Annotated in this window: 99 protein-coding genes, 1 tRNA gene, 1 pseudogene, 1 CRISPR repeat array and 1 riboswitch (2 of these 103 only partly in view); of the genes and pseudogenes, 60 read left to right on the plus strand and 41 right to left on the minus strand. The window is 69.2% G+C overall.

Annotation, left to right across the window (positions count from 1 at the left end; translation table 11 throughout):
- From ABD332_RS07660 to ABD332_RS07685, 6 genes are all read left to right on the plus strand, one after another.
- Window positions 1-987, plus strand: partial view of an immune inhibitor A domain-containing protein gene (locus tag ABD332_RS07660; RefSeq protein ID WP_425552148.1) — the end only. 1,407 nt of this gene lie to the left of the window's left edge; 987 of the gene's 2,394 nt are visible here — the last part of the coding sequence; its start codon lies beyond the left edge, outside the window; its stop codon occupies window positions 985-987.
- A gap of 62 nt (window positions 988-1,049) precedes the next feature.
- Window positions 1,050-1,514 carry a hypothetical protein gene (locus ABD332_RS07665; protein WP_344501064.1) on the plus strand — a complete coding sequence of 155 codons (465 nt, stop codon included), beginning with the start codon at window positions 1,050-1,052 and terminating at the stop codon, window positions 1,512-1,514.
- 34 nt (window positions 1,515-1,548) lie between these two features.
- Window positions 1,549-2,046, plus strand: a complete 498-nt coding sequence (locus tag ABD332_RS07670) for a redoxin domain-containing protein (RefSeq protein WP_344501066.1) — start codon at window positions 1,549-1,551, stop codon at window positions 2,044-2,046.
- Window positions 2,043-2,597 carry a DsbA family protein gene (locus ABD332_RS07675; RefSeq protein ID WP_344501068.1) on the plus strand — a complete coding sequence of 185 codons (555 nt, stop codon included), beginning with the start codon at window positions 2,043-2,045 and terminating at the stop codon, window positions 2,595-2,597. The genes ABD332_RS07670 and ABD332_RS07675 overlap by 4 nt, the downstream gene beginning before the upstream one ends.
- A gap of 449 nt (window positions 2,598-3,046) precedes the next feature.
- Window positions 3,047-3,673: a GOLPH3/VPS74 family protein gene (locus ABD332_RS07680; RefSeq protein ID WP_344501070.1), complete on the plus strand. Its 627-nt coding sequence runs from the start codon at window positions 3,047-3,049 to the stop codon at window positions 3,671-3,673.
- Between the two features lie 110 nt (window positions 3,674-3,783).
- A complete protein-coding gene (locus tag ABD332_RS07685) occupies window positions 3,784-5,223 on the plus strand; it encodes an APC family permease (protein ID WP_425552149.1) in 1,440 nt (479 codons plus the stop codon).
- An 87-nt stretch (window positions 5,224-5,310) separates the two neighbouring features.
- On the opposite strand, the gene ABD332_RS07690 is transcribed toward ABD332_RS07685, so the two are convergent.
- From ABD332_RS07690 to ABD332_RS07700, 3 genes are all read right to left on the minus strand, one after another.
- Window positions 5,311-5,505 (minus strand): hypothetical protein, encoded by a 195-nt coding sequence (locus tag ABD332_RS07690; protein ID WP_344501074.1) that lies wholly within the window; start codon window positions 5,503-5,505, stop codon window positions 5,311-5,313.
- Window positions 5,502-6,572: a LacI family DNA-binding transcriptional regulator gene (locus ABD332_RS07695; protein ID WP_344501076.1), complete on the minus strand. Its 1,071-nt coding sequence runs from the start codon at window positions 6,570-6,572 to the stop codon at window positions 5,502-5,504. The genes ABD332_RS07690 and ABD332_RS07695 overlap by 4 nt, the downstream gene beginning before the upstream one ends.
- Window positions 6,573-6,712: 140 nt before the next feature.
- Window positions 6,713-7,822: an MBL fold metallo-hydrolase gene (locus ABD332_RS07700; protein WP_344501078.1), complete on the minus strand. Its 1,110-nt coding sequence runs from the start codon at window positions 7,820-7,822 to the stop codon at window positions 6,713-6,715.
- 302 nt (window positions 7,823-8,124) lie between these two features.
- On the opposite strand from ABD332_RS07700, the gene ABD332_RS07705 reads away from it, so the two are divergent.
- Window positions 8,125-9,501 carry a helix-hairpin-helix domain-containing protein gene (locus ABD332_RS07705; protein ID WP_344501080.1) on the plus strand — a complete coding sequence of 459 codons (1,377 nt, stop codon included), beginning with the start codon at window positions 8,125-8,127 and terminating at the stop codon, window positions 9,499-9,501.
- Window positions 9,501-10,553 (plus strand): OmpA family protein, encoded by a 1,053-nt coding sequence (locus ABD332_RS07710; RefSeq protein WP_344501082.1) that lies wholly within the window; start codon window positions 9,501-9,503, stop codon window positions 10,551-10,553. The genes ABD332_RS07705 and ABD332_RS07710 overlap by 1 nt, the downstream gene beginning before the upstream one ends.
- Window positions 10,554-10,611: 58 nt before the next feature.
- On the opposite strand, the gene ABD332_RS07715 is transcribed toward ABD332_RS07710, so the two are convergent.
- Window positions 10,612-12,210 (minus strand): alpha/beta hydrolase, encoded by a 1,599-nt coding sequence (locus ABD332_RS07715; protein WP_344501084.1) that lies wholly within the window; start codon window positions 12,208-12,210, stop codon window positions 10,612-10,614.
- A 371-nt stretch (window positions 12,211-12,581) separates the two neighbouring features.
- On the opposite strand from ABD332_RS07715, the gene ABD332_RS07720 reads away from it, so the two are divergent.
- The 5 genes from ABD332_RS07720 to ABD332_RS07740 all read left to right on the plus strand — a co-directional run bounded on the left by ABD332_RS07720 (window position 12,582) and on the right by ABD332_RS07740 (window position 17,345).
- Window positions 12,582-13,229: a hypothetical protein gene (locus tag ABD332_RS07720; protein WP_344501086.1), complete on the plus strand. Its 648-nt coding sequence runs from the start codon at window positions 12,582-12,584 to the stop codon at window positions 13,227-13,229.
- Between the two features lie 129 nt (window positions 13,230-13,358).
- Complete coding sequence (locus ABD332_RS07725; RefSeq protein WP_344501088.1) at window positions 13,359-13,877, plus strand: SigE family RNA polymerase sigma factor; 519 nt, start codon at window positions 13,359-13,361, stop codon at window positions 13,875-13,877.
- Window positions 13,874-15,046 carry a TolB-like translocation protein gene (locus ABD332_RS07730; RefSeq protein WP_344501090.1) on the plus strand — a complete coding sequence of 391 codons (1,173 nt, stop codon included), beginning with the start codon at window positions 13,874-13,876 and terminating at the stop codon, window positions 15,044-15,046. The genes ABD332_RS07725 and ABD332_RS07730 overlap by 4 nt, the downstream gene beginning before the upstream one ends.
- A gap of 410 nt (window positions 15,047-15,456) precedes the next feature.
- Complete coding sequence (locus ABD332_RS07735) at window positions 15,457-16,218, plus strand: RNA ligase family protein (protein WP_344501092.1); 762 nt, start codon at window positions 15,457-15,459, stop codon at window positions 16,216-16,218.
- Window positions 16,215-17,345, plus strand: a complete 1,131-nt coding sequence (locus ABD332_RS07740) for an AAA family ATPase (protein ID WP_344501094.1) — start codon at window positions 16,215-16,217, stop codon at window positions 17,343-17,345. The genes ABD332_RS07735 and ABD332_RS07740 overlap by 4 nt, the downstream gene beginning before the upstream one ends.
- Here ABD332_RS07740 and ABD332_RS07745 read toward each other — a convergent pair.
- The 3 genes from ABD332_RS07745 to ABD332_RS07755 all read right to left on the minus strand — a co-directional run bounded on the left by ABD332_RS07745 (window position 17,335) and on the right by ABD332_RS07755 (window position 18,740).
- Window positions 17,335-18,069: a hypothetical protein gene (locus ABD332_RS07745; RefSeq protein ID WP_344501095.1), complete on the minus strand. Its 735-nt coding sequence runs from the start codon at window positions 18,067-18,069 to the stop codon at window positions 17,335-17,337. The two genes, ABD332_RS07740 and ABD332_RS07745, sit on opposite strands and share 11 nt — an antisense overlap.
- 81 nt (window positions 18,070-18,150) lie before the next feature.
- Window positions 18,151-18,429: a hypothetical protein gene (locus ABD332_RS07750; RefSeq protein ID WP_344501096.1), complete on the minus strand. Its 279-nt coding sequence runs from the start codon at window positions 18,427-18,429 to the stop codon at window positions 18,151-18,153.
- Between the two features lie 29 nt (window positions 18,430-18,458).
- Complete coding sequence (locus ABD332_RS07755; protein WP_344501097.1) at window positions 18,459-18,740, minus strand: hypothetical protein; 282 nt, start codon at window positions 18,738-18,740, stop codon at window positions 18,459-18,461.
- 145 nt (window positions 18,741-18,885) lie between these two features.
- Between ABD332_RS07755 and ABD332_RS07760 the strand changes: the two genes are divergently transcribed.
- Genes ABD332_RS07760 through ABD332_RS07770 form a run of 3 tightly spaced genes read left to right on the plus strand, consistent with a single transcriptional unit; the run spans window position 18,886 to window position 20,808 of the window.
- Window positions 18,886-19,929 (plus strand): App1 family protein phosphatidate phosphatase, encoded by a 1,044-nt coding sequence (locus ABD332_RS07760; protein ID WP_344501098.1) that lies wholly within the window; start codon window positions 18,886-18,888, stop codon window positions 19,927-19,929.
- A 40-nt stretch (window positions 19,930-19,969) separates the two neighbouring features.
- Entirely contained in the window at window positions 19,970-20,410 is a 441-nt protein-coding gene (locus ABD332_RS07765; RefSeq protein ID WP_344501099.1) for a MarR family winged helix-turn-helix transcriptional regulator, read from the plus strand.
- A complete protein-coding gene (locus ABD332_RS07770) occupies window positions 20,407-20,808 on the plus strand; it encodes a hypothetical protein (RefSeq protein ID WP_344501100.1) in 402 nt (133 codons plus the stop codon). The genes ABD332_RS07765 and ABD332_RS07770 overlap by 4 nt, the downstream gene beginning before the upstream one ends.
- On the opposite strand, the gene ABD332_RS07775 is transcribed toward ABD332_RS07770, so the two are convergent.
- From ABD332_RS07775 to ABD332_RS07785, 3 genes are all read right to left on the minus strand, one after another.
- Window positions 20,805-21,269, minus strand: coding sequence for a VOC family protein (locus ABD332_RS07775; protein ID WP_344501101.1), 465 nt, complete (start codon window positions 21,267-21,269; stop codon window positions 20,805-20,807). The genes ABD332_RS07770 and ABD332_RS07775 overlap by 4 nt on opposite strands.
- A 12-nt stretch (window positions 21,270-21,281) precedes the next feature.
- Entirely contained in the window at window positions 21,282-22,247 is a 966-nt protein-coding gene (locus ABD332_RS07780; protein WP_344501102.1) for an exopolyphosphatase, read from the minus strand.
- 82 nt (window positions 22,248-22,329) lie between these two features.
- On the minus strand, window positions 22,330-23,280 hold the full coding sequence (locus tag ABD332_RS07785; protein WP_344501103.1) for a coiled-coil domain-containing protein: 951 nt from the start codon (window positions 23,278-23,280) through the stop codon (window positions 22,330-22,332).
- A 75-nt stretch (window positions 23,281-23,355) separates the two neighbouring features.
- Window positions 23,356-23,492: riboswitch (cyclic di-AMP (ydaO/yuaA leader) on the minus strand.
- Window positions 23,493-23,880: 388 nt separating this feature from the next.
- Here ABD332_RS07785 and ABD332_RS07790 point away from each other — a divergent pair.
- Window positions 23,881-24,999, plus strand: coding sequence for a glycoside hydrolase family 19 protein (locus tag ABD332_RS07790; RefSeq protein ID WP_344501104.1), 1,119 nt, complete (start codon window positions 23,881-23,883; stop codon window positions 24,997-24,999).
- A gap of 61 nt (window positions 25,000-25,060) precedes the next feature.
- Here ABD332_RS07790 and ABD332_RS07795 read toward each other — a convergent pair whose 3' ends face one another.
- Together ABD332_RS07795 and ABD332_RS07800 are read right to left on the minus strand one after the other, a co-directional pair.
- Complete coding sequence (locus ABD332_RS07795; RefSeq protein WP_344501105.1) at window positions 25,061-26,386, minus strand: NAD(P)/FAD-dependent oxidoreductase; 1,326 nt, start codon at window positions 26,384-26,386, stop codon at window positions 25,061-25,063.
- A gap of 97 nt (window positions 26,387-26,483) precedes the next feature.
- On the minus strand, window positions 26,484-26,990 hold the full coding sequence (locus tag ABD332_RS07800; protein ID WP_344501106.1) for a mycothiol transferase: 507 nt from the start codon (window positions 26,988-26,990) through the stop codon (window positions 26,484-26,486).
- Window positions 26,991-27,107: 117 nt separating this feature from the next.
- On the opposite strand from ABD332_RS07800, the gene ABD332_RS07805 reads away from it, so the two are divergent.
- Window positions 27,108-27,464: a hypothetical protein gene (locus ABD332_RS07805; RefSeq protein ID WP_344501107.1), complete on the plus strand. Its 357-nt coding sequence runs from the start codon at window positions 27,108-27,110 to the stop codon at window positions 27,462-27,464.
- Between the two features lie 86 nt (window positions 27,465-27,550).
- Here ABD332_RS07805 and ABD332_RS07810 read toward each other — a convergent pair whose 3' ends face one another.
- Window positions 27,551-28,405 carry a hypothetical protein gene (locus tag ABD332_RS07810; protein WP_344501108.1) on the minus strand — a complete coding sequence of 285 codons (855 nt, stop codon included), beginning with the start codon at window positions 28,403-28,405 and terminating at the stop codon, window positions 27,551-27,553.
- 30 nt (window positions 28,406-28,435) lie between these two features.
- Here ABD332_RS07810 and ABD332_RS07815 point away from each other — a divergent pair, with 30 nt between their 5' ends.
- Both ABD332_RS07815 and ABD332_RS07820 read left to right on the plus strand, forming a co-directional pair.
- A complete protein-coding gene (locus ABD332_RS07815) occupies window positions 28,436-28,870 on the plus strand; it encodes a GNAT family N-acetyltransferase (protein WP_344501109.1) in 435 nt (144 codons plus the stop codon).
- Window positions 28,871-28,937: 67 nt separating this feature from the next.
- A tRNA-Lys gene (locus ABD332_RS07820) sits at window positions 28,938-29,009 on the plus strand.
- Window positions 29,010-29,114: 105 nt separating this feature from the next.
- Here the strand turns inward: ABD332_RS07820 and ABD332_RS07825 are convergent.
- Both ABD332_RS07825 and ABD332_RS07830 read right to left on the minus strand, forming a co-directional pair.
- Window positions 29,115-30,683 (minus strand): site-specific integrase, encoded by a 1,569-nt coding sequence (locus ABD332_RS07825; protein WP_344501110.1) that lies wholly within the window; start codon window positions 30,681-30,683, stop codon window positions 29,115-29,117.
- Between the two features lie 91 nt (window positions 30,684-30,774).
- Window positions 30,775-31,056, minus strand: a complete 282-nt coding sequence (locus ABD332_RS07830; RefSeq protein WP_344501111.1) for a helix-turn-helix domain-containing protein — start codon at window positions 31,054-31,056, stop codon at window positions 30,775-30,777.
- A gap of 985 nt (window positions 31,057-32,041) precedes the next feature.
- Here ABD332_RS07830 and ABD332_RS07835 point away from each other — a divergent pair.
- The 7 genes from ABD332_RS07835 to ABD332_RS07860 all read left to right on the plus strand — a co-directional run bounded on the left by ABD332_RS07835 (window position 32,042) and on the right by ABD332_RS07860 (window position 36,877).
- Window positions 32,042-32,257: a hypothetical protein gene (locus ABD332_RS07835; protein ID WP_344501112.1), complete on the plus strand. Its 216-nt coding sequence runs from the start codon at window positions 32,042-32,044 to the stop codon at window positions 32,255-32,257.
- Complete coding sequence (locus tag ABD332_RS07840) at window positions 32,254-32,382, plus strand: hypothetical protein (RefSeq protein WP_344501113.1); 129 nt, start codon at window positions 32,254-32,256, stop codon at window positions 32,380-32,382. Before ABD332_RS07835 ends, ABD332_RS07840 begins: the two co-directional genes overlap by 4 nt.
- A 470-nt stretch (window positions 32,383-32,852) precedes the next feature.
- Window positions 32,853-33,068, plus strand: a complete 216-nt coding sequence (locus ABD332_RS07845) for a hypothetical protein (protein ID WP_344501114.1) — start codon at window positions 32,853-32,855, stop codon at window positions 33,066-33,068.
- 112 nt (window positions 33,069-33,180) lie between these two features.
- Window positions 33,181-34,134 (plus strand): replication-relaxation family protein, encoded by a 954-nt coding sequence (locus ABD332_RS07850; protein WP_344501115.1) that lies wholly within the window; start codon window positions 33,181-33,183, stop codon window positions 34,132-34,134.
- 270 nt (window positions 34,135-34,404) lie between these two features.
- Entirely contained in the window at window positions 34,405-34,875 is a 471-nt protein-coding gene (locus ABD332_RS07855; RefSeq protein WP_344501116.1) for a hypothetical protein, read from the plus strand.
- A 1,389-nt stretch (window positions 34,876-36,264) separates the two neighbouring features.
- Window positions 36,265-36,393, plus strand: coding sequence for a type II CBASS E2 protein (locus tag ABD332_RS60445; RefSeq protein ID WP_486303839.1), 129 nt, complete (start codon window positions 36,265-36,267; stop codon window positions 36,391-36,393).
- Window positions 36,394-36,412: 19 nt separating this feature from the next.
- Window positions 36,413-36,877 (plus strand): DUF488 domain-containing protein, encoded by a 465-nt coding sequence (locus ABD332_RS07860; RefSeq protein ID WP_344501117.1) that lies wholly within the window; start codon window positions 36,413-36,415, stop codon window positions 36,875-36,877.
- Between the two features lie 60 nt (window positions 36,878-36,937).
- Here ABD332_RS07860 and ABD332_RS07865 read toward each other — a convergent pair whose 3' ends face one another.
- On the minus strand, window positions 36,938-37,699 hold the full coding sequence (locus ABD332_RS07865) for a hypothetical protein (protein WP_344501118.1): 762 nt from the start codon (window positions 37,697-37,699) through the stop codon (window positions 36,938-36,940).
- A 238-nt stretch (window positions 37,700-37,937) separates the two neighbouring features.
- Here ABD332_RS07865 and ABD332_RS07870 point away from each other — a divergent pair, with 238 nt between their 5' ends.
- The gene (locus ABD332_RS07870; protein ID WP_344501119.1) at window positions 37,938-38,963 is read left to right on the plus strand and encodes a competence protein CoiA family protein; all 1,026 of its coding nucleotides are present in this window, start codon (window positions 37,938-37,940) and stop codon (window positions 38,961-38,963) included.
- A 322-nt stretch (window positions 38,964-39,285) separates the two neighbouring features.
- Window positions 39,286-40,641 carry a tyrosine-type recombinase/integrase gene (locus ABD332_RS07875; protein ID WP_344501120.1) on the plus strand — a complete coding sequence of 452 codons (1,356 nt, stop codon included), beginning with the start codon at window positions 39,286-39,288 and terminating at the stop codon, window positions 40,639-40,641.
- 2,118 nt (window positions 40,642-42,759) lie between these two features.
- Here ABD332_RS07875 and ABD332_RS07880 read toward each other — a convergent pair.
- Window positions 42,760-43,755, minus strand: coding sequence for a PIN domain-containing protein (locus tag ABD332_RS07880; RefSeq protein WP_344501121.1), 996 nt, complete (start codon window positions 43,753-43,755; stop codon window positions 42,760-42,762).
- Between the two features lie 394 nt (window positions 43,756-44,149).
- On the opposite strand from ABD332_RS07880, the gene cas7g reads away from it, so the two are divergent.
- From cas7g to cas2, 6 genes are all read left to right on the plus strand, one after another.
- Window positions 44,150-45,361: a type I-G CRISPR-associated RAMP protein Csb1/Cas7g gene (gene cas7g, locus ABD332_RS07885; protein ID WP_344501122.1), complete on the plus strand. Its 1,212-nt coding sequence runs from the start codon at window positions 44,150-44,152 to the stop codon at window positions 45,359-45,361.
- The gene (csb2, locus tag ABD332_RS07890) at window positions 45,358-46,944 is read left to right on the plus strand and encodes a type I-G CRISPR-associated protein Csb2 (protein ID WP_344501123.1); all 1,587 of its coding nucleotides are present in this window, start codon (window positions 45,358-45,360) and stop codon (window positions 46,942-46,944) included. The genes cas7g and csb2 overlap by 4 nt, the downstream gene beginning before the upstream one ends.
- The gene (gene cas3g / locus ABD332_RS07895) at window positions 46,941-49,937 is read left to right on the plus strand and encodes a type I-G CRISPR-associated helicase/endonuclease Cas3g (RefSeq protein ID WP_344501124.1); all 2,997 of its coding nucleotides are present in this window, start codon (window positions 46,941-46,943) and stop codon (window positions 49,935-49,937) included. Before csb2 ends, cas3g begins: the two co-directional genes overlap by 4 nt.
- Window positions 49,934-50,974: a hypothetical protein gene (locus tag ABD332_RS07900; RefSeq protein WP_344501125.1), complete on the plus strand. Its 1,041-nt coding sequence runs from the start codon at window positions 49,934-49,936 to the stop codon at window positions 50,972-50,974. The genes cas3g and ABD332_RS07900 overlap by 4 nt, the downstream gene beginning before the upstream one ends.
- A gap of 2,090 nt (window positions 50,975-53,064) precedes the next feature.
- Window positions 53,065-53,709 (plus strand): CRISPR-associated endonuclease Cas1, encoded by a 645-nt coding sequence (gene cas1 / locus ABD332_RS07905; RefSeq protein ID WP_344501126.1) that lies wholly within the window; start codon window positions 53,065-53,067, stop codon window positions 53,707-53,709.
- A gap of 151 nt (window positions 53,710-53,860) precedes the next feature.
- Window positions 53,861-54,163: a CRISPR-associated endonuclease Cas2 gene (gene cas2 / locus ABD332_RS07910; RefSeq protein WP_344501127.1), complete on the plus strand. Its 303-nt coding sequence runs from the start codon at window positions 53,861-53,863 to the stop codon at window positions 54,161-54,163.
- 179 nt (window positions 54,164-54,342) lie between these two features.
- Window positions 54,343-54,955: a CRISPR direct-repeat array (repeat unit 36 nt; unit sequence GTCGCAGCTCCCGACGGAGCTGCCCTTCATTGAGGC).
- Window positions 54,956-55,262: 307 nt separating this feature from the next.
- On the opposite strand, the gene ABD332_RS07915 is transcribed toward cas2, so the two are convergent.
- Window positions 55,263-56,189, minus strand: a complete 927-nt coding sequence (locus tag ABD332_RS07915) for a hypothetical protein (protein ID WP_344501128.1) — start codon at window positions 56,187-56,189, stop codon at window positions 55,263-55,265.
- A 143-nt stretch (window positions 56,190-56,332) separates the two neighbouring features.
- Here ABD332_RS07915 and ABD332_RS07920 point away from each other — a divergent pair, with 143 nt between their 5' ends.
- Entirely contained in the window at window positions 56,333-57,793 is a 1,461-nt protein-coding gene (locus ABD332_RS07920) for a hypothetical protein (RefSeq protein ID WP_344501129.1), read from the plus strand.
- A 428-nt stretch (window positions 57,794-58,221) separates the two neighbouring features.
- A complete protein-coding gene (locus ABD332_RS07925; RefSeq protein WP_344501130.1) occupies window positions 58,222-59,619 on the plus strand; it encodes a Shedu anti-phage system protein SduA domain-containing protein in 1,398 nt (465 codons plus the stop codon).
- 551 nt (window positions 59,620-60,170) lie between these two features.
- On the opposite strand, the gene ABD332_RS07930 is transcribed toward ABD332_RS07925, so the two are convergent.
- Both ABD332_RS07930 and ABD332_RS07935 read right to left on the minus strand, forming a co-directional pair.
- Window positions 60,171-61,337, minus strand: a complete 1,167-nt coding sequence (locus tag ABD332_RS07930; RefSeq protein WP_344501131.1) for a HigA family addiction module antitoxin — start codon at window positions 61,335-61,337, stop codon at window positions 60,171-60,173.
- The gene (locus tag ABD332_RS07935; RefSeq protein ID WP_344501132.1) at window positions 61,337-61,696 is read right to left on the minus strand and encodes a hypothetical protein; all 360 of its coding nucleotides are present in this window, start codon (window positions 61,694-61,696) and stop codon (window positions 61,337-61,339) included. The genes ABD332_RS07930 and ABD332_RS07935 overlap by 1 nt, the downstream gene beginning before the upstream one ends.
- Window positions 61,697-61,956: 260 nt before the next feature.
- Between ABD332_RS07935 and ABD332_RS07940 the strand changes: the two genes are divergently transcribed.
- The 5 genes from ABD332_RS07940 (at window position 61,957) to ABD332_RS07960 (ending at window position 67,436) form a co-directional block, all read left to right on the plus strand.
- Window positions 61,957-62,244, plus strand: a complete 288-nt coding sequence (locus tag ABD332_RS07940; RefSeq protein WP_344501133.1) for a multiubiquitin domain-containing protein — start codon at window positions 61,957-61,959, stop codon at window positions 62,242-62,244.
- Complete coding sequence (locus ABD332_RS07945; RefSeq protein WP_344501134.1) at window positions 62,219-63,391, plus strand: ThiF family adenylyltransferase; 1,173 nt, start codon at window positions 62,219-62,221, stop codon at window positions 63,389-63,391. The genes ABD332_RS07940 and ABD332_RS07945 overlap by 26 nt, the downstream gene beginning before the upstream one ends.
- Window positions 63,388-63,888 carry a ubiquitination-like system serine protease family protein gene (locus ABD332_RS07950; protein WP_344501135.1) on the plus strand — a complete coding sequence of 167 codons (501 nt, stop codon included), beginning with the start codon at window positions 63,388-63,390 and terminating at the stop codon, window positions 63,886-63,888. Before ABD332_RS07945 ends, ABD332_RS07950 begins: the two co-directional genes overlap by 4 nt.
- A gap of 1,360 nt (window positions 63,889-65,248) precedes the next feature.
- Window positions 65,249-65,440 carry a hypothetical protein gene (locus tag ABD332_RS07955; RefSeq protein WP_344501136.1) on the plus strand — a complete coding sequence of 64 codons (192 nt, stop codon included), beginning with the start codon at window positions 65,249-65,251 and terminating at the stop codon, window positions 65,438-65,440.
- Window positions 65,441-65,984: 544 nt separating this feature from the next.
- On the plus strand, window positions 65,985-67,436 hold the full coding sequence (locus ABD332_RS07960; protein ID WP_344501137.1) for a hypothetical protein: 1,452 nt from the start codon (window positions 65,985-65,987) through the stop codon (window positions 67,434-67,436).
- Between the two features lie 1,203 nt (window positions 67,437-68,639).
- Here ABD332_RS07960 and ABD332_RS07965 read toward each other — a convergent pair.
- On the minus strand, window positions 68,640-68,963 hold the full coding sequence (locus ABD332_RS07965; RefSeq protein WP_344501138.1) for a hypothetical protein: 324 nt from the start codon (window positions 68,961-68,963) through the stop codon (window positions 68,640-68,642).
- Window positions 68,964-68,983: 20 nt separating this feature from the next.
- Here ABD332_RS07965 and ABD332_RS07970 point away from each other — a divergent pair, with 20 nt between their 5' ends.
- Window positions 68,984-69,106, plus strand: coding sequence for a hypothetical protein (locus tag ABD332_RS07970; RefSeq protein WP_344501139.1), 123 nt, complete (start codon window positions 68,984-68,986; stop codon window positions 69,104-69,106).
- A 12-nt stretch (window positions 69,107-69,118) separates the two neighbouring features.
- Here the strand turns inward: ABD332_RS07970 and ABD332_RS07975 are convergent, their stop codons facing one another.
- Together ABD332_RS07975 and ABD332_RS07980 are read right to left on the minus strand one after the other, a co-directional pair.
- On the minus strand, window positions 69,119-70,009 hold the full coding sequence (locus ABD332_RS07975; protein WP_344501140.1) for an RNA polymerase sigma factor: 891 nt from the start codon (window positions 70,007-70,009) through the stop codon (window positions 69,119-69,121).
- Between the two features lie 185 nt (window positions 70,010-70,194).
- A complete protein-coding gene (locus ABD332_RS07980) occupies window positions 70,195-70,335 on the minus strand; it encodes a hypothetical protein (RefSeq protein ID WP_344501141.1) in 141 nt (46 codons plus the stop codon).
- A gap of 455 nt (window positions 70,336-70,790) precedes the next feature.
- On the opposite strand from ABD332_RS07980, the gene ABD332_RS07985 reads away from it, so the two are divergent.
- On the plus strand, window positions 70,791-71,516 hold the full coding sequence (locus tag ABD332_RS07985; RefSeq protein ID WP_344501142.1) for a hypothetical protein: 726 nt from the start codon (window positions 70,791-70,793) through the stop codon (window positions 71,514-71,516).
- A 688-nt stretch (window positions 71,517-72,204) separates the two neighbouring features.
- Here the strand turns inward: ABD332_RS07985 and ABD332_RS07990 are convergent.
- Window positions 72,205-72,681, minus strand: a complete 477-nt coding sequence (locus ABD332_RS07990; RefSeq protein ID WP_344501143.1) for a hypothetical protein — start codon at window positions 72,679-72,681, stop codon at window positions 72,205-72,207.
- Window positions 72,615-76,004, minus strand: coding sequence for a hypothetical protein (locus ABD332_RS07995; RefSeq protein WP_344501144.1), 3,390 nt, complete (start codon window positions 76,002-76,004; stop codon window positions 72,615-72,617). The genes ABD332_RS07990 and ABD332_RS07995 overlap by 67 nt, the downstream gene beginning before the upstream one ends.
- A gap of 198 nt (window positions 76,005-76,202) precedes the next feature.
- Here ABD332_RS07995 and ABD332_RS08000 point away from each other — a divergent pair, with 198 nt between their 5' ends.
- On the plus strand, window positions 76,203-79,805 hold the full coding sequence (locus tag ABD332_RS08000) for an NACHT domain-containing protein (protein WP_344501145.1): 3,603 nt from the start codon (window positions 76,203-76,205) through the stop codon (window positions 79,803-79,805).
- Between the two features lie 576 nt (window positions 79,806-80,381).
- On the opposite strand, the gene ABD332_RS60020 is transcribed toward ABD332_RS08000, so the two are convergent.
- The 3 genes from ABD332_RS60020 to ABD332_RS08020 all read right to left on the minus strand — a co-directional run bounded on the left by ABD332_RS60020 (window position 80,382) and on the right by ABD332_RS08020 (window position 82,736).
- Window positions 80,382-80,819: a Txe/YoeB family addiction module toxin gene (locus ABD332_RS60020; protein WP_425552150.1), complete on the minus strand. Its 438-nt coding sequence runs from the start codon at window positions 80,817-80,819 to the stop codon at window positions 80,382-80,384.
- Window positions 80,820-80,974: 155 nt separating this feature from the next.
- Window positions 80,975-81,829, minus strand: coding sequence for a hypothetical protein (locus ABD332_RS08015; RefSeq protein ID WP_344501146.1), 855 nt, complete (start codon window positions 81,827-81,829; stop codon window positions 80,975-80,977).
- Between the two features lie 253 nt (window positions 81,830-82,082).
- Window positions 82,083-82,736 carry a ceramidase domain-containing protein gene (locus ABD332_RS08020; protein WP_344501147.1) on the minus strand — a complete coding sequence of 218 codons (654 nt, stop codon included), beginning with the start codon at window positions 82,734-82,736 and terminating at the stop codon, window positions 82,083-82,085.
- 185 nt (window positions 82,737-82,921) lie between these two features.
- On the opposite strand from ABD332_RS08020, the gene ABD332_RS08025 reads away from it, so the two are divergent.
- The 4 genes from ABD332_RS08025 (at window position 82,922) to ABD332_RS08040 (ending at window position 87,618) form a co-directional block, all read left to right on the plus strand.
- Window positions 82,922-83,215 (plus strand): hypothetical protein, encoded by a 294-nt coding sequence (locus ABD332_RS08025; RefSeq protein WP_344501148.1) that lies wholly within the window; start codon window positions 82,922-82,924, stop codon window positions 83,213-83,215.
- 41 nt (window positions 83,216-83,256) lie between these two features.
- On the plus strand, window positions 83,257-83,667 hold the full coding sequence (locus ABD332_RS08030; RefSeq protein ID WP_344501149.1) for a VOC family protein: 411 nt from the start codon (window positions 83,257-83,259) through the stop codon (window positions 83,665-83,667).
- 265 nt (window positions 83,668-83,932) lie between these two features.
- Complete coding sequence (locus tag ABD332_RS08035) at window positions 83,933-85,960, plus strand: glycosyl hydrolase family 28-related protein (RefSeq protein ID WP_344501150.1); 2,028 nt, start codon at window positions 83,933-83,935, stop codon at window positions 85,958-85,960.
- 167 nt (window positions 85,961-86,127) lie between these two features.
- The gene (locus ABD332_RS08040; protein ID WP_344501151.1) at window positions 86,128-87,618 is read left to right on the plus strand and encodes an amidohydrolase family protein; all 1,491 of its coding nucleotides are present in this window, start codon (window positions 86,128-86,130) and stop codon (window positions 87,616-87,618) included.
- Between the two features lie 89 nt (window positions 87,619-87,707).
- On the opposite strand, the gene ABD332_RS08045 is transcribed toward ABD332_RS08040, so the two are convergent.
- From ABD332_RS08045 to ABD332_RS08055, 3 genes are all read right to left on the minus strand, one after another.
- Window positions 87,708-89,426 carry an AfsR/SARP family transcriptional regulator gene (locus ABD332_RS08045; protein WP_344501152.1) on the minus strand — a complete coding sequence of 573 codons (1,719 nt, stop codon included), beginning with the start codon at window positions 89,424-89,426 and terminating at the stop codon, window positions 87,708-87,710.
- Window positions 89,427-89,585: 159 nt separating this feature from the next.
- Entirely contained in the window at window positions 89,586-90,572 is a 987-nt protein-coding gene (locus tag ABD332_RS08050; protein WP_344501153.1) for an L-threonylcarbamoyladenylate synthase, read from the minus strand.
- The gene (locus ABD332_RS08055; protein WP_344501154.1) at window positions 90,569-91,777 is read right to left on the minus strand and encodes an FAD-dependent monooxygenase; all 1,209 of its coding nucleotides are present in this window, start codon (window positions 91,775-91,777) and stop codon (window positions 90,569-90,571) included. Before ABD332_RS08055 ends, ABD332_RS08050 begins: the two co-directional genes overlap by 4 nt.
- Before the next feature lie 79 nt (window positions 91,778-91,856).
- Between ABD332_RS08055 and ABD332_RS08060 the strand changes: the two genes are divergently transcribed.
- Window positions 91,857-92,405 carry a TetR/AcrR family transcriptional regulator gene (locus ABD332_RS08060; RefSeq protein ID WP_344501155.1) on the plus strand — a complete coding sequence of 183 codons (549 nt, stop codon included), beginning with the start codon at window positions 91,857-91,859 and terminating at the stop codon, window positions 92,403-92,405.
- 190 nt (window positions 92,406-92,595) lie between these two features.
- Here ABD332_RS08060 and ABD332_RS08065 read toward each other — a convergent pair whose 3' ends face one another.
- Window positions 92,596-93,354: a TetR/AcrR family transcriptional regulator gene (locus ABD332_RS08065; protein ID WP_344501156.1), complete on the minus strand. Its 759-nt coding sequence runs from the start codon at window positions 93,352-93,354 to the stop codon at window positions 92,596-92,598.
- A 78-nt stretch (window positions 93,355-93,432) separates the two neighbouring features.
- Here ABD332_RS08065 and ABD332_RS08070 point away from each other — a divergent pair, with 78 nt between their 5' ends.
- Together ABD332_RS08070 and ABD332_RS08075 are read left to right on the plus strand one after the other, a co-directional pair.
- The gene (locus tag ABD332_RS08070; RefSeq protein WP_344501157.1) at window positions 93,433-94,158 is read left to right on the plus strand and encodes an SDR family oxidoreductase; all 726 of its coding nucleotides are present in this window, start codon (window positions 93,433-93,435) and stop codon (window positions 94,156-94,158) included.
- Between the two features lie 174 nt (window positions 94,159-94,332).
- Window positions 94,333-94,518 (plus strand): DUF3073 domain-containing protein, encoded by a 186-nt coding sequence (locus ABD332_RS08075; protein ID WP_344501158.1) that lies wholly within the window; start codon window positions 94,333-94,335, stop codon window positions 94,516-94,518.
- On the opposite strand, the gene ABD332_RS08080 is transcribed toward ABD332_RS08075, so the two are convergent.
- Both ABD332_RS08080 and ABD332_RS08085 read right to left on the minus strand, forming a co-directional pair.
- Complete coding sequence (locus ABD332_RS08080; protein WP_344501159.1) at window positions 94,515-95,303, minus strand: alpha/beta fold hydrolase; 789 nt, start codon at window positions 95,301-95,303, stop codon at window positions 94,515-94,517. The genes ABD332_RS08075 and ABD332_RS08080 overlap by 4 nt on opposite strands.
- Before the next feature lie 36 nt (window positions 95,304-95,339).
- Window positions 95,340-97,130, minus strand: a pseudogene (locus ABD332_RS08085) (family 43 glycosylhydrolase); the annotation flags it as partial.
- A gap of 304 nt (window positions 97,131-97,434) precedes the next feature.
- Between ABD332_RS08085 and ABD332_RS08090 the strand changes: the two are divergent.
- From ABD332_RS08090 to ABD332_RS08100, 3 genes are all read left to right on the plus strand, one after another.
- A complete protein-coding gene (locus ABD332_RS08090; RefSeq protein ID WP_344501160.1) occupies window positions 97,435-98,019 on the plus strand; it encodes a GNAT family N-acetyltransferase in 585 nt (194 codons plus the stop codon).
- A 147-nt stretch (window positions 98,020-98,166) separates the two neighbouring features.
- Complete coding sequence (locus ABD332_RS08095) at window positions 98,167-98,586, plus strand: GNAT family N-acetyltransferase (RefSeq protein WP_486303838.1); 420 nt, start codon at window positions 98,167-98,169, stop codon at window positions 98,584-98,586.
- A gap of 51 nt (window positions 98,587-98,637) precedes the next feature.
- A complete protein-coding gene (locus tag ABD332_RS08100) occupies window positions 98,638-99,282 on the plus strand; it encodes a LysE family translocator (RefSeq protein WP_344501161.1) in 645 nt (214 codons plus the stop codon).
- Here ABD332_RS08100 and ABD332_RS08105 read toward each other — a convergent pair.
- The 3 genes from ABD332_RS08105 to ABD332_RS08115 are packed head-to-tail and all read right to left on the minus strand — an operon-like array spanning window position 99,271 to window position 103,338.
- Window positions 99,271-100,491 (minus strand): RNA polymerase sigma factor, encoded by a 1,221-nt coding sequence (locus tag ABD332_RS08105; RefSeq protein WP_344501162.1) that lies wholly within the window; start codon window positions 100,489-100,491, stop codon window positions 99,271-99,273. The genes ABD332_RS08100 and ABD332_RS08105 overlap by 12 nt on opposite strands.
- A gap of 60 nt (window positions 100,492-100,551) precedes the next feature.
- Window positions 100,552-102,315 (minus strand): gamma-glutamyltransferase, encoded by a 1,764-nt coding sequence (gene ggt, locus ABD332_RS08110; RefSeq protein WP_344501163.1) that lies wholly within the window; start codon window positions 102,313-102,315, stop codon window positions 100,552-100,554.
- Between the two features lie 39 nt (window positions 102,316-102,354).
- Window positions 102,355-103,338 (minus strand): GlxA family transcriptional regulator, encoded by a 984-nt coding sequence (locus ABD332_RS08115; RefSeq protein ID WP_344501164.1) that lies wholly within the window; start codon window positions 103,336-103,338, stop codon window positions 102,355-102,357.
- A 65-nt stretch (window positions 103,339-103,403) separates the two neighbouring features.
- On the opposite strand from ABD332_RS08115, the gene ABD332_RS08120 reads away from it, so the two are divergent.
- A complete protein-coding gene (locus ABD332_RS08120; RefSeq protein ID WP_344501165.1) occupies window positions 103,404-104,687 on the plus strand; it encodes an MFS transporter in 1,284 nt (427 codons plus the stop codon).
- 43 nt (window positions 104,688-104,730) lie between these two features.
- Here ABD332_RS08120 and ABD332_RS08125 read toward each other — a convergent pair whose 3' ends face one another.
- The 4 genes from ABD332_RS08125 to ABD332_RS08140 all read right to left on the minus strand — a co-directional run bounded on the left by ABD332_RS08125 (window position 104,731) and on the right by ABD332_RS08140 (window position 108,296).
- Window positions 104,731-106,281 (minus strand): aldehyde dehydrogenase family protein, encoded by a 1,551-nt coding sequence (locus ABD332_RS08125; protein WP_344501166.1) that lies wholly within the window; start codon window positions 106,279-106,281, stop codon window positions 104,731-104,733.
- Between the two features lie 20 nt (window positions 106,282-106,301).
- A complete protein-coding gene (locus ABD332_RS08130) occupies window positions 106,302-106,769 on the minus strand; it encodes a T3SS (YopN, CesT) and YbjN peptide-binding chaperone 1 (RefSeq protein WP_344501167.1) in 468 nt (155 codons plus the stop codon).
- A 37-nt stretch (window positions 106,770-106,806) separates the two neighbouring features.
- Window positions 106,807-107,352 (minus strand): hypothetical protein, encoded by a 546-nt coding sequence (locus ABD332_RS08135; RefSeq protein ID WP_344501168.1) that lies wholly within the window; start codon window positions 107,350-107,352, stop codon window positions 106,807-106,809.
- 542 nt (window positions 107,353-107,894) lie between these two features.
- A complete protein-coding gene (locus ABD332_RS08140) occupies window positions 107,895-108,296 on the minus strand; it encodes an HAAS signaling domain-containing protein (RefSeq protein WP_344501169.1) in 402 nt (133 codons plus the stop codon).
- A gap of 84 nt (window positions 108,297-108,380) precedes the next feature.
- Here ABD332_RS08140 and ABD332_RS08145 point away from each other — a divergent pair, with 84 nt between their 5' ends.
- From ABD332_RS08145 to ABD332_RS08160, 4 genes are all read left to right on the plus strand, one after another.
- Entirely contained in the window at window positions 108,381-108,836 is a 456-nt protein-coding gene (locus ABD332_RS08145) for a MarR family winged helix-turn-helix transcriptional regulator (protein WP_344501170.1), read from the plus strand.
- A gap of 104 nt (window positions 108,837-108,940) precedes the next feature.
- Window positions 108,941-114,688, plus strand: a complete 5,748-nt coding sequence (gene pulA, locus ABD332_RS08150) for a pullulanase-type alpha-1,6-glucosidase (RefSeq protein ID WP_344501171.1) — start codon at window positions 108,941-108,943, stop codon at window positions 114,686-114,688.
- 88 nt (window positions 114,689-114,776) lie between these two features.
- Window positions 114,777-115,166, plus strand: coding sequence for a hypothetical protein (locus ABD332_RS08155; protein WP_344501172.1), 390 nt, complete (start codon window positions 114,777-114,779; stop codon window positions 115,164-115,166).
- Between the two features lie 152 nt (window positions 115,167-115,318).
- On the plus strand, window positions 115,319-115,343 hold the start of the coding sequence (locus ABD332_RS08160; protein ID WP_344501173.1) for a sensor histidine kinase. The gene runs 2,720 nt beyond the window's last position; only the first 25 of its 2,745 coding nucleotides appear in the window; it begins with the start codon at window positions 115,319-115,321; the stop codon falls past the right edge of the window.

The raw sequence follows: 115,343 nt of genomic DNA on the forward strand, positions 1-115,343 counted from the left end.
CCGCCGGAAGGCACCAAGTCCTGGTGGAGCGGCTCCGGCGACAACCTCAACAACTCGCTGACCCGCAGCGTGGCGATCCCCGCCGGGACCACGACGCTGAGCTTCAAGGCGGCGTGGGACATCGAGGACTGCGGCCCCGACGCGTGTGACTACGCCTACGTCGAGGTGGACGACGGCACCGGCTTCAAGTCGATCCCGGGCACGATCACCACCGCCGCCGAGGGCAACGGCATCGACGGTGCCAGCAACGGCTTCGTGCCGGCGTCGTTCGACCTGTCCGCCTACGCGGGCAAGACGGTCGGCCTGCGGTTCCACTACTTCACCGACGGTGCCGCCGGCGGCATGGGCTTCTTCGCCGACGACATCAAGGTGACCAACGGCGCGACCACGGTCTTCGCCGACGGTGCCGAGGCCGGTGCCAACGGCTGGACCGCGGTCGGGTTCACCGCCGTGGGCAGCACGCTGACCACCGCCTACGACAACTTCTACATCGCCTCGAACCGCCAGTACACGTCCTGGGACCAGTACCTCAAGACCGGGCCGTACAACTTCGGGTTCGCGAGCAAGCCCGACCTCGTCGAGCACTTCGCGTACGAGCAGGGTCTGCTGGTCACGTACTGGGACACCTCGTTCTCGGACAACAACACCAGCCAGCACCACGGCGGCGGCCTGATCCTGCCGATCGACGCGCACCCGGACCTGGTCTACAAGCTGGACGGCACCCCGTGGCGTCCGCGCATCCAGGGCTACGACGCGACGTTCGGCCTGACCAAGGCCGGCTCGTTCTCGCTGCACTACGGCCCGAACAGCACCTCGAGCTACATCCGTGGCCAGAACGGTGTCGCCACGTTCGACGACAGCAAGAACTACTACCGTGAGGACCCCGCCACCAACACGTACTACGGTGTCAAGGTCCCCAACAACGGTGTGAAGATCAAGGTGCTGTCGACCAACGGCACCAGCGTGAAGGTCCGCATCACCGGCTGAGATCCTAGCCGCTGATTCGACATCGCGCGGAACCGCGCGCGGCCGGAGGAGGTCCAAGTGCCATGAACAAAGCACTGGGCCTCCTCCTCGCCGTTTCCGCGCTGTCCCTGCCGGTCGCGTTGACCGGGTGCGCCGCGAAGTCCGCCGACAAGGCCGCCGACAAGGCCGCCGCGCCCGCGCCCTCCGTCTCGTCCGCGCCCTCGACGCCCGCGCCCTCCCCGTCGAAGTCCGCGCCCGGCCCGGACACCTCGGTGCTCACCACGCTGCCGTCCGGGGTGCCGAAGACCACCGCGCCGCACGAGCCGACCGACGACTTCTCCGTCCTCACCACCACCGGCCAGGTCCGCGTCGCCGGCGCCTGCGTCGAGCTGGTCACGGACAAGATGGTGTGGGTCCTGATCGGCCCGCCCGCCGCCGGGCTGCGCGCCGGCCAGCGGGTCAAGGTCACCGGCCTGCCCGACCCGAGCTTCGAGTCGCAGTGCACCGGCAGCCCGCTGAAGGTCACCACGGTCACCCCGTCGGAGTGACCCGCCCCGCCGCAGCCCGGCGAACCGTTGAGGAATGAGCGGTTCTGTATCCCCGGCGCTGCACGCAGGACAGCGTGCACCCGACTTCGAGTTGCCCGTCGCACCGGATCATCGGGTCGGCACGGCCCAGTACCGTGGCCGCCCGGCGGTGCTCGCCTTCTACCCGGCCGACTGGAGCCCCGTCTGCGGCGACCAGATGGCGCTGTACCAGGCGGTCATGCCCGAGTTCGAGCGCTACAACGCCGGCGTGCTGGGCATCTCCGTGGACAACGTCTGGTCGCATCGGGCGTTCGCGCAAGACCGGGGGATCACCTTTCCGCTGCTGGCCGACTTCGAGCCCAAGGGGCAGGTGGCCCGGCGGTACGGCGTCTACGACGATCGCGCGGGGGTCTGCGAGCGGGCCCTGTTCGTGCTCGACGGCGACGGCATGGTGGCCTGGAGCCAGGTCACGGCCGCCGGCGTCAACCCCGGCGCCGACGGCATCCTCAACGCGCTCGAAGGCCTCGACAGCGGACGGCGGCCGGTGCTGTGACCACGACCCCCTTCCAGGTGACGGTGGCCCGGCTGGTGGTGCCGGTCGGGCCCGACGAGCACGCGCAGGGCGAGGGCACGGTGTCGCTGGTCGAGTACGGCGACTACCAGTGCCCCTACTGCGGCATGGCGCACGCGATCGTGCGGGACCTGCTACGGCTGCGACACGAGACGGTCCGCTACACGTACCGGCACTTCCCCCTCACCAACGTGCACCCCTACGCCGAGCTGGCCGCCGAGGTGGCGGAGGCGGCCGCGGCCAGAGGGCGGTTCTGGCCCGCGCACGACTGGCTCTTCGAGCACCAGCGCAGCATCAACCCGCGCCAGCTCATGGTCGGCGTCGAGCGGCTGGGCCTGCCGTCGGAGGAGATCGCCGACGAGGTCGGCGCGCACGTCCACCTCGACCGGGTCCGCCGCGACTTCGTCGGTGGGGTCCGCAGCGGGGTCAACGGCACGCCGACGTTCTTCATCAACGGGGTCCGCCACGACGGCGGGTATGCCCTGGAGGAGCTGCTCGAGGCGGTCGACGAGGCCGCCGAGGCGGCCACCTGACGTTTCCGCAACCGTGAGGCCGGCTCTCATTACGCGCTGTGTGGGAGCCGGCCGTCAGGCGTGTCCGGCGCCGACTACCCAGTGCGATATCGATCATTGACTTCTGTACCGCAATCAGCAGCGGATAAAGCTCAACAATGCCTCGGCCGTACGGATCCGAATGTTACCCAGGGTGTGAATGGGTGCCGTTTGGACCCGAATTACTGCACCTCACGCTCGGTAGCCTCCGCTGGCTGTGCCCGGCGTCAATATCACTTGTCTGAAGACAATCATTCAAAATCCTCATTACATAAGTTGCGGTGGCACTGTCCCGCAGTGCATGCTTTCGCGTTGGGTCCGTGAGATCTTTCGGATCCAAACTGAGCTGAAGACGGATGTGCGGTGACGGTTCGCGCCAGGCTGGGGTTCGTGGCGCGCTTCACCCTGCCCTCTTCGAGGAGTGCGGGCGGATGCTGCTTGCAGATGACTTCTTCCTGATCGCGCACGACGACAGGGACGGCCGGTCCCGTCTGTCGCAGCGGGCGGTCGAGCTCGGCCTCGCGGGAGCGATGCTCGGCGAGCTCGTCCTGGAGCAGCGGATCGTCTGCGAGGGCGCCCGGCTGCGAGTGATCAACCGGGAACCCCCGTCGGATCCGCTCGCCCACACCAACCTCGCCACCATGGTCGCGGAGACCCAGCACCGCGAGATCCGCACCTGGCTGCTCTTCCTCGGCCAGACCGCGGTCGACGCGGTCGGCCAGCGGCTCGCCCGCGTCGGCCTGGTCGAGCAGACCCAGGTGCGGCGGCTGCTGCGCACCACGACCCGGTGGGTGGCCACCGACATCAACCTGCCGGCCGGGCGGGTGGTGCGGCTGCGCCGCCTGCTCACCGGGCAGGAGCCGATGCGGGTTGCCGACACCACCCTCGCCGGCCTGGCCGACGCGACCGGGCTCACCGGTCACGTCCTGTGGGACACCGACCAGACCAGCATCAGAAGACTTCAACAAGCGGTGGGCGCACTGCCGCCACCGCTGCGCGACCTGATCCTCCAGGTCGAGGCGGCGGTCGGCGACTCGGTGCTGTCGCAGCGCGGCTAGCGGACTTTCCTCTCCCCTTCCCCCTCAAAACCCCTGGAGGACCGATGTCCGCAACGTCGCCTGCGCGACCGAGCGTGGTATCCCAGGCACTGGCCCGAGACCGTCTCGGCGTGCCGTCCGTCATCATGTTCGCCCTCACGGCGGCCGCCCCCCTCATGGTGGTCGGCGCCCTGGTCTCGTCGGCCTGGGGCTGGGTCGGCGTGACCGGCTTCCCGCTCGCGTTCGTCATCATCGCCGTGGTGCTGGCCGTGTTCAGCTTCGGCTACGTCGCCATGTCCCGGCACATCACCAACGCCGGCGCGTTCTACAGCTACATCTCCCAGGGCCTCGGCCGGCCGCTCGGCGTCGGCGGGTCCCTGGTCGCGCTGCTCGCCTACAACCTGCTGCAGATCGGCCTCTACGGCGCGTTCGGCTTCTACGCCTCGCTGATCCTGGCGGACAAGGCCGACCTGAATGTCGACTGGTGGATCCTGGCGCTCGCGCTGTGGCTGGTCATCGCCGTGCTCGGCCTGCTGCGGGTCGACGTCAACAGCAAGGTCCTCATGGTCCTGCTGGGCGCCGAGCTGATCGCCGTGACGATCTTCGACTTCATCTTCCTCAGCAACCCGGCCGAGGGCGGCGTCAGCCTCGAGCCGTGGAACTGGAGCTCGCTGAAGGACGCGGCCGGCCCGGCCTTCGCCGTCTGCGTCACCGCGTTCGTCGGCTTCGAGGCCGCCCCGGTCTTCGCCGAGGAGGCCAAGGGCAAGAACCGGACCGTCGCCGTCGCCACGTTCCTCGGCCTGGCCGTCATGGTCGTCTCGTACGCCGTCACCAGCTGGGCCGCCGCGGTCAGCATCGGCGTCGACGCCACCGTGCCGGCCGCGCAGGAGATGGCCGAGTCCGGCGGCCCGTTCTTCCCGACCCTCGCGGAGAAGGGCGGCGCCTGGGCCGCCGACCTCGGCCTCGTCCTGCTGACCACCAGCATCGCGGCCGCCGCCCTGAGCTACCACAACACGACCGCGCGCTACGCGTTCGCGCTCGGCCGCGAGCGGGTGCTCCCGGCGTTCTTCGGCCGCACCCGGGCCCGCTCCGGCGCCCCGTCGTCCGGCTCGATCTTCCAGACCGTGATCGCGCTCGTCGTGCTCGTGCTCTTCGCGGTCCAGGGCTGGGACCCGATGCTCAACCTGTTCTTCTGGCTGGGCACCTCCGGCGGCGTCGGCGTGCTGTTCCTGGTCTTCACGACCTCGCTGTCGGTCATCGGGTTCTTCCTGAAGGACGCCCGCGGCGAAGGCGCCTGGTCCCGGCTGATCGCGCCGATCCTGTCGTCGGTGGCACTCGGGTACATCATCTGGCTCGTCGTCGACAACTTCGGCGGCCTGCTCGGCTTCGCCCCCGGCACCGAGAACGCGGCCGTCTGGGCGTTCCCGGCGGCGTACGGTGCGGTCGCGGTCATCGGCGTCATCTGGGCGCTGATCCTGCGGGCCACCAGCCGGCAGGACTACGACGCGATCGGCCTCGGCGCCCGCGCCAGCGCCGCCCGGGCGGACACCCCGGACTACGCGGCGCTCTAGCCGCACGCAGAAGGGCCCGGGGCGGTTGCCCCGGGCCCTTCTGTCGTTCAGGCGTGCTTCAGGTTTCGCGGCCGGTCCGGCCCCGCGTTACCCGTAGGTGAGGGCCGGCGTGGGCTCGACTCGGTCGGCCGCGCGGCGCAGCGTGCGCGCGGTGAAGTTGCGCATCTTGCCCATGGTGGCCGACTCGCGGCGACGGTCGTCGATGACGGGGGCGTTGGGCATGGCCGAGTTCGCCTCCAGGCGGACGGCCTCCAGCGACATGATCAGGGCGATCGGGGTCATGACTTCTCCTTGGCAGTGTTGGGTCCGGTGGTCGACCTGACCACCAGGGATACGGGCAGCGTCAGGCGACGCAGCGCCGGGTCTTCGGGCGGGTCGAGCAGCAGCTCTCCCGCGAGCCGCCCGCGCTCGACGCTGGGCTGGCGGATGGTGGTGAGCCCGGCGGCGTCCGCCTCCGGGATGTCGTCGAAGCCGGTGACCGAGACGTCCCGGCCGGCCTGCAGGCCCCGCACCCGCAGCGCGTCGAGCACGCCGAGGGCCAGGACGTCGGAGGTGCACAGGATCGCGGTCGCCCGGTCGAGCCGGTCGAGCGCGTGGGCCGCCGCCTCGGCGCCCTCCTCGCGCTGGTTCGCGGCCGCGTTGATCAGCACGACCCGCTCCCACGGCACGCCCGCGGCCAGGAACGCGTCGCGGAAGCCGCGGACCCGCTCGCCGGTCACGTAGTAGCGCAGGTCGTCGGGGTCGGCGTGCACCTGGCTGGTGACGCCGTCGTCGACGATCCAGTGCGCCACCACCGCGATGTCGCGGTGGCCGAGGTTGACGATGTGCTCGCCCAGCCGGCGGGCCGCCGCGCGCTCGTCGATGCCGACGTAGCTCGCCTCCGGCCCGAACGCCTGCGGGTCCTCACCGATCACGATCGGCACGCCGCGGGAGCGCACGAGCTCCAGCGCCGAGTGCCAGTCGGGCACGCAGTAGAGGCAGAAGGCGTCGACGGCGGCGTTGCTGATGACGCGCCGGCCGGCCGCCTCGTCCTTGGGCAGGTTGAGCAGCAGCAGCGAGGTCTCCCGCGCCGAGGCCGCCTCCGCGAGCCCGCGCAGGTAGGCCACCGCGTAGGGGTCGGTGAACGCCATCGACAGGTTGTCGGTCAGCAGCACACCGATCGCGTTGACCTTGCCGCTGCGCAGCGAGCGCGCCGTCGGGTTGGGCCCCGAGTAGCCGAGCCGCTGGGCCGCGGAGAGGATCCTGGCGCGCAGCTCGGGGGAGAGCTGATCCGGCCGGCTATAGGCATTGGACACCGTGCTGCGCGACACGCCGAGCTCGTCGGCGATGGTCTGCAACGTCGCCTTCATGGTCGGGCTCCTCCCTTCTCTGCATCGATCCAGTTCCTTCTGTATCGATACAGTACGTCGGGAGGCCGCCTATCCGCCAGCCTTTTGTCGGGTCCTTGCATGTGTGCCCCGACACGTGCCCTGAGCTGCTCGTTTAATCCTTATGCAATGGGGCGCCACCACGGTTCAACTGACGGCAACGCGTCGATGTTGAGCCGGTCACCTGGTCGCGGGATCGCGAGCGTGATGTCCCGCGCGGCGGCCTCGTCCAGCAGCCGCTCGACCGGCTCCGACCACGCGTGCACCGCCAGGTTGAACGTGCACCAGTGCAGCGGGATGAGCACCCCGGCCCGCACGTCGAGGTGCGCGCTCGCCCCGTCCTCGGGCTTCATGTGGATGTCCGGCCACGCGTCGCCATACGCACCGACCTGGATCAGCGACACGTCGAACGGCCCGTGCTGCTCGCCGATCTCCTTGTAGCCGCCCCAGTAGCCGGAGTCGCCCGTGTAGAACACGCTGCGCCGCTCGCCCTTGACCGCCCACGACGCCCACAGCGTGCCGTCGCGGGTGAACCGGCGGCCGGAGAAGTGCCGCGCCGCCGTGGCGGTCAGCCGGACGTGCCGGACCTCCACCGACTCCTCCCAGTCCAGCTCGATGATCCGGTCCAGCGGCACACCCCAGCGCTCCAGATGCGCGCCGACACCCAGCGGCACCAGGAACGGCGCCTGCTGCGTCCTGGCGAGCGCCTTGATCGACGCCAGGTCCAGGTGGTCGTAGTGGTCGTGCGAGATGACGATCGCGTCGATCCTCGGCAGCTCCTCCAGCCCCAGCGGCATCGGGTGCAGCCGCTTCGGCCCCACGAACGACGTCGGCGAGCACCGCTCGCTCCACACCGGGTCGAACAGCACCCGCACGCCCTCGACCTCCGCCAGCGCCGTCGAGTGCCCCAGCCACGTGACATGCAGGTCGCCGTCCTGCTTCGCGGGGAACACCGGCCGCACCACCGGGATCACTCCCCTCGGCCGCCGCGGCTGCTGGCCGAAGATCAGCTGGCGGAACGCGTCGGCCATCGCGCCGTCCGGCAGGGCCTCGGCCGGCACCGGGTTGACGAACTTGCCGTCCCCGAACTGCGGGGAACGCCGCATCCGCTCCGCCCTCGCCCCCGACGCGACCGCGCCGAGCTGCGCCGGAAGGTCACGCAGCGCCCACGCCACCCCACCCGCCGCAGCCGCGACCGCCGCCAAGGTCAGGACCCGTGTCGTCTTGCCCATCCTTCGTCGACCTCCAGTTCACCCGCCATGTCGTGAGCTTCAGCACCAAGCTTTCCATCGGCACCACATCAACGGTTGCACGGATTTTCCGCCGTCTTGGCGGTCACGCCCCGTCACATGCCCTCTCATCAGCGCAAATGCTCCGCAACCTTTTCCCGCGCCCCGCCCGCGCCCGCCGTGATCGAACAGAACCGGCAGGTCGCGCCGTCTTTCCGGCTCTGTTGCGAAGCCATTGAGGTATGGAAAGCTGCCCGCAAACTTCCCCCATCACGCGTCGGTCACTTTCCCCCCGGAGGCCCGTCGTGACCTGGTTCATCAACCAGTCACTGTTGTTCATCATCGTTGCGTTCCTCCTCGGCCTGCTCGTCGGTTACCTCTGGTGGGGCCGTCAGGTGCGCCGGATCCGTTCCGAGGAAACCACCACCACCCCCGCGCCCCCCCAACCCCTCGTCGCCGCAGCGCCGGCCGAGCCCGTCGCGGAGCCGGCGCCTGTCGCCGACCCCGAGCCTGTCGCGGAGCCGGTCACCGAGCCCGTTGCCGAGCCGGTCGCGCTCGCGAAGTCGGAGCCCGTCGCGGAAGCCGACCCCGAGCCCGAGCCCGAACCGGTCGCGGCTTCCGCGGCCGAGCCGCTGCCGGCCGAGCCCGCGGCAGGAGACCCGGTCGTCGAGGACCCGGCGCCCGTCGCGGTCGAGGAGACCGAGCCGGCCGCCGAGGTCGAGCCCGTCGTCGAACCCGAACCCGCTGCCGAATCCGAACCTACTCCCGACCCCGAGCCGGTCACCGCGGCCGAGACGCCCGCTGTGGACAACCCGGTCGTTGTGGATGACGAGTTGGTCGCCGAGGTCGAGTCCGCGTTCGCGGCGGTGCCGGTCCTCGAGGACGAACCCGAGGCGGCGGAAACGCCCAAGGCCGAGGACGACCTCGCCAGGATCGAAGGCATCGGCCCCAAGATCGCCGCTGCGCTGAAGGCGGCGGGCATCACCACCTATGCCGAATTGGCCGATGCCGAGCGGTCCGCCTTGGAGGACGCGCTCGCCAACGCCAATCTGCGATTCGCACCGAGCATCGGCTCGTGGAGCCGCCAGGCGCGTCTCCTCGCGGACGGCGACGAGGCAGGATTCAAGGAGCTCACGGACTACCTGATCGCCGGTCGTGAGCCGACCCCCAAGAAGCCCGTCGTGGCACCGGATCCCGTTGCCGCGGTCGAGCCCGTACAGGAGCCGCAACCCGAGCCGGAGCCGGAGCCGGTTGCCGGGATCGCCCCCGAGCCGGAGCCCGAACCGGTCGTCGCACCCGAGCCGGAGCCGGTCGTCGAGGCAGAGCCGGAGCCGGTCGTCGCGGCGGTGGTCGTGGACGACGGGCCGCCGGACGACCTGCAGCGGATCGAGGGGATCGGCCCGAAGATGTCGGCCGCGCTCCTCGCCGCCGGCATCCGGACCTACGTGAAGCTCGCCGAGTCCGACGTGGACACGCTGCGCACCGCGATCGAGGCGGCCGACCTGCGGTTCGCCCCGAGCATCGTCACCTGGGCCCGGCAGGCGCGACTGCTCGCCGACGGCAAGGAAGAGGAGTTCAAGGAGCTGACCGACTGGCTGATCGCCGGCCGGGAGCCGACCGCGAAGCCTCCGCTCGGCGGCACCGCCGAGACCGCCGCCGGCAGCGACGCCGGGTCCGCCTGATGGCGGGCACGACGACGACCCGGACCGTGCGGCACGAGCTGCGCAGGGTCAACCCGGTGGTGCCGATCGTCGTCGGCGTGGTCGGGCTGGCCGCGCTCGCGGCGGGCATGGAGGTGCCCTTCCGGCACCACGTCGAGACCGTGCTGACCGACCACACGAAGGTCGCGCTGAGCAACGCCGGGATCGACGCGCAGGTGTCGTTCACGGGGCGGGACGGCACGGTGCGCGTCGGCTCCGCCGACGAGAAGCAGCAGGCCGAGGACGTCTCGCGCGCCGTGGAGGGCGTACGGGTCGTGACGGTGATCGCGCCGCCGAAGGTCGAGGTGCCGCCGTCGCCGGTCGCGGTGAAGTTGCTCGTCGACGCGGGGAAGGCGACGCTCACCGGTACGGTGGCCGACGACGCCGCCAAGTCGGCGCTCGCCGACGCGGTGAAGACGGCCTTCGGCAGCGAGAACGTGCTCGACGAGGTGACCGTCGACGCCAAGCGCAGCACCGACGGCGTCAAGATCGCGGCGCTGGCGCCGGTGCTCGTCGCGCTCGGCAAGGAGACCAAGGCCGGGGTCGTCGACCTGCAGGGCGGCACGGTGACGCTGACCGGCACCGTGGTGTCGCAGGCGGTCAAGGACCAGGCCGAGCAGGCGGCCCGCGAGGTCACCGGCATCGTGCGCAACGAGCTGGCGATCGGCGAGGCCAAGGCCGAGCAGGTGCAGACGCAGCTGGTGGCGCTGCCGACGGTCGAGTTCGAGAACGACAAGGCGACGCTGACCCAGCAGGGCCAGGCGGTCGTCGCCAACGTGGCCTCGATCCTGAAGGCCAACCCCAGCATCCGGATCAGCATCGAGGGCCACACCGACAGCACCGGCACCGAGGCGAGGAACCAGACGCTGAGCGAGGCCCGTGCCAAGACGGTCCTCGACACGCTGGTCGCGCTGGGCATCGCGCCGGAGCGGCTGACCTCGAAGGGCTTCGGCGAGTCCCGCCCGAAGGTCCCCGACACCAGCGACGCCGCCAAGGCGATCAACCGCCGGGTCGAGTTCATCGTCCAGCAGTAGCTCCTGTACGAAAGCGGGGCCCCCGGTTCTCCGGGGGCCCCGCTGTTTGTAGCGCGATCTAGTGGTGCACGGGGTACAGCGGCGCGCGCACCGCGCTGCTGTCGGCCCGCAGCGACTTCGCCTGCAGCGAGACCTCGGTCGGGTCGGGCTGCGGCAGCGGGTCGCAGGTGGCGTCGGCCTTGTCGCCCTGCTTGCGGGCCGGCAGCTTGCCGGTCGCGAGATAGTCGGCGATCACGTTGTCGACGCACTCGTTGCCGTTGAGCGAGTTGGCGTGCGTGGTCTGGCCGACCTCCGCCAGCAGCGCGCTGTTGGGGAAGCGGCGGCGCGCCTCGAGGCTGCCCTCGAACGGCGTGGCGGCGTCCAGCGTCGTGCCGACGAACAGCACGCTCTGGACCTTCGAGCCGTCGACCTTGACCGGCTTGGACACCTTGCCGGGCCAGAAGAGGCACGGCGCGTTGTACCAGGCGTTGTCCCAGGTCATGAACGGCGCCTTGAGGAACGTGCGCCAGTTGTCGCGCTCCCAGGTGTTCCAGCTCTGCGGCCACTGGGTGTCGGTGCACTGCACCGCGTTGTAGACCGCGAAGCCGTTGTCGTCGCCGGGGGCGACGTAGTTCTCGTACGCCGCGACGATGAGGTCGGTGTTCTTGTCGTTGGCCCAGCCGGCGAACGCCTCGGCCAGCTCCAGCCACGTCGACTGGTAGTAGCCGGCGTACAGGAAGATGTCGGCGAACTCGTCCGCGCCGACCACGCCGCCGGCCGGCTTGCTGCGGAGCTTGTTCTGCTCCGCGTACCAGCGCAGCTGCACCTCGGTGCCGGTCTTGCCCAGGTGGTAGACCGAGTCGTACTTGGCGACCCAGTCGAACCAGATGCGCTCGTTGCGCTCGAAGTTCACGTCCTGGTCCAGGTTCGCCTGGTACCAGACCTTGCGCACGTCGACGTTGCCGTCCAGCACCATGCGGCGCACCTGCTTCGGGTGCAGCGTGCCGTAGACCTGGCCGAGGTAGGTGCCGTACGAGAAGCCGTAGAAGTTGATCTGGCTGGCGCCGAGCGACTTGCGGATCGACTCCATGTCGTTGACGGAGTCCACCGTCGTCATGTGGTCCAGCAGCGCGCCGCCGGCCTTACCGCAGGCCTTGGCGTAGTTCTTGGACCGGTCGAGCCAGGTCTTCTCGATGCTCTGGTTCCACGGGATGTACTCCGGACGCGGACCGTTGAAGTAGTCGTTGTCGCAGGAGAGCGCGGGAACACTGGAGCCGACGCCGCGCGGGTCGAAGCCGATCCAGTCGTACGCCTGGCCGGCGCCGTTGGGGACGTACTCGCCCAGCACCGACAGCGTCAGCCCGGAGCCGCCGGGGCCGCCCGGGTTGACGAGCATGACGCCCTGGTAGTCCTTCGCGGCGACCTTCGCCTTGATCCGCGAGACGGCGATCTGGATCTTCTTGCCGTTGGGCTTGCTGTAGTCCAGCGGCACGTCGAGCAGGCCGCACTCGGCGCCCCGCCGCTGCAGGCCCGGGCTCTCGCACTGACCCCACGTGATCTTGGCGGCTCCCGCGGTGTCCGCACCGGGCGCGGCCGAGGCGCCGGTCGCCGGGACGACGACCAACGCCGTGGCCGCCGCGGTGAAGAGGGCGAGCCCCTTCACGGTCTTTCTCTCCACAAATCCTCCCAAATTTGCCCAAATGGGTGTATTCGGGCAGTTGATTCGGGCCAAACAATGTCACGCCGATCGTTTCGGGCGCGCCCGACGCGCGGAAGACCGGCGACCCTTTCCTCCACCCGAGCAACTCCACCCCGCCCGGGGCCCCGTCCCAGGGCCGGCGGCCCCGGCTGCCCCCGCCCGGGAGCCGCCATCGTTAGGCCATGAATGATTCCGGTACAGTGGAAAATTGAATTCGAATTGGAGTCTTTGAATTGTCAAGCAACCACTATTCCGCCGGGAACGCAGACGGATAGCCGCTCGACCTCGGGTTTCCCCACCCGGAAGCTGGACGTGGTCGCGATGACCACGACACGAGGGGAGCATCAGTCATGGCCAACCAGAAGCCATCGAACCGGCTCAGCCGACGCGGCATCCTCACCGGAGCGGGAGCCGGCGGCGTGGCCGCGGTCGCCGCCGCGATGACCACCGCCACCCCGGCCGCCGCCGCGCCCGGCGACCCGGTCCTCCAGGGCGCCGACAACAACGCCGGCACCGAGTCCACCGTCCTGCGCTCGACCTCCGACGCCGCCACGCTCGACGTCCGCAACACCGCCACCGTCGCCGTCGACGCCACCGGCTTCGACGCGGGCGTCCTCGGGTACTCCTCGAACGGCAACGGCGTCATCGGCCGCAGCGACATCGGCTACGGCGTCATCGGCGTCGCCGGCGACCTCGGCGGCATCGGTGTCGTCGCCTCCGCCCCGGACGAGTACAGCAAGACCGCCCTCTCCGTCCGCGGCCAGACGCGCTTCAGCCGCAGCGGCCTGGCGACCGTGCCGGCCGGCGCCAGCAGCGTGACCGTCACCGGCCTGCACCTGTACGCCTCGACCCGCGCCCTCGCGCTCGCCCAGCGCAGCACCGCCGTCTGGGTGAAGGCGGCGGTGCCGAACCCGGCCACCGGCGAGCTCCGCCTGCACCTCAACGCCGCCGCCCCCGCCGGCGGCGTCCCGATCGCGTGGTGGCTGCTCGAGGCGTAGGCCATCCGTCCGTCCGGGCCTGTTCGGCTTTGGCCGTCCGGGCCCGGTTCGGCTTTGGTCGGACGGGCTGCCAACCTCAGAGACCGTTTCCCTCGTGTACCGGGGCGACACAGTCATGAGGGGGTGCCGGTGGACGATGAGGCAAGTTTCCGGGAGTTCGTTTCGGCACGGATCGGGCGCCTGTCACGGGTCGCGTACCTGCTGACGGGCGAGCACCACGCGGCCGAGGACCTGGTGCAGGTGACGCTCATCAAGGTGGCCCGGCACTGGCGCCGGGTGGTTCAAGGCGGCACGCCGGACGCCTACGTGCGGCGTGCGCTCTACCACGAGCACGTCTCGTCGTGGCGGAGCCGGCGCGGCCGGGAGGTGCTGGCCGCCGACCCGCCGGAGCGGGACATCGGGCGGGACGAGTCCGCCGACACGGTGCGCCGGATCGTGCTGCGCAACGCGCTGGCGAGGCTGGCGCCGGGACACCGTGCGGTGATCGTCCTGCGCTACTTCGAGGACCTGTCCGAGGCCGAGACCGCCGACACGCTCGGCTGCTCGGTGGGCTCGGTCAAGAGCCAGACCCATCACGCCCTCGCCCGGCTACGGGTCGTGGCTCCTGAACTGGTGGAACTCATCGAGGACTCGGAGGTGCCGGCATGATGTCCCTGAAGGATGCGCTGGTCGATGCGGCCGACGACGCACGCGTCTACGACGTGACCGACCGTGCCGTAAGGGTGGTCCAGCGCCGCCGGACGCTGACCCGGCTGGTGCCGGTCGCGGCGGCCCTGCTCGTGGTCGCCGGCCTGGTCGGCGTCGCCTGGCCGCTCAGCAACGGAGGCGGCCAGGAGCCGTCGACGGCCGCCGACGGCCTGCCACGGCAGCTGACCCTGGACAGGTCCGCGCCGGTGCTCCCCGAGGACCGCGGCGTCGGCCCGGCCGCGCTGGCATTCCTGTACGACGACGGCGACCAGGGACGTTGGGCCCTGCTCGCCGCGGACGGCCGCCAGTACAAGGTGGACGGCCTGCGCGTGGACGGGATGTCGCCGGACGGCCGCTGGCTGCTGGTGCTGCGCTCCGAAGGATCCTGGGTGCTGCGGGACCTCACCGGCACCGCACGGCAGGAGTTCGCCGGCGTGGACACGAGCGCCGGCGCGAGCTGGTCCCCGGACAGCCGCCGGCTGGTGGTGCAGACCTCCAGCCGGTCCGGCGTCACGTACACCGTCGACCTCACCACCGGGGCCCGCAGCACGGCGCCGCCGGACCTGCCGCGCACCGCCCGGGTGTGCGCGGTGCGCAACTCGGGCGAGCTCCTGCTGTGCCCGCTGCCCGAGTCGTCCTTCTCCGGGCTGCGCCTGGCCGACGGCACGACCGGGCGGATCATCCGCGACATCCCCACGACCGACCTGGGCCTGCGCCCCACGGAGACGCTGCCCGAGTCCTTCGGGGCACCGATCCTGGACACGGACGACCGCACGCTGTTCATGCGCACCCACGACGCGGCCGACCCGGGCTCGGCCGTCGGGCAGAACACCTTCCTCGTCGGGTTCGACCTCGAGACCGGCCGGCTCACCCACCGGTACCCACTGCCCGACGACATCCCAGGTGCCCAACGCCCCTCCAACGGCGGGTTCGAGCACGGCCAGCCGGACGCCCGCTACGTCCTCGGCGTCCACCCCGAAGGCCCGCTCCTGCTACACCTCACCCCGAGCGAAACCGACCCGTTCCACGTCGGCTCCGTGACCATCGAACTGATCACCCGCGACACCGGCACCCTGCACACCGTCACCCACGCGTCCAGCCCGATCGGCCTGATCCGCTACCCAGGCTGACCGCCGCAACACGACCCGCCACGCGCCTGGCCGGACCCCCACCCGGCCAGGCGCGTGGCGTGTGCAGCTTCCGACCCGATGAGCGAAAACTAGGCCGTCTGGCCGAGCTCCGACGAGCCGCGAGCCGACTGCTGTCTTTCAAGAGCGCGTCGTCCGGCCCGGACGTGGCGTCCCGGCCGGACGGGCTTATGGCGCCGACACTTGCGCCGGGCGCCGCTTGCACGCCGAGCCGGGCGACGCGCAGCAAGCGTGTCGAATGCGGCCGTGACGAACAGGTAGGCCCGGTTACGGGTCTTGAGGGGGTGCGGGTGGAGCGCAGCTCCCCCGCTGGGGAGCGCGGCGGAGCCGTGCGCGGGGCACAGCGCAAAAACTGGTGTCGGGGGTTTGGGGCGGTCGGCTACAACGGTCAGGTGCTGCGCAAGTATCCGAGAACGCCTCACCTGCAGGGGTCCCGCCTGCAGCCGGGCGACCATGACCTGGCCCAGGTGCCGTTCGCGGAGCTGGTGGGGCGGCAGCTCGTCGTGGAGGAGAAGCTCGACGGGGCGAACTGTGCGGTCAGCTTCGACGCCGGTGGGGAGATGCTGCTGCAGTCCCGCGGCCACTACCTCACCGGCGGGCCGCGGGAGAAGCAGTTCGGGCCGTTGAAGGCGTGGGCCGCCACCGTCCGGTTCCTGCTGCAGCCGGTCCTGACCGACCGGTACGTCATGTACGGCGAGTGGCTCTACGCCAAGCACACCGTCTTCTACGACGCGCTGCCGCACCACTTCTGCGAGTTCGACGTGTTCGACCGGGAGACGGAGACGTTCCTGTCGACCGTGCGGCGCCGTGAGCTGCTCGAAGGGCTGCCCGTCAGCTCCGTGCCCGTGCTGCGCACCGGCCGCTTCGGCAAGCTCGCCGAGCTGACCGCGCTCGTCGGGCCCTCGACCTGCCGCACGCCGGGGTGGCGTGACGCGCTGCGCGAGGCCGCGGTCGCCGGCGGTGCCGACCCCGACCAGGTCGTCAAGGAGACCGACATGTCCGAGGACATGGAGGGGTTGTACCTGAAGCTGGAGTCCGCCGACGCGGTGCTCGGCCGGTACAAGTGGGTGCGGCCCAGCTTCCACACCGCGATCCTCGACTCCGGCAGCCACTGGCAGGACCGGCCGATCGTCGCCAACCGGGTCGGCGCGTGAACGGCTTCGAACGGCTGTGCCCGGACGGTCCCGAGTGGACGGTGCCGTGGGACGCGATCCGTGCCGAGTTCGACTGGGTCCGCCGGATGGACGGTGTGCCGCAGGACGCCGTGCACCACGCGGAGGGTGACGTCGCCACCCACACGCGGCTGGCGTGCGAGGCCCTCGCCGCGCTGCCGGCGTGGCGGGAGCGCCCGCGGGACGAGCGGGTCCGGCTCTTCGCCGCGGTCCTGCTGCACGACGCGGCGAAGCCGTTCTGCACCCAGGTCGAGGAGGACGGGCGGATCACCGCCCACGGCCACTCGCGGCGCGGCGACCTCATCGCGCGGCGGGTGCTGTGGGAGGCGGGCGTGCCGATCGCCTGGCGGGAGCACGTCGCCGCGCTGATCCGCCACCACCAGGTGCCGTTCTGGGCCCTGGAGCGGCCGCGCGGCGAGCTCGACCGGATCGTCCACCGGGTCAGCCTGCTGGCCCGCAACGACCACCTGGGGCTGCTGGCCACCGCCGACATCCTCGGCCGCGTCTGCGCCGACCAGGCCGGGATGCTCGACAACGTCGGGCTCTTCCTCCAGTACACCGGCGACGATGACTGCCTGGACAAGCCCCGGCGCTTCCCGTCGGACCACGCCCGCTTCACCTACTTCCGCAATCCGCTGCGGGAGGCGGACTACGCGGCCTACGACGACACCAGGGTCACCGTCACCGTCATGTCGGGGCTGCCCGGCTCCGGCAAGGACCACTGGATCGCGGCGAACCGCCCGGGCGTGGCCGTCGTCAGCCTCGACGAGTGGCGCGAGCGGCTCGGCGTCCAGCCCACCGGCGACCAGGGCCCGGTGATCGCCGCCGCGACCGACCAGGCCAAGGTGCTGCTGCGGGCGGGCACGCCGTTCGTCTGGAACGCCACCAACCTCACCCGCCAGCTGCGCGCCCGCTGCATCGGGCTGGTCGCCGACTACGGCGGCCGGGTCGAGATCGTCAGCGTCGAGGCGCCGCCCGACGTGATGCGCCGCCGCAACCGGGCCCGCCCGCGTCCGGTGCCGGACGGCGTGATCGACCGGATGGTGGGGCGCTGGGAGCTGCCCGACCCCACCGAGGCGCACCGGGTCGACTGGGTGCTCAACGCCTGATGTTGGACGCCGAGGTGATGCGCTGGCGCTGCATCGCGAGGGCCTGCAGGGCGGAGGAGCGCACCAGCAGCAGCGGGTTGAGCGGCTCGTTGGCCGCGATGGGCTGGGCGTAGGGGCGGTTCCCCACCGACCAGCCGTCGTGCAGGTCGTACTCGACGGAGAAGCTGCGGTCGCGGGCCTTCGAGTAGTCCAGCAGGATGCCGGGGCCGAGCGCCCGGGTCGCGACCTCGCCGGCCATGTGCGGGATCGGCGAGAAGAAGAACGCGACCTTCGGGATCGGCTGGAACAGGTCCACGTCGATCAGGTCGAAGATGCCGACGGGCTGGTACATGCCGTGCGTGTCATGGATGCACAGGCCGGCGCCGAGCTCCATCCGCCCGGTGTTGTCGATCTCCATGTGGCCGGCCGGCCCGCCCGGCGTCACGATGCCGGCGCCGTCGTTGCCGGAGACCGTCAGGACGCTGCCCAGCGGCGCCGGGTAGTTGTGCGTCGGCACGATCTTCGTGCTCGGCGCCATGCCCTGGTGGCGCGCCGTGAACATGGAGTAGGTCTCCTGCCACGTCAGTTCGAGGTGGCGTTCGAGGTAGTGGACCGAGAGCCAGATCGTGGGGACGCCGCTCGCCGAGGTGGCGACCGCGTGGAGGCCGAAGAGCGCGAAGTGGTGGTCGCGCAGCTGATCGATCGTGGCCTCGTTCATGTCGATCGTGAGTTTGTGCTGCTCCACGGCAGTCCTCCAAGGTCCGGCGGCGGTTGGTCCTCAGTGTGGAGCTGCTGCGTTGCACAATCGGGGCAATTCGCGAAATAGCTACGCGTTTCGCGCGGCGGTGATGACGACTCGGGCGGCCTGCTCCAGCTCGGCCCGATCGGGCGCGAAGGCGTCGGCGATGTCCGGGTGAAGGCTCGATCTCGCGACCTCCAGCAACCGGGCGGCGACCTCGTCGGCGGACTCGCCGTGGTAGTCCTGCTCGACGATCTCGGCGGCGCGCTGCAACGCCGAGCTCAGCTGGGCTTCGAGAGGCTCCTGCAGCTTCTGCGCCGCCGGGCTGAGCTGAGCGTCGTCCAGAGAGACGTGAAGTTCGTGCATGCCCGCGCGTTACCCATGTCGCTCGATTTTCACGCGCTGCGCGTCAGCAGCGGCATCGACCTGGGTGCGTTGCGCCGGACGGGGTAGGTCGAGCGGACCATCGCCAGCGCCCACGCCATCCGCGCGACGGCGGTGTCCGGGTGGTCGCCGAACTCGCCCGCGACCTGCGCCGCGCAGCCCTGGATGCCGACCCGCCGCAGCGTGGTCGCCACCGCGGTGCGGATCTCGTCCCGCCTGGGTGCCTGGGAGCACTGCAGGTTGGAAACGAACAGTGCCTCGGCTCGTACCGCCTCGAATGTCGTGGTTGCCATCTCGACCCCTTGAAGGTGTGTCCCTGATAACACCAACGCTAGAAGCGAAGAGGGGGTTCAGGCTCCCGGATTTATGCCACGGTCGCGGAATTGTCACCCTACGTGTGCTGGTGCGGCGGGGTGGGCGCTGTGACAGGGTGATCCAGTGTCGTTGACCCCATCAGGTCCGGTCCGCCTGCACCGCGCCGCGCGCATCGAGGACGCCTTCCACGACGTGCTGGAGCGGCGGCTCCGGCTGCGCGGGTGGAAGGTCGCCGTCACCCCGTACACCGGCTACGGCGGCCCAGGCTGGGTCCGCGTCCTCGGCCGGGTCCTGCTGGCCCGCCTGGACCCGAAGCCCGGCAGGCGCCTCAAGAAGCTGCGCGGCTGGCGCTCGTTCACCGCCGTCTCCGTGGCCAACGCGCCCGTGCGGATCACGGCCGGGGGGCGCACCTGCGAGGTCCGCTGCGACCGTGGCGGCTTCATCGACACCGTCATCGAGGCCGACCTGGCCCCGGGCTGGGCGACAGTCACGCTGGAGAGCGAGGACAGCGCCCCGGTCGAGGCGCCGGTGAGGATCATCGACCCCTCCGTCCGCTTCGGCATCGTGTCCGACGTCGACGACACCGTCATGGTCACGACGCTGCCCCGCCCGCTGCTCGCCGCGTGGAACACGTTCGTCCTCGACGAGCACGCCCGGGCCTCCGTGCCGGGGATGGCCGTCCTGTACGAGCGGCTGGTCAACGCCAACCCCGGCGCTCCGGTCTTCTACCTCTCCACCGGCGCCTGGAACGTGGCGGCGACGCTCACCCGGTTCCTGTCCCGGCACCTGTACCCGGCGGGCCCGCTCCTGCTGACCGACTGGGGCCCGCAGCCCGACCGGTTCTTCCGCAGCGGCCAGGCGCACAAGCGGGCGTCGCTGGCCCGGCTCGCCTCGGAGTTCCCCGACATCCGGTGGCTGCTCGTCGGCGACGACGGCCAGCACGACCCCGAGATCTACGCGGAGTTCGTCGCCGAGCACCCCGACAGCGTCGCGGCCGTCGCGATCCGGCACCTCTCGCCGACCCAGGCCGTCCTCGCCGGCGGCTTCCCGACCCCGGTCGGCAGCACCCGCCGCCTGCCCTCTTCCGCGGACGCCGCCCAGCGCTGGCTGCGCGCCCCCGACGGCGCCGGCCTGTGGCGCCTGCTGCGCGACACGGAGCTGCTGTAGTTAGTAGCCATGGCTACTATTGCCATGTACAGTTTCTGGCATGAGTCCTACACCCGGGTTCCTGGTCTGGCGGCTGTCCATGAAGTGGAAGGTCGCCGTGGACCGGGCGCTGGCGCCGCTGGGGCTCACGCACGCGCAGTATTCGCTGCTGGCCACCCTGTATGGCCTGCAGCACGACCCGCGCAGCGCCGAGCTGCCCAGCCAGCGGCGGCTCGCCGACCACACCGGCCTCGAGGCGCTGTACGTCTCGAAGCTCGCCCGGACCCTGGAGTCGGCCGGCCTGCTCGACCGGCTCCCCGACCCCGCGGACACGCGCGCCGTGCAGCTGCGGCTCACCGACCGCGGCCGCTCGGTCAGCGCCGAGGCCGTCGGCATCGTCCGTGAGCTCATGGCGGAGCTGCTCGCGCCGCTGCCCGCCGATCGCCAGGCCGCGTTCGTCGCGGACCTGCAAGCCCTCCTTCTGGAAAGAGGTCCGTCATGACCACCCTCAACGGGCGCATCCTCGGCCAGGCCGAGCGCGCCACCCGCGCCGTCCTCGACCGCCTGCTCGCCCGCTCCGGCACCACCTTTGAGCAGTGGGTCGCCGTCAACCTCACCGCCGCCGGCCCGCTGACCCGCGACGAGCTGCTCGCGCAGATGTCGGCCGGCCTCCGGACCGACCCCGCCGGCCACGTCGACGCGGCGTTCGCGGCCGGCCTGCTGACCGGCGACGTCGCCCTCACCGACCTGGGCCGTTCGCGATACGAGGAGATCAGCGCCGGGATCAACGCCATCACCGGGCAGATTTATGGTGATTTATCGCCAGAAGACCTCGACACGGCCGGTCGGGTCCTGCTGCAGGTCACCGCCCGCGCGAACGCCGCACTCGCGGCGGCCTAGAACTCCGGCATGACCATCCACAGGTGGCCGTCGGGGTCGGCGAAGGTCCCGGCGTAGCCCCACGGCTGGTCGGCGGGCTCGGTGACGACCCGCCCGCCGGCGGCCCGGGCACGCTCGATCACGGCTCGCACGTCATCGCGCCCGGGCACCGGCCGGTGCAGCACGCACTCGCTGGTGCCGGCCGGCGCGACGGCGTGCTCGCCGATCGCCCAGGCGAAGCCGTCGGCGGGCACCAGCATCAGGGCGACGCCGTCCGCGAGTTCGAACCGCAGCGGCTCCGGCAGCCCGTCCCCGCTCGGCAGCCCGTCCCCGCTCGGCTGGCCGTCCCCGCTCGGCTGGCCGTCCCCGCCTGGCTGGCCGTCCCCGCCCGCCGGCTGGATCGGCCCGGTTTCGAGGACGGCGCGGTAGAAGTCGTGGGAGGCCACGCGGTCGGCGACCGGCAGCGCGATGGTGAAGGTCATGCAAGGTTTACGTCAGGACGCGCCGGAACTCATCGCCGCGGCGCGCGGGGCGCCGACCTTCGCGATGATGTCGGCCAGGACCTGCTCGGACTCGTCGTGCGGGACCTGACAGGTGCCGGCCGCGAGGTGGCCGCCGCCGCCGTACTGCAGCATCACCGAGCCGATGTCGGTCGGTGACGTGCGGTCGAGGATCGACTTGCCCACCGCGAAGACGGTGTTGAGCTTCTGCTTGCCCCAGATCACGTGGATGGAGACCCGGGCCTCGGGGAACAGCGCGTACACCATGAACCGGTTGCCGGCGTAGATCACCTCCTCGTCCCGGAGGTCCACGACGACCACGTCGCCCTCCAGGTGGCTCACCCGCCGCAGCTGGTCGACGAAGAGCTCCTGCTGCTCGCAGAACAGCTCCGCGCGCTCCGCCACGTCCGGCAGCGCCAGGATCTCCTCGACGTCCTGGTGGTCGATGCACGCGTCGATGAGCTGCATCATCAGCTGGTAGTTGGAGATCCGGAACTGCCGGAACCGGCCCAGTCCCGTGCGGCTGTCCATGAGGAAGTTCATCAGCGTCCAGCCGACCGGCTGCAGGATGTCGGTGATGTCGTACTGGGCGGAGTCCGCCTTGTCGACCGCTTCCATCAGCTCGTCGGACACGTTCGGGAACCGCGCGGCGCCGCCGAAGTGGTCGTAGATGACGCGGGCCGCCGACGGGGCCTCCGCGTCGATGATGTGGTTGGTCCGGTCGTCCATGTTGTCGCCCGCGTTGCGCAGGGTCTCCGAGTGGTGGTGGTCGAAGACGAGGTGGGCGCCGGGCGCGTAGGGCAGGTTCGTCAGGATGTCGTCGGGTCCGATATCGACCGTGCCGTCCTGGACGTCTTTGGGGTGCACGAACGTGATGTCGCCGATGAGGTCCAGGTGACGCAGCAGGACGGCGCACACCAGGCCGTCGAAGTCGCTGCGCGTCACGAGTCGGTGCTTCACTTCGGATCCCCTCACCCTGCGTCGGCCGGTCGACAGTTGCCCTATCGGCCGGCCGTACGCAGACGTGAGGTCTTGGCGGTGCTTACAGGAGCGAGAGGTGCACGTGGTTGGTGTGGTCGCTGGAGGGGTCCCCGCCCACGCCGCTGTAATGGTGCCAGCCGACCGCGGGTGTCCACACCTGTTTGAACCAGATGACGTACATGACGCCGAGCCGGTCCGCGTTCTTCACGAAGTACGTCGCCAGGTTGGCCCCGTAGACCTTGTCCTCACCGGCGGCGACGCCACCGAAGCCCGACTTGGCCTGCACCGAGAAGTCGCACGCGCGGCCCTTCGGGTGCTCGTACGGCCCGCTCGGCCGGTAGCAGGACACGAACCGCTTGAAGCCCGCCGCCTGCGCCTGCTGCATCGCGTGCAGCGTGCGCATCGTGATGCAGCCGCTGGTGGTCGGGTCGTTCTGCTTGCACGACTCCGAGGACCAGCCGCCGCTGGCGTTGCGCGGCGACGGCTGCGCGAGCGGCAGGTTGGCCGACACGAAGCCGTTGCTCGGCCCGCCCGCCTGGGCCAGGCCCTTCTCGGCTTCCTTCTTCTTCGCGGCCATGACGGCGACCTGCTCCTGCTGGAGCTTGACCTCGCCCTCGAGCGCCGTCTTCTGCGCCGCCTGGTCCCGCTTCAGCTGGTTGAGCTCGCGCAGCAGGTTGTCGTTGTGGTGGGCGATCTCGTCGATCGAGCCGGCCCGCTCCGCGAAGCCGGTGGGGCTCCCCGAGTCCATCAGCGCCACGAACGTGGTGAGCGGCCCCGTCCGGTACGCGGCGACGGCGATCGCCGACACCTGCTCGGTGACCCTGGCGAGGTTGGCCTCGGTCTGGGCGAGCTTGGCGGTCAGGTCCGCCTGGTTCTTCACCGAGGCGTCGTACTTGTCCTTGGCCTCGATCCACGCGCGGGTGCTCTCGTCGAGGACCTGGGCGAGGGACGCGTTGGATCCCTCGTCGCCCGTGTCGTCTCCCGGCTCGGCGGCGGCCGGAGTGGCGGCCATCCCAAAAAGGACGGCGGCCGTCATCAGGACGGCGATGATCCGCCGACCGGGATGTCGTGATGACATCTGGCTCGTTGTTCCTTCCGTCGGCCGCCGACCGGGTTAGCTGACGGGTTCGGGACGGAACGACCCCTACCGCGGTTGCCCGCGGATTCACCCCACTGTGCGGTTGGGTCCCCGATTCGCCGGTGTCGAGCCGGCGATTGGGCGGCAGTCGCGCCCGGCGCCGCGGGGGGCGGCGCCATGTCGGACGGGACCGACGGCCAGCCTACCCAGGGCGATCAGACCGCGCAGCGTACTGCCTGTCCGCCGCTGTGACGCACCTCTCGAAACCGCGCCGTCCAAGCAGGTCGCCTAAGCTTGCCGAAAGAATCTCGCGTGACGGAAATCACTCAACTGGCCTCACCCTGCCGGCAACGTTCTCGCCCGGGCGATTGTTTTACGCCACCCCGCGGTCACCCCGTGTCACCCCGAGTCACCTCGGAAAGGTGAGGTTAGCGGAACCGTAAAGATTCTTCATAAATCGATGTGATTGCTCCTGTACCGCGGTGGTGGCTGGTCGGATGGGGGCTCAGCGTCGATCTGAACGGAAGTGATCTGGTGTCCAGAGTGCGCCTGTGGGCGGGGCTCGCCGCGACCGCCGTCGTCGGTGGCGTCGTCGCCGTCTTCAACATGCTGCCGGCGTCGGCGGCCACCTGTGCGCCGGCGTGGCAGGCGTCGGCCGTGTACACCGGGGGTGCCACGGTGTCGCGGAACGGGCACAACTTCCTCGCCAAGTGGTGGACGCAGAACGAGGCGCCGCCCGGGAACACCGGCGTGTGGCAGGACCAGGGGTCGTGCGGCGGGAGCACGCCGCAGCCGCCGACGCAGACCGGGTCCGCGGGCGGGTGCAGCTTCCCGGCGTGGGTGCAGGGTCGCAACTACGTGACCGGTGACATCGTGAAGTTCACCGACGGTAAGTACTACATCGCCGAGCACGACAACCCGGGGTACAGCCCGACGATCAGCACCTGGTACTGGGACCCGTACACCTGCAACGGCGGAGGGGGCGGCACGACGCCGCCGCCGAACCCGACCACGAACCCGCCGTCGAACGGGGCGTTCGTCGTCAGCGAGGCCCAGTTCAACCAGATGTTCCCGAACCGGAACCCCTTCTACACGTACAACGGCCTGGTCGCGGCGCTGAACGCCTACCCGGCGTTCGCGAAGACGGGATCGGACGCCCAGCGCAAGCAGGAGGCGGCGGCGTTCCTCGCGAACGTGAACCACGAGACCGGCGGCCTGGTGTACATCGTGGAGCAGAACACCGCGAACTACCCGCACTACTGCGACACGAGCCAGCCGTACGGCTGCCCCGCCGGGCAGGCCGCGTACTACGGCCGCGGGCCGATCCAGCTCAGCTGGAACTTCAACTACAAGGCCGCCGGTGACGCGCTCGGCATCGACCTGCTGCGCAACCCGAACCTGGTGCAGACCGACCCGGCCGTCGCGATGAAGACCGCGCTCTGGTACTGGAACACGCAGACCGGCCCGGGCACGATGACGCCGCACAACGCGATGGTCAACGGCGCCGGGTTCGGCGAGACGATCCGCAGCATCAACGGCAGTCTCGAGTGCGGCGGGCGCAACCCGGCGCAGGTGCAGAGCCGGGTCGCGGCGTACCAGCGCTTCGTCGGCATCCTCGGCGTGGGCGTCGGAGCGGGCTCGCTCAGCTGCTAGTCGCCGAATACCAGGAGGGCGCCCCGGGGAGTGGGGCGCCCTTCTCTTTGTCTTCCGACGGTTACGGCAGGTGCTGGCGGTACTCCTGCAGCGCGCGGCGGGCGAAGACCTGCTGGAACGTGGCGACCCGCTCCGAGCGGCCGCGGCCGATGAAGCTGACGAACCAGTGCAGCACCGCGGTGACCCGGTTCTTGAAGCCGACCAGGTAGAGCAGGTGCACGGCGAGCCACATGAGCCAGCCGACGATCCCGGAGAAGTGCAGCTTGCCGACGCTCGCCACCGCCGAGAAGCGCGAGATCGTGGCCATGCTGCCCTTGTCGAAGTATTTGAACGGCTGACCGGTCGCCTCGCCGGCGAGCCGCTTCTTGATCTGGCCGGCGGCGTGGCGGCCGCTCTGGATCGCGACCTGCGCGACGCCCGGCAGCCGGTTGAGCGACATCATGTCGCCGATCGCGAAGATCTCCGGGTGGCCCGGCACGGTGCAGTCCGGCTCGACCTCCAGCCGTCCGGCCCGGTCGGTCGAGGCTCCCGTCGCCTTCGCCAGCTGCGTCGACAGCGACGGCGCGGCCACGCCCGCCGCCCAGATCTTCGTCATCGACTCGATCCGCTGCCGGCCGTTGCGCGTCTCGACCTCGATGCCGGTCTCGTCGACGTCGACGACCTTCGTGCCGAGCTCGACCTCGACGCCCATGGTGTGCAGCTGCCGCAGCGCCTTCGTCGACAGGTGGTCGCCGAAGCTCGACAGGACCGTGTCGAGCGCGTCGATCAGGATGATCCGCGCGTGCTTCGGGTCGATGTTGCGGTACTGCCCCGGCAGGTGCCGGTGGGCGAGCTCGGCGATCTGGCCGGCCATCTCGACGCCGGTCGGACCGGCGCCGACCACGACGAACGTCAGCCACCGCTCGATCGCGGCCGGGTCGGTCTCCAGCTCGGCGAGCTCGAACGCACCGAAGATCCGCCCGCGCAGCTCCAGCGCGTCGTCGATGCTCTTCATGCCGGGCGCGTGCTCGGCGAACGCGTCGTTGCCGAAGTAGGACTGCGACGCGCCGGCGGCGACGATCAGCGAGTCGTACGGCACGGTGTAGCTCGTCCCGGGCGCGACCGCCGTGACGGTCCTCGCCTCCGGGTCGATCTCGGTGACGGTGCCGAGCAGCACCTTCGCGTTGTCCTGCCGCTTGAGGATCTCCCGGATCGGCGGCGCGATCTCGCCCTCCGACAGGATGCCGGTCGCCACCTGGTACAGCAGCGGCTGGAACAGGTGGTAGGCGGTGCCGTTGATCAGGGTGACGTCGACCGGCGCGTTCTTGAGCGCCTTGGTGGCGAACAGTCCGCCGAAGCCGGCGCCGACGATCACGACGCGGTGACGTCCTTGTGCACGCTCGTCCATCTGCATCTCCCGACAGGGGTGTGGATCGTGCAGATCAAGTACACCACTCCCGGCGGGTGATGGCCGTGTGTCCTCCATGACGTTTCACGGCCGTCTGTCAGGGAATCAGTCCCCTCACGTAGGCCGCCTGGCCCACGTGCTGCGCGTCGTCGTCGAGGACGCTGACCAGCCGCACCCCGAGCGTCACCGGCGGGTCCCATCGCTCGTCGACGATCTGGTCGAGATCCTCTTCCGTGAGCTTCTCCAGCCACGCGATGGTCCGCGCCGACACCGCCTCGAAGTATTCGATCAACACGTCGGCGCTTTCCGGCTGTACCGCCTGGACCTGCGCGGCCGTGTGGCCGTAGCCGGTGTCGTGCTGGTCCTGCCGCAGCCCGAAGCGCGGGGCCCAGTCGCCGGTCACCCACAGCTGCTCGGCGCCGTTGATGCGCTCCGCGATGTGGTCGTCCTGGACCCGCGTCAGGTGCCAGACCAGCCACCCGACCGTGTTGGCGCCGGGCGCCGGCGCCCACCGCAGCTGCTCCGGGCTGAGCCCTTCGACCGCGGCCCTGACCAGATCAGGCAGTCGCCCGTACCCCTCGACGAGCAGTTCGTTCACCCGCACAGCAAGCTTCCCCTCGTGGCACGTTTCCGGGAGTTGACCTTCGACGAACGTCCGTAGTGTTCAGCACATCGCAAGAACGCAGCGAACACCACATAAACTTCCACAAAGGAGAACGACATGAGCGAGTACGGCGAGTTCGAGACCGGCGACCAGCACGAGTCCCTCGACCAGATGCACGAGGTCGACGCCAGCGAGAACAACTACGACTCGCAGTTCGGCGTCTACGAGCAGGACCACGCCTCGGCCGAGAACACCAGCTTCGACCAGGGCCACCACATGTCCTACACCACCCCGGCCGGCGTGCAGTACGAGGAGTCGGACTACACCTCCTACGACCACTCCGCCGCCGAGACGGACCACACGTTCGCCGCCGAGGGCTCCGAGTCGGCCTCCTCGAGCGAGTTCCACGAGCTCGAGGCCCTGCAGGCCCGCCTCGACGCCACGTTCGCCGAGGGCACGTTCGCCTCGAACTGAAGTCCTTCGTAGAAAAGGGGCCCCTTCCCCCGGGGCCCCTTTTCCGTCTTCAGAACTTCTTCCGTCTTCAGAAACTTCTTCCGTCTTCAGAACTTCGTGGGAACGAGTGCGGCCAGCGCGCTCACGACGAACGGGCTGATGATGACCAGTCCGCTGCGCAGCTCCCCGAACGTCGTCTGGTCGATGCCGAGCAGCTTCTCCAGCTTCGACCGCTCCTCGGCCTTGTCCACCAGATCACCCAGCGCGACATCCGTGAGCGGGAAGTTCCGGTCGACGAACAGCGCGCACCGGCGGCGCAACGTCGTGCTCGCCGGCACGTACATGACGCCGACGACGAACGAGGCGACCGCCCCGGAGAACAGCACCGCCGCCTTCGGCAGCTCCGCACCCCATCCCGTGGCCGCGCCGTTGACGAGCGTGACGAGCAGCACCAGGAACCCGAGCTGGTTGAGCAGCCGGCTCACCAGCCGCCGCAGGCTGAGCAGGGTGTTGAGCTGCTGCCCCGGCGAGCCCTCGATCCTGCGCCGGGCCACCCGATGGACCGCGCCGAGCGTCGCCGCCGACGGCAGCGCCCCGCAGATCGCGATCGCCGACAGGGCCAGCCCGCGACCCGTCAGCCCCTGCTCGCCGAGCACGAACGGCGTGGCCGCCACCAGGCCGACCGCCACCGCCACCGACGCGAGCACCAGGTGCAGCACGTGAAACAGCCGGACCCGGTGCACCGTGCCGAGGTCCCGCCACCGCGCCGCGCCGAACCCGAACGCCTCGCCACTGGCCGCCCCGAGCACCGCCGCCAGCACCGCGAACAGCACCCACCGCGGCTCGTGCCCGTGCTCCGGGCTCGTCCACGCGATCCACGTCCCGAGCACCGCCCCGAGCAGCATCGCAAGCAGCCGCAGCTCCCCGGTGATCGTCTCCTCGGCATCCTCCACCACCGTCACGCTGGGACAGCCTTTCTGTAGGGTCTGTCCATGGTCACCGTCGCCCCGCTCACCACGGAAGACCGCGCCGCGTGGGAGGTCCTCTTCACCGGGTACAACACCTTCTACGAACGCGTCCTGCCGCCTGACCGCTTCGACGCCGCGTGGGCCGGCTTCCAGGCCGACACCCGCATCCACGCCCTCGGCGCCAAGCTCGACGGCCAGCTCGTCGGCATCGCGCACTTCCTCGTCCACGCGAGCATCACCACCGACGACGTCTGCTACCTGCAGGACCTCTTCACCGCCCCGTCAGCCCGCGGCCAGGGCGTCGCCCGCGCCCTGATCGCCGCCGTCGCCGACTGGGCCCGCGCCCGCCACTGCAACCGCGTCTACTGGTCCACCCACCACACCAACGCCACCGCCCGCCGCCTGTACGACCAGGTCGCCGTCAACCGCGGCTTCATCCTCTACCAGATCCCCCTCTGACCTGCCCCGCCATCCAGAGGGAAACACATGCGTGCCACCCCGCCCCGACAAGGTAACCTGTCTGCGCGGGCTGCTAGCTCAATGGCAGAGCTGCGGACTTTTAATCCGTAGGTTCAGGGTTCGAGTCCCTGGCGGCCCACCCTCTGACCTGCGAAAACGCGGCGAAGACATTCATGGTCTTCAAATGGGTTGCTCGGAATAGCTCCGTGGTTGCTCCGTTCATGTACCGGGCGTAGTCGTAGTATCACCCTGCCGCAGCCTCGGTGCTCGTGGAACGTACCTGCCGGTTTGGCGACTTGCTGCGCGTGCCGGTCTTGTCGCGCTGCCGTAGCGGGGTGACGTTGCCTGCCGCTGGTATGGCGCGCGCCGCTCGCGGGACAAGCGCGGCAGCGGCGTCGGCTTTGGCCCGCTCGGTCTCGAGTTCCTGGATGACCGAGGTGTAGGTGTCGGAGGTGATGGTGATCGAGGAGTGCCCGAGGGTCTCCTTGATGTCGTTGAGGTCGGCGCCGGTGGCCTTGAGGTAAGTCGCGGCGCAGTGCCGCAGGTCGTGCAGGCGGATCGGCGGTAGACCGGCGCCTTCGACGAGTTCCTCGAAGCGTTCGCTGACGTGGTCGGGGTGCCACGGGGTGCCGTCCGGTTTGACGAAGAAGTCGCCGGTGGCGGGCCATTCGTCGCCGGACACAAGCTGCCACCGGTCGCGCATCGCCTGGTACTCGGTGAGGGCGGTGGTGGACGCTGTGTCGAGTGCGAGGGTGCGGTCACCGGCGTCGGTTTTGACCTTCTTGCGCACGGCCCGGTAGCCGACGGTGGTGACCTGTTCGGAGAAGGTGATGGTGCCGGTGTCGAGGTCGACGTCGCGGTCGCGGAGGCCGACCGCCTCCCCACGGCGCAGCCCGCGGTGCATGATGAGCACGAACAGGGCGTAGAGCATGATGTCGTGCGCCTCGGCGTGGTCCAGGAACTGGCCCGCCTGTTCGGGCATCCACACCATGACCTTGCTCGGCCGTTCCCCGGTGGCCCGCCAGTGCGCGATGGCGGCTTTGGTCCACACCTTCGCCTTGGGGCGTTTACCGGAGGGTAGTTCGACGTGGGCGGCGGGGTTGAACTCGATGAGCCGGTGGGTGCTGATGGCGTCGTTGAGCGCTTTGCGCAGGGTGGCGCGGATGCGGTGCATCGTGGCCGGTCCGGTGATCCGGATGCCTTTGACGCCGGCGCGGGCGGCGGGGTCGTCGCTCTGCCGGGCGAGGTCCACTGCGGTGTTGCGGTCGGTGATGGCGTCGAACATGGCCTGGACGTGCACGACGCGGAGTTCGTCGATCGGGATGTGGCCGAGGTGCGGGGTGAGGTGGTTGCGGATGTGGCCTTCGTAGGCGACGCGCGTGGTCGGTTCGATCTTGCGGTGACGCAGCCACTGCCGCAGATATTCGGTCATCGGGGTGGACTGGGTGGCGGGGATGCCGGCGCGGACGCGGCGGGCGATCTGGTCCCGGTCGGGTAGCGGGCGTCCGGCCTTGAGGCCGCTGAGCAGGTCGGCGATCTCGGTGGCGAGGGTGGCGTTGGTGCCGGCGAGGGCGAGCAGTTCCTGGGCTTGGCCGCGTTCGCCGAGGGCGTCGTCGCGGGTGTCGAAGCCGCGGCGGCGCAGCTGGCGGCGGACGCCGGCCGCGGTGGGTGGGAGTTCCAGTTGGTAGGCCCACCGGCCGTGGGTGGGGCTCCATGCCCCGCCGGGCCGGCGTAGCTTCGGGCAGTTGCCGTTGAGCCGTCGGCCGTCGCTGTCGCGGCATGAGCAATGTTTGGCGATGGATCCTTCCGCCATGACGGTTGACTCCTTGGTGGTTCGTTGCGGGTACTGGCGTGGCGGTGTTGTGGGTTCGTGGTGTTGATCGACGCGTGGTTCGGGCCGGGAATCAAGTCGTCGGCGGGTCGGGCTCGGTGGGCATGTGCAGGGCGGTGAGGATCGCCGCGACGGGGATGCGGTAGCGGCGGCCGAAGCGCAGGACCGGCAGGGGGAAGGTGCCGGCTTTGATCAGGTCGTAGGCGACGGAGCGGGACAGGCCGAAGATAGCGGCGGCAGTCGGCACGGTGGTGACGGTGCCGAGCGCGCGGATCCGTTCGGCGGTCCAGGCCGTTGTCGGCGCGGGGGTGGACGGCTGCTGGGCGCTGTGGGCATGGGCGGGCTGCGAGTGCATGGGGTGTCCCTTGTGGTGGTGTCGGATGCGGGAGCCGCCCCGGGCCGCGCGGTGGAGGACGGCGGCCGTCGGGTGCTTGCTCGGGTGGCGGCGCGCAGCGCGGGAAGCGCTGACATCCCCCTATCCGGTTTTGTGAGCCGTGGCGAACGCCCCTGCCGCTCACAGCCGCTCACAGCAGCCCAACACCCACTCACGGCCACATTGCGCACGCTCACAGCTACCGAACGTGGTCGAATGCGGAGGGATGTCCGCTCACAGCGGCCCTTTCTGTCAACCCTCAGCCACTCACAGCCACTCACAACCGCTCACAGCGTGAGGCGGACCCCGCTCACACCGCTCACAGCGCGAGAAGGACTCCGCTCACAGCCGCTCACGGCGCAAGCGGATCTCGACGGTGCTCGGATGCGGTTGCTGGAGGGCATGGGAGCGGTCGCGCTTCCGTATCCAACGGACGTCGATGCACACCGGTGATGCGCCATTTGCATCAATCGATGGTCTTCGTTGACATCCCCTTGCCAATTGATCATCTTCTGTGACACGGATGCCGTGCCAATCGATGATCTTCTGCGACATGCGGGCGTGTCACGGCCGGCGGTAGGCACATGGTGGGGCGTCGGGAGTTGCTGTGAGTGTCGGCGGTATCTGCTGTCGCAGGGGGTGGCGAGCGCTGCGAGTGGACCGCCGCGCGCAGGCGGGGCAATGGCATGGCACGCCGACCGGGTCGGGACGCGCTGCCATCATCCGTGTCAACGTGCAGCTCAACTGCTGTGACAGACACTCGTGTCAACGATGACAATCGATGTCAAAGATCGTGTGACACGCCGCCGGCATCGTGACATGACGCGGCGCTGTCCGCCTCGATGTGCCGCTGGCCAGCGCTGCCAGTGACCTGTGAGCGTGCCGTGGCGCAATGACATCCCGGACGTCGCGGCGAAAGGCCCGGCGATGTCAATTCACAATCTTCACTGTCATGGGAGCTTGTGACATGCCCGTGTCCACCATCCTGGACCGCGCCACGACCCACCTGGACACCGATGACACGACCGGCGGCGTCGCCGCCACGAGCCGTGACACCGCCATCGGCACGGCCTGCGTCGTGTTTGGTGTCGGTCCCGCCGACCTGGACCGCGCCACCGCCACCGATGACGCCGGTGATGAGCGTGGCCGTCCGCACCGTTCGCGTGCGTCGACGCCGCGTTGACCACCGGCCCGACCCCGTTGGGCATCGATCTCACCGGCCGCGACCCCGGCCGCGGCCTGCCCGGCGGCGTGGAGGGCCTGGCCGTGGTGCGGACCTGGCTGCCCGAGAACACCACTGGCCTGTGAGCGGCTGTGAGCGGCTGTGAGCGGCTGTGAGCGGCAGGGGCGTTCGCCACGGCTCACAAACCCGGATAGGGGTATGCGGGTCCTCCCGGCTCGGCGGGCCCGCCCGCCAAGCGGCCACCCTGACACTCCGGGTCGTGCTCGCCGCCGGGCGACCCCCGCGCCGCACTTGCCGAGGCCCGCAAGCACCGGCTATGCCTGGTGCTGCCCCACCAGGGACCGGACCCGGCTGCGCCCGGACATCTCCTCGCCGCCGCGGGCCGCACCGCACCCGCGCGCAACAAGGGGTACCTCACCGCCGCCGCGGAGGACGCGCGGGTACCGGGCCGGCATGCCTGCCCGAACTCGACGAGGGCGACCTGCCCCATTTCGGCGCCTCCACCGCCGCCCTCGCCCTGCCGCCGCCGGCAGGGCTCAGCACTCGCCCGTGCAGGCCCGCGACCCGCCCCGGGCAACGTCCGAACAACGTCCTGGTGATCCGGCAGACCCGCCGCGGGCGTACCGCAGCAGGACGCCAGCGCCGTCAAGACCTCGTCGAGCAGTTCGCCGCAACCCCGACGACGGCAGCCGCCGACCAGGCAGGGACACGCGGCGACCCGCTGTCAGCGGGCGTCGTACACCGGGTCGTCGACCGGCTCGTCGTACGGCTCATCACCCCTCACCGGGCGGACCCGTACAACCATGCCTGACCTGCGCTGTCAGTGCAGCACACCGCCCTGACAGCGACCGATCCGACGACCTCCACCAGCCAGACACCCCTCCAAGGGAGGGGTCCCCTTCCCCCAAGGAGCACCAGGACTCATGTCATCCAACCGGCCCGACCCCAGCAGATTCAGCCCTGCCGGTCCCCCGTCGAAGTCGAAGGCCAAGCCCCGGGTGCCGCCGCCCTCGGCCCGACCCGACCCGCTCGCCGTGTACCGGCGTATCACCGCGCGTGACCGCGCCCTGCTGTCCCTGCTCGCCGAGCACTACCTGCTGTCGGCGCCCCAGATCGCGTCCGCGTTCTTCGACGGGCTGCGCACCGCGCAGCGGCGGCTGACCATCCTGCACCGCCTCGACGTGCTGCACCGCTTCGCCCTGGCCAACCCCGCCAACACCGCTGTGCCCTACCTCTACGCCCTCGGACCGGTCGGGCTGCAGATGTTCCCAACCGTCTACAACAACCCCGACCCCACCCACCACCACGCCCACCCCAGGGCGCCGCGCACCTCCCTGGAACGGGCCCGGCGCATCGCCGCCAGCCGCAAGGCCGCACACCTCATCGGCGCCAACCAGTTCTTCATCGACCTGCTCACCGCCGCCCGCCACCACCCCGGCACCGAACTGCTGCGCTGGTGGTCCGAACAGCACGCCACCGACGTCTACGCCCTGGCCGACATCCGCCCCGACGGCCACGGCATCTGGCACGCCGAACACCGCACCGTCGGCTTCTTCCTCGAACACGACAACAGCACCGAGAACCTCGCCCGCGTCATCGCGAAACTCCGCGGCTACGAACGCCTCGCCGCGTTCGGCCCCCGCTACCCGGTCCTGCTGTGGGTACCCAGCCGCGACCGCGAGACGAACCTCCTGCGTCTCCTCGCCGGGCTCGACACCGCCATGCCCATCGCCACCGCCGTGCACAGCCCCGACCCCGCCGGCCGGGTCTGGACCCTCGCCGCCGACCCCGACCACCGCCGACGGCTGCACGAACTGCCCTCCGACCACGGCCCGCACGCGGCGACCAACCCCAGCAGGTACCTCGACGACGACTGACGCTCCACGCACGAGCAGCAAGAAACGTCTCCTCGTTCACGCACAGCGCAGCCCCCGGTGCAACTCCTCCGTGCTTCCGCCGCCTCCGCCACCGGCCCCGGTGGAAGGGCTGGTCGGCGTCCCGGGCATCCGTACCCGGCGGTCGCGGCCACGACGACTTGACCTGCGAGACAAAGTCGAGCGTCGATCTGTGTGCCGCCACCGGCCGGCCCGCCGCAGCCGGCGACAACGGCTGCCCGGACACGCACGCAACCGCAGGGAGACCACGCCATGACCATGCTCACCCTGGCCACCGCACACCGGACACACCCGTCCGCCGACGTAACGGTCCCGGACGACGTCGTCGACGTCCTGCTCTGGCGCACCGCGTTCGACGTCGCCGCCGAACACCAGCGCGGCCCCACCGGCGACTGCACCAACCTGCGCTGCGCCAGCGAACATGGCACCTGCACCCCCGCCCGGCAAGCCCTGCACGCGCTGCGCATCGCCCGACGCGCACCAGCCCCCACACCACAACCCACCAGGAACACACCGCACACCACACCACCCTCACCCGGTCCGTCCCGGCCACAGCCGCCGATTGCCGGTCGTGCCACCGTCGCCAGACCGAACACCACCCGGTTCACCGGCTGGTTCACCAGCACCGCCCGCGCAGTCAGCACCCTGCGGCTGTACCACCTGCCACGCCGCCAACCCGGCGCCGCACTCGCCTACGCCACAGGCGGCATGGCAACCACATGAAGTCGACAGCCGTGCCGCCAACCCCACAAAGCACGTTCGAGGTGCGGCAGCTGAGCACCGTCCGCCGCCATGAATGCCCCCATAGGCGGCCATTACCGCCCCGCTGCGCGTCCGCGTGTTTCCCCGCCGGTAGTTTGCCACGGTAACGTGAAGTTCGTTCGTGCCGACCGGACTGCCGGAGACCCACGTGGCGCGAGGCATCGCTTCCGGCGTCTCGCCGTGAGCTGATCCACGTCCTACCTTGCGCAACGCGACGTGGCCATCGCTCAGATCGTGTCAACGGAAACCAGATGTCCGTTGACAGGCAGCTCCGTCGGGAGCTGCGACTGATCGTGGCGGTCGCCCCGGCCAAGACCGCAGGCTCGCCTCAATGAAGGGCAGCTCCGTCAGGAGCTGCGACCATTTCGTTCTGGGCCACCGTCGGCAACTACGAGCCTCAATGAAGGGCAGCTCCGTCGGGAGCTGCGACCCAGGGGGCGATCGTCCGGCACGGGACCTCCCCTCGTGCCTCAATGAAGGGCAGCTCCGTCGGGAGCTGCGACGGGACATGGCCATGCGGCCCAACAACATGAACCCGTCGATGCCTCAATGAAGGGCAGCTCCGTCGGGAGCTGCGACCTGCTTCTCAGCCTCGGGTGAGGACCGCGACACGAAGTCGAAGGCGTTGTTCACCGGCAGGTCGGGCAGGCCTCGATGAAGGGCGGTCCCCGTGAAGACCGCGACTTGCCACCTCCGAGGAGCAGGTCGACAACACGTGGTTGTGCATGCCTCGATGAAGGCGGTCCCCGTGAGGACCGCGACTACGTGGGTGGTACAGGAGACCGACCTCGGGAAGCTGCCTCGATGAAGGGCGGTTCCCGTGAGGACCGCGACCGGCCATTCCATCACCGCCGGGTTCACCACCAAGTACAAGCCTAAATGAAGGGCGGCCCTCCGTGAGGACCGCGACGCGGAGAGCCTGGCGCCGTAGTCGGTGGCGAAGGCGCCTCGATGAAGGGCGGCCCCCGCGAGGACCGCGACCAGCATCACCGGCCACGGCCTGTACCTGATCTACAAACCTCGATGAAGGGCGGTCCCGTGAGGAGCGCAACCGGGCTGGTAGGCCTCGGTCCACTCAGCCGAGTCGTCGCCTCGATGAAGGGCGGTCCCCGTGAGGACCGCGACCGCCGACGCTCGCCACCCTGCCGAATCCGCAGATCATGCCTTGATGAAGGGCGGTCCCCCGTGAGGACCGCGACCTTGGCGAACACACAGACGCGCGCAGCCAGTACCGCATCACGCCTTGATGAAGGGCGGTCCCCGTGAGGACCGCGACAGGGTGTCACTCTATACAGGTGTGACCTGCGGCAATGCGATTGCACGCGAGGGGTCGCTCGGTGGAATACCGCGCTGCCCTGGACGGCTGAATGGCTGCTGCACTACGAACTGTGGCTCATCGCCGGCACATGGACCGGCGGCGGACACACCGAGCGCCGAAGCGAAGTAGTCCCCAACGGAAGGTCCGATAAGTCTCGGTAGTTGTGGAAGGGTAAGCGGCATGACTGCGACGCTGGAAGCTCCGGGCTCAGGTTTGATCGGTTTGGGCTATGAGGGTCGGACGGTCGACGACCTGGTAGCTGAGCTTCTCGCGCTCAAGATTTCGCGTCTGGTTGACATCCGGATGACGCCATTGTCCCGAAAGCCCGGACTAAGTAAATCTGCACTACGTGCGGCGCTGGCCGATGCCGGCATCGAGTATGAGCACCGTCGGGAGCTGGGGAATCCGAAGGATAATCGCCCCGGCTTCGCGGGCTCACCAGCGACATTGCAGGCCGCCCGGGCGCGGTACGCGGAGCTGCTGCGTCGTCCGGAAGCGGTTGCAGCGTTGACCGCTGTGGCAGACGCTGGCCGACGGGAGCGGGTGGCGGTGCTGTGCTTCGAGGCCGATCAGAGCCGCTGCCATCGCGACCTAGTCCTCAATGAGGCACTACAGCGGATGAGTCATCCGCGTGGCGGCCAGTAGACGCCAAGGATACTGAAGGTCTGCACCCGCTTAGCCTGGTTGCCGACGTAAAATGCGACGTCACGAGTGGGAGCGCACAGTTCGTCGAGAAACTTTGTTCGCACGGCATCGCGCAGTTCGGCGACCGACTGGCGGGCGAGGCGCCGCTGGAAGGCTACGAACTCCCAGTCGAGTAGTCCCTGCCGGGTGACCGGAGCAGCGAGGTTCATGGCAGTGGTACCGGTAGTAGGCACGCAGGCGCGGCGCCTCCAGTGACGTCCGTGGTTCGCTGCTAAGGAGATCGAGCTGGTTCACGTAGGCGTCGATCTTGCGCTGTTCGTCGGCGGTCCAGCCCGGATGTGTCTCAATGTCGAGGCCGTCGACTCGGAGCGGGCGGACCAGCGCCAATGATTGCGCACTGTGATCCGCTCGCGCGTCGCGATTGAGTCGGCACATCGACTCCTCCACCCAAGGGTCGAGCAACTTACTACGCGGCTTCCAGGGATCGAGATGGCGAACGTTGACCATCGAGCCCACCAGGGGTTTGAAGCTCTCCCGACACTGATCTTGACGAGCTGGTTTGGCATCAACAGTGACGATGTCGTACTTGCGGAACTTGTCGTCGCTTGCCAGTTCACGGAAGTTGATCGGGTAGAGCCGAATCCAGCCGCGCCGCTCGAGGTCGGTGCTCAGCCCGGCCACGCAGACCGTCTCGCCATGCCGTTCCGACGGGTTCGGAGCGGCCTTGACCGTGATGAGAACCGAGAGCCGAACTGCTTGGTCAGACTGAGGCTTCGGATCAGGCCCGTCCGCATTCGGGCCGAAAAGTGACAACTGTCCCATGTTCACCTCCCACTTCCAGCGACCCTCAGTGATTAAATGATCGCAATATGTCAGCGTGACGCAGGTGTGCGTCAGGGGGAAGGAGCTAGGCGGAGCTCAGTTCGGTCTCGCGGCCATGCCGCTCGGCGACAGTTGGAGGCGGCACAGAACTCCAGCGGCTCCGGGTGGGAGCGAAATTGTCGTACCCCGCCCCAACTATGTAGGCATGCCTCTACTCGCAGTGATCGATGATCGACGCGTGATCAGCTCCCTGCTCTCCGATAGGGAGTGGCAGACATTGCGTGCCGACGTTCGATCAGGGCGGCAAACGGTCAGGCTGGAATGCGGCACTCCGGCGTACCTGCGGACAAGCAGGCTCGGGGTTCGGCATTTTGTCCACCAATATGCCAGTGGCTGCCTTGATCATCAGAAGGAGACCGGCCAGCATCTCTTCGCCAAGCACGTCGTCGTACAGGCGGCCAAGTCGGCCGGATGGAGCGCCGAGCCCGAGGCGCGTGGCAACGGTTGGGTCGCTGACGTCCTCGCCAGCAACGGCGAGCGGAAGACCGCCTTTGAGATCCAATGGAGCACGCAGACCCGTGCCGAGTATGAACGACGACAAGCCCGCTACGCGGGCAGTGGCATCAACGGCGTGTGGTTCGCCCGCCGCGAACGTGATGTTCCGTACCCCCGGCACGATCTGCCCATCTTTCACATGGCCTTCGCCGAGAACGGGCTTACGGTCACTGTGAACCAGTCCACCATGACCATGGCGGATGCCGTCGTTGCGCTGCTCAACGACCGGATCGGTTTCCGTGAGTACGTGGCCAATGGGCGGCCTGCCAGCCTGCACGTGTCGTGTGTCGACTACCCCTGCTACAGGTGCAACAAAGTCTCGATGATCTGGGACGTTGACCGCGAGACCATCCAAGGGCCGTGCGGCACCACCGCCGAGCAGCACACCGGAACAATCTGGGCCAAGATTCGCCCCGAAGCCGAGCCGCAGATCCTTCGTCGAGCGAACATCGAAGCGGAGCGCATTGGTCTGTCGTCGGCCACTCTGGGCCAGCGATATAGCCGCACTGCAGGAGGCTCCTACACCGCCTTCAGCTGTCCCAACTGCGACGCGCTATTCGGTGACTGGTTCCTCCGCAGCCACATGCTTGAAGCACGCACGGCAGGCGCTCAGCTCGACCTCATGGTGCCAGCAGGCCGCGACCGCATCTCATCGCCACATTGGTGCGTCGATACCGGATCTGGCCTCTGCGCAAATTCGGCCGGCTGAAGGACAGCCCGCCTGGGTTCCTCGCGCTGTCGGTATCGGCCTCCATCGGTAGCAACCTCAGCCGATGCATCTGGGCGTGCCTGGAAGCCGCGAGTTGGTCGTGGAATACGCGGAGATGCAACCTGGACGCATCGGCTCAACCTGCTCAGCGTGGAGATGCATCATGGGCAGCCGTGGCGTGATCTTCAAATCCTGCACCTGCGACATCGACGGTCGGCCCGGTCGTCGGCGCAACCGCACCTGCTCACGTCTGACTGAGCGTGGGCACGGTAGCTGGCAGTTCGACTGCCAGGTCCGTGACATCCGTGGCCGATCCACCCAGGTGCGTCGCGGCGGGTTCCCGTCCCAGGCCGCCGCCACCCGAGCCCGCGACGGCGTCCTCGAGCAGTCCCTCGAGCGGTTCACCGGCCAGCACTGGACCCTGGAACGGTGGCTGCGTTACTGGCTGACCACCAGGACGTCGATCCGGCCGACGACGCTGCGGGTCTACACCCAGCATGTCGAGCAGTACCTCATCCCGCACCTCGGCAAACTCCGCCTCGCCGAGATCACCGTCCGGCACCTCACCGCCATGTTCGCCGACCTCGCCAAACAGACCACCCGCACCGGCAAACCCCTGGCTCCGGCCACCCTGCACCGCATCCAGGCGACGCTGCGTGGCGCGCTGAACGCCGCCATCCGCAATGACCTGATCACGGACAACCCCGCCCGCCGGGTCGAACTGCCCGGCCGGTCCAGCCCGCACCCCATCGTCTGGACCAGCGAACGCGTCGAGCAGTGGCAGCAACACGGCACCCGGGAGAAGGTCGCCGTCTGGACCGCGCACCACCTCGCGACGTTTCCGAATCGGGTCGCCGCCGACCGGCTGTACGCGCTGTGGTGGCTCGTCGCCCTGCGCGGCCTGCGGCGCGGTGAGGCTGTCGGACTGCGCTGGTGCGACGTTGATCTCCAGCACGGCACCGCCACGATCGTCCAGCAGATCACCTGTGCCGGCCGGCGGATGTACGTCGGGCCGCCGAAGAGTGCGGCCAGCCGCCGGGTCATCGCCCTGGACCGGCACACCGCCCAGGTCCTGCGTGAGCACGCCCGCCGGCAACGTCTCGAGCGGCTCGCCGCTGGCCGAGGGTGGCAGGGCACCGGCTACGTCTTCACCCGTCCCGACGGCCGCCCACTACACCCGAACTACGTCACGCACCGGTTCTGCCGCCTCCGCAGCACGACCGACCTGCCACCGGTCCGGCTGCACGACCTGCGTCACGGCGCCGCGTCCCTCGCACACCAGGCCGGCGCGGACCTCAAGACGGTCCAGGACCAGCTCGGCCACGCCAGCATCGTGCTGACCGCGGACACCTACACCAGCGTTCTGCCCGAGTCGCAACGGCGAGCCACCGCAGCGACCGCTGAGCTCGTCGTCACCGCAGCACGTGACGTCCGGAAGCAGATCAAGAAGCGGCGCAACGAGTACGGCGACCATGGGGCCCGATCCGCAACACTCCGCGCTCCGGAACGGCCCGCGAACCGTGAAACCGCAGGTCAAGCCAACGCATCCCGTCCGAATCGCCCCCGGAAGGGCAAGAGCGCCAAGAAGCACGCAACGAGCAACCACCGTCCACACAGGACTGACCGAACGCGCAAAAGAGCAGGTCAACGAGTGGGCCGCCAGGGACTCGAACCCTGAACCTACGGATAAAGGCGACGCGTCACGATCGAAACCGGCCAGCCGAGCTTCTGGCCTCAATGAAGGGCAGCTCCGTCGGGAGCTGCGACCGTCGGCATGCTGAGCGGCTTCGCGGCGCACACGGCGGGCCTCAATGAAGAACAGCTCCATCGGAAGCTGCGACGTGCGGGTGTCCGACGATCGTGTCGCCCCACGGCTGGTTGCCTCAATGAAGGGCAGCTCCGTCGGGAGCTGCGACCCGACCATGACCGCACCGACCGGTGAAGCCGTCAAGCCTCAATGAAGGGCAGCTCCGTCGGGAGCTGCGACTTACGGTCCTTACCAGCCCAGCACCACTAGCGCCACGCCTCAATGAAGGGCAACTCCGCCGGGAGCTGCGACCCGGATGATGTTGCGGATCATGTCGCGGTCATCCCTGCCTCAATGAAGGGCAGCTCCATCGGAAGCTGCGACTTGATCGCGTCGAGGGCCTTGGTGCGGTCCTTGCCCAGGCCTCGATGAAGGGCACCTCCGTCGAGAGCTGCGACCACTGAAGGCGAGGGCCAGCAGGTTATCACCGGCTACGCGCCTCAATGAAGGGCAACTCCGTCGGGAGCTGCGACGACCGCCCAACCTGCGCCACCGAAGGCGTCGACATACCTCAATTAAAAGCAGCTCCGTCGGAAGCTGCGACGTGGCATTCGCGGGCACCGCCACCTGCGTGATCGTGATGCCCTAATGAAGGGCAGATCCGTCGAGAGCTGCGACACTTGTCCTCGCGGCTGACGACCATGCGCCAGTGCGAGCCTCAATGAAGGGCAGCTCCGTCGGGAGCTGCGATGGGAGATCGCGCCCAGGTTGATCACGTAGTCGTTCCGCACCCAGCCTCAATGAAGGGCAGCTCCGTCGGGAGCTGCGATAGCCGTGGATAACGTCCTCCCAGACGTTGTCGCCGGTGCCTCAATGAAGGGCAGTTCCGTCGGGAGCTGCGACCACCCAGCTCGGCGCCACCGCCGCCGACTTCACGCCTCAATGAAGGGTAGCTCCGTCGGGAGCGGCGACTGGCGGACGGCGGCGGCGAGCTGGTCGGCGACGCCGGTCATGCCTCAATGAAGGGCAGCTCCGTCGGGCGCTGCGACACGGCAGCCCGAGAACGATGAGTGCTCAACGCCGGAGCCTCAATGAAGGGCAGCTCCGTCGGGAGCTGCGACGTCTCAGCAGTCTTTCCACAGCGGCGCCGGGCTGGTGCCTCAATGAAGGGCGGCTCCGTCGGGAGCTGCGACACACCGTGGCACAGGACCTGGAGACCGCAGCCGCCGAGCCTCAATGAAGGGTAGCTCCGTCGGGAGCTGCGACGGGCACGCACCTGAGGATCGCCCGCTGGCAGCTCGACTCGCCTCAATGAAGGGCAGCTCCGTCGGGAGCTGCGACTGGGCCCAGATTCTAATGCCAGCGAGCAGCACTGACGTAAGCCCATTGCGAAGGGTGGTTCCAACGCTGCGGATCAAGGCCGCTCAAATTGACGCAGCAGGTGACACGTCCGGGGATGTCGCTGGCAGGGTGGCATGCGACGGCTCCGCGCTCACGGCCGGGACGATGGAGGCCTCGCGCTAGAGAATGGCTGGGCCGTGATCCGTAATCGTGCGGCTTCGGCCGACCACATCGAGCGTGCTGCGTTGATTCATGGCTCGGCGTTCGGGCGCGCTGTCGCTGCCGAAGCGTTTCACCTGGAAGCGCACAACAAGCGGCATGGCTCCGCCCGGCCGGACGAAGACGACGCCATGCCGGGCCTGGGTGATCGTTACCCGCCAGGAGGCGGCGTGCGGCCTGTGTTCGTGACGGTTCCCAGCCGGGGTCGAGGAGTGGAGCGCTGTACTGGCCTTCGGCGATGATGACGGCGTCGAACTCTTTGCCTTTGGACTTGTGCATGTTCATCAGCGTTACCGCGGCTGGTTCAGCCTGGGCTGCTTCGAGGGTCTCGTTCGCTAGAACCCGCCGGACGTCGGAACTTTCTGGCTCCGAGACGACCCCCGACGTCACGGCAGCGATGATCTCCGGACACGCCGGCTGCGGTCTGGCCCGGCTGCCCGCGGTCCAGTCAGCGACCGCGGTTTACCTGCTCCAAGCTCCTGTCGGAATCTAGGTATCGAGGAAGTCCCATTCGCTGCCGAGAACCCAGCGCAGTGCAGATAGCTTGCCGTTGAGCATGCCGAGTTCGAAGTCGGTGTAGGGGCCGAGTTCTCCCGGGTGCGCGTAGGCCTGCTCGACACGTTTACGTCCCGGGCCAGCGATGGCGCGCAGACGCTCGATCTCAGCCTGGTCGCCAGCGTCCTCCAATTGGTATTCGTGTTGGAGTGAGCGGTGGTACCAGACGCGATCGAACAGTTGCTTCTCCGCCTCCATAATCTCGTCCAAGCGCCGCGGCTCTTCAGTGAAGTCGGTCTCCGCGAACAGCTCTTCGAGTTCCGGACCAAATTTTTCGAGGAGGACCTGATTGAGTCCGTCAACCCCGAGGGCGTACTCCGACCCGCCCTCGGCGAAAATTGCGGCAATGTCGCTATGCGGTTGCCGCTTGTCTCCGCCGGGAAGTGAGAAGTCCTCGCTGTTGGACGTGACGAACGCGTGCGGCTCGCTGGCAAGATCCACACCACTGGCCGCAGCCGCATACAACTCAATCAGCAAAGCATCCGCAACGCTGTTACGCGACCGGTGAAACGGCGCCTGCTTTGCCAGGCCGCGTTCGATCACAGCAGAACGGGTCCCAGCAGTCGGCTCGATACGGCGTCCGGCCCGTAGCAACTCCAGAACATCATCGAAGTTGCGGGTTGCCATCGCGCCGATCAGGGGCACGTGCCGAGCAAGGTCTTCGATAACCCTGAGCGCGTCCTCGTTACCGGTACCACCGTAGTTGTCAAGGTCTTGTCGAATGAGCTTGAACCGTTGGGCAACGCTCGTCGTCATCGAGGTCTCGATCCGCTCCCGATTGCGCTCGAACTCATCGATCACAAGTGAGGGCACCATCAGGTCGACTTCGCCCTGATGGATAAGCACGCGGAGGGCCATGATCCACCGCTGGCCGTCCCGGCGCTTGGACACGTCGAGCCATGTCGACGTGTCGATCAGCAGGTGCAGCATGCCTCCAACGTATCGGCGACGGCGCGCTCCTGTGTCGATGCCGAGCAGACAAGGCTGGTAACTGTTCGGATGGTTGTTGGCATCCAGGTGTGTCCGTTGTGGAGTCGGGTGAGGGCTTCGAGGGCGTTGATGTGGTGTTTGCGGGTGGTGGCGAGGTGGCTGCGGATGGCACAGAAGGTGTGGGCGCCGGTCCAGGTGTAGTCCCTTCGGGTTCAGTCGAACGGCCCTTAGTTGCTGCCCATATGGGGGACCCTCTGCCCTCGAAGCGCCATCGGGGGGCAGAAATGTCAGAGGGGCCTCGTAGTGTGCCTTCGAATGCGACCGATGCTACGCATCGAGCGGCTGTCTCGCTCGATGCGTAGGTGACGATCTGCGTCTATCGAGGAGTCCATGCATGACTGAAATCGATCTTGCGTTGCTGCTGGAGGCGTCATCGCCGGGTGGTGGGAGCTGTCTGACCTCAGTGACGGAGTTGGAGCCGGCGGGTGGTGCCCATGCTTCGGTGGCGCCCGCGAAGTTCGCGGTTGATGGTGACCGGAAGGGTGCGTACGCCTATGAGAAGCGATATCTGGACGGGACTGTCCAGCAGGCGGTGATCGTCGATTCGAAGCAGAGCCAGCTAAACCGTTGCGAGGCGGCGTTGCAGCAGGCGGTGGTCGATGGGCATCCCGTGTTGGCTCGTCTTCCACGTGTCGTGGTGCGCTATTCCCGTAATGGTGTGGTTGAGGAGTATTCGGATCTGTCGTTGCCGCATCGGGTGTTCGATGGGCATATCCGGGCGGGGACGATCGCCGGGGTGCCAGTGACGCAGATGCCGGAGTACCGGACGGTGCGGGATGCGACGCCCGCGAATGCCCGGGCGTTGTTGGACGCGAGTCCAGTGAGTCTGATTTTCGGTTCGTGGGATTCGAGCCGGGCGAACCGACAGGGCCGGTGGCGCAGCGCGTTGGTGGGCGAGATTGTCGGGTTCTGTGCGGATACTGTCCCGGCGGTACGGGGTGGGGCGCGGGTGGATCCGGTCGGGATGCAGGTACTGCTCGGTGAGAAGGCGTTGAAGGAGTTGGCGGCTGACCAGCGGGCGGAGTTGAGTTCTGGCTTGCAGGACAAGGTGGCGAAGGCGGCGAAGACGGCGGCCGGCGGCGGCAAGACTGTGTCGGGGTCGATGCTGGGTCTGGGTGGCATCCCGCCGACGCTGGAGGCGTTGGGTGGGGTGGCATGTCATCGGATCATCCGCTCGCACGTGTTGAGCTTCGCCACGTTGCGGCAGATCCGGTTCGGTGCGGGTATTGAGGGTGACGCCGCCTGCCGGGCGCTGCTCGCGGCGTTGGCGTTGAACGCGCTGGCGCGTTCGGACGCGGAGCTGTACTTGCGGGCGAACTGCGACCTGCGCGAGGCGTCGGCGGCCGTGGTCGACCTTGACCGTCGCAGCGGTGAACGTCTGGCATTGACCGCGTTGTCGCTGACGGACGCTGACTCCCTGCTGGCGGGCGCGTTGGCCCATGCCGAGCGGGTGGCCGGGGTTCGGTGGGACGGGGTGGTGCTGCAGGTGGCCGGGAACCCCGCGATCGTGGCGGGCGCGGTCGAAGACGCAGACGAGCCGTCATGACGTTCACGATCGTGGGCGAGTTGCCGATTGGTACCTACCGGGGCGCAGGCCCGGATGGGCGTCCGGAGCCGTTGCCGTCAGTGGCCCGGTTGCATGCGGCGTTGTTGTGCGCAGCGGGGTTCGGCCCACGGGCGGTGGCCGACGGTGACGGGCTCGCGCCGTGCGAGGCGGACGAGGTGGCGTTGCGCTGGCTGGAGGAGCATCCGCCGGACGGTGTGGTGGTACCAGCGTTGACAGTCAACCGCAGCGCCGCGGTGGCGTACCGGGACGATGGGACCGTCAAGAAGACGTCCGGTGTGCTGGCAACAAGGAAGCTACCGAAGCGCCCGGACGGCGCAGTCGCCGCTGACGGGCCGTTCATGTGGACGTGGGACGAGAGCCCGCCACCGGTGGTGCGGGCGGCGTTGGAAGCCCTGTGCCCGGATGTGGGCTACCTGGGCACCAGCGAATCCCCGGTACGCCTGCGCGTCGGCGGCGGCGTCGCCCCAACGCATGAGCTGGATGTCGAGGCTGGGCCGTTCACCGTTGGGCGAGTCGCTCTGCTGAGCCCAGCGCCCGGTCGCACCGACGAGCTGGTGGCGGCGCACCGCAGCATGGCGGTCCGGCCGTCGGTAAGCCGGGACCGGTTCGGCACCGATGAGAAGTCGCTGTCGCCGGTACCGCCCCGGGAACGGGTCGACGTGTTGCGGTACGCGCCTCGTGACGTGCCACGGCCAGCGGTGCCGTGGGATCGGGTGATCCTGCTGCCGTTGGACCGGGCGATCGGTGAGCAGTTCCGGGTCCGGTGGGCGGTCGCGGCGCATCAGGCGCTGATCCGCCTGATCGGGGAGGGCGCGCCGTCGCTGGTGACGGGCGTGTACCCGGACGGGACGCGCCGGCCGTCGAACCGGCTGGCGATCCATCTGCTGGACGCGTCGATGCCTGTCGCCGGTGGCCTTGCCGCGCCGTCGACGTTGGCGTTGCTGGTACCGGCGGGTGCCGATGCCGCGGACCTGGCGGTGTTGTCGGAGGCGGTGGCCAACCTGCGCTCATTGCGCGGCCCGAGGGGAAATCTGGCACGGATCAAGGCCGAACCGTCAGTGGTGTCCGGGGCGGCGTTGTGGGCGGAGCCGGAGGCCGGGTACGTCCGGCTGTGGCGCACCACGCCGGCCGCCGTGCCCGACACGCGAGGCGCACGTGACGGCGCTGAGTGGACGTTCGCCCACGCGGCGTTGTTGTCGCTGGGGTTCGTGTGGAAGGACCTGCTGCCACGCGTCGACGGGCGCGGCGACGTGTACTACCGCCGCCTCGCCGCCGCAGTGACCGATGCGGGCGCGGCTGCCGTGCACGTCCGGGCAGTGCGAGCCACCGACGTGGGCAGCTACGTGCACCGGGTGAACACCCACGCGGTGGTGCGGCCCTACACCGCCCATCTGTGGCTGGGCGATCTTTCCGGCGCGGGGACGGTGGCGGCGATCGGGCAGAGCCGTCATCTCGGCGGTGGGCTGCTGGTGCCGTTCGACGTCCCGGATCAGACCCCGCTCGACGCGATCGTTGCCGCAGACGTGCCGCTTGCAGCAGCCCGGCCGGGTGTGCCGCGATGAGCCTTGACCGCAAGGACTTCGCCGCGTTCTTCGCCTCCGTCCACCAGCCAGAGCCGGCACACGCCTCTGACGGCAGCCTGCCGGCACCGGGAGGACCGCCGCAGCCGTTCCACTGGCAGGAGCGGCTCCTGGATGCCGTCCTGGACACCGGTGTGTGGCCGGACCGGATCGTCGCGCCGACCGGCGCCGGAAAGACCGCCGCGATCGACGTGCACGTGTTCGCCACCGCCCTGACCGCAGTGTCGGGCGGTCCCCGCCCGCCACGGCGGCTCGCGATGGTGGTACCGCGGCGAGTGCTGGTCGATGATCAGCACCGGCACGCGTCCCGGCTTGCCGACCTGCTGGACCCGGGACGCGACGACGTCCTCGGCGAAGTCGCCGCGATCCTGGCCAGGCTCCGCTGGCCCGCCGAGCCGCCCGAATCCGGCCCGGGCAGATTGTCCAGCCCGCTGATCGTCGGGCGGCTGCGTGGCGGTGCCGTGCCGTCCCGGAGTTGGCGCGACTATCCGACCGCCTGCACGGTGCTATGCGCGACACCGGACATGTTCGGCAGCCGCCTGTTGTTCCGCGGCTACGGCACGAGCAGCCGAGCCTGGCCGCGGGAAGCGGGCCTGCTGGCCTTCGACACCGCCGTCGTGGTCGACGAGGCGCACCTGGCACGTCAGCTCCTGACCACCACCCGCCGAGTAGCGCAACTGGCGGCGGTCGCTGAGGAACCGGTCCCGGTGCCCGTCCTGCAGGTCGTCGAGACCACCGCCACGCCACCACGAGGCATCAGCACAGATGGCGCCGAGAGCGGGCAGACCAGCGTGTCTGTGACGGATGCAGACCTCGACGAGCCGGTCCTCGCCCGCCGACTTACCCAGCCCAAACCCGTGCGAATCGTCCCGATCCAGGAGTGGCCGGCCGACACGCCCGCGAAGCGTCGGAAGGTTGCAACAGCCGTCGCCGACGCGGTCGTCGACGTCCTCACATCCCTCGACCGCAGTGCCGAGCTCCCGCACACGGTCGGCTGTTTCGTCAACACCGTAGCGATGGCGGTTGCCGTAGCCGACCAGCTCCGCGACCGCCGCACCGATGGTGCCGGGCTCCGGGCGGTCATGGTCTGCGGCCAGACCAGACCCGCAGACCTCGACCGGCTCGACCAGCAGCACCCTGGCCTGCTCACCTCGGCAGGCAACCCGGACATCGACGTGATCGTCACGACACAGAGCCTCGAGGTCGGTGTCGATCTCGACCTGGCGGCGGTCGTGACCGAACTCGCCGCCGGTTCCGCGCTAGCCCAGCGGGTCGGACGGGCCAACCGGCGGGGACTGCGCGGCCATGCACCGGTGCGAGTGCTCGGCAATGCCCGTACGCTCACCGACCGCGCACAGTCGGGTCCTTACCAAGGCGACGACCTGCATGACGCCTTGGAGTGGATGACACGCCGGGCGGCTGACCCGCGCGGTCTGGCGCCGTGGGCGCTCCGGGAGGACCCGCCCCCACCCGCGGCGCCCCGTCGCAGCCTGTGGCAGCGCCCGGAACTCGCCGATGCCTGGCACTGGGCGCGGACCAGCGACGACCTCGCCGCAGCCCCGGAACTCGACCTCTGGCTCGCCGACAGCTTCGACGACGAGACCGCCGTCGGTGTCGTCGTCCGCGACGCGATACCGGCCGACGTCACCGACGCCGTCCGCCTGCTGCGGGCGATGCCCCCAGCAGACCGAGAGGTGTTCGCGACCCCGTACCGCACCGTGTCGGCCGTCCTCACCGAGCTGCTGCGGCAGACCCAGCCCGGCGGCACGTCCGGCGGCGATGCCGCACCAACGCCGCCGATGATCCGGATACGAGGCGAGGAAATCACCGTGCTCACTGCACAGGTCGACGACGGCCGGATCCGGGTCGACCTGCGACCAGGTGACCTGGTGGTCATCGACAGTGCAGCGAGGGTGTTCACCCGCTCGACCGCCGGCCCGGAGGCCGGGTTCAGCCCACCTGTCCTCGTCGAATACGACGAGACGGCCGGCGCGCCCCGCGTGAACGCCGACGACGTGTCACAGGTCATCACCACGTCGAACCCGACCGGGCAGGAACAGGTGACGCTCCGCCTGGAGCCGGCGATCTGGGGTGCGCACCGTGACACGATCGAGCACCTGATCAGCGCGTTCACCGACGACTACCACGCCAGTCCGAAACGCCGGCGTCACCGAGGTCTCGCCGACCTGCTCGCCGGTCTCGGCCGGGACCTGCCCCACGCGCATCCCTGGGTGCGGATGCTCGCCGAGGCGACCACACTTCTTCGACGCGCTGTCACGGAAACCGAAATTGAACTGCACCAAGACGAGGCCGGCGAGATCGTCCGGCTGCTGGTTCTCGACCGCCGGCGCGCCGGAGCCGATGAACAGCTGCGCCAGATCCGTACCACCAGCAGCGACCCGGTCACGCTGGACTGCCACCAGCGCGACGTCGGCGTCCGAGCGACGGTGCTCGGCGAGCACCTCGGCCTTCCCCGAGCGCTGGTCGCCGCCCTGCGAGTGGCCGGTGACCACCACGACGACGGCAAGGCCGACCTCCGGTTCCAGGCCCGCCTCGGCGCCGACCCGGCAGGTCCTGCACTGGCCAAGCAACACCCGGACGTGACCGCCGCCGAGCAGCGGCGCAACGCCGACGCGAGCGGTGTACCCAGCCGATGGCGCCACGAGCAACGTTCGGTCGTGGAATCCTGGCGAGCCGTCAACGCCGGGGATTCGGCACCGCACGCCCAGCTCGCGGCCCGGCTCGTGGGCACCAGCCACGGCCACGGCCGCACCGGCTTCCCCCACACCGCCACCGAACTCATGCACTCCGCCGACCCGGCAGACCTCCGCAACGTGGCGATCGACCTGTTCGATCTCGGCGGTTGGGACGACCTCGTTGAACACACCCACCGTCAGTGGGGCGTGTGGGGGTGCGCCTACCTCGAGGCGCTCCTACGCGCCGCCGACGGGCAGACCTCAGCGGAGGGACGATGACGACGCTCACCCTGCACACCGCCAACCCCGACACCATGCTGTCCCACATGGCGTTCTACGGCCTCAGTGCCATCCTCGACGACGTGGGTGTTGAGGTCAGACTTGACTGGACCAGCGGCGCACGTCCACGGCCACAACTGCACACCGACTGTCCCGACGAGAACACAGCCGCCGAGATCGTCCACGCGCACGCCCAGCATTACGCCGCCGACGGTTCATGGGTCCAACAGGACATCGAACTCGGCGGGACTGCACGCGGACTCATGAGCCCCCGGCTCAGTCAGCTCCGCACCACTGAGAACTGGACCCGGCTTCAACAGGCCCGTCACACCGTGCTCGACACGCTCACCACCGACCGCCGATGGCTCGACCTCCAGCAGATCGCCGCGCTCGGCCAGCCCGCCTACTGGCGCCACAACATCAAAGGCGAACCACTGCAGGACGACGGGGCCAGCCGACTGGACATGCAACCCCGCAACCAGGGATCGGAGATCGTCGGCACCCGGCTGCGCCGCCTCGCCGACACCGTCGCCGCCCGTAAACCCCACCAAATCCTCGACGGCCTCCGCGGCGACACCATCACCGACGAAGCCGGTAACAACAAGCCCGACAGCCGCACCGCCACCGGCTTCGCCCCACCCGGCCCCACCGACAACGCCATCGCCTGGTGCGCACTATGGGGCATCTCCCAACTCCCCACCACCCTGCGAACCAGAACCACCGCCATCACCACCGGCCACCTCGGCCGCAACCGCCGCGAATGGTTCTACGCACCCGTCTGGCACCAACCGTGGCGCATCGCACGCCTCCGGACCATCCTGGCCTCGGCCCAACTACGCACCGCCGCCGCAGCGGGACTCCCGCTACCCACCCGCACGATCGACACCCTCGCCACCACGGCCGCTCAGGCATGGCTATCGGCGCGTCATGTCGTCGGTGTCATGCGCTTCCCCATCGACCGGTTCGGCAGCGACAACGCGCCCGAACGACGCGCCCAGCGCGGCGACCCGTCACCAACATCGGTACCCCGTGGATGACGTGACCACGAGCAGTTCAACGCCCACGCGCGCGATCACGACACCCAAGCCAGCCAGCCCAGGACATCCCACCGAGCGACCCCTCGCGTGCAATCGCATTGCCGCAGGTCACACCTGTATAGAGTGACACCCTGTCGCGGTCCTCACGGGGACCGCCCTTCATCGAGGCGCATCGTCTGGGCCAAGCGCACCGGCCGCACCTCGGCCGTCGCGGTCCTCACGGGACCGCCCTTCATCGAGGCCGCCGGGTCGCCGGGTCGCTCGGACCCATGCGCTGCTTGTCGCGTTCCTCACGGGGACCGCCCTTCATCGAGGCTCGACCAGGCCGGCATTGCGCGGCCGGGCGAGGACCGTCGCGGTCCTCGCGGGGACCGCCCTTCATCGAGGCAAGTCCAACGGCCCGATCTTCGCGATCATCCTTGCCCGTCGCGGTTCTCGCGGGGACCGCCCTTCATCGAGGCGTCGATGAGGCCACGCTGGTGCCGGAGGAGTTCTGGACGCGTCGCGGTCCTTACGGGGACCGCCCTTCATCGTGGCATGATCTGCGGATTCGGCAGGGTGGCGAGCCTCGGCGGTCGCGGTTCTCACGGGGACCGCTCTTCATCGAGGCCAGGTACCGTCAAACGTCCCTAGATTCACGCGCCAAGTCGCGATCCTCGCGGGGACCGCCCTTCATCGAGGCCGCATGACGCAGACCGAGCTCCTCATCGCTAGGTCGCGGTTCTCACGGGACCGCCCTTCATCGAGGCCTCGTGCCGAACGTGCCGCAGTGGCCGTGGGCGAGTCGCGGTCCTCGCGGGGACCGCCCTTCATCGAGGCTTGGCGAGGGTGGCAGCGTTGAGGCCCTCCTTCAGGTCGCGGTCCTCACGGGACCGCCCTTCATCGAGGCCGATCTCTAGCGTGCGCGCATGGTCGATCGCGAGGCTGGCCGGTCGCGGTTCTCACGGGGACAGCCCTTCATCGAGGCCGCAGGTCTGGGACGGCGAGGCTGCGGGCGAGCGTGTCGCGGTCCTCACGGGGACCGCCTTTCATCGAGGCAACGCGCACCCGGTGTGGTTGCCGCCGCCGCCGTACTCGCCCGTCGCGGTTCTCACGGGGACCGCTCTTCATCGAGGCACGATCCCGCAGGTCGGCGGGCAGTTCGTCGTCCTGGGTCGCGGTCCTCACGGGGACTGCCCTTCATCGAGGCTAGTCCACGGCTGCGGCACGGTGCACCCATTCGCCGTCGCGGTTCTCACGGGGACCGCCCTTCATCGAGGCAAGTCCTCTATGTGGTTGAACACTTCGTCGGGGAAGAAGCCGCGGTCCTCACAGGGGCGCCCTTCATCGAGGCATCGAGCCAGCCGTTCTCACCGGCTTTGTCCGTGAGGTCGCGGTCCTACCGGGTACCGCCCTTCATCGAGGCTCGATCGGGATCTAGGTGTCGACGTTCATGTTCGCGGTCGCGGTCCTCGCGGGGACGGCCCTTCATCGAGGCGTGGACGTCAACGGTGAGCGCTCGGGCTACATGCTGTCGCAGGTCCTGATGGAGACCGCCCTTCATCGAGGCTGGAGCCGGCTCAACCCCGCCAGCCCGCTGTATGGCAGTCGCGGTCCTCGCGGGGACCGCCCTTCATCGAGGCGTCTGCGCAACCAGCAGGTCGAACATCGTCGGGTTGATCGTCGCGGTCCTCGCGGGGACCGCCCTTCATCGAGGCGTCGAGCCGTACTGCAACGACTTCTCCCACAAGCCGGTCGCGGTTCTCACGGGACCGCCCTTCATCGAGGCTCGGGGATGGTGATCCGGCCGCGGGCTAGGCGAACGGTCGCGGTCCTCGCGGGGACCGCCCTTCATCGAGGCGGCGAGCAGCAGACGTTCCGCGCGGACCAGTCCAGTGCACGTCGCGGTCCTCACGGGGCCGCCCTTCATCGAGGTCTGCCCGACCTGCTGGTGAACAACGCCTTCGACCTCGTGTCGCGGTCCTCACCCCGAGGCTGAGAAGCAGGTCGCAGCTCCCGACGGAGCTGCCCTTCACTGAGGCTATTCCCGCCATGACGATCAAGACGTAGCAGGCCTCATTCGTGAACTGCTGTGGCGCAGCCTGCCTGTCGTGTGGTGCAGCAGCACCGGCAGGGTCGTCGGATGGGCGAAAGGTGCGGCAGGTCCGAACGGCGGGCCGCGCCTGCGCCAACATGTCGCCTCCCACAACGGCCGGATCGACCTCGCCCGGCAATTCGTGTCAGCGAAAATCGCCAATCAGGCGACGCTGTTACGCCGTCACGGTGACGCCTCAGATGCCGTCTCCCGGCTGCGGGAACTGCAGCGCGCCGCGCTCGAGGCAAAATCCCTGACCGACATCTTCGGCATCGAAGGTGATGCCGCGGCGAGATACTTCGAGCATTTCCTCACCATGCTCCGGCCGAAGGTCGTCGCCGCCGAAGGGCTCCACTTCGCCGTACGGTCGAGGCGCCCGGCTCGCGACCCGATCAACGCGGCCCTCAACCTGAGCTACGGACTGCTGACCGCCGACGCCCTCCGCGCGGTCGTCGCCTGCGGCCTCGACCCGCACGCCGGGTTCCTGCACAGCAGCGGCCGCAACACGCCGGCGCTTGCCCTCGACCTCGTAGAGGAGTTCCGCGCCCCAGTCGCCGACTCCATCGTAGTCAACGCCTTCAACAACGGCGAACTCCGCACACGGGACTTCTCAACCGTCCTCGGCACCTCACGAATCGGCGACCGCGGCCGCAAGCCCTGATCGCAGGCTACGAACGCCGTGTCAACGGCACCTTCCGCCACCCGCTGTTCGACTACGAGGTGACATGGCGGCGAGCGATGGAGATCCAGGCCCGTCTTGTGCTCGGCGTCATCGACGGTACACAACCCGGCTACCAAGGCATCAGAATCCGATGAGCCTGAACGACGCGCGACGCTACCTCATCGCCTACGACATCTCCGATGACGCATGCCGGACCAGAGTCGCGAGCAAACTCGAATCGTACGGCGACCGCGTACAGTACAGCGTCTTCATCGTCGATGCCCGGCCCGCGAAGTTGCTTCGCCTTCGGACGCAACTCAGCAACCTCATCAACGAGTCCACCGACTCGGTGCTCTTCTGCGACCTGGGGTCGTTGAGGGAGAATCAACGCAGCACACTCGATGTGGTCGGCCGAAGCCGCACGATTACGGATCACGGCCCAGCCATTCTCTAGCGCGAAGCCTCCATCGTCCCGGCCGTGAGCGCGGAGCCGTCGCATGCCACCCTGCCAGCAACGTTCCTGGACGCGTCACCTGTTGCATCAACTTGAGCGGCCTTGATTCGCAGCGTTGGAACCACCCTTCGCAATGGGCTTACGTCAGTGCTGCTCGCTGGCAGTAGAATCCGAGCCCAGTCGCAGCTCCCGACGGAGCTGCCCTTCATTGAGGCTAGTCCCAGAAGGCTTTCTTACTGTTGTCGTCCAGTCGCAGCTCCCGACGGAGCTGCCCTTCATTGAGGCGTCTGCGCCATCGTGAGCGCCATCGCCTACGCCTTGGTCGCAGCTCCCGACGGAGCTGCCCTTCATTGAGGCAAGGGCGGTCGGACGTGCCGCCGTGCCAGGCTCTAGTCGCAGCTCCCGACGGAGCCGCCCTTCATTGAGGCATCTCGAACGGCGCCCGGCGACGGAAGCCATCGGGCGTCGCAGCTCCCGACGGAGCTGCCCTTCATTGAGGCTCGTCTATCATCACCGGACCGTAGGAGGTTCTGTGCCGTCGCAGCTCCCGACGGAGCTGCCCTTCATTGAGGCGAGGCCTACCGAGACTGGGACGCCTGGTACTCCGGCGAGTCGCAGCTCCCGACGGAGCTGCCCTTCATTGAGGCACGCGGGCGCAGGTCATCGGCAACCGCTACCGGATGAAGTCGCAGCTCCCGACGGAGCTGCCCTTCATTGAGGCCGCTGCCACGGCATGAACGGCTGGCCGAGCTTCGCGTCGCAGCTCCCGACGGAGCTGCCCTTCATTGAGGCCGCAGCTCCCGACGGCTTTAATCCGTAGGCTCTCGATTTGATTCCGAGGCAGCCCACCGTTTGACCTGCGGTTTTGTGCTACCGCTCCGTCCGATGTGGACGGTGGTTGCTCGCCTCGCACTTCTTCCCGCTCCTGCTCTTCCGCGGCCCGTTCGGGCGCGGCCCGGAGGCTTGACCTGCAGTGCCGCAACGATGCCGGACGTCGGCTGGAACGCTCGTGCCCCCACTTGGGATTCGTCCCCCGCCGCGAGCCTGTCGAGGTGTCCCGCGGGGGGCACCGAGGAGGAGTGGCTGTGGCAGACGGCTGCTACCAGTGGCGCCGTCGGTAGACCTTGACTTCGCGCACGGGCATCTCGGACCAGTGCAGTGGGCGGTCGACGACAGGGCGGGCGAGGTAGGGGGTGATCCGGTCGCGTTCGTGCTCCTCGGCGAACTGTTCGGCTTGTGCGGTTTCGCCGGCGAGGTCGAGTGCTTTGATGAGTTGCACGACGAGTAGGTCGAGGCGGTGGTTCTCCGCTTCAGCAGCCGTGAGTCGTTCGTGGGCGGCGACGGCTCGGTGGCCGCACCATTGCCGCAGCAGCTCGTGTTGAGGCCGGACGTACTTGCGGTACCACTGGTACTCCCATTCCGGACTGGACTCCTCACCCTTGCGGAAGGGGTGCGGGCCGCCGTGTTTGCACTTGTGTCGGGCCTCGGCCTCCTCCTCGATCACGTGCTCGAGGATGGTGTGCGAGTGGTCGCGGCAGGCGGCCTCCGCGATCACGATCGTGCCGGCGGGCGAGACGATCGTGCCTTCGTCGGTGGTGAACCACTCGACCTTCGCCAGGATCTCCTCGACGGATACCTGAAGGATTTCGGCCAGCGCCGTACGGTTCTTGATGATCGTGGCGTTCTCGACCGGACGCCAGTCCAACTCGGTTACCTCCTCCGGGATGAGAGCGGAGTAGACGGTGCCCACTGCGCTCTGTTCGACGGAGTCGAGTTCGAAGTCGGCGATGCGCTGCCAGGCTGCTTGCTGGGTGTCGTAGGCTTCGACATCCGCCCACCGGGTTTTCAGCCGAGATGACGGCACGGTCTGCACACGATGATCGTCGTCGGGGAACTCCACCTCGATACTCGCTGTGCTCTTCTTCGGTGTGACAGCCTTGATGCGTACGCGTTCCGAGGGTGCTGTGTCGCGAAGCCGGTACGCCCATTCGTCACCGACGACGAACCGCGATGCATCGAACGCCACCTGAACCGCCCTTTCAGATGCCAACCTGCTGCGAGGCAGCGAGACCCGGGTGTACCGGACCACTCTGACATCGACCGATGACCTACGCCTACCGAATGATGAGGGTCTATGCCGGGGAGGGGACTGGTCGGTATAACTGCCCGATGGTCGACATCACCGCGCCGCTGAAGCCGCACCAAGTCGAGGTGCTGCGCTGGGTAGAGGCCGGATGCCCCGACGCGGACATGCCCGGCGAAGGCGCAAAACACACCGCGCGGGCCCTGCAAGGCCGGCGCATGGTCACGGTGTCACGTCGGGACGGTCGGTGGTTCGCAGCCTTGACCGAGCTCGGCCGCTATTACCTCGACAACGGCCAGTACCCAACGGCGACCGGCACGGCGACCGGTGACCTTTCGGAGAGCTCGTCCACGCAGACGGCCTCAGGCGGACTGGGTGAGCAGCCGACGGCGCAACCGGCTGCGATCCGAGAGGCGACCGTGCTGATCGAGCGGCTCCAGACCGGCGGCGGCACCGTCGTCGTTTCGGACCCGGACATCGACACCCGCGCGAGCTATCGACGCGCCATCCACGCCGCCAAACAGCACAAACTCGTACCGGACGGCTACGAGCTCCGGCACACCGGCCGTAACACTGGTGACCTCATCATCCGTCTGTACTCAGCGGCGCAGCCCTATGACACCGACTGGAATCGGCTACGACTCGGCCAGGGCGACGAACGTGCCACTGCGGCGGCCGACTACGGCGCTCTCGAACAGGACCCTACCAACCTGAGAGTAGCACCGGAATCGATCCCCCGCGTGCTCGCTCTGCTCCGGGCGATCAACGATGCCGGGACGACCCGAAAATGCCGCGTCGGCGTCAACCTCACCACGAAGAACCCGAAACCGTACGTCAAGTTCGGCAGCGCGCGGCGTTCGCTTGAGTTCTTCGAGGAGTACGACCAGGTACCCCATGTGCTCACCGCCGACGAACGGCGAACCAAACGACTCCGCCCCTGGGCAGACATCCCGGAGTTCGACAGCGTAGCCACCGGCCGCCTCCGACTCGAAGTCAGCAAGTCCCAGTCCGGCCAGCGCCTCACCTGGCGCGACACCCCGACCAGAAGCCTGGAACAGCAGACCGGTCGCATCGTCGCCGACATCATCAAGGCCATCGAGGAGCAGGAACAGATCTCCGCCGCCTTCCGACAGCGCGAGAAGGAACGGCAGGCCGCGGCGAGACTCGCCGAAAAACAGGCAGCCGAGGAGCGCCGACGCCGAGACTGCGAACGCGAGGCGAAGTGGGAGCACGCCATCACGAAGGCCCGCGATCTCGCCATCGAGGAGTACCGCAGGACGACATTCGACACCGCGATGAAGCAGTGGCAGAACGCCGTGAACATGCGGGCGTTCTGCGACGCCCTCGAACACGCCGCGGCAGCTCAGGAGGCCAGCGACGGCGAGCTCACCGCCTGGTTGTCCTGGGCACGCGCTCGTGCTGACAAGATCGACCCCACTGTCGGCACACCCACGCTCACAACTGTCAACTTCACCATCGAACCGAACCCGGAAGATCTACGCCCACACCTAAACGGATGGAACCCGCACCACCCAATGAAGGAATAGAGACCGGGCTGCGGCCTACCGACTCTCACCGACTCACTACCAGCAGTGCGCGGAACCGTCACCGACGGTATAGATGTGAGGGCATCCGATTCACGGCACAACGCGATCGCACGCCCGCCCATCGGGCGAAACCGCATGCCCCGAGGCAAGCCACTGCAAGTCGCCAGCGGAGGGGTCAGCAGTTCGAGATGGTGCTCCGATCGATGTTTGCCGAGGCGCGGATGGAGCCGTGCAGCCGACGCGCTGCTGGCGGATATTACGACGTCCTCGATTTGGCCCGGTTTGTCTGCGGGCGAAGGTCCCCGTGCGGAATGTCCGAGGTGATCCGACAGGCGCGGGCGGGCAGACAGACGGCTCGACCAGAAAGTGTCGGACCCTCGTGATAGACCTCAGCGGACGTCGTTCACCCGCCGTTCGGAGGTTCCGGCTTGAGCACGCCCACACTGGCCCCAGCACTGCATCGCTTCCACACGGCGACCTTGCAGCGGCGATCCGCCAGATCGTCCCTCAACGTCGGCGTGCGGTCGACGGTGACCGGCGCCGGTCACGTCGACGGTCTCATCGAGGCCATCATGGACGCGTTGGTAGCAGCCGGGGTGCGTCGTGAAGACATGCTGGTCCGGCACCGCGTCACCCTGCCGGGCGCCTACGGGTCGACCGCTCCACAGGTGGATCTGGCAATCGTCGACGGCGACCTGCTCATAGGCGCGATCGAGGTCATCGTCGACTCGGGCCTACCGAACAACTTCAACAATCGCGTCGATGGGATGCTCGGCTTCGCCAACAACATCAACCGGGCCTATTCGGTCAACGCCGATCTGCCCTTCGAGCCCTGTGTCGGACTGTTCGTCGTGCTGGAGATGAACTCGAACAGCCTCAGGCCGCTCCGCGGGGCGACCGCGGTGATGCCGAGCGCGCGCCACACCGGGTTCGAGCCGGTCACGCTCGTCGACCGGTATGCCGAGACGCTGCGCAAGTTCCTCGGTGACGGTCTGGTCGACGCGGCCTGCTTCGTGACGGTTCAGCACGACCCCAGCTTCGCGTTCGCAGAGCCTGATCCCGCGATGGCGTTCGCGTCGTTCGTGTCGGGCGTCGCGTCGCGGATCGAGGCGATCCGCGAGATCCGCGGACAGGCGCAGGAGGGTCCGGTCGAGTTCGGCCGGCGGCTGTCCGGCCGCGCCGACGCCGCCGACGTCATGGCCGGGTTCGCCTCGACCCCGTCGGGTCTGTCCGCCGCGGAGGGCGCCGTGGTGCGGGAGCGCCGCCGCGTGGTTGCCGAGCTGCGCGAGCTTGCCGCAGACCCGGCGACGACCGAGACCACGATGCAGAAGGCGATCGGCAACCGATTCTGGCTCTTCGGTGGCCAGTATGTGGGCGTTCTTGACCGCCGATCACTGGCCCCGCTGGACGAATACGACATCCCGCTGCTGTGCGCCGATGGCAGCCTGCACGTCATCGAGCTGAAGGCACCCAACGAGCGGCTCGTCAAGCGGCACCGCAGTCACTTCATCGCCTCACAGCCCGTGCACGAGGCGGTCAGTCAGTGCCGCAACTACCTGCGCACGCTCGACGAACTGGGTCCGGCCCTCAGCACCACGTACCGCAACGAACTCGGTCTCGACATCGACCTGCGCCGGACCCGGGGCACGGTCGTCATCGGCCACCGTGACCACGGAGCTCCGGCCGACGTCTCGCAGCAGCAGGTCGAGCAGACGCTGCGGTCGTACAACGCGGACATGAGCCGCGTGCAGGTCCTGACGTATTCGGCGCTGCTGGACGCCGCGGATAGAGCCCTGCAGTTCCAGGTCGCCCAACCGGCAGGATGAGGAGGGCGATGACCCGCGCTCATCCCGGTGTCGGACAACGATGCGCTGAACGGCCATTACCGAGACCAGCCGAAGCGGATCGCGTCGACCTCGATGTCGGAGCCGCCCGAGCGGGAAGGGGGACGAGGGTGCGGACCAGGAGGTTGTCGGGCCGAAGAATTCGGCGTAGATGGCATTCATCGCCGAGAAGTCGGTGAAGTCCCGCAGGTACGCGCCGACCTTGACGGCCTGGACGAGACCGAACAGACATGGACGGCCGCTCATCTACGCGCTGAGCTTGAGCAATACCACCGCGAGGCGCCGGCACTTACCCATACCGGCCCTTCACGCTTTCCCCGATGGCCAGTGCCGGTCGGTTCGCCCGCAACCACGCCGCATTTGGCGATAACATAAGTGCCGATTTTGGTCCGCTACCGCTGCAAAGTCGTCGTCGACAACTACCGTGAGCGGATTGCGCCACGCACCAGGCGGGAATGGGTGGCCGCGAGTTCCTGATCGCGATAAGGACGTGGCTATTTCCGATTAAGTAGGTTGCTGACCTGCGTTACACGTTAGGTAAGTGGTTGCAGTTTTCGGCGGAGGCGGGAGTATCGGGTCCAGTTGTTCTGGAGGTGGCTGAGCCGGCCGGCGACGATTCCTGGCGCTACGCCGATCGTGCGAGCGATCATTGCGGCTTGGCTGGCGGTGGTCTTGATGGTGAGTTGTTGAGCGTATTCCTCGGGGATCAGGGTGGCGGCGGCGTAGGTGTTGGCGGCGGTCTCCTGACCGTCGTCATCGTCGGACAAGTTCAGGTCGACGACCACGCGGCGCTTCGGGTGCAGGATGAGGTGTGCGGCTTCGTGGTAAAACGCGAACCAGAAGATGTCGTGGAACTGGTACCGGCCGGACAACAGGATGAGCGCTTTTGTTGAGCTGATCCAGCGGGCTGCACCGCATGTTTTGATTCCGGGCAGGTCTGGCTCGAACTCCACGGCGACTCCGACGCTGGCGCACTCGCGGCGCAGCTCGTTGAACGCCTGCCTGTCGGGCAGGAGCGTCAGCCGGCGCAGTGTCGGCAACAGCTCGGCGAACGCGGTCGAATCGTAGGGCTGGCGTGGGGTCTGGTCGGCGGCGCGTTCCCCGAGCCGGAGCCAGGCGGCGGTGGCGTAGGGATCGACGTTGGTGTGCTGCGTGCGTCGGAACCCGGCGGCGACTGGTTCGGCCCAGGTTCGCTCGTACGCGTCGGGGTCGGCGACCTGGAAGAACGCGAGTAAGCGTTCCAGCATGCTGACCTCGTCGTCTTCATGGAGGACGCCGCGTTCGATGAGGGCCGGAAGGGGGAAGCGTCGTAGCCAGCCGAGGTGTTCGCGGGCCCATTCTTCGCGGTTTCGTTGCCGCGCGCGTTGATCCTGGTGGTTGGCCTCGAGGCGGTTCCAGAACGCGGCTGAGATGCCCAGCGTGCGTTCCAGCCGCAGCGCCATGTCGAAGGTAAGGCTGGCGGTGCCCTTGATCAGCTGGTTGACGTGCTTCGCGGAGACGTTCATCCGGGTGGCGAGTTCGGCTTGGGTGAGACCGAGGGCGTCAAGTTCGGCCTGCAGGATTTCGCCGGGCGGTCGGAGCCAATCCGGTGCGAACTCGCTTTGTACGACGGCGCTGCCCGCGTCACTGCGTACCGAGTAGTCCTCAGGCGTCTGGGCGTCGCGCGGCGACGGTGCGGGTCGGCGGTGGTCGTCGACCATCAGGCCGGAATCGGGGCGGTCACGGTGATGCTCTCGATGACGACTGCCTGCATGCGCTGCAGCAGGTTCGGCTCGTCGTGCCGTGCGTCCTCCCGGTCAGCCGACACAGTGGTCGCGACGCCCTCGATCATGACCTCGACCGAGCCGCACCGGATCACGTACAACGCCGCGCGAGACGCGTCGGCCACCCGGCGCAGGGTGACGGACGCGAACTGCATCACCTCGGCCAAGTTCGTAACCTGCGTCAGGATGGTCAGGACGCGCGAGACGAGCTCCCACGCCGCGCCGAACGCGCTCCGGAGCGCGGCCCTGCTGACACACACGAGGCGCGTCCCCTCCGTGCGATGGCGGATCAGCACCGCAGCCTCCAGCGAGATCTTGCCCTACACCAATCTCGTAATGGTACTCCCAGTTCCGCACGTCGGCGCCCGCACCACGTCGACGACCCGCGGGCGCCCGGGTGGTGGCGGGGCCTGGGCGCCGGTCAAAACGTCTTGTGGATCCCCGCGAGAGGGCGTATAGCTTGAGTCGTACAGATCTGGTGATGAACCAGATGTGTTAAGCGCAAGATCATTATGGGTTGTTGCGGCGGCCCGGGGGTTCAACGAGGGGGTAGGAGATGGCGGAGAGCGAGACGGAGACCGGGGGTGGAAACGTCCTGGAGGCGGACCGCGAGATCGCGGTCATCGTCAACGGGCGTCCGAAGGTCGCGCACCAGAGGGTGCTGACCTTCGAGGACGTGGTGCGACTGGCGTTCGATCCGGTGCCGAGCGGCCCGGACGTCATGTTCAGCATCACGTACAGCCGGGCGGTGAAGCCGCACCACGAGGGCATCCTCAGTAAGGGCGGCACGGTCACGATCAAGCCGGGAACGATCTTTGATGTCACGCAGACTAATAAGTCGTAACCCCGACCTGCGCAGGCTGGCCGACGAGGGCTATGAGGTGTCGATCGTCGACGCCCGGCTCGTCGTCGGGCACGTCCCGTACGTCACTGAGGACGGTGAGGTCAGCTTCGGCACCCTGGTGACGGCGCTGGCCCTCGCCGGCGACGAGACGATCCCACCGGGCGACCACGTCGCCCGGTTTGCCGGACGGCGGCCCTGCGACGCCGAGGGCCGGCCGCTCACCTCACTCATCAACAGCGAGATCGACGAGCACGTCGAGGGCATCCACCTGCGGTTCCTGTTCTCGCAGAAGCCGGAGGGCGGCTACCGCGACCACCACCATCAGATGACGTCCTACATCGCCATGCTGACGGGTCCCGCGCTCGCGCGGGACCCGTCGGCGACGGCCCGGACCTACCCGGTGGTGGAGGACGACGAGCCCGATGCGGTCTTCCGCTATCTGGACACGGCCACGAGCCGCGCCGGGATCAGCGCGAGCGCGGCGAAGCTGGCGCTGGACAATGTCGCCATCATCGGGCTGGGCGGCAGCGGCGGCTACATCCTCGACCACGTCGCCAAGACGCCGGTGCGGCAGATCCACCTCTTCGACGGCGACGTCTTCCAGCAGCACACCGCGTTCCGCGCCCCCGGCGCGGCATCGCTCGAGCAGCTGCGTGGTCGGCCGGTCAAGGTGGACTACTACACCGCCATGTACTCGGTGATGCGCACCGGGATCGTCCCGCACCCCTACTACCTCACGAAGGACAACGTCGACGAGCTCAAGGACATGAGCTTCGTCTTCATCGCCATCGACGAAGGCCCCCCGAAGCGCGACATCATCGCCGCGCTCGAGGAGTTCGGCATCGCGTTCATCGACGTGGGCATGGGCCTGTACAACGTCGACGGCGCGGTCGGCGGCATCCTGCGGGTCACCACCAGCACGCCGCAGCAGCGCGACCACGCCCACGACCGCATCCCGTTCGGCGACGCGGACCCCGACGACGAGTACGAGCACAACATCCAGACCGGCGACCTCAACGGCCTCAACGCCGCCCTCGCCGTCGTGCAGTGGCGCAAGCTCTACGGCTCATACCTCAACCTGAGCCACGAGCACCACAGCACCTTCACCATCGGCACCGGCGCGCTGAACACGGAGGACCACGCGTGACGCGCGCCGCCACGGTCGCACACCAGTTCGTCGACGTCGTACCCGACACCCTGCAGCAGGGCATCGTGTACGTCTGCATCCCCTACACCACGGCCGTGCACCTGTGCCTGTGCGGCTGCGGTGGGGAGGTCGCCACCCCGATCAAGCCAACCGGGTGGCGACTCGGCTTCAACGGCGTCGCGATCTCGCTGGACCCCTCGATCGGCAACTGGTCCTTCACCTGCCGCTCCCACTACTGGATCACCGACGGCCGCGTCCGCTGGGATCGGCAGTGGGGACCCGCCGAAGTCGCATTCGCCCGCGCCCGTGAAGACGCACACCGGGAACGGCACTTCGACGACAGCGCACCGAAGCCGGTTGGCGCAGATACGACGGCCAGTCTCGTCGGACAGCCGGCCAGTCCGGCGCGACGAGTGTCGGCATGGCTCCGTCCTGACAGCTGGCTGCGCCGTTGGCGTAAACGCCGCGGAGCCCGACCAGATCGAAAGTCTCGGTAGACATCGGCGGACGTGGCGCTTGGCGCGCACCTACACCGTCGGCGATGAGCCCGACGCGTCGCTGAGGTGGAGCCACAGGAACTTTTGTACGACACGCCCGGGTGAACGTGCCCTTTTCGATCTCCATGGCGATACCTGTCGGATTGACAGGATCATGGGGGAGTTTCCATTGCCCAAGGTCAGAGTGCGTGAGCTGGCGCGCCGGCTCACCATCGTCAGTAACATCACGATCACTGCCGACGACATCGTTCAACTCGGCGCGGCCGCCGAGTTGCCGATCAACCCAACGACCAGTGCGCTCGACGAGCGCCAGGTCGCCGTCCTGCTGCAGCATCTCCAGTACGACGGCGACCGTGCCGCGCTGACGGCTGAGGTCATGAACGACCGCTGGCGTCCCAGCCCGCCAATCGCCCCGGCACCTTCACCGCCGGCGGAACCGGCGGAACGCCCGTCCTGGAACCGGCGGTCGGCTTTCCCTGCGTTCAGGACTCGGCCGCTCACCGCGAGGCCGCCGGCACCGAGGCCCGCGAAGACCCAACCCCCGGTGGAAACCGGCCCAGTCATCAGCGAATCTGCCCGAGCCGCGGCCAGGGCGGCCCGCCCAGGACCACCTCCGCCGCGGCCGTTCCTGCTATTGCCGACAACGTCCCGCCAGCCGCTGTCCGCCGATCGGCGTCGGTCAAGCGACTCGTCGTCATCGGTCCGGGTCGACGACCTCTCGCCGATGTCTCGCGTCATGATGCCCGCCTCCATGCGCGGACGGCCCCGAGTCAGCCGAGACGAGGCAGAGCACCTCAAGGCGGAGGCTCGGGCGTGGGCAGAGGAAGGGTTCCACGAGGGCACTGCGCACCGCTGGCACCAGTTGGACCTCTCGCCACGAGTCGCGGGGTTTCTCGCTCGTCGTCACGTCGATCCAGACGTCCTTGATGTGGCGATCCCCGTGCCCTGTGGCGTCGTCGTAGACGGTCAGGCCACGGCCGCCTTCCTGCTCGCCGCCGGCCGACTACCGGTAGAAGTGGTGTACACGATGCTTGTCGACGCCCATCTGCACACCCCCGACACCGAAACGACCCCGCTCCTTGCGCTCCCGGCGCCCTCACAGGCGGCTCAGTCTGTCTCACTGGCCCCGCCAGCGTTGTTCTCAGCACCCGGCGAACCGGACACTCCGGCGCCGTACGTTGCCCCGCCAGCTCGGCGACGTCGTTCTCGCCCAGCCCGTTGGGTCTGACCAGGCACGCCCGGAGGAGGTCGGGACTATGGAGCGACACGCCGTGGGTGCCACGGCTGATCGCCGCGCTCCGCGCAGGACGCTAGGAGTTATGGAAGGCATTAGCCCGAACGCAGGGACAAGACGGTCGGCGTGACCGATGTGGAGACCTTGATCAGGCAGGTGTGGAGCCCGGACGTCCGGCCGCTGGCCGATGAGGCGTGGCGCTACTACAACGCCGGCGCCACTCGTGCGTGTATCACCGCTATCTGGACGGCGATCACCGTCGACATCATCACCAAGCTCGTGCGGATGGCCGATGATGTGGTGCCGAGATCGGGCTAGACGTCGATAGGACAGGTGCAGGATTTGAGGCTGACGGCGCGACAAGGACCGAACTCAGGGCTTGAGCTAACCACCCGACGCTCAGGCCGTCCTATACTCCGTAAACGGTCATACAGTCATGAACGGCACGGGATCGGAGAAACATGGCACCCCAGCGGGTTCTTAGCGCCAAGGCAACGGAACCTGTATGGGGAAGCGTTGCGCTGTCGCCTCGATCGAGCCCGCCGCCCAGCTCTAACAGGCTGAGCGTACCTCAGCTAGGTCCCACCGGCGGCTTGCAAGGCTCTGGGGGACGGCCCCGTAGGACGATCCCCCAGCCTTGGCTTGTCCGCTCGTCAGCGGAACCTACGGCAAGCATAGCGGGTTGCCGGACGCTGAACCAGAAGTCTGTTGGTACCACATGACTTCGCCAAACGCTAGCAGACAAGACGTACTTGCAGCACGTTTGGAAGAGAATGTCACCCCGTGGACTGGGTGGACTCGTCGACCCTGGGACCTCGGCACGTCGTTGGCGCTGCGAGAGCTTGCCGAGGCAGCGGATTGGGTGGCCAACAAGACGCTCAGCGAGTCGTCGCTCATGTGGCTTCAACGAAGTTGCTTGCCGAGCCGCTTGGGGAGCGATGCGGCAATCGGTGATCAACAAGTTCGTAGTCAGTTGAACTTACTGCTGAAGCAGGGCATCACGGCGGGAGGCTACCGGCAACGCGGGCTACTCCAGCTGGTCGACTGCATCGATCACGGCTACCTGCTACGGTGGCGCGCGGCCGTAGCTAGCGGAAAATTCGATGTCGAGCGAGCTAGCCGCCACATCGCATGCCATGTTCTCGATCTTGGAATTCATCCGGAACATCTTCGCGCATCGGCAAAAGCCGTCCGTCGCGCTGGCGGCACAGCTGTAGAAATTATTGATTCCTGGCATAACCTTGCCACAGCTAGCGAATCGAACTATCACTGTTTAGCGGTTTTCGAGCGGATCCCCAAAGAGCACCTCGCATCCAAGGAATACGGCTGGTTGCCGGCAGACGGTGTGGCCTCCTACTTGGAGACGCACCATCCAGATCAAGCGAGCTTGCGACACGTAGGAGGCCTTCTCCTCACGATGAGGGCACGCGACGCTGCCAGCGCTGCTGAAGGCTGTGTTGAAATTGTCCGACGGCTAACCAATCGTGTCAGCTTCCTTCGCGAGAACACCAGCCTCGATCCCCATCCTTTTATCCTGGTGCAAGGAGAAGCTAAGCCGTTTGCTTTGCAGAACGCTGCACCACCCACTCATGTCCTGTCGCTAGTAAAGACGGCGAGCCTTTACCGCGTGGACCCGGCACACTCAGTTCTCGATGAAGCGCTGGAGCTGGCGTCAGCACTGAATAACGGATCCCCACCCGTCGCAGTGGCCGGAGCATGGGCTGCGCTGGAGTCCCTTCTGGTTACAGGGGAAGATGCGTCCGATCGCGAAGTTGGACGAGCTATCGCCGCCGATCGTGCCGCCGACATTTGTGCCACCAGCTGGCCACGGGCGGAGCTAACTACCATTAGCCATCGCATCGATACATCTACAACGCCGCGCCTTGAGGCGCTCCTGGAAAGGGCAGGCGAACTGAACAAAGATAGAGCGAAGGTCGTTTATGAATGGATCGCTAGCGGATCCCCTATCACGCTTCGAGACCCCGCCAGTCGGGCAGCTTTCGAGCGAATGTCGGCTCTTGTAAACAATCCTGCGCCCGTTCTTCGGCGCGTGACGGGCTATTTTAAAAGCAGCCTGCGTCGAGTGTACCGACAGCGAAACATCGTTCTGCATGGTGGTAGCACTCAATCCGTGGCGCTGCGATCGACATTGCAGACGGGAGGGCCCCTCGTAGGGGCGGCGCTCGATCGGATTGCACATGCAGTGCACTCGATGGGTCGATCCCCCTTGGATGCTGCCGCCCGTTCGCACCAAGCGCTAAAGACCGTTGGAGACCCTATCTCCTGGCCGCTGTACGATCTTTGTGGTGATTGAGGACAGAGTGCCAGCATAGAGGCAGCCAAGGATTGAATTTTCCGGCGCATCACATTCCCCGCTAGCACAATTGCGATTTCTTGACCGCACATCGGCACCAGCGGTATGGGCCTCGCGACGTCACGGCTACCGCTGTTCTAGATGATGACGTCGTCGCGGCCGCCATACTCGTGAAGGACTGCGTAACTGAGGCTGCGGTCGCACTGGTTGCTCCGTGGTTGCTTGGACGTTCGCCAAGCTGGACGTAATGGCCTTCAGTCACATCGAGAGTCAGTAGTCGCTGTCCGAGAGAGCCTGTGGCGAGGCGCACCGCCAGCCGGCCATCTGTGACGCGCACTATCGCCTCGGCGCGCACCTCACCCGGATCCTGCTGAGCATGGCCACCGACCGGCTGCCGCATCACGGCTGCCCAACCTCCGGCCGACGGTTTGCGATTTCACGGGCTCGCTCCGTCCGATGTGGACGATGGCTGCTCGCCGTGCACTTGGTCGCGCTTCTGCTCTTCCTCGATCCTTCCGGGCGCCGTGCGGCGGCTTGACCTGAGGTTTCACGATTCGCGGGTCGCTCCGGAGCTGAGTGTCGCGGATCGGGCGCCGTGGTCGCCGTACTCTTTGCGCCGCATCTTGATTTTTCCGGACAGCGCGGGCGGAAGTATGGACGAGCTCGGCGGTCGCTGCTACGACTCGCCGTTGCGATTCCGGTAGAGCGACACTGGTGTAGGTGTCCGCGGTCAGTCAGGACGGTTGTCCGACACGGCGGACAGTTGACGTGCCAACATTTCTCGGGTCCGCCGTGCGTTCACTGAGTGCGCCAGTCGCCACGAGGCCGGGGGAACCGTCCAGCCGACGACACGTCGCCCACCTGGCGCTAGCGTCATGAGTGTGGACCCCAAAGATCGGCACACCAGTACATCGAGCCGACAAGGGCCAGCGACAGTGCAGACCTCTGAACCGACGCCCACGCCGAATCGCGAGCCCTCTCGCGAGCCCTCTGCAGGCGATGAAGTCCGCGCAGCCGCGGGAACCGTCGGCGTGCTTGGCGCCGTTGTCGTGGCCGCCGTCGTGCTCGGCGCCTCGGCCGCCAGGATCACGCCGAGCGCATCGGCGACCGCGATGGTGTTCGTCGTCGTGGTGAGCGCACTGCTCGCCGGTCTTGCAGCTGGAGCCGTACGTGACCGGTTCGGCAGTCGGGCCGCGGCCGCCGTCAGGCAGTCGGTGGCCCCGATCGTCCGGACCGGTCGCTCCGACCGGTGAACCGCGAGACCGCCATCGCGCCGGAGCCGGCTGCCAGCGCGACGCCAGCGACCCCCATCGCCACCTGCGGCGTAGCTCCCGGAATCAACAGCAGCCCGACAACCACAGCCACGAGGTAGATCGTGGCTCCGCCCGCGATATGGACCAGCTGGATGCTCACTTTGTGCCACTGCCAGCTCTTGTAGCGGCGCAGGGTTTCATCGTCGGACGTCGCCCGGGTGTCCTGCCGGTCCTGCGCGTCCAGCTGACTGACCGGCGGCAGCTTCTCCCGCACCAACGGCGGCTTCTGCCGGCGTGAGGGCGGAACCCGCGAGGGTGTTCGCGGAGCCGACGTTCGAGGCGCCGCAGATCTTCTCGGCGCATCCGCCGACCCGGCACCAGCTGCGGCGCCGCCGGCCCGGTCGCTGGCTCCGCTGATGTTCACCGTGCTCACGCTGCGGCCTTCCAAGGCAGCAGCAGACGCATGCCTGCCGCCCGTTGCCGCTTCAGGACCCGCTGCCGGAAGCGGTACAGACGACCCTCCACAGCCCGCAGCGTGAGTCCGAGCTCGCCGGCGATCTGCGCCTGGGACTTGCCCTGCATGATGAGCCCCAGGATCACCTTGGTCGTCGGCTGTGCCATGTCGATCATCGCTCGCAGGTCGCTGCGGTCGATCACCACGCGCTCGGGATCCGGCACCACACCCGCCAGGTGAGCGCCGACCTCGTCCAGGTCGAGGCCGTACCGCACGGCCAGCTCACCGATCCGATCGCTGCGGGCCCGGGACCACCTCTGATAGGCCCGGGGGAAGTTCAACGCGCAAGCGCCGATGAACCAGGTGCGCAACGACGCGCCGCCGTCCTGCTTCCAGCCGCGGTCCAGCACAGCCCGGTGGTAGAAGTCCTCGACGGCTCGAGAGATGACGTCAATGGCCAAGGCGTCGCGCTCCTCCTCGGACTGGTGCAGTACCACCATGTCCTCCGGCGTCATGGCCACATACAACCGGGGCGAGTAACGCTGAACGAGGTGGCCCATCCGGTTGAGCCGCAGGAACGCTTTGATCACCGGCCACCCGTACAACCACAGGTCGTCGAAGAGCTGGTGATACGCCTGGCCTTCGCTGCGGCTGCTCAGCAACGCCTCGAACGCGATCCGCTCGATGAGGTCCTGCTCATCGAGCCGGCGCATCGCGGTGTCGCGCTGCTCCGCGACCTCGACAAACTCCGGCTCGTCGCGGATCTCGTCGAGAAGATCATCGACATGGCCGGACACCCGAGCAGAATAGTCGAACATCACTCCCCAACTACCCTCCGGGTTGTGGCGGTCATAAGCGGCGTTCACGCCTACTTCTATGCGTGCTCCCACGGACACCCCACGGGTTCCTTGAAGTGTTCTGCGTCACACTCCCCTCTCCTCGGTGGCGCTACCCCTATGACGTGCGCCAGACCCGGGTCCGCGTCGTCGGAGTCGGCGCTGCTCGGTCGATCGAGGCACGCTGCGGGCCACTATCGAGCAGCAGACAAGGGTCACAGCACGCCGAACCACGCCATGACCGCGCCGCCGGCGGTCAGCGTGGCGATGCCCGCACAGAGCCTGAGCGTTGTTCCGGCGTTCCGGCGTTCCGGCGTTCCGGCGTTCCGCAGGGCGTAGCGGATGGTCTTGTTCATCTCGACGATGGCGATCTCAATCCAACTCATTGCTGTCCATTCGAAGCTCCGTGGTCCGGTACTCGGACAGCATCACAGTGCTAGGCCGACGTCGTCATGTTGAACGTCGATACCCTTTAACCCGCGCAAAGACTAACTGGAGAGCCCTCCGAGAAGCGGATGTTCTCCCAGCTCAGGTGCCCAATGGAAGGAAGGCTGGATTGCGGTCAAAGGGTCAGAACTGGTCCGTGGAACTTCGGCGGAAGCGTCTAGGGGACCTGCAGCGAGGAGACCTGCACCTGCGCAGCCGCCGCGCCCTGGAAGAGGTGGCGGTCCTAGGCATCAACGAAGTCCGACTCCGACCCAGTGCACTTGCCCTTACTCCGGAGGCCGCGCGTCAGACTGATCACGATGCCGACTCGGCCATCCCGAGCCGACCGTTGATCGGACGCCTCATCGCGCCACGGGGCTTAGCTATGCGGCTCTACCTCACGGCCCTCTATGAAACGCAGGTTCGGCAACGACCTGGCAGCGCGCATACCAACGACCGGCCACTGTGGCCGCCGTCGTCTGAGGATGTGGGCTGGATTGGCCTGCTCGCTGTAACCGCGACCGTCTCCGTCCGAGGGCGCTCCGAGATGGACAACCGGTTGCGGCAGGTCAAAAGCGCCATCGAACGATTAGTCAGAGAAGGCGCTGCAATGCTTCCCGCCGGAACGCGCCCCCGAGACAAGTTCGAGCACTTCTTGCTGCGCAACGATGGCGGAGTGCAGCCAGGACTACCGGCCGAGAACCGCTACATCACGCCGCGGCGGAACGAAGGTGTCGACATTCCGATAGAGTTCTACACCAACAACTGGGTTCATTGTCTCACCGACAGCGAGATCGCATTGTGGCTGAGCCTGCGCCTACTCGCCAAGGAGCATCCAACCGCCTACCGCGAATCCGGGATATTCATGGCCGAAAGCACCAGGAAGCGCCGATTCGGGCTCACTCGGGATGCATACGAAGCACATGTCGCGCTACGTCGCTTTGGCTTGATAAAAGGCGTCAACAATGAGTCCCGCAAGCTCGCCGGACGCGACGAGGACCTACGCAAGCGGGGCCTTGTCGAGCCCTTCCGTTTCGTCCTGGAGGACAGAACACTCGACGACAAAGCGACAGAGGTAGTCGATTTCGCGCTCAGATGGGCATTCACCTAGAGACACGTAACACTTCGCGCCCTTCGACCGGGGCGCGGGAAGCTCGTGCCCATGGAGCCACTGTTGCGACCTTTGATTCGCAGCAATTTCGCGGCTACCAGCACTAAGCCGTCAACCAGCCATGGAGTCAGCCGGTGCTCACGAAAATTGTTCCTGGTGGATGCATAGACAGATCGTCGGTCCGTTTTGCTTCCCGTTGGGTCCAAACATGTGAGCCTGGCTGCTGGTTTTCCGTCTGCCACTAGCTCAGGGCAACAAGCGCCCCATGAAGTGCTCTTCGCCGGCGAACATCTTGCTTTCGAGCCGCCAGGTCCGATTGGTGGTTACGTGGTGAACCGCACGTCGCGGCCGTCTCGGTAGTGGCGATCACTTCCACGCAGAGCGGTCCACGGCTTGGCGGGGTGGTCACGTCGGCGCTTTCGAGGCAGCTGTCGGTCGTGCGCTGCAGTATCTCCACGTACTAACGTCGCCTCGGATACGCGATGTCAGAGATCCATTGATTCACTGAACATGTGCATGACGCGCTTTATGCATGTGCTCAGCTGATGTTGCCTCACGACGCGTCGTAGAGTATTTCGCCGGCGAACCCAGGAAGCCGCACGACAAGGTCGACGGTCTGGGAACCGTCAGGTGTCCATCACCTACCGGATGCAGCGGTGCACCGAGGACGGTATCTGGCCGTGTCTCGTTAGGGCTGACGCTTTGGCCAGCTGACGTCGAGTACGTAGCTGCTCACGTCGTACTGCGGCGCCACCTCTGCTGCCCAGCGCCGCATGTCGTCAAGGAGCTGCTGCTTATCGGCGTACTTCCGCGAGCGGGGGGTCCGTTGTTCGGGTGGAATCCAGTACACGAGATAGATGCCGTGCCGCTGGCCGGTGACCGCGAGGTACCGACCGACGAGCTGATCGCGCAGCTCAGTGGACAGCTTGGGATTGTTGAACAACTTGGCCTCGATGATTGCACCAGCGATGCCGACGGGCGCTGTGTTGGTTGGAACGTCGGCGGTCAGGTCGATGCGCGTACCGGAACCCCTGACGGCGAGACGCTCAACCTGGGGTTCCCTGGTGAGGATGGTGCGGTCCCGGCCGAGCCGGTCGGCTAAACGGTGCCGCACCCAGTCGGTGATGTCGTCCTCGCTGGCGAGGTCCGTGCCGTCCGGGACCACAGGTCACGGAAACGGTTGTTCCGCGAGATCTCATGCTGCAACTCGTCGAGGTGATCTTTCAGGACGTTGATGAGGTCGTCGGGGTTGCGGATGAGGCGGACATCCGAGCGACCGAGCAGGTCGAGTAGGCCGGCCGGACTGAGGCGGATCTGGGCGTTGTCAGCTGCGACTTGCCGTGCCCGGCGCAGGTGCCAATGGATGAGCGCCCGATCGTCGTCGGGGCGCCCGTGTGCCAGCATTCTGAGTTCCGCGGCGAGGCCGCGCACGGCCAGCAACTCGACCGCGGAATTGCGCTGCCGGACACCTTGATGTGCGGGGCTGTCAAGCCAATCCTCGGCATCCGGGTAGTCGTCGGCGACAGGGAGCCGGTCGAGCAGAAGGCGGGCCAGGGCCGCCAGTCTGACGTCATCTACCGTGTCAAGCCGCAGACCTTCGAGTATTTCCAGGAATGCGTCGTGCGCAATCGGCTCGTCCAGCAGGCGGTCGATCGTGCCGCCGCTGTCGAGGCGGGCAAGGTGTCGGTTCGCGGCGCGAGACAGTTGCGAGCCGTCGTTGGTCGCCACCGATCGGGCCGCGACAACCGCGATGTCCCGATCGTGCTCGACAAGGAAGTTGAGCAGGTCGGTGTTCTGGTCGTCGGAGTAGCGGCGTTGCGTGAGGAGGACCGCCAGATCGGGCGCCAGGTCGCGGGCGAAGTACTGGTGCAGCGGGGTGCGCCGCCATTCGCCGCGGCCGTGGAGCGCGGCCAGAACGGCGATGCGGATGTCTGCCTTCGTTTCAGCCGGTGCGAGGTCGACGAGATCCCCGAGCAGGGTCCCATCACCGTGAGCCCAGGCGTTCGCGATGGCGGGAGCCCACCGCGCCCACGCCGCGAGCGGAAGGATGATCAGACGCTCCGGCGAGTGGCGGGCCAGCGTTGTGAGTAGGTAGACGCCAGACCAGTCACGGACGACGTCGGGCCCGATCGAGGTCTTGCCAAGCCACAGGTCCGGATTGGGCGAATGCTCAGTCACATATGCGAGGCCCAGGTCGAGGACTTCCCGCTGCTCCGCAGCGGTCAAGAGCGACCAGCCCTGCCTGGCAGCGAGGTCGCAGAAGAAAAGTAGCGCCGCTCGCGGGCCGTGCACGAGAGCGATCGGAATCCTGGTCCATGCAGTGAGGTCTTGCCTGGCCGCAGCGATCGCCGCTCGCAGCGCGGCAGGATCCGGCCGGTCCTCGACTTGCTGCTCGTCGGTTTCCTGCTCATCCTCCGGTGCGGGCCGGGTCATCAGCCGCTGAAGACATAAGGCCAGCAAGTCGCGGCCGGCGGTCCGGTCGTCGCTGACGGCATCGGTCAGCCAGCCAACGTCGTCAGAGGTGACAAGACCAAGCTGCAATAAGACAGTCCATCGGTTTTGGGCGACTCGTGCCGCTGCGGCGATGGCCAGACGCCGTCGTTGCGACGTGTCCTGCGCCCAGGGCGGGCTGCCACGGGTGTAGCCAACCAGGTCAACGACAAGGTCGACCAGCGGTTCCAGCACGGTGGGATCATCGGATGCGGCCACAGCTCGTGTGACGAGCCGAACGGACACCTCGGCCATCCACCGGCGGGACTCGACAGAGATTTGGGCCCGCAGGTTCGCAAGCGCCCAGACCAGCACCTCGGGCAGATCGGCGTCCGGAACGCGGGCGGCGAACTCCCACAGGAACTTTTGGTAGGCGCCTGCGAAGTTGAAGGCCCGTGGTCGTGTGATGTGGGGCAGTAGTTGAGCCGTGGTCATGTGCCGGGGGTACAGCCCGTCGAGCAGTCCGGCGCGTAGCTCGTCGTCCGGGTCGCCGCCCGAGTCGAGGTTGAGGTGGTGGAGCAGAGCCGACCGCTCGAGCTCGGTGCCGAGGTCGGCCACCACGGCGATCGCAGGCCGTCGGGCCCAGGATGGAAGCTGACCATCGAGTGCGATCGTCACCATCGCGGGGACGGCCGCGAGAATTTGCCCGGCCAGCGCCAGCCGGCATATCCACCACGCCTCGATGGGCCGGTCGAACCCGACCGTGAGCCGATCGGCGAGCTGCCGTTCGAGTTCGGGATGGACGACGACCGAGAGGTCCAGTGACCACTGCGGCGGTGCGTCGTACTCCCGCGCCTCCGCGAGCAGCGCGTCGACCACCGCGGTCCGCACAGCGGGCGGCAGGTCGACCTCAGACTCGACCAGGGCCGCCGCGTTGGCAGGTACCACCAAGTCGGCGAGCTCTGGTCGCAGTGCCACCATCCAGGCCGCGACCGTGACCATCGACCGTGGCAGCACCCCATCGGTCAGGCCGAGCAGGGCGGCTACCTGAGACCGCACGGGCGATCGGTCCACGACGTACTTCGCGGCGAGATAGTCGACGTACTCCTGGTGTCGGAAGGCGACAGCGTCCCGCGGCGCGGCATCGAACAGTGCGCTCCCTAGCACCTGCGCGTAGACGTCGCGCTCGATTGTGACATCGGGGCGGTCCGGCTCGGGCGTCGTCGGCAGGTCGGAGACCGCGACGACAGCCTGCCCTTCACCGGCGCGCAGCGCGAACCGGCCGACCCCGCCGAACGCAGCGAACATCGCCAGCCGGCCGGCAGTCCGGCGCCGCACATCAGCGCCCGTCCGCAACGGCTCCCGAAGATCCTCCCGTTCCGCCAGTAGTCGCCGTACCTCAGACTCCAATGCGTCCACGCGCCGACTGGACAGGCGGCCCTCCTGCTGCCACTGCCGGGCCGCCGCGATGAAGTGCAAAAGCGAAGCGCTCAACCGACTCGGACCCGACGCGCCCAACGCGTTCAAAAAGCCCTCGTCGACATCGAGCGAGCCGAGCAGGCGGCGAGCCGCGTCACGCGTCATCGGCAGCAGCCGCAGCTTCTCGACGTTCCTGACGCTGCCGACAAATGCACTGGTCCAGACCGAAGGACGACACCCGAGTCGCCACCTGACCCCATCAGTGCCAGGCCTCGACATCGCCCGGCTTAACAACCGGACAAGTGCTGGCTCAACGAGCAGGGCCTCGTCCAAAGAATCGAGGTAGATCGGCCGCCCCAACGCGACCGCGGCGTTGACCTCCCTGCCGATTTCGGCCCCCCGAAGCCCGACGAGGTCGATCTCGACGCCGTCCTCCAACTGCCGCAGATCGTCAAGGACAGCGGACTTGCCGGCGCCGCCTGGCGCCAGCAGGACAAAACTTTCCGACCGACCGACGAGTTCTCGGACCGATACGACACCAGTAACCGCGCCTGGGTCCAGAAAGCCGTCGCCGTCCAGCGGCGCTTGGTTCTCGTCATCCGCACCCTGAACATGGCGCTGGACTGCGTCGATGGTCAACGGCCCCCTCCGCCTCGTGTTGCGCACTCATCGTATGGATGAGTCGATCGGTGACCAAAACGAGAACGCCCGTCGCCAACCAACGATGATCCGCGGCGCGCCGCCCGCACGCTCAACCCGGCGACGATGCTGCATCTCGTCAATCCCTCGCTGGGCCGACCGTTAACAACTCCGCGACGGCAACGTACATTCGTGTCCGTGACGACCCCTGTTGCCCAGCCTGGACCGTTGGGAGGCGCCGATAATGAACTCGGCGGGGAGCTCCGTGCGAGGCTAGCCGCGTACCTGGCGAGCTACGGCTTGCGCGGGATCCCGGTTCGTCTCAGTGGCGACCAGAACTGCACCGGCGTGCCCGCGGTGGTCCGGTGCGAGGTCGACGAGCCAGTCGACGATATCGAAGTTAGGTTTGTCGACAAGCGGCGTGTCCTGATACAGGCAAAGCGGCACCTCGACAATGATCTTCGTCCTGGTAGACCGTTTGCCAAGGTCGTCGATCAGTGGGTCGACCAATGCTCAGCCAATACGTCGGACAAGACTCCCTTGGTAGCCGTCGCACAGTCCGCGTCCGACTCGGCTCGGCAACTGGCCGATGCGCTCGACGCATTGCGCGACCCGCACGCAGGAGCACTCACCGGCGCTCAACGAGATGCGCTAAAGCGCCTCACCGACGCGCTCAAGGCGCAGCCTGGAACGGTCGTTGCCGACATCCTCTCCCGGGCATCGCTGCGCATCCTCAATCTCGACCCCGGCTCTGGGGAAGCAGCGGCAGCTGAAGGTCTGTTGGATGGCTATGTCGTCCAGCCAGGGCAGGGGCGGGCGGCGTTCGATCTGCTGGCTGCTGCACACCGTGAGCGCGCGGCGCGCCGCAGTGGACTCGACCTGGACGGGTGGATCAAGACCCTCGAGCGAGGACACCTCGGTCTCCTTGTAGACGCAGACGGTAGCCGGGCCGCTCGACGCGGTGCTGAGCTCGCCGCCCTCGGTCGGTACTGCGAGCGCCTGACCCACAGCAGCCGGACCATCGATTTGCTGTCGCTCGGCGTGGAACTACCACCAATCGAGGCGATCGAACTCACCGATGTGACGCCCGATCCTTCTGGCTCCAGTAGCCAGAGGAGTGTCGACCTTGATCTGGCGCTCCGCCGCCACGGTCGCGTGCTGCTCCTCGGCGCGCCCGGCTCGGGCAAGTCCACAATGCTGCGGTGGCTGGCCGGCCGGGAAGCTGAGAGGCGATGGTCGACGCCTGCACTCATCGACCTGCGGGCCCTTCTGCAACTCAGGAACGGTTCTTTGACGGCACTTCTGGATGTAGGACCGGAGCCGGTCGATACGCTCGTCGACATTGCACTGGCCAGCGCACCCCACGAAGACCGCGACATGCTAGCGGTTGTCTTACGCTCAGCGGCAGCCGACGGCTCGTTGCTGGTCTGTCTTGATTCGCTCGACGAAACTCGCGAGCACCGCCATGCCGTCGTGGCGTGGATCCGTCGACTCATTGGGCGGCTGAATCCAGGTTGCGACATCGTCCTGGCCACCCGGACCAGCGCATACGCCGCCGCAGCGACCCTTGGATGGCACGAGGTGTGGGTGGCACCGCCCGGAGCCGCAGAGCCGCTTGTCCGCACCATCCTCGACGCATTCGCCGCCCACAATCGCCGTGACGCAGGCTGGGTGCAGACGCGGAACCAGTGGGTTGCCGCTGACCTCGAACACAGCCCACAACTTGGTGACACACCACTCTTGCTTACCGCGCTAACTGTTGAAGCTGCCAGACGTGTGACGTCCGAGCATGCACCAGGCCGAGCCAAGTTGATCGAGACAATCGTCGAGCGAGTGGCAGCGAACTGGGAGCGGGGAAGCAGCCGTATCGGGGTGGAGTTGCCCCGTGGTTTGCATAGCACGCAGGTGACCGACGCGCTCCGATCGGCAATTCAACGCCTTAGTTGGGCCGTAGTCGTTGACGCGCGCGGAGTGCCGCGAGAGTCCATCGAACGCCACCTTACCGCTCTCCTGGCAAGGGAGCACGATCTCGCCACAGGGCGTGCTAGAGCGCTCGCCGCATCCACGGTGCACTTCTGGGATGAGGCCGGAATCATCGCCCTTGACGAACGACGTTACGTAACCAGCCGAGTTCGTCATGTCGTCGAGGTCATGGCTGCCCGACATTTGGCAGAACTGCCGGCGACCGGACGGCAAGAAGCGTTGGCAATCATCGCCGCGGAACCGACGACTATTGAGGTGCTTACGCTCCTCGCGGCCCTTGACGAGCACGCCGCATCTGATGTGGTCGAGGTGGCGATCGCCAACGGCAACCCCGAACTCCTTTTCGCCGCAGCCTCGGGACTCGCCGACAACGCCAATGTCCACCCCGAAAGCAGCCGGCTCATCGACGCGCTCTCGGCCATCGAATCCGACGACGAAATACAGAACGCCAGGATAGCCCTGCACCTCGTCAACCTACCGATGGCGTCAACGGACCATGATCGCCTCCCCGCGATCATCGACTCACTTCTCCCAGCCGCGGCAGCTCGCGTGTGGCGGGCCTTGCTGAGCGACCGCCTGAATGACCTTGACGCAACGGCGGGGTGCATGGCGGTGGTTCTCGAGGGGCCTCCCCCGCGCCCTCAACGACCACCGCACCTGACCGGACTCGATGCCATCCTATTCCACGACGACACCGCTTGGGCCTTCGGTCAGGTCGTGCTCGCCGCCGCACGACGACTTACGAACGACGATCACGAGCTCGCCGAACGTATTCTGAACCTCGCCTACTCGAACTGCCCGCGTGCCATCTCCAGCGCAATATACACGGAGTTGAGCCACCGAGGCTTTCCCAGCGACCCACCCCAAAAGGCCAGCCTCGACTGGAGTGCCCTATCAGCACACGATGAGCGGTTCGACACCGCCCTCGAACGGCTGCTGCGGTACCTCGAAAAGCCGGACCCGCAACGGGACCTCACCACCGTGGACCGTCGCCGGCTTCACCAGCTCAGCCGCCTGATGGATGGACTCGCCATTGGCGAGGGCCAGATCGGGGAATTCGAGAACGTAGCGAACCGGCATGAGGCTGACCTGCTCACCCTTGTCGACGCCCTGCTCGACCACGGCGACTTCGACCGCGACATGCTCGCCGCCGAGGCGGCATCTTTCCTTGACGAGTTCCGCCAAAACCACTACGCCTGGCTATTCCTGACGTACGACTCACCATCCTGCCATCTGCGCCGCTGGGAAGGCGCTCCTCTCGGCACGTTCATCGCGTCAATCAGCCTTCTCCTCGAGCGGCCTCTCTGGCTAGCTGTCCGTGCCGCTAGAGTCATGATCCAAGTTCCGGCGAATAGCCGACAGGATGTAGCCGCTGCGGCGGCGCGCACGGCTGAGTCGCGTTCGGCTCCTCGGCAGCGGCAGGTCGCGGCCAGCGTTGCACTGCTCATCGACACCGTCCGCTACCTCAGTCAGTGGAGGTACTCCTCCGATCCCGTGCTTCGCGCCGCCATCATGAGGCGAGCAAATGCGATGCCGGACCGGACCACGATCCTCATCGAGGGAGTACAACATCCAGACGTGCTTGTGCGCGCGGAAGCGATAGAGGCCTTGACGGTTGAGGACGTCGGCCAGCCAGCGGTCGCCGATGCTCTGCGGCACGCGAAGCGGATGCCCGACCGAGGTACTTGTCGGTACTGCGGCCTCCAATTTACCGAACGCACCACGAATTGCGATAAATGCGGCCTCGCGTTACCTGACCCTCGCCCCGAGATTGAACGCCTACTGCTTAGCGCCGAATGGGCACTCACGCACAACTGACGGCACATAGAACAGTGATTTCGTTGCAACCATCGTTTGGCTGCCTACTACCTCCGAGCCGAGCCGCAGCCACTCCAACGTCGGCTCTCAGCACGCTTCTATGCCGCCGGTCGGGCGCGGCGACCGTTCCCTGGTCGCCGCGATCGGTGGTCGACCTGGCCGTGCTGGCTGCTTCCTGTCCGATTCGCGCTGGCCTGGCACGGCGCTCGTTCGCCTGCGCATCACGGCCAATCCTTCGGCGATCGCGGTTGCTCCGTGGTTGCTCGGATGTTCACCAACCTGGACGGACGCACACGGACGGAGAAGGAAAAGGCCCCGAGGTGCCACCTCGAGGGCTCGCTACGCAGTGTCAGCAGCGCCTGGACCAGCGCGGATGTACCGGGACGGTTATAGACTCAAAACGGACTATGCTCCGTTACCTTCTGCAACCATCTAAATATATAAAATTCGGACTTTTAATCCGTAGGTTCAGGGTTCGAGTCCCTGGCGGCCCACCGTGATGCTCCGCGACAAGCCGCGGGCGGGGGATTCTCGCCCCCGCTCCCTCTGGAGACTGCTGCCGCGGCGGGTGGCCGGTCATTCGTAGTGGTAGCGGCACTGCGCGATCTGAACCGTGTCGTCGGCGATCCGGTACGCCAGGCGGTGCTCATGGTCGATGCGCCGCGAACAGAAGCCCGACCAGTTGCCGCGCAGCTGCTCGGGCTTGCCGATGCTCTCATGACCGTTGCGGCGGATGTCCTCGATCAACGCGTTCACCCGCCGGAGCATCTGCGGTCCTGCTGCCAGCTCAGGTAGTCGTCCCAGCTGCGGCCAGCGAACTGCACCTTCACGCCGCCGGCGCCTCGTCCGGGTCGAGCAGGTCGTGCACCTCGCCGCCGCCGCGGAGCTCGCGATCGCCTCGTTCAAGCGATGGGCGTTGGCCGGGCTCGCCATCAGGTACGCCGTCTCCTTCAGCGACTCGTACTCACGCAGCGAGATGACCACCGCGGACTCATGGCCGGAGCGGGTGATCACGACCTCTCGGCGTCGTCCGCCACGTGGTCGAGCAGCTTGGCCAGGTTCTGCCGGACCTCTGAATAGCTGACCGTGCGCATGGCACCCCCGAGCTCGCTGGCCTGATGTACAAGAAAACTGTGCAAGTGGCAGCGGTGCCCGGACAACGGGTTCGCTTATCCGATGGAGGACAGGGGGATGCCGAAGACGGTCCGTCTGCCGTTGTACTCGGTCAGCGTCCACATCCGCTTGCCCTGGGGCTGGTAGGTGAGGTCCTCCGGGCCGCCGAGCAGGACCTTGGTGTGCTGGTTCGAGGTCCCGACGGTGGCGCGGTGCAGCCACCCGGGCCTGCGGCCGTACTCGCTGGTGCTCAGCACGAATCCGGGTGCGTCGCCGAACGTGATCGCGCCGTTCATGTTGGCCGTGACGTCACGTACGCCGCGCGACCGCACCGCCTGGAAGGATTCGCCGTTGCGGAACGGCACGACGAGCAGCACGTGCCGGTACTCGGGCTTGCCCGCGTCGTCGTAGTTGACGAACGTGACGCGGCTGCCCCGTTTCGTGCCGTCGCGGCCCTTGTCGTCGTACCAGGTCGCCGCGATCGCCCGGTGCCCGTTCCACCGGCCGTCGGCGTCGGCATCCCACGAGCCGGTGAGGCCCTGCGGGATCCAGGTGGTGCCGTCGCTGTCCTCGTCGTTCCAGCAGAACTGGACCGAGTCGGCGGTCGGCGGCACACCGCACGGGGCCTCGGCGCTGTGGTTCGCGTCCTCGAGGACGTCGGTGAGGGTCGCCTGGGGGATGTCCTGCCCATTGAGCTTGTCGATGGCGTCGTTGAACGTGGTCAATTGGTCGACCAGCCCGTACTGCTGCTCCGACCGGCTGATCTCGGTCGGCTGGAAGTCCGCCAGTTCGTCGACGGCAGCGGCGGGCCGTGCCAGTGCGCTCCCGTCCGCCGGCGCTGCCATGACTGCGGTGCCGAGCGCGGCGGCTGTCAGGCCTGCCACGACGGTCTGCGGGGTGTGCCGATGCATGCGGGGCTCCTCCGGTGCGATCGTCTCGGGCCACCGCCTGTGGACGGTGACCGGCGACCGGTGCGACCACCGTCGCGGTCGCGCCACCGTGGCACCCGACTGACGCTGTCCTGCCGCCCCTGCCGGGTGCGTCCGGCCGTCTGCCGGCGCGTCGTCAAGCGGGACCCGTACCCCGGACCCGGCCGAGCCATTCACGATGCTGCGGATTCGCACCCGTTCGTGTCGGACCGGACCCCCGCACCGGCCGCCGCCGTCAGCCGGCCGCCACCGCCTTCCGGCCGGTGCCCGGCACGCTCAGCAGCGTCGCGTAGCCGGCCAGGAACAGGACAACGGCGTTCAGGCAGTGCCACAGGAAGTGGGTACCGGTCGGGATCGCGCCGCACAGCGGGCCGTCGACGGTGCGGAGCGTCAGCGAGGCCGCGAACACGCCGGCGGCCGCGAGCAGGGCCCGCCCGGCGGCGCCGTGGGCCGCGACGCCGAAGCCGATGAGCGCGAGCAGCGCCGGCGGGTATCCGCCGAGCGTCGTGCCGGCGCCGGCGGACAGCGCCCAGGTGACGGCGGCGGCGAAGAGCACGAACGCGGGTGCGGCGAGCCAGGCGAGGGCCCAGCGCACACCCCACCGCCGGTGGACCAGGACGGTCACCGTGACCAGGATGAACACCAGGATCGACAGGCTGTCCAGCGCCGCCGTCGGGGCCGTCGCCGCCATGTGGAAGATCCAGCTGCACACGCCCACCAGCGCGATCAGTCCCGGCAGCACCCTGACGCCGCGCGGCGCCGCGCCGGCCCGCCGCAGCACCAGGAACAGTAGCAGCGCGGCGACCAGGAACGCGGCGTTGCTGGCGGCGTTCAGCGGCTCGTTCCACAGGCCCGGCGCCGTCCGCTCGCAGTACGAGTCGACGTACACGCCACCGAGTCTGGCCGGCTCGGATCACCACGAAGTGCCCGGCGGGCGAACCTTCGGTGCCGGCGAGGGGCCGGCGAGGGCCGTCAGCCGGCCGGCGAGGGGCGGGGCGTGTACGACGGTGGGAGTAGGCGGGGTTACCGCGCTGGGTCGACGACCGGTGGCGCGGCGTGCGGCAGGGTGGGGGGATGAGGTTCACGCCGTGGTGGCGGAAGGCCGTGCAGACGCTGCGTGTCGTCACGGCGGTGGGGTGGCTGGGCAGTGACGTGGTGCTGCTGGCGCTCGGGGTCGCGGGGCTGAGCGGGGTCGTGGACAAGGACGTGGCGTATCCGGCGATGGGCTTCGTCGGGGGCGTCATGTTCGTGCCGCTGTCGGCGGTGCTGGTCGTGTCGGCGGTGCTGGCGGCGTGCAAGCCGTGGGAAAGACGAACCGGCCGTGGGGGAAAGAGTGAATCGGGGCCGGTGGGGGTGGCGGGGGCCTAGGGTCGGGTCGACGGCGTCCATCGCGACCAAGGGAGTTTGTGATGACCTCTCGGCTCAATCCGTACCTGAGTTTCCGTGGCAACGCCCGCCAGGCGATGGAGTTCTACCAGAGCGTCTTCGGCGGGACGCTGCGGCTCAACACGTTCGGCGAGTTCAACCCCGAGGCCGGGCCGATCGCGGACCAGATCATGCACGGGCAGCTGGAGACCGCGAGCGGCTACACGATCATGGGGTCCGACACGCCGCCGGAGATGGCGCACAACCCAGGTGACCACATCACGGTCAGCCTCAGCGGTGACGATGCCGCGGAGCTGCGTGGGTACTGGGAGAAGCTGTCCGCGAGCGGGAAGGTGAGCGTCCCGCTGGAGAAGCAGATGTGGGGCGACGAGTTCGGCGCCTGCGTCGACCAGTTCGGCATCCCGTGGATGGTCAACATCGGCACGCAGGCGTAGGGCCGCGGACAAACCGAGCGGCGGGATCCGGGTGCCGGATTCCGCCGCTTTTGCATGCCCGTGTACCGCAAACATCGCGTCAGTTTGCTGCAAAGAACCGACAAGGCGACGACAGATCTGGCTGCAACGTTGCGTAAATATTTCGCAGGACCTTGTGGAGTGCGGGATGAGGGTCCTAATGTCACCTCACCCTCATCCTCATGGCGCCGCCCCGCCGTAGAGCGTCTCGGGCGTCCGCCCTCCTCCCGAGAGAATCGAGTCGTCGATGTCACGCAGCATTGGACCCTTACCGCGCTGGGCCGCCGCGGCGACAGCCGCGGCGGTCGGCGTCGGTGTCGTGGTCACCGGTGCCGGCCCGGCCGTCGCCGGAAACCCCGGAGCCGCACCGGCGGTGACCCGCGCCGCCATCGACCCGGCGTTGAGCGCGGGCCGCGGCGCCAGCGTCGCGTTCGTCGAGCAGGAGGCCGAGAAGGCCAAGACGAACGGCACCGTCATCGGGCCGGACCGCACGGCCTACACGCTGCCCGCCGAGGCGTCGGGCCGCAGCGCGGTGAAGCTGCTCCCCGGCCAGTACGTCGAATTCACGCTGCCGAAGAGCGCCAACGCGATCAACGTGCGCTACAGCATCCCCGACGCGCCCAACGGCGGCGGCATCACCTCGCCGCTGGACGTGACGGTCAACGGCGGCAAGAAGACCACGATGACGCTCACGTCGCAGTACTCGTGGCTGTACAACCAGTACCCGTTCTCGAACGACCCGAACGCGGGCCTGCTGCACCCCGACTGGTGGATCACCGAGTGCGCCTGCGTGCCGGCCGCCACCACGCCCGCGCCGACGATCACCACCCCGTTCCGGCCGAACCACTTCTACGACGAGCAGCGGCTGCTGCTGGGCAAGACGTACAAGGCCGGCGACACGGTGCGGCTGACCGCGCCGAAGAACAGCGCCGCGTGGACGGTCATCGACCTGCTCGACTCCGAGCTCGTCGGTGCCCCGAAGATCAGCATCATCGCGGCGAACGTGCTGCTGTTCGGCGCGGACCCGTCAGGCCGGCGTGACTCGGCCGACGCGATCGACAAGGCCATCGCGTTCGCCAAGAAGACGCACCTGAAGGTCTACATCCCGCCGGGCACGTACCAGGTGAACCGCCACATCCTCGTCGACGACGTCACGATCGAGGGCGCCGGCAACTGGTACACCATCATCAAGGGCAAAGAGGTCGCCCTGAGCACGCCGGCGCCGGACAACTCGATCCACACGGGTGTCGGGTTCTACGGCAAGTACGCCCAGGACGGCGGCAGCAAGAACGTCCACCTGTCCGGCTTCTCGATCATCGGTGACGTGCGCGAGCGCATCGACACCGACCAGGTCAACGGCATCGGCGGCGCGATGAGCGACTCGACGATCGACGGCCTGTACATCCAGCACACCAAGGTCGGCCTGTGGTTCGACGGCCCGATGTCCAACACGAAGATCACCAACAACGTGATCGTCGACCAGGTCGCGGACGGCCTCAACTTCCACACCGGCGTCACCAACTCCAGCGTGTCCAACAACTTCGTCCGCAACTCCGGCGACGACGGCCTGGCCATGTGGTCGGAGAAGACGGCGAACGCGGGCAACACGTTCGACCACAACACGGTGCAGACCCCGGTCCTCGCCAACGGCATCGCGATCTACGGCGGCAAGGACACCACGGTGTCCAACAACCTCGTCGCGGACCCGATCCGTGAGGGCAGCGCGATCCACATCGGCTCCCGCTTCGGCGCGGAGGCGTTCACCGGCTACGTGAAGGTCACCGACAACACGACGGTCCGCGCCGGCACGTACGAGCTGAACTGGAACATCGGCCTCGGCGCCATCTGGTTCATGGCGCTCGACAAGAGCATCGACGCCGACATCCAGGTCACCGGGGACCACTTCCTCGACAGCACCTACAACGCGATCATGATGGTCTCGGACTGGCCGGTGAAGGACCTCTACTCCATCAACGGCGTGAAGTTCAAGGACATCCGGGTCGACGGCACGGGCACCTCGGTGCTCAGCGCCCGGGTCGCCGGCTCCGCCTCGTTCGAGAACGTGGACGCCCGCAACGTCGGTGCCGTCGGCATCAACAACTGCGGCACGTTCCACTTCACCCCGGCCGGCTCCGAGTTCTCGGTCGTCGACAAGGGCGGCAACGACGGCGGCGGCACCACGGGCCCGTGGCTCGCGTCGTGGGAGCTGCCGAACACCATCACCTGCGACGACCGCCCGCCGGTCGTCGTGCCCCCGGCGCCTCAGCCGTGGTAACAGCACAACGGTGAACCGGTAAGCCGGTGAAGCCGGGAAGGGCGGGCGCTTCGGGGGCGCCCGCCCTTCCTTGTTCTTCCCGTGTGCCGGAGGTGGGGTTTCCCCCACCCCCGACCGGCGCGCTGGCGCCACTGACCCGCGGCGCGGCACGGCGAAGAGTTATCGGCATGGATTTCAACGTCTCCCGCCGGGCGGTGCTCGGGACCGGCGTCGGCCTCGGTGCCGGCCTCGTCACCGGTACCGGTACCGCCGCCGCCACCCGGGGCGCCGTCGCGATCGTCGGCTGTACCGTCATCGACGCGACCGGCGCGCCGCCCCGCCACGACATGACCGTCCTCGCCCGCGGCGACCGGATCGCCGCGCTCGGGCCGGCACGGAGCGTCCGGATCCCCGGCGACGCCGCGGTCGTCGACGGCCGCCGCCGGTTCGTCATCCCGGGCCTCACCGACGCGCACGTGCACAGCAGCGGCATCGACACGGTCGACCCGCCGCTCTACCTCGTCAACGGCGTCACCACCGTGCGGGAGATGTCGGGCTACCCGACGCTGCACGAGTGGCGGCGGCGGGTCGCCGAGGGCACGCTCCTCGGCCCGCGGTCGGTGATCGCCAGCCCGCTCATCGACGGGTCGCCGTCGCTGTGGACGGGGCTCGGCGCGCCCTACGTCGAGGTCGCCGACGCGGCGCAGGCCCGGGCGGCGGTCCGGCAGGTCGCCGCCGACGGGGCCGACTTCGTCAAGGTGTACAGCCGGCTGTCCGCGGAATCGTTCACCGCGATCGCGCAGGAGGCGCACCGGCTCGGGCTGGAGTTCGCCGGGCACTGCCCCGACGCCGTGCCGGTGACCGCCGCGAGCGACCTGGGGCAGCGCAGCTTCGAGCACGTCTTCACCACCTGGTACGCCACCTCCGGCCACGAGGACGAGATCCGCCGCGCCCTGTCCCGGCTGGTGGTCGAGGCCGGCGACTACAACGGCTGGCTGCACCGGGTCCACCCGCTCGAGGTCACCGCGGCCCGGACGTTCGACCCGCGGCGGGCCGCCCGCGTCTTCCGGCGGCTGCGCGGCAACGACAGCCACCAGACGCCGACGCTCGTCATGCACCGCGTCCTGGACCTGCCGGGCACCGTCGACGCCGACGACCCGCGGCTGCGGTACATCCCCGCGGAGGTCCGCGCCGGGTGGGACTTCGCGATGCAGGAGATCTACCTCGACGGGCGCACCCCGCAGGAGGCCGCCGAGCACGAGGAGCTCTTCGGGCACCGGGTCCGGTTCGTCGGCGCGCTGCACCGCGCGGGCGTGCCGGTGCTGGCCGGGACCGACACCGGCACGTCCTACGTGTACCCCGGGTTCAGCCTGCACGACGAGCTGGAGCTGCTGGTCCGGGCCGGCCTGCCGCCGATGCGCGCGCTGCAGGCGGCGACCCGCGACCCGGCGCGGTTCCTCGGGCTCGGCTCCGGCACGGTGCGGCAGGGGGCGGCGGCCGACCTGGTGGTGCTGGACGCCGACCCGCTCGCCGACATCCGCAACACCCGGCGGATCCACGCCGTCGTCGTCCGGGGCGAGCTGATCACGCCGGAGCGGCGCGACGCGATGCTGGAGGCGGTGGCCGCGGCGGCCCGGACCGTGCCGCCGGGCGTGGCGGTGGCCGGGTGCCGGTGCTGACCGTGGTGCCTGCCGCGTGCTTGCCCTTGCGTGCGGGCCTTCGCGTGCGCGACCGGTGGGCGGTCGCGGGCGCCGGCGCGGTGCCGGGGCTAGCCGTGCAGGACCGGCGGGCGGGGAACGACGGGCGGCGGCAGGAAGAGCAGGCGGTCGTTGTACGCGGCGGTGTCGTCGGGGCTCACGCCGCAGCGCAGCGCCAGGTCCAGCATCGACACGAACGGGCCGCGGGCGGCGCGGTCCGCGATGACCCGGTGCGCCACGGCCGGGCGCATGCCCCTGATGTCGAGCAGCACGTGGTCGGGCACGGCGTTGACGTCGATGAGGCCGCCGTCGTTGTGCCGGCGGGGCAGGTCGGGCCGGCCGATCGCGAGCGCGAACCGGGCCACCGGGCTGGTGACCAGCAGCTGCCGGGCGCGCTCGCGCCGCTCGAGCGGGCCGCTGCGGCGGCGCCGCCACAGGTGCCGCAGGTGCTCGTTGATCAGCAGGACGTGGACGGGCGCGCCGAGCGAGACGCTGAAGAGCGACAGCATCGCGACCGCCTCCGCCAACGGTGGCTGCGACAGGTCGTCCTCGAGGTAGATGATCTCGACGGTCCAGTACGTCACCGCCACGGCGAAGTACCCGAGGGCGACGGCGAGCAGCGGACGGCTGCGCCGGCGGGCACCGTGGTACAGGAACGGCACCCAGGCGAACGTGGACAGCGTGCAGGCGCTGAGGACGATGCCGACCAGCGTCTCGATCCAGGTGATCCACGGCTGCCGGTTGAACTCGTGGCCGAAGTACGGGTCGACCCCGACGGCGAAGGGTGGCCAGCGCCGCATCCCCACCGGCGCCGCCACCAGCATCGGCATCGGGAACAGCACCGGCGGAGGGGGCGGGGGCCCGGGAGCGGCCAGGAACGGTGCGGGGCTGACGGAGGACTCCACCGGCGCCGGGCTGACCGGCTCCCACGACGCCGCGGAGATCGGCGCGGCGGAGGACGACGACGGTGCGGTGTGCGTCGGCGGTACCGGCGACGACGGCAGCGCCAGGGTGGGGTCGGAGCGCAGGATGCGCCGCTGGAGGTCCTGCAGCGGCTCGCCCGGCTCGATGCCGTGCTGGTCGTCCAGCCGTGACCGCAGCTCCCGGAAGGTCTGCAGCGCGTCCGTGGGGCGGCCGCTGCGGTACAGCGACAGCATGAGCAGCTGGCGGAGCCGCTCGTGCAGGGGGAACTCCTCGACGAGGGCGGTCAGGTCGGCGACGAGCTCCCGGTGCTCGCCGCGGCGCAGCCGGATCTCCGCGAGCGCCTCGGACGCCGACACGCGCCGCTCGCCGAGCCGCACCCGCACCGCCTCGAACGCCGGCCCGCCGAGCCCCGCGAACGGCTCGCCCTTCCACAGCCGCAGCCCGGCCCGGAAGCCGTCGGCGGCGTCGTCGTCGCGGCCGGCGGCGTGCGCGGCGGTGGCAGCGTCGACGTGCGCCTCGAACTCGGTCACGTCGACGGCGGCCGGCTCGATCGCCAGCCGGTAGCCGCCCTCGTCGAGGGTCAGCAGGCGCGACGGGGTCCGCGGCGACCGGTCCGGCTCCAGCAGGCGGCGCAGCGCGGCGACGTACTTCTGCAGGACGTTGGTCGCGTTCTCCGGAAGCGCGTTGTCAGGGAGGTCGTGCGGCCAGACGGCGTCGATGATCTGAGCGGGTGGCACGGGACGGCCGGGCTGCAGGAGCAGGACGCCGAGGACGGCGCGCTGCTTGGCGGGGCCGAGGTTGACCGGTCGCTCGCCGGCCCAGGCCCGCAGCGGGCCGAGGATCTCGAAGCGGAATCCGCCGTCCATCCAATCCCTCGTGCTGTGGTCCGGCAGAAAGCTGCTGGTCAGTGCCGCAGACGGTCGGACGGCAGCATACCGGCAGCGGCACGGCAGTGGGAACCGGCAGCATTTCGACGGTCGGGACGGGCCGGCGACTCAGACGGGGGGTCGCCGTCCCGCTCGGACCTACTGGGCGGACGCCCGGGTCAGCCGGTCGCGGATCGCCAGCCAGTCGTCTCCGCGGGGCGGGTGCTGGGCCAGGATCGTCGCCACGCCGGCGTCGTCGAGGCGGTGCAGGGCGGCGTACAGGTCGGCGCCGTACTCGAGCGGGTCCGCGGACAGCAGTTCGACGTGCGCCCCTTCGGCGGCCGCCGGCAGGTGCGTGAGGATGCCGACGGTCCCCGGGTCGGACCCTTCCGCCAGCGCGGCGGGGTCGTCTACGAGCCGGAGCCGGGCCCGCGGCGCGTAGTGGCGATGCGCGAGGCCCGGCGACCGTACCTCCGGAGCGGCCTCGGCGGAGCCGGGCAACTGCCCGGAGCTGCCGGAAGGGCGTGACAGCTGAAGCGCGCCGACCACGTCGCGGATCGCCCGCAGGCTCAGCGCGCCCGGACGCAGCAGCCGCGGCGGCGACACGGTCACGTCGACGACGGTGGACTCGATGCCGAGCCGGCACGCGCCGCCGTCCAGGACCAGCGGCACGTCCGGCAGGCTGCGGATCACGTGCTCCGCGGTCGTCGGCGAGATGCTCTCGGACCGGTTCGCGCTCGGCGCCGCCAGGGGCAGCCCGCACTCGCGCAGCAGGGCCAGCGCGACCGGGTGGGCCGGGACCCGGATCGCGATGGTCGGCGGCCCGCCGTTCGCCGGCAGGTGGTGCGCGCGCTCCACGACGAGGCTGAGCGGCCCGGGCCAGAACCGCTCGGCGAGCAGGCGCGCCGCCGGAGGCCACTCGTGCGCGAGCGCCTCGGCCTCCGCGGTCGTCGCGACGTGCACGATGAGCGGGTTCCACGAGGGGCGGTGCTTCAACCGGTACACCTCGGCGACCGCCCGGGCGGAGAACGCGTGCGCGCCGAGCCCGTAGACCGTCTCGGTCGGGAACGCGCAGACGGACTCCTGCCGCAGCAGCTCGGCGGCGCGGCGCAGCCCGGCCGCGTCGGCGGCGACCACCCGGTTCATGCCCGCAACACTAGAGGGTCGCGCAGCCGCACCCCGTTGAGCATCGCCGCCGGCCCGCCCCCGAACGAGGTGAGCTTGCGCTGCACGAAGCCGGGCAGCCGCGGCAGCACGCGCAGCGCCTGGGCCATCGTCCAGACCTGCAGCTCGCTGCGCGGGATCAGGGTGCCGAGGACCGAGGGGCCGATCGTGCGGCTGGCCGCGACCGCGCCGGCCATGGCCCGCTCGTACGCCGCGAACCCCGGCACATGGTCGTCGCCGGCCGCCGCCAGCTCGGAGGCGAGGACATACGCGCCGACGATCGCGAGGCTGCTGCCGCCGCCGACCGCGGGGCCGGGCCCGTAGCCCGCGTCGCCCGCGAGGGTGATCCGCCCCCGGGACCAGGACGGCAGCCGGATCTGGCTGATCGAGTCGAGGTAGAAGTCGTCGGCGGCGTCCAGGTGCTCCAGCAGGCGCGGCACCTCCCAGCCGAGGCCGGCGCAGACGCCGCGCAGCAGCCGCCGCTGTGCGGCCGGGTCGCGGGGCGCGGGCTCCGCGGCGCGGAACAGGACCACCACCCTGGCGCGGCCGGGGATCTTCGTCGGATAGAGCGCGACCGCCTTGTTGACGCTGTTGTACCCGAGGACCCGCCCGTCGAGCCCGACGAGGTCCGGGACGCTGAACACGGCCAGGCAGCCGCCGAGGAAGTGGCTGTGCCCCTCCTCCGGGCCGAACACCAGCCGCCGCACCCCGGAGTGCATCCCGTCGGCGCCGACGACCAGGTCGAAGCCGCCGGACGTGCCGTCGGAGAAGGCCGCGTGGACGCCCCCGTCGCGCTCCACCAGCTCCGTGATGCTGGTGCCGAAGGTGTACGAGACGTGCTCCCGCGTCGCCTCGAACAGGATCCGGGCGAGGTCGCCCCGCATGATCTCGACGTGCCGGTCGGAGACGCCGGCGAGGAGCTGGGCCCCGTCGATCGTGACGTCGGGCCGGCCGGGCCGGATCAGGGTCATCGTGTCCGCGGTGGTGCGGGCGGCCTCGACCTGCGGCAGCAGCCCCATCCGGGCGACGACCTCGACGGCCGGGCCGAGCAGGTCCACCGCGTGGCCACCGTCGCCAAGCCGCGGCCGCGCCGTCCGCTCGACGACGGTGACCCGGTGCCCGTTGCGGTGCAGCCAGTACGCGAGGACGGGCCCGGCGACGCTCGCGCCGGAGATGAGCACGTGCATGGCTCCCCCTACGATCGTTTACTTACCGATAGGTAAAGGAGAGCACTTACCTTCCGGTAAGTAAAGTATGATGTGACGCGTGCCAAGGGTGAGGACCACAGAGACCGCCGACCGCATCCGCGCCGTCGCGATCGAGCTGATCGCGGAGAAGGGCGTCGCGCAGGCGAGCCTGCGCGAGATCGCGGAGCGCGTCGGCATCAGCAAGCCCGCGCTCTACTACCACTTCGGGTCGCGCGAGGAGCTCGTCCGCAGCCTGTTCCAGCCCCTGGTCGACGAGGTGTCCGCGCTGCTCGACGACATCGAGTCCGGCAGCTGGCCCGGCGACACCACCGACCGCCGCGCCGTGCTCGGCGCCTACTTCGACGTCACGTACCGCCACCGCAACATCACCAAGCTGGTCATGCAGGACCCGAGCGTGCTCGCCGACCTCAACCTGGCGGCCGAGGTGACCGACTGGGGCCGTCGCCTCACCACCCTGCTCTTCGGCCCTGCCCCGACCCTCGCCCAGCGGACCCGGGCGATCGTCGCGGTCGGCGGCCTCAGCGACTGCACGGCCATGCTCACCGACGTCCCCGAGCCCGACCTCAAGACCGCCGTCCTCGACGCCGTCTGCGCCACCCTCGGCTAGCCGCCCCCCGGCCAGCAGCCGGAATGGCATCGGTTCAGGTGCCCATGGTCGTCGAGTCAGGTGGCTTGCGCTCCGTGGGCCCTGGTCCTCGCACGCCGTCGGGTCACGCGGCCGCCCAGTCCGAGGCCGGACACCCGTGCGGCCTCAGGTCAGGCGTCCCTCCAGTCGTCGAGTCAGCTGTCGTGCAGCTCTAGAACGTACGTCCATGTGGCCTCGGGTCGGTGCCCGCGTGGCCCGCAGGTTGGGCGTCCGCGCTGTGGCCCGAGTCGGCGAGGCGGGTCAGCCACTCGTCGAGCAGGGCACGCTCGGCGCCGGTCAGGGCCGTGACCCCCGGCAGCGCTGCCCGTAGCGCCCCGGCGGCGCCCGCCAGGCTGGCATCGCCGCCGCCGCCGTCGGCCGCTCGCTCGCTTGTGACGGCCGCGATGATCGACTCGCGGGCGAGGGCCGACAGTGCAGGGTCGCGGGCCTCCGGTGGCAGCGCGATCAGCGTCAACGTCATGCCGCATCCCGCCGCGTGGATCAGGTGCGCGGCCCGCTCCTCGCTCACCCGCAGCCGGCCGGCCGCCGCGATCCGCTTCACCTGCCCCGCCAGCACCTCGGCCGCGGCGCGCGCCGCGGGCGACTCGACGCCGGGCCGGGGCTCGCCGTAGATCAGCGTATAGACGGCGGGGTGCTCCAGTCCGAACGCGACGTGCAGATCCCACCCCCTCCGCAGATCCTCCACAGGATCCCCCGTCTCCGGCAGCCCCATCTTGCCACCCAGGTACGACACAAAACCGTGGCTCGCGACGGCGTCCAGCAGGCCCTGCTTGTCGCCGAAGAGCCGGTAGATGGTCGGGGCCTGCACGCCGGCGGCGGCGCTGACCGCGCGCGTCGAGATCGCCTCGCGGCCACCCTCGTTCAGCAGGGCCGCGGCGGCTTCGACGATCTTTTCGCGGGTAGTGGTCACGGTAACAACGTTAACACTTGCATGTTATCGAGTGAATGCTAACGTGAAATTGTTAGCAGCGATAACAAGGAGGTCGTCATGGACAGGGTTGCCGTCGTCACCGGAGGGTCGCGTGGGATCGGGCGGGCCGTCGCGCTGCGGCTGGCGCAGGACGGGCAGGCCGTCGTCGTCGCCTACGGGCACGCGCCCGCCGCCGCGGACAGCGTCGTCACCGAGATCACCGACAAGGGTGGGCGGGCGCTGGCGGTACAGGCGGACGTCGCCGACGAGAGCGCCGTCGCCGCCCTGTTCGACACGGCGGAGCGGCAGCTCGGCGGCGTCGACGTGGTCGTCAACGCGGCCGGGATCATGGTCCTGGCGCCGCTGGCCGAGCTCGACCTCGACGACCTGGACCGCGTGCACCGCACCAACATCCGCGGCACGTTCGTCGTCGGCCGGGAGGCCGCCCGCCGGGTGCGCCGCGGCGGCGCGATCATCAACTTCTCGACGTCGATCACGCGGCTGTCGCTGCCGACCTATGCCGCGTACGCCGCGAGCAAGGCCGCCGTCGAGGCGATCAGCCCGATCCTCGCCAAGGAGCTGCGCGGCCGCGACGTCACCGTCAACGCCGTCGCGCCCGGGCCGACCGCCACCGACCTGTTCCTCGACGGCAAGGACGACGCCACGGTCGAGCGCATGGCGAAGATGAACCCGATGGAGCGCCTCGGCACCCCCGAAGACATCGCCGAGGTCGTGTCTTCCCTGGCAGGACCCGCCCGCTGGGTCAACGGCCAGACGATCTACGTCAACGGCGGGGCCGCCTGACCACGCGGCGGCACCCGTAAACACGCAGTGTCGTCGGACTCTTGTCTCATCGCCGGCAGACGACACCTGCGACGGGGATGTACCGTGTCGGGCACGAGGACGAATTCAAGTTGTCACGACGCCCGGGCGCGGCACTGCCACCGCCTCCCGGAGCGCGGGAAACGGGGAGCCGACATGGGACGTGGACGGGCCAAGGCCAAGCAGACGCGGATCGCCCGGGAGCTGAAGTACTTCACCCCGCCGACCGACCTCACCGCCCTCCAGCACGAGCTCGCCGGTGCACCCACCCCGGAGCACGACGACGCCGATCAGGGCGACTACTACTACACCCCGGACCGCGACGACCGCACGTCGCGCTAGCGGCCGCCCACCGCGGCGGCGACGATCCGCCGGAAGGGGTCGGGGGCCGACAGCATCGGGAAGTGGTCCGCCCGGGGGATGACCGTGAGGGTCGCCCCGGGCGTCCGCGACGCGATCCGCTCGGCCCACAGCTGGGTGGCGACGAAGTCGTGGCCGCCCACGACCACGCTGACTGGCGTGGTGATCTCGTGGAGGCGGTGCTTCACCGGCGGGTCGAGCTCGGTGCCGAGCGACTCCGGCAGTCGGATCCAGTAGGTGTTCGCGACCTGCAGCCCGACCATCAGGCGCCGGTCGGGCTCGTCGAGGGCGGCGCCCCACGCGCCGATGTCGCGGGCGGCGTAGGCATGGATGTCGGCCTCACCGGTGATGCCGGCGAAGTGCTCCCGCATGACCGCGTACGCCGCGGACTCCGCGGGGCTCGGGTCGGGGAAGTCGCCGAACGCGCCGCCGGCCGCCACCACGTGCCGCACCCGTTGCGGGTACCGGTGGGCGAAGGCGAGCGCGCGGCGCGCCCCGTCGGACACGCCGACCAGTACCGCGGCATCCACGGCGAACGCGTCGAGCACGGCGGCGAGGTCGTCCAGCTCGCTGTAGGGCCTCGTGGCGTGCGACGACAGGCCCATGTCGCGGTGGTCGAAGGTGATGACCCGGGCGAACCCGGCCAGCCACGGGACCGTCGAGTCCCACATCCGCAGATCCGCGGCGCCGGCGTTGAGCAGGACCACGTCCGGGCCTTCGCCGCGGATCTGCGCGTGGAGATAACCGTCTTCGACGTCGATGAACACCCGGGAAGCTTAGACGTCGATGGACGCCCGGGAAGCTCAGAAGACCCGCAGCTCGTAGATCCGGGTGGCGACCTCGGTCGTCTGGGTGGGCGTCACGACGTTGAGCCGCACGTACCGGCCGGAGACGCCGCTGACGGGGTGGCTGGTGTTCGCCGCGGTGTTGGCGGTGACGTTCACGACCTGCGTCCAGGTGGTGCCGTCGTTGGACACCGAGATCGTGAACGCCTTCGTGTTCATGCTCGCGGCCTCGCCGCCGGCCTGCGCGTGCGCCAGCTCGAAGCGGCTCAGCGAACGCGTGGCGCCCAGGTCGACCTGTAGCCACGCGCCGGCGCCCGACGAGCAGAACTTGTCGGAGTTGCCGCCGCTGACGCTGCCGTTGACGGCCTTCTCCGGGCCCTCCGACGCCGCGCACGGCGTGCTGCCGCTCGCGGGCCGGCCCTGCGCGACGTTGACCCCGGCGCCGACCGGCGCCCCGACCACCACGTTGTCGAACGCCGCGGCCGCGTTGTACACCCGCACCCCGTCGCTGCCGGACGCGAACGTGCCGTCCGTGACGCTGATCCGCGGGTTGGTCATGTCGTCCACGTACACCTTGATCGACGACCCGATCGCGGTGACCCGCAGGTGGTAGCTGGTGCCGGCGGTGACGGTCAGGTTCGCGGTGCCCAGCTGGGTCCAGTTGTTGGCGGCGCGGCCGAGCACGACCCGTCCGGCGGGGCTGATGCCGGCGTAGTAGCCGTTGTAGCTGTCGGCGCCGGTGGCCGCGTTGCTGACCCGGAAGGTCAGGCCCGCGTCGCCGCCGCCGGACGTGACGGTCACGTCGGCGTCGTAGGAGAAGTCGCCGAAGTTGGTGTCCAGCTGCGCCTTGCCGCCGAGCGAGCTGCCGGCCTGATACCTGCCGCCGGAGACCGAGAACGCGCCGCCGAACGTCTTCCAGCCCAGCGCGTTGCCGTCGGCGAAGTTGTCCTTCACCCGCATGGTGACCCGCTGGATGGTGCCGTCGGCGTTGAACGTCATCCGGTCGTAGGCGAGCTGCCGGTGGTTGCCGTCGGTCTCGCTCAGCGGCCGGCGGTGGTAGAGGATGTACCAGGTGTCGGTGCCCGGCACGTTGATCACCGAGTTGTGCCCGGACCCGCGGGCGACGGCGGCGTCCTGGGTGAGGACCCTGTCCAGCTTGGTGAACGGGCCGGTCGGCGAGTTCGCGATCGCGTAGGACACCGAGTAGTCCGGGCCGGTCCAGCCGCCCTCGGACCACATCAGGTAGTACTTGCCGTTGCGCTTGAACATCTGTGGGCCCTCGGTGTACCCCGACGGCGTGATCTCCTTGAACGTGCTGCCGTCGCTGAACGTGCCGAGGCTGGTCATGTCGGCGTTGAGCTTGGCGACGTTCGCGTGGCCCCAGCCGCCGTAGTAGATGTACGCCTGGCCGTCGTCGTCGATGAACACGTCCTGGTCGATCGGCTGCGCGCCGTTGTAGAACTGCCCGATCAGCGGCCGGCCGATCGCGTCCCGGTAGGGCCCGGCCGGGTTGTCGGCCACGGCGACGCCGATCCCGCCGAGCTGTGAGTTGTTCTGGATGTCGTTGGCGCCGAAGTACAGGTAGTACCTGCCGTTGCGCTGGATCGGGGCGGGCGCCCACATCGCCTGCGTGGCCCACGACACGTTGGCCTTGGTGAGCACGTTGGGGTGCCTGGTCCAGTTGACCAGGTCGGTGGAGGAGAACGCGTCGAGGTAGGTCTGCTCCCCGTACGACTTCGACGTCGTCGGGTACACCCAGAACGTGTTGTTGTAGACCGCGACGTCAGGGTCGGCGTACCACCCGTCGACGATCGGGTTGCCCGACTCGGCGGTCGTGTAGTCGGGGATCGCGGCGGCGGCCGCGACGGGCGCGAGCGCGCTGCCGAGCAGGGCGGCGGCGGTCAGGGCGGCAAGGCGTTTGGCTGCGGTGAACATCGGTGGCGGCTCCGACGGTGACGCGCTGGCGGGCGCGGGCGGCGTGGCGGTTCCCACATGTTCGGTAAATATTGAACAGAACCACCAATCACGTCAAGGCTGTCCCAGCGCCTGAATCAACAAACCCAAACGTGTTCTGACAAAAATTCTCAGAACGAAGGCGCTGTAGGGTGGCGCAATGGTCGATGCTGTGCCGCTCCCGGCGCCGGTTCCGCTGCCCGGCGGCGCGACGCTGCGCCCGCTCGAGCTGGCGGACGCCGCGGCCCTGCTGGACGTACAGGAGCGAAACCGCGAGCATCTCCGGCGCGCGACGCCGATGCAGCCCGACTCCTTCTGGACGCTCGACGGTCAGCGGGACCGGCTCGAGACGCAGGTCGGGCGCAACCTGGCCGGTGAGGCCCTCGGCTGCGCGATCGTCCGCGACGGCCGGATCCTCGGCTGCGTGACGCTCAGCGGCATCGTGCGCGGCCCGTTCCGCAGCACCAGCCTCGGCTACTGGATCGACGCGGCCGAACAGGGCAAGGGGCTCACCTCGGCGGCGGTCGCCGCGGCCTGCCGCCTCGCCGACGAGCACCTCGGCCTGCACCGCATCGAGGCCAGCACCAACGTGGACAACCTCGCGTCGCAGCGGGTCCTGGCCAGGAACGGCTTCGAGCGGATCGGCGCGGCCCGCGACTACCTGTTCCTCGACGGCGCCTGGCGGGACTCGCTGCTGTTCCAGCGCATCCTCAACGACCGCCAGCCGGCCGCCGGCTCCGCCTGAGAGCGACCGCCAGCCGGCCGCCGGCTCCGCCTGAGAGCGACCGCCAGCCGGCCGCCGGCTCCGCCTGAGAGCGACCGCCAGCCGGCCGCCGGCTCCGCGTGAGAAACGACCGCCGGCCGGCGACCCTCAGCCAGTACGGTCGGCGGCGTGGACATCGAACTGCGTAGCGCCGCCGCCGAGGACGTCCCAGCGGTGCTGGCCTTCTGGAAGATCGCGGCGGAGGGCACGAACCGCGGCGGTGACGACACCGCAGCCGTCGAGGCGCTGCTCTCGCGGGACCCGTCGGCGCTGCTGCTGGCGGTGGCGGGCGGCGAGATCGTCGGGTCGCTCATCGCGGGCTTCGACGGGTGGCGATGTCACCTGTACCGCTTCGCGGTGCACCCCGAACGGCGCCGGCAGGGGATCGGGGCGCGGCTGCTGGCCGCGGCGGAGGAGCGCTTCCGCGGGTTCGGCGCCTGGCGGGTCGACGCGATGGTCCTGGAGGACAACACCCTCGCGCACCAGGTGTGGGCGGCGGCCGGCTACGCGCCGCAGGAGGAGTGGCGGCGCTGGGTGAAGAGCCTCTGACCGCCGATTGGCTCTCGACCCGCACCGCCCGGGCCTGACACCGTGAGGAACATGATCACGGTGGGGGCGGCGGCAGGGGTCGCGCTGGTGGCGTTGGGGATGGTGCTCACGCCGGGGCCCAACATGATGTACCTCGTCTCCCGCAGCATCTCCCAGGGCCGCCGGGCGGGCATGATCTCGCTCGCCGGGGTCGCCGCCGGGTTCCTCGTCTACCTGACGCTCGCCTCGGCCGGGCTGTCGGTGGTGTTCTCGACGGTCCCCGCGCTGTACACGACGGTGAAGCTGGCCGGCGCCGCCTACCTCGCCTACCTCGCGTGGCAGGCGGTCCGGCCCGGCGGCACGTCGGTGTTCACGCAGGTCGAGCTGCCGCCGGACTCGACGCGCAAGCTGCTCACGATGGGGCTGATGACCAACCTGCTCAACCCCAAGGCCGCGATCATGTACGCGTCGCTGATCCCGCAGTTCGTCGACCCGCGCGCCGGGCACCTGATGGCGCAGGGGTTCATGCTCGGCGGGGTGCAGATCGCGGTGAGCATGGTGGTCAACGCGGGCATCGTCCTGGCCGCCGGCGGCATCGCGGTCTTCCTGGCCAAGCGTCCCGTGTGGCTGCGGCTGCAGCGGTACGTGACGGGCACGCTGCTCGGCTTGATCGCGGTCAAGCTCGCCACCGACAAGGCCCGGCCGCTACCCGTTTGACAGCGTGGCGGCCTTCGACAGCAGGTAGCGCCGCTCGGGGAGGCTCGTCGTGCGGCGGGCCGCCAGCTCGTACGACGAGCGCGCCGCCACCGCGTCGCCGGACATCTCCTGCAGGTGCGCGCGGACCGCGGCGAGCCGGTGATGCCTCGCGAGGCGCTCGTCGGTGTCGAGCGACTCCAGCAGGCGCAGGCCCGCACCCGGCCCCTGCACCATCGCCACCGCCACGGCCCGGTTGAGCGTCACCATCGGGTTCGGCGCGACCCGCTCCAGCAGCTGGTACAGGGCGAGGATCTGCGGCCAGTCGGTGTCCGCCGCCGATCCGGCCTCGTCGTGGATCGCGGCGATCGCGGCCTGCAGCTGGTACGGGCCGGGCGGCCCCTTCGGCAGCGTCCGCGTGATCAGCTCGACGCCTTCGGCGACCGCGGGCCGGTGCCACAGCGCGCGGTCCTGCTCGGCGAGCGGCACCAGCGTGCCGTCCGGCAGGGCGCGCGCCGGCCGGCGGGCGTCGGTGAGCAGCATCAGCGCGAGCAGCCCGGCCACCTCGCCGTCGTCTGGCAGGAGCCGGTGCACCTCCCGCGTCAGGCGGATCGCCTCGGTGGTCAGCTCGGGCCGGTGCAGGTCGTCGCCGGAGCTGGCGGTGTACCCCTCGTTGAAGATCAGGTAGAGCACCTGCAGCACGACCTGGAGGCGGCCCGCGCGTTCGGCGGGCGGCGGCATGCTGAACCCCGCACCCGCGGCCCGGATCTTCTGCTTGGCCCGGCTGATGCGCTGCGCGAGCGTCGCCTCCGGCACGAACAGCGCGTGCGCGATCTGCGCGGTCGTCAGCCCGCCCACGGCCCGCAGCGTCAGCGCCAGCTGCGACGCGCTCGTCAGCGACGGGTGGCAGCACAGGAACAGCAGCAGCAACGTGTCATCTTTGTCGGAAATGTCAGGCGGGTCCGATGTTTCATGTGAAACGGCGATGGACAACTCACGCCTGCGCCGCGCGTCCTCGCTGCGGAACTGATCGGTCAGCCGCCGCGAGGCGACCGTGATCAGCCACCCGCGCGGCTGCTCGGGCACCCCCTCGCGGGGCCACTGCAGCGCCGCCGCCAGCAACGCCTCCTGCACGGCGTCCTCGCAGGCGTCGAACTGCCCGTGCCGCCGGACCAGCACCCCGAGCACCTGCGGCGCCAGCCGCCGCAACTCCTCCTCGACCCCGACACTCACGGAGAACAACGATCCCACGGCGGGGCCGCCCTGTAGGAGGGCGGCGCCGCCGTCGCGGGCTCAGTGGACGGTGCCGGCGGAGCCGGTGCCCCGGCGGACGGGTTCCGCGCAGGCGAGGAGCTTGCCGCGGGGGAGGAACTCGATCGCCGTCGCGGCGCCGATCTCGGCCATGGGGGTGAACGTGTGGCCGAGGGTGCCGAGCGCCACGCCGGGGCCCGAGATGAAGGCGGGCTCGGCGACCACGGCCGCGGTGTTGCGCTGGGTGGCGCGGGGCGCGGCCAGGGCCTGCGGGAGCGTCATGCCCAGGTCGATCCGGTTGATCAGGATCTGCAGGACGGTGGTGATGATGGTCGAGCCGCCGGGGGAGCCGAGGGCCAGGAACGGGCGGCCGTGCTGCAGGACGATCGTCGGGGCCATCGAGCTGCGCGGGCGCTTGCCGGGGGCGGGGAGGTTCGGGTCGTCGGCCGGCGCCTGGGTGTTGGTGAAGTTGAAGTCGGTCAGCTCGTTGTTGAGCAGGAAGCCGCGGCCGGGGACGACGATGCCGTTGCCGCCGATCTGCTCGATCGTGAGCGTGTACTCCACGACGTTGCCCCACTTGTCGGCGACGGTCAGGTTGGTCGTCGACTTGCCGAAGTCCGCCGTCGCTCCACCCGCCGTGGTCGCGCAGGAGGCACCCGGTACACCGGGCGGCACCGGCTTCGTGGCGGCGTGCAGCGGGTCGATCCGGCAGGCGCGGGACGCCGCGAAGTCGTTGGTCAGCAGCGACTCGAGCAGCGGGCGCGGGGTGTAGTCACCGACGTAGCGGTTGCGGTCGGCGAAGGCGAGCGCGCTGGCCTCCAGGTAGCGGTGCAGGGCCTGGGTGCCGTCGAGCCGGCCCAGGTCGGAGCGCTCCAGGATGTTCAGGGCCTCGCCGACGGTGGAGCCGCCCGAGGACGGGGTGGCCATGCCGTAGACGTCGTAGCCGCGGTACACCATGTGCGTCGGCTCGGGGCGGCGGACCTCGTAGGCGCGCAGGTCGGCGAGGGTCATGCCACCGGGGCGGATCTGGTACTGCCACGGCACCGACGGGTTCGCCGCGACCGGCGGGTGCTGGACGGCCGTCACGATGTCGCGGCCCACCTCACCGCCGTAGAACGCGTCGATGCCGCGGCGCGCGACCAGGTCGTAGGTCGCGGCGAGGTCGGGGTTGCGCAACGTGCTGCCGACCGCCGGCGGCTGCCCGCCCGGCAGGAACAGCGCCGCCGTCGGCGTGAACTGCGCGAACGCCGACTTGTTGTCGCTGACCTGGGTCGCGAACGTCTGGTCGACGGTGAAGCCGCGGCGCGCGACCTCGCTGGCGGGGCGCAGGTTGGTGGCGAGGGACCGCTTGCCCCACCGGCGCAGCGCGGTGTCCCACGTGGCCAGGGTGCCGGGGACGCCGGCGGAGATGCCGCTGACCCGTGCCTCCTGAAAGGCGTACGGCTGGCCGGTCGCCGGGTCGACGAACGCCGTGGACGTCATCGACTGCGGCGCGGTCTCGCGGCCGTCGAGAGTGGACACCTTGCCGCTGCGGGCGTCGTAGTACACGAAGAACCCGCCGCCGCCGATGCCCGCGGAGAACGGCTCGGTCACGCCGAGGGTCGCCGCGACCGCGACGGCGGCGTCGACCGCGTTGCCGCCGCGGCGCAGCACGTCCAGCCCGACCGCGGTGGCCGTCGGGTCGACCGAGGTCACCGCGCCGCCGTACCCGGTCGCGGTGGGGCCGGTGGACGAGGCGAGGGTGGGTGCCGCGGGTCCGCCCACCAGGGGCACGAGGAGAAGGGGGATCAACAGCAGTCTACGCATGGTGCCTCCCGGAGGATCGACGGCGATCGCTCCTCCTGCCTACCGCCCCTGGGCGTCGGGCACAACCCGGAACGTGCGGCGGTACGCGCTCGGAGCGACGCCGATCGTGGTCTGCAGGTGCTGGCGCAGCGACGCGGCCGTGCCGAGCCCCGACCGGCGGGCGATCTGCTCCACCGCCAGGTCGGTGCTCTCCAGCAGCCCGCGGGCGTGGTCGACCCGCTGCTGCAGCAACCACCGGGCCGGGCTCACCCCGGTCTCCTCGCGGAAACGCCGGGTGAACGTGCGCACACTCATCGTGGCGTACGAGGCCATGTCCTGCAGCGTCAGCGGCTCGGCGAGTCGCCGCAACGCCCACTCGCGGGTGGGTGCGGTCGTGGTGTCGGTGAGCCGCGGCAGGGGCCGCTCGATGTACTGCGCCTGCCCGCCCTCCCGCCACGGCGGCACCACGCTGCGCCGCGCCGCCCGGTTGGCGACCTCGCTGCCGAAGTCGGTGCGCACCACGTGCAGGCACAGGTCGACCCCGGCGCCGACCCCGGCGGAGGTGAGCACGTCGCCATCGTCGATGAACAGCACGTCCGGGTCGAGCTTGACCTGCGGGTACAGCGCCCGGAACTGGTCGGCCCACCCCCAGTGCGTGGTCGCCGGACGGTCGTCGAGCAGGCCGGCGGCGGCGAGCACGAACGCCCCGGTGCAGATCGACATGACCCGGGCCCCGCGGGCGTGCGCCGCGAGCAGCGCCGCCGCGACGGACGGGTCGAGGGTGGCGTCCTCGACCGGCCCGCCGCGGTGGATTCCGGCCACGACGACGGTGTCGGCCCGCTCGGTGATCTCCAGCCCGTGCTCGGGCAGCACCTGGAAGCCGGCCGCGCTGCGCACCGGCAGCCCGCCCGGCGTGCAGACCTGGATCTTGTACTTGCGGTGGCCGTCGTCCCCGCGGGCGGCGCCGAAGATCTGCGACGGGGTGCCAAGGTCGAACGCCACGACCCCGTCGAGCGCGATGACGGCCACCAGATGCCTGCCCATGGCCCAATTCTTGCGCACTATGGCTTCCGGGCCACTCGTCCGCGCGTACCGGAGCCAGAAGGATGATGACCGTGAAACGACTCCACCCTGCCTGGCTGGTCGCCGCGGTCGCGTTCGTCGCGCTGGTCGGCGCGGCGGGCTTCCGGGCCACCCCCGGCGTCATGCTGCATCCGCTGCACGAGGAGTTCGGCTGGTCGCTGGGGACCATCTCCCTCGCGGTGTCGATCAACCTGCTCCTGTTCGGCCTCACCGCGCCCTTCGCCGCCGCGCTCATGGAGCGCTTCGGGATCCGGCGGGTCGTGGCGTACGCGCTGCTGCTCGTTTCCGCCGGCAGCGGGCTGACGGTCTTCATGCGGCACAGCTGGGAGCTCATCGCGCTGTGGGGCGTGCTCGTCGGCCTCGGCACCGGCTCGATGGCGCTCGCGTTCGTCGCGACGGTCACCGGCCGCTGGTTCGTCAAGCGGCGCGGCCTGGTCACCGGCGTGCTCACCGCCGGCGGCGCGGCAGGCCAGCTGGTGTTCCTGCCGCTGCTCGCGCTCCTGGTCGACAGCCACGGGTGGCGCGCCGCCGCGCTGACGGTGGCCGGCGCGGCGCTGGTCGTGGTGCCCCTCGTCCTCTGGCGGCTGCGCGACCACCCGGCGGACCTGGGCGTGACCGCCTATGGCGCCACCGATGCCGATGCGGCGCCGGTACCGCCGGCGACGGGCGGCGCGGCGCGGCGGGCCCTCGGCGCGTTGCGCGGTGCCGCCCGGGTGCCCGCGTTCTGGCTGCTCGCGGGCGGGTTCGCGATCTGCGGCGCCACCACCAACGGGCTGATCGGCACCCACTTCATCCCCGCCGCGCACGACCACGGCATGACCGAGCCGGTCGCGGCGTCGCTGCTGGCGCTGGTCGGCCTGTTCGACATCGTCGGCACGATCGCGTCCGGCTGGCTCACCGACCGGATGGACAGCCGTGTCCTGCTCGGCTGGTACTACGCCCTGCGCGGCGCGTCGCTGCTGGTGCTCCCGGCGCTGTTCGCCGCCACGGTGCGGCCGAGCATGGTCGTCTTCATCCTCTTCTACGGCCTCGACTGGGTGGCGACGGTCCCGCCGACGGTCGCGCTGTGCCGCGAGTACTTCGGCGCGTCCGGCCCGGTGGTGTTCGGCTGGGTCTTCGCGTCGCACCAGTTCGGCGCGGCGATCGCAGCGACGGGCACCGGCCTGCTGCGCGACCGGCTCGGCAACTACGACCTGGCCTGGTACGTCGCGGGCGGGCTGTCGATCGCCGCCGCCGGCCTGTCGCTGCTGCTGTTGCGCACCCGGCGCGGGGTCGTGACGCCCGCGCCGGTCGCGGTGGCCGCGGCGTAGCGGCGGCCTGCTACGGCGTGACGGCTCTGCTACGGCGGGACCGTCAGCCCAGGCGGAAGTCCAGGTCCGGGGTGATCTCCAGCGTGTCCATCTGGGCGCGCTGGAGCCGGCCGGAGTAGTCCCAGTTCATCGACTGCCAGCGGGTGAACTGGTCTAGCACCCAGACGCCCGACTGGCGGCTGCCGTTGCCGGACCTGCCGTTGCCGCCGAAGGGCAGGTGCGCCTCCGCGCCAGAGGTGGAGTTGTTGACGCTGACCATCCCGGCGCGGGTGCGGCGGCGGAACGTGAACGCCTTGCGCGGGTCGGTGGTGTAGATCGCGGCGGACAGCCCGTAGCCGGGCGCGTCGGCCAGCTCGACCGCCTCGTCCAGCGTGCCGTAGGACGTCACACCGACCAGCGGACCGAAGGTCTCCTGCTGGAAGATCTTGTCTTCCGGCCGTACACCGTGGACCAGCGCCGGATGGTAGAACAGGCCCTGCTCCGGGTCGCCGACGAAGCCCTCGCGCGGGTTGGCGGCGCTGATCCTGCCGGTCGGGCCCGCCGGCCGGTGGTGGTCCTCGATCCAGCCGAGGAACTCCTCGAAGCGCGCGGCGAAGCGGTCGGTCATCAGCGGGCCGTAGAGCACCGACGGGTCGGAGGGGTCGCCGATGCGCGCGCCGGCGATCGCCTCCTCCAGCCTCGCGGTGAAGGGCTCGAGGACGCTCTCCTGCACGATCAGCGTGCCGAGCGACGTGCAGCGCTGGCCCGCCGTGCCGAACCCGGCGAAGAGCGCGCCGTGCACCGCGAGATCCAGGTCGGCGTCCTCGGTGACGACCATCGGGTTCTTGCCGCCGAGCTCCAGGCAGGCGCTCTGCAGGTGCCGGCCGGCGAGCTCGCCGATCCGCGCGCCGACCTCCGACGAGCCGGTGAACCCGACCTTGTCGACCAGCCCCGCCTCCAGCGCCCGGTCCAGGCCCTCGAACGTGGTCGCCCCGTCGGCGAACACCACGTCGAAGACCCCGTCGGGCACCCCCGCGCGCCGGATGAGCTGGGCGAACGCGTCGGCGCAGGCGGCGGAGTACTCGGCCGGCTTCCACACGACGGCGTTGCCGCACAGCAGGGCCGGCACCAGATACCAGCTGGGGACCGCGACCGGGAAGTTGCCGGCCGTGATGATCGCGGCGACCCCGACCGGCACGCGGAACGTGAACAGCTGCTTGTCGGGCATCTCGCTCGGCACCGTCTGCCCGTAGAGGCGGCGGCCCTCGCCGAGGAAGAAGTCGCAGGTGTCGACGATCTCCTGGACCTCGCCGCGGGCCTCGGCGGTCGTCTTGCCGACCTCCCGCGTCACGAGCGCGGCGAGGGCCTCGAAGTTGGCCTCGACGAGCCGGCCGAGGTTGGCGATCACCCGGCCGCGGACCGGGGCCGGCACATCGGCCCAGTCCCGCTGCGCGCGGCGGGCGGAGCGGCAGGCGGCGACGAACGTGTCGGCGTCGGCGAGGGCGACCTCGGCGACGACCTGGTCGAGGTGGGCCGGGTCGACGGACCGGAAGCGGGCGTCGCCGGGCGCGTCGAGGGGTCTGCCGCCGACGGTGGAGACGAGGAGCTTGCTCATGCCCCCATCTTGCCGTGGGGCTACGACATTTTTCCGTGGGGCGTGTCGGCCGGGTGCTGGGACGTGGGCGGCGGGGCGAACGCCAGCTCGCCGCCGAACTGGTCGTGCAGCCGGACGTCGTAGTAGTCGGCGGCGTCGGCCACCCAGTCGCAGGCGTTGCTCAGCTCGGTCGCGTCGAGCGTCTCGGCCATCAGCTCGTAGGACGCGATGACCGAGTCGTCGCGCCAGAACAGCCGGACGAAGTTGAGCCGGCCGTTGAGCTCGTTGAGCTCCGTCAGCAGCCGCGGCGAGCACTCCAGCCGGCGCAGCAGCGGCGAGAAGACCCGCACGAACGGCGGATCGTTGGCGACCAGGCGCAGGTAGACCACGGCGGTGCCGCTGCGGATCGCGGCCGGGGTGGCGCTCAGGTCGGCGGGCACCGCCTGTCCGCCGAGGTAGTCGGTGAGCAGGTGGTGCACCCGGATGCGCACGGCGTCGTCGATCGACACGCCTGTCACCCTATCGAATGACCGCGCGGTCACCCGGTCACCCGGACTTGCCGGGGCGCCCCGGGGGCAGGAAGCCGCGGCGGCGGGCCTCCTTGACCCAGCGGTGCGCGGTGCTGACCGGCACCCCGTGCCGATCGGCCAGGTCGCAGGCGGGCCGGGGCGAGTCCTGCGCGAAGTCGAGGTAGACGTCGGCGACCTCGCGGTAGAAGACGTCCGGCCGTCCCCGTGACGGGTTCGCCGCGGCGGGCGACGTACGGGCGACCGCCAGCGCCGGCTCGACCATCTCCCAACCCGTGTCACCGGCGACGGGCGGCGCGACCGGTCGCGCCCGTGGATTGAGCACCGGCGGCGTGTCGATCGACTCGTGGACGACCGCGAGCTGCGCGTTGGCGGCGGCCTCGATCCGCCCGACGGGGATCGCCCGGAGCAGGTCCGCACTCGGCGAGCCGTCGATGTGCAACCCCGTCAGCACCAGCCGACCACCGTCAGCGACGCCGACCCGCACCCGGACGCTCTGCGCCAGGGGCGGCTCCTGACGCCACTCATACCAGCCATCGGCGACTGGGAGAAGCCGGCCACGCACCCGGCAAATCTAGACCACTTTTCCTCGAATCAACAATTGCGCGAACCTAGACGTCTAGATACGCTGATCTGGACCCGCCAGCCAGAGGCTTCAACGGGGGGTGTCTGGAGCAGCAGGTGCGTGGCCGCGCACCGACAGTTCCAGCAGAAGCCGACGGCACGTCTGCCTCGCCTTGGGGGAGCAAGGGGGAGGGCGCAGACGGGTGGTCTGCCGGGCGGATCGCGCAGCAATGCGCGTCCCGCCCGGCGGCGTCGGTGACAAGCCGCGGTCGCGGGGTCTCGCCGGACCCCGCGACCGTCCACCGCCTGGCAGGCGCTGCTGCACGGCCCGGTTCACGACGCCCGCACCGGCCGACTTCCACCGATCCCCGCACCCGGGGCGGCGCTCTGTGCCTCGCGCACGCGCCGATCAACACCCGGCGGTGTGCCGTCTTCAGTTCCGGCGTGGACCGGCCTGCCCGATCGGCACGGTCTGGATCGGCACCGCCTGTATCGACGCTGGCCAGATCGACACTCCTCGACAGGCGTTGGTCAGTGCCCGGGTCAGTGGCGGCCGGTGTAGAGGAGGAAGACGCCGGCGAGGACGACGCCGATGCAGAGCAGGGACACCATGGCCACGGTGATGAGGACCCAGATGAGGGCGCCGAGCTTGCGGCCCGGGTTGATGTCGATGCGGGCGGGTGGGAGCTCGGCGGCCTCCAGCTCGGCCGCGACGTCCGCCGGGTCGCCGAGCAGGTCCAGGATCGAGCGGACCTCGTCCTCGGGCGCGTGGGGACGGCCGCCCGACCCGGGGTGCGGCTCGGCGTGCCGGGTCTCGGCGAGCTTGCCGGCGATGTGGTCGCTGAGGTCGGCGAGCAGTTCGGCGCGGCGGCCGGCGGGCACGTTCTGCAGCGCCTGCTCGACCGCGTGGAGATAGTCGTTGACCAGGCCATCGTAGGTGTTCAAGGCGCCCCCGTCCGGAAAAGCTGGCACTCTCCAGCATGATCAGTAAGACTTTTCGAGCAGGCACGCAGTCCTGGAGGGAGCGATGTGAGCGCACCGACCCGCTGGCTCGACGCCGAGGAACAACTCGCCTGGCGTGCTTTCTACTCCGCCGCGACGCAGCTGATCGACCGGCTCGACCGTGAGCTGCAGCACGACGCGGGCATGCCGCACGCCTACTACGAGATCCTCGTCGTGCTGTCGGAGTCGCCGGGGCGCACCCGGCGGATGAGTGAGCTCGCCGACCTCACCAGGTCCTCGCGCAGCCGGCTCAGCCACGCCGTCACCAAGCTCGAGGCCCGCGGCTGGGTCCGCCGGCGCGACTGCGACGACGACAAGCGCGGGCAGTTCGCCGACCTGACCGACGTCGGCTTCGCCGCCATCGAGGCGGCCGCGCCCGGTCACGTGGAGACGGTGCGCAAGCACCTGTTCGACGCCCTCACCGAGGAGCAGGTCGAGCAGCTGCGCAAGATCAGCGAAGCGATCACGGCCTCCCTCAAGTAACGCCCTCAGGTAAACCCTGAAGTACCCCTGGCGGGGCACTGCGCCTTGTGTCGATCATTGTGTGTCGATACGTTCACGGCCTGCCGCGAGATGGGGGCCCCGTCATGAAGCGCCTGAAACTCACGCAAACCATCGCCGCCGCGGCCTTCGCCGTGGCCGCGCTGGCCGCGGTGCAGGGCAGCGTGCCGACGCTGCCCGAGCAGGCGGGGACACCGAGCGGCTACGCCGGCGGCGTGCCCCAGTGGGAGAACGAGCCGTCGATCGCCAGCCTCCTCGCCGGCGGCACCCAGCAGCACGCCGAACAGTTCTACTTCGTGCTGCCCGACCGGTTCGCCGACGGCGACCCGTCCAACAACACCGGCGGCCTGTCCGGCGGCCGGCTGAGCTCGGGCTACGACCCCACCGACAAGGGCTTCTACCACGGCGGCGACCTCAAGGGCGTCATCGACCGGCTCGACTACATCGAGCACCTCGGCACCACCGCGATCTGGCTCGCCCCCGTGTTGAAGAACCGGCCGGTGCAGGGCAGCGGCGCCGACGTCTCGGCCGGCTACCACGGCTACTGGACCACCGACTTCACCCAGATCGACCCCCACTTCGGCACGAAGGCCGACCTGCAGCGGCTCGTCGACCTCGCGCACCGCCGGGGCATCAAGGTCTACCTCGACGTCATCACCAACCACACCGCCGACGTCATCCGGTACGCGCAGGACCAGTACTCCTACCGGAGCAAGACGGACTACCCGTACAAGGACGCCTCCGGCAACAGGTTCGACGACCGCGCCTTCGCCGACGGGCGGCGCGGCTTCCCGCCGGTCAACGCGCAGTCCTTCCCGTACACCCCGGTCTTCGGCAGCGAGGCGGACAAGACCGCCAAGAAGCCGGCGTGGCTCAACGACCCGCTCATGTACCACAACCGCGGCGACTCCACGTTCAGCGGCGAGAACAGCGAATACGGCGACTTCTTCGGCCTCGACGACCTGTGGACCGAGCGCCCGGAGGTCGTCCGCGGGATGACGAAGATCTACGCCGACTGGGTCAAGGACACCGGGATCGACGGCTACCGGATCGACACCACCAAGCACGTCAACATGGAGTTCTGGCCGCAGTTCGTCGAGGGCGTCGACAAGGTCGCCAAGCGGGACTTCTTCATGTTCGGCGAGGTGTACGACGCCGACCCGCGGTTCGACTCGACCTACGTGCGCAAGGGGCGGCTGCCAGCGACCCTGGACTTCCCGTTCCAGCAGGCCGCGACCGACTACGTGGCCCGCGGCGGCTCCGCGGCCGGGCTCGCCGGCGTGTATGCGCAGGACGACCTGTACACCTCGGCGGGCACCACCGCGGGCACCCTGCCGACGTTCCTGGGCAACCACGACATGGGCCGCATCGGCATGTTCGTCGCCGGCGGCGGCACCGACCCCGCCACGCACCTGCGCCGCGACCAGCTCGCCCACGAGCTGATGTTCCTCACCCGCGGGCAGCCGGTCGTCTACTCCGGCGACGAGCAGGGCTTCACCGGCGCCGGCGGCGACAAGGACGCCCGGCAGGACATGTTCCCGAGCGTCACCCCCGACTACCTCGACGACGACCTGCTCGGCACCGACACCACCCACGCGGTCGCGCACTACGACGAGAGCCACCCGGTCTACCGCACGATCGCCGGCCTGGCCCAGCTGCGGCAGGCGCACCCGGCGCTCAAGCAGGGCGTGCAGGTGACCCGGTACGCGGCGCAGGGCGCGGGCGTGTTCGCGTTCTCCCGGATCGACCCCCAGCAGCGCGTCGAGTACCTGGTCGCCACCAACAACGCCACCTCCACGCAGACCGTCACCGTCCCGACGGCCATGGCGAGCACCACCTTCGACCGGATCTACCCGTCCACGGGCGCGATCGCCGCCTCCGCCGGGGACGGCCGGCTGCAGCTGGACGTGCCGCCGCTGAGCACCGTGGTGTTCAAGGCCCGCGGCGCGATCGCGAAGCCGGCCGCGAGGCCCACCGTCACGCTGGTCGCGCCCGCCGCCGGGCAGCCCGTCCCCGGCGGTGCCCAGTTCCAGGCCGAGGTCAAGGCGGAGGTCACCGGCGACCCCCTCGCCACGGTCACGTTCGCCGCGAAGGTCGGCAACGGCCCGTGGAAGCTGCTCGGCACCGACCACGCCGCGCCGTACAGCGTCACCCACGACCTCGACGGGCTGCCCGCCGGCACGGCGCTGGAGTACAAGGCGGTCGTGCGCGACGGCTCCGGCCGCACCGCAGAGACGAGAATCACCGCGAAGGTCGGCACGCCGCCGAGCGCCGCCGCGCCCGACTACGCGGTCGTGCACTACCAGCGCCCGACCGGCGGTTATGAGCCGTGGAGCCTCTACGCGTGGGGCGACATCGAGTCGCCGATGACGTGGCCGGCCGGCGCCCCGTTCGCCGGTGAGGACTCGTTCGGGCGCTTCGCATGGGTCAAGCTGAAGCCGGGGGCGGCGAACGTCGGCTTCCTCGTGGTCGACTCGAGCGGGGTGAAGGACGTCGCCGTCGACCGCTCGCTCGACCCGACGAAGACGCCGGAGATCTGGCTCAAGCAAGGAGACGCGACCATCTACACCTCACAGGCCGCGGCCACCGGCACCGTCGCCGTGCACTACGGGCGGCCCGACGGCGACTACACCGGCTGGGGCCTGCACCTGTGGGGCGACGGCCTCGCGCCAGGCACCGGCACCGACTGGTCCGCGCCGCGCCCGCCCGACGGCACCGACAGCTACGGCGCCTTCTGGCACGTGCCGGTGACCGACCCGGGCAAGCCGGTCAACTTCATCGTCCACAAGGGCGACGTGAAGGACCCCGGCGTCGACCAGTCCGTCCTGCCGAGCCGGCAGGGCGAGGCCTGGGTGCGCTCCGGCGAGGCGACCGTCCACCCGACCCGCGCCGCCGCCGAGCACACCGCCGTGCTGCACTACCGCCGCCCGGCCGGCGACTACACCGGCTGGGGGCTGCACGTCTGGACCGGCGCGGCGACCCCCACCGACTGGGGCGCCCCGCTGCTCCCGGAGGGCAGCGACGCGTTCGGCGCGCGGTTCCGGGTGCCGCTGGCGGACAACGCCACGACGCTCAACTACATCCTGCACAACGGCGACACCAAGGACCTGCCCGCCGACCAGGCGCTCGACCTCGTCACCGTCGGGCACGAGGTCTGGATCCTGTCCGGGCAGGAGCGCTACCTGCTGCCGATCCCGCCGCAGGGCACCCCCGACACGGACCTGACCAAGGCGAAGGCGGTGTGGGTCGACCACGACACCATCGCGTGGCGGTCCGGGCCCACCGACGGGCACTCCTACGAGCTGCTGTCCGCGCCCAACGGCGGCCTGTCGGTGGTCGACGGGCAGGTCGTCGGCGTCGCGAAGGCCCTGCCGATGCGCGCCACCGGCGGCCTGTCCGAGCCGCAGCGGGCGAAGTTCCCACACCTGTGGGCGTACCAGGCGTTCCACGTCACCGGCGACCGCGCCGCCGTGGCCACCGCGCTGCGCGGGCAGGTCGTCGTCGTCGAGCGCGACGCCGCCGGCGCCGTCACCGAGGCCAGCGCCGTGCAGGTCGCCGGGGCGCTCGACGACCTCTACGTCGGCGCCGTCGGCGCGAAGCTCGGCCCGCACTTCGAGGGCGGGCGCGTCTCGGTCAGCGTGTGGGCGCCGACCGCGCAGAACGTCGCGCTGGAGCTCTTCGACGACCCGTCAGCGCAGCCGGTTCTGGCGACGATGAAGCGCGACGAGCACACCGGCGTCTGGACGGCGACCGGCGACCGCGGCTGGAAGGGCCGCTACTACCGGTTCCGGGTCACCGCCTGGCAGCCCGCGGTCCGGGGCGTGACGACGGCGTCGGTGACCGACCCCTACTCGGTGTCGCTCGCCGCCGACTCCACCCACAGCCAGATCGTCGACCTGTCCGACGCCGCCCTGCAGCCGCCCGGCTGGTCCGCGGTCAAGAAGCCGCCGGTGCCGGCCCGGCCGCAGATCCAGGAGCTGCACGTCCGCGACTTCTCCGTCGCCGACACCACCGTGCCGGCACAGCAGCGCGGCACGTACCTCGCCTTCGCCCAGGCCCAGTCGGCCGGCATGACACACCTGCGGGACCTCGCCAAGGCCGGCACGTCCTACGTGCACCTGCTGCCGGTCTTCGACATCTCCACGATCCCCGAGCGGCGGGCCGACCAGCAGCAGCCGCCGTGCGACCTGACCACGCTGCCGCCGGACTCCAGCCAGCAGCAGGCGTGCGTCGCCCAGATCGCGGAGCAGGACGGCTACAACTGGGGCTACGACCCGTTCCACTACTCCACGCCCGAAGGCTCCTACGCGACCGACCCGCAGGGCACCCCGCGGATCAGCCAGTTCCGCCAGATGGTCGCCGGGCTCAACGGTGCCGGCCTGCGGGTCGTCGTCGACGTCGTCTACAACCACACCACCGCCGCCGGCGCCGACCCGCACTCGGTCCTCGACCAGATCGTGCCCGGCTACTACCACCGGCTGCTCGACGACGGCACCGTCGCCAACTCCACCTGCTGCGCCAACACGGCGCCGGAGAACGCGATGATGGGCAAGCTCGTCGTCGACTCGGTCGTGCTGTGGGCCAAGCAGTACAAGGTCGACGGCTTCCGCTTCGACCTCATGGGCCACCACCCGAAGGCCAACATCCTCGCCGTGCGCGCCGCGCTGGACCAGCTGACCCTCGGCAAGGACGGCGTCGACGGCAAGAAGATCCTCATCTACGGCGAGGGCTGGAACTTCGGCGAGGTCGCCGACAACGCCCGCTTCGTCCAGGCGACCCAGGCCAACATGGCCGGCACCGGCATCGGCACCTTCAACGACCGGCTCCGCGACGCGGTCCGCGGCGGCGGCCCGTTCGACGGCGACCCGCGCATCCAGGGGTTCGCGTCCGGCCTGTACACCGCGCCCAACGGCGACCCGGCCAACGGCACCACGGCCGAGCAGCGGGCCAGGCTCCTGCACTACCAGGACCTGATCCAGGTCGGGCTCACCGGCAACCTCGCCGCCTACGAGTTCGTCGACTCCACCGGCCACCGGGTCACCGGCGCGCAGGTCGACTACAACGGCTCACCCGCCGGCTACACGCGCCTGCCCGCCGAGGGGGTCACGTACGTCGACGCCCACGACAACGAGATCCTCTACGACGCCCTCGCCTACAAGCTGCCGACCGGCACGACCGCCGAGCAGCGGGCGAGGCTGCAGGTGCTCGCCCTGTCCACGACCGTCCTCGGCCAGGGGACCGGGTTCGTCACCACCGGCTCCGACCGGCTGCGCTCCAAGTCCCTGGACCGCAACTCGTTCAACTCCGGCGACTGGTTCAACCAGATCCGCTGGGACTGCGCGGCCGGCAACGGCTTCGGCGCGGGCCTGCCACCCGCCGCCGACAACCAGGACAAGTGGACCTACGCCCAGCCGCTGCTGGCGAACCCGGCGCTCGTCCCCGACTGCGCCGCCGTCGACCTCGCCGCCGCCCGCTTCCAGGAACTGCTGACGATCCGGGCGAGCTCGCCGGCGTTCTCGCTGGGCACCGCGGCGCAGGTCCAGCAGCGGATGGCGTTCCCGCTGTCCGGCGCGTCCGCGACGCCCGGCGTGATCACGATGACGCTGGACGCCCGCGGCCTCGACCAGCGGTTCCAGACGATCGTGGTGGTCTTCAACGCCGGCCCGGCCGCCGCGACGCAGACGGTCGGCGCCTACGCGGGTGGGCGGTTCGTGCTCCACCCGGTGCAGGCCGCCTCAGCGGACCCGCTCGCCCGCCAGGCCACGTTCGACAGCGCCCACGGCACGTTCGCCGTCCCCGGCCGGACCGTCTCGGTCTTCGTCCGGCCCGCCTGACCGTTTCCATGATCCGGTAGACCTCGCGCGGGTCTACCGGATCACCGAAAAGCCTCAAGCCCGGGCGGTCGGTGCCGTTTTGTCCGGTGTGAGGCATCATCGGGCGTTCACCGCCGCCGGGCTGCTGCTGGTCGCGCTGCTGGCCGGGGCGACCGGCAAGCCGTCGCCGCCGCCCGGGCCGCCGCTGCCCGGGCCGCCCGCGGTCATCGAGCCGGGCGCGCCGCCGTCGACCCTGCCGGCGCTGAGCGACCTGCCGACGCTCCGCGAACCGACCGGCCGGTCCATCGCGCCGTCCGCGACCGCCGCCACCGGCACGCCGGGGGAGCCGGCGCCGAGCGTCAGGGCAACCTCTAGCCCGAGCCCCGCAGCGACCACCGGGACCAGCCGCCGGTCGACCGGATGGATCGGTCTCGGCGTCGTCGTCGTGATCGCTGGAGCGGTCGCCTTCCTCGTACTGCGACGGCGCCGTCACGCGTAGTCGCGAACGGCGGGCCGTTTGGCTTGTGACGGCCGCCGTTCGGCGAATGAAGGCTTATCGGGGAAGCACCTTTCCAGTAGCGTGCCCTTTCGTGTTCCTTAACGAGCTTTCCGGCTACAGCTTGCTCCCCCGCCACCGGTAGGGGATGACGGTTGGCAGGCAGCAGCCCCTCCCGAG

Source organism: Dactylosporangium maewongense (genome assembly GCF_039531485.1).
Classification (GTDB): domain Bacteria; phylum Actinomycetota; class Actinomycetes; order Mycobacteriales; family Micromonosporaceae; genus Dactylosporangium; species Dactylosporangium maewongense.

Coding starts and splice junctions, on each gene's coding strand:
- ABD332_RS08090 (WP_344501160.1), top strand. CDS start 97,435: ATGGTCGATGCTGTGCCGCTCCCGGCGCCGGTTCCGCTGCCCGGCGGC.
- cas2 (WP_344501127.1), top strand. CDS start 53,861: ATGAGCCTGAACGACGCGCGACGCTACCTCATCGCCTACGACATCTCC.
- ABD332_RS07770 (WP_344501100.1), top strand. CDS start 20,407: ATGACCACCCTCAACGGGCGCATCCTCGGCCAGGCCGAGCGCGCCACC.
- ABD332_RS07860 (WP_344501117.1), top strand. CDS start 36,413: ATGACTGCGACGCTGGAAGCTCCGGGCTCAGGTTTGATCGGTTTGGGC.
- ABD332_RS08040 (WP_344501151.1), top strand. CDS start 86,128: ATGGATTTCAACGTCTCCCGCCGGGCGGTGCTCGGGACCGGCGTCGGC.
- ABD332_RS07865 (WP_344501118.1), bottom strand. CDS start 37,699: ATGGGACAGTTGTCACTTTTCGGCCCGAATGCGGACGGGCCTGATCCG.
- ABD332_RS07720 (WP_344501086.1), top strand. CDS start 12,582: ATGGCCAACCAGAAGCCATCGAACCGGCTCAGCCGACGCGGCATCCTC.
- ABD332_RS07830 (WP_344501111.1), bottom strand. CDS start 31,056: ATGCACTCGCAGCCCGCCCATGCCCACAGCGCCCAGCAGCCGTCCACC.
- ABD332_RS07985 (WP_344501142.1), top strand. CDS start 70,791: ATGCGGCTCTACCTCACGGCCCTCTATGAAACGCAGGTTCGGCAACGA.
- ABD332_RS07700 (WP_344501078.1), bottom strand. CDS start 7,822: ATGGGCAAGACGACACGGGTCCTGACCTTGGCGGCGGTCGCGGCTGCG.
- ABD332_RS08015 (WP_344501146.1), bottom strand. CDS start 81,829: ATGCATCGGCACACCCCGCAGACCGTCGTGGCAGGCCTGACAGCCGCC.
- ABD332_RS08050 (WP_344501153.1), bottom strand. CDS start 90,572: ATGAACCGGGTGGTCGCCGCCGACGCGGCCGGGCTGCGCCGCGCCGCC.
- ABD332_RS08100 (WP_344501161.1), top strand. CDS start 98,638: ATGATCACGGTGGGGGCGGCGGCAGGGGTCGCGCTGGTGGCGTTGGGG.
- ABD332_RS07850 (WP_344501115.1), top strand. CDS start 33,181: ATGTCATCCAACCGGCCCGACCCCAGCAGATTCAGCCCTGCCGGTCCC.
- cas3g (WP_344501124.1), top strand. CDS start 46,941: ATGAGCCTTGACCGCAAGGACTTCGCCGCGTTCTTCGCCTCCGTCCAC.
- ABD332_RS07825 (WP_344501110.1), bottom strand. CDS start 30,683: ATGGCGGAAGGATCCATCGCCAAACATTGCTCATGCCGCGACAGCGAC.
- ggt (WP_344501163.1), bottom strand. CDS start 102,315: ATGCGTAGACTGCTGTTGATCCCCCTTCTCCTCGTGCCCCTGGTGGGC.
- ABD332_RS07980 (WP_344501141.1), bottom strand. CDS start 70,335: ATGAACAAGACCATCCGCTACGCCCTGCGGAACGCCGGAACGCCGGAA.
- ABD332_RS07805 (WP_344501107.1), top strand. CDS start 27,108: ATGAGCGAGTACGGCGAGTTCGAGACCGGCGACCAGCACGAGTCCCTC.
- ABD332_RS07920 (WP_344501129.1), top strand. CDS start 56,333: ATGGTCGACATCACCGCGCCGCTGAAGCCGCACCAAGTCGAGGTGCTG.
- ABD332_RS08055 (WP_344501154.1), bottom strand. CDS start 91,777: ATGCACGTGCTCATCTCCGGCGCGAGCGTCGCCGGGCCCGTCCTCGCG.
- ABD332_RS07710 (WP_344501082.1), top strand. CDS start 9,501: ATGGCGGGCACGACGACGACCCGGACCGTGCGGCACGAGCTGCGCAGG.
- ABD332_RS07940 (WP_344501133.1), top strand. CDS start 61,957: ATGGCGGAGAGCGAGACGGAGACCGGGGGTGGAAACGTCCTGGAGGCG.
- ABD332_RS07900 (WP_344501125.1), top strand. CDS start 49,934: ATGACGACGCTCACCCTGCACACCGCCAACCCCGACACCATGCTGTCC.
- ABD332_RS07695 (WP_344501076.1), bottom strand. CDS start 6,572: ATGAAGGCGACGTTGCAGACCATCGCCGACGAGCTCGGCGTGTCGCGC.
- ABD332_RS07765 (WP_344501099.1), top strand. CDS start 19,970: ATGAGTCCTACACCCGGGTTCCTGGTCTGGCGGCTGTCCATGAAGTGG.
- ABD332_RS07730 (WP_344501090.1), top strand. CDS start 13,874: ATGATGTCCCTGAAGGATGCGCTGGTCGATGCGGCCGACGACGCACGC.
- ABD332_RS07795 (WP_344501105.1), bottom strand. CDS start 26,386: ATGGACGAGCGTGCACAAGGACGTCACCGCGTCGTGATCGTCGGCGCC.
- ABD332_RS08025 (WP_344501148.1), top strand. CDS start 82,922: ATGAGGTTCACGCCGTGGTGGCGGAAGGCCGTGCAGACGCTGCGTGTC.
- ABD332_RS07690 (WP_344501074.1), bottom strand. CDS start 5,505: ATGACCCCGATCGCCCTGATCATGTCGCTGGAGGCCGTCCGCCTGGAG.
- ABD332_RS08125 (WP_344501166.1), bottom strand. CDS start 106,281: ATGAGCAAGCTCCTCGTCTCCACCGTCGGCGGCAGACCCCTCGACGCG.
- ABD332_RS08030 (WP_344501149.1), top strand. CDS start 83,257: ATGACCTCTCGGCTCAATCCGTACCTGAGTTTCCGTGGCAACGCCCGC.
- ABD332_RS07880 (WP_344501121.1), bottom strand. CDS start 43,755: ATGCTGCACCTGCTGATCGACACGTCGACATGGCTCGACGTGTCCAAG.
- ABD332_RS08045 (WP_344501152.1), bottom strand. CDS start 89,426: ATGGACGGCGGATTCCGCTTCGAGATCCTCGGCCCGCTGCGGGCCTGG.
- ABD332_RS07815 (WP_344501109.1), top strand. CDS start 28,436: ATGGTCACCGTCGCCCCGCTCACCACGGAAGACCGCGCCGCGTGGGAG.
- ABD332_RS08070 (WP_344501157.1), top strand. CDS start 93,433: ATGGACAGGGTTGCCGTCGTCACCGGAGGGTCGCGTGGGATCGGGCGG.
- ABD332_RS07755 (WP_344501097.1), bottom strand. CDS start 18,740: ATGGCAACCACGACATTCGAGGCGGTACGAGCCGAGGCACTGTTCGTT.
- ABD332_RS07775 (WP_344501101.1), bottom strand. CDS start 21,269: ATGACCTTCACCATCGCGCTGCCGGTCGCCGACCGCGTGGCCTCCCAC.
- ABD332_RS07665 (WP_344501064.1), top strand. CDS start 1,050: ATGAACAAAGCACTGGGCCTCCTCCTCGCCGTTTCCGCGCTGTCCCTG.
- ABD332_RS07835 (WP_344501112.1), top strand. CDS start 32,042: ATGCCCGTGTCCACCATCCTGGACCGCGCCACGACCCACCTGGACACC.
- ABD332_RS07855 (WP_344501116.1), top strand. CDS start 34,405: ATGACCATGCTCACCCTGGCCACCGCACACCGGACACACCCGTCCGCC.
- ABD332_RS08075 (WP_344501158.1), top strand. CDS start 94,333: ATGGGACGTGGACGGGCCAAGGCCAAGCAGACGCGGATCGCCCGGGAG.
- pulA (WP_344501171.1), top strand. CDS start 108,941: ATGAAGCGCCTGAAACTCACGCAAACCATCGCCGCCGCGGCCTTCGCC.
- ABD332_RS08120 (WP_344501165.1), top strand. CDS start 103,404: ATGACCGTGAAACGACTCCACCCTGCCTGGCTGGTCGCCGCGGTCGCG.
- ABD332_RS07785 (WP_344501103.1), bottom strand. CDS start 23,280: ATGGCCGCCACTCCGGCCGCCGCCGAGCCGGGAGACGACACGGGCGAC.
- ABD332_RS08115 (WP_344501164.1), bottom strand. CDS start 103,338: ATGGGCAGGCATCTGGTGGCCGTCATCGCGCTCGACGGGGTCGTGGCG.
- ABD332_RS07750 (WP_344501096.1), bottom strand. CDS start 18,429: ATGCACGAACTTCACGTCTCTCTGGACGACGCTCAGCTCAGCCCGGCG.
- ABD332_RS07930 (WP_344501131.1), bottom strand. CDS start 61,337: ATGGTCGACGACCACCGCCGACCCGCACCGTCGCCGCGCGACGCCCAG.
- cas7g (WP_344501122.1), top strand. CDS start 44,150: ATGACTGAAATCGATCTTGCGTTGCTGCTGGAGGCGTCATCGCCGGGT.
- ABD332_RS07945 (WP_344501134.1), top strand. CDS start 62,219: ATGTCACGCAGACTAATAAGTCGTAACCCCGACCTGCGCAGGCTGGCC.
- ABD332_RS08035 (WP_344501150.1), top strand. CDS start 83,933: ATGTCACGCAGCATTGGACCCTTACCGCGCTGGGCCGCCGCGGCGACA.
- ABD332_RS07670 (WP_344501066.1), top strand. CDS start 1,549: ATGAGCGGTTCTGTATCCCCGGCGCTGCACGCAGGACAGCGTGCACCC.
- csb2 (WP_344501123.1), top strand. CDS start 45,358: ATGACGTTCACGATCGTGGGCGAGTTGCCGATTGGTACCTACCGGGGC.
- ABD332_RS07680 (WP_344501070.1), top strand. CDS start 3,047: ATGCTGCTTGCAGATGACTTCTTCCTGATCGCGCACGACGACAGGGAC.